At 62.0% G+C, this 107,465-nt stretch carries 72 protein-coding genes and 2 pseudogenes; 44 read left to right on the top strand and 30 right to left on the bottom strand.

The window, feature by feature from the left end; translation table 11 throughout:
* The first annotated feature begins 301 nt into the window (after positions 1-301).
* A complete protein-coding gene (mrdA, locus tag AC1RDQ_RS03710; protein WP_492586384.1) occupies positions 302-2,194 on the top strand; it encodes a penicillin-binding protein 2 in 1,893 nt (630 codons plus the stop codon).
* Between the two features lie 12 nt (positions 2,195-2,206).
* Here mrdA and AC1RDQ_RS03705 read toward each other — a convergent pair whose 3' ends face one another.
* Positions 2,207-3,166: a LysR family transcriptional regulator gene (locus AC1RDQ_RS03705; protein WP_154861517.1), complete on the bottom strand. Its 960-nt coding sequence runs from the start codon at positions 3,164-3,166 to the stop codon at positions 2,207-2,209.
* 155 nt (positions 3,167-3,321) lie between these two features.
* Between AC1RDQ_RS03705 and AC1RDQ_RS03700 the strand changes: the two genes are divergently transcribed.
* The 6 genes from AC1RDQ_RS03700 to AC1RDQ_RS03675 all read left to right on the top strand — a co-directional run bounded on the left by AC1RDQ_RS03700 (position 3,322) and on the right by AC1RDQ_RS03675 (position 8,913).
* Entirely contained in the window at positions 3,322-4,623 is a 1,302-nt protein-coding gene (locus AC1RDQ_RS03700; protein ID WP_057713891.1) for an MFS transporter, read from the top strand.
* Positions 4,620-5,375: a class II aldolase/adducin family protein gene (locus tag AC1RDQ_RS03695; RefSeq protein ID WP_007988289.1), complete on the top strand. Its 756-nt coding sequence runs from the start codon at positions 4,620-4,622 to the stop codon at positions 5,373-5,375. The genes AC1RDQ_RS03700 and AC1RDQ_RS03695 overlap by 4 nt, the downstream gene beginning before the upstream one ends.
* The gene (locus AC1RDQ_RS03690; protein WP_492586382.1) at positions 5,372-6,313 is read left to right on the top strand and encodes a 2-hydroxyacid dehydrogenase; all 942 of its coding nucleotides are present in this window, start codon (positions 5,372-5,374) and stop codon (positions 6,311-6,313) included. The genes AC1RDQ_RS03695 and AC1RDQ_RS03690 overlap by 4 nt, the downstream gene beginning before the upstream one ends.
* A 205-nt stretch (positions 6,314-6,518) precedes the next feature.
* Positions 6,519-7,898 (top strand): MFS transporter, encoded by a 1,380-nt coding sequence (locus AC1RDQ_RS03685; protein WP_057713892.1) that lies wholly within the window; start codon positions 6,519-6,521, stop codon positions 7,896-7,898.
* An 18-nt stretch (positions 7,899-7,916) separates the two neighbouring features.
* Positions 7,917-8,309: a RidA family protein gene (locus AC1RDQ_RS03680; RefSeq protein ID WP_090456976.1), complete on the top strand. Its 393-nt coding sequence runs from the start codon at positions 7,917-7,919 to the stop codon at positions 8,307-8,309.
* The gene (locus tag AC1RDQ_RS03675; protein ID WP_492586380.1) at positions 8,302-8,913 is read left to right on the top strand and encodes an RraA family protein; all 612 of its coding nucleotides are present in this window, start codon (positions 8,302-8,304) and stop codon (positions 8,911-8,913) included. The genes AC1RDQ_RS03680 and AC1RDQ_RS03675 overlap by 8 nt, the downstream gene beginning before the upstream one ends.
* Here the strand turns inward: AC1RDQ_RS03675 and AC1RDQ_RS03670 are convergent.
* The 9 genes from AC1RDQ_RS03670 to AC1RDQ_RS03630 form a co-directional block, all read right to left on the bottom strand.
* Entirely contained in the window at positions 8,910-9,827 is a 918-nt protein-coding gene (locus AC1RDQ_RS03670) for a LysR family transcriptional regulator (RefSeq protein ID WP_046043224.1), read from the bottom strand. The two genes, AC1RDQ_RS03675 and AC1RDQ_RS03670, sit on opposite strands and share 4 nt — an antisense overlap.
* Before the next feature lie 146 nt (positions 9,828-9,973).
* Positions 9,974-11,104 carry a glycosyltransferase family 4 protein gene (locus AC1RDQ_RS03665; RefSeq protein ID WP_492586378.1) on the bottom strand — a complete coding sequence of 377 codons (1,131 nt, stop codon included), beginning with the start codon at positions 11,102-11,104 and terminating at the stop codon, positions 9,974-9,976.
* 1 nt (position 11,105) lies between these two features.
* Positions 11,106-12,236, bottom strand: a complete 1,131-nt coding sequence (locus AC1RDQ_RS03660) for a glycosyltransferase family 4 protein (RefSeq protein WP_489338996.1) — start codon at positions 12,234-12,236, stop codon at positions 11,106-11,108.
* Complete coding sequence (locus tag AC1RDQ_RS03655) at positions 12,220-13,596, bottom strand: glycosyltransferase family 4 protein (protein ID WP_492586376.1); 1,377 nt, start codon at positions 13,594-13,596, stop codon at positions 12,220-12,222. Before AC1RDQ_RS03655 ends, AC1RDQ_RS03660 begins: the two co-directional genes overlap by 17 nt.
* Positions 13,593-14,852 carry an ABC transporter ATP-binding protein gene (locus AC1RDQ_RS03650; protein ID WP_090456967.1) on the bottom strand — a complete coding sequence of 420 codons (1,260 nt, stop codon included), beginning with the start codon at positions 14,850-14,852 and terminating at the stop codon, positions 13,593-13,595. Before AC1RDQ_RS03650 ends, AC1RDQ_RS03655 begins: the two co-directional genes overlap by 4 nt.
* The gene (locus tag AC1RDQ_RS03645; RefSeq protein WP_492586374.1) at positions 14,852-15,649 is read right to left on the bottom strand and encodes an ABC transporter permease; all 798 of its coding nucleotides are present in this window, start codon (positions 15,647-15,649) and stop codon (positions 14,852-14,854) included. The genes AC1RDQ_RS03650 and AC1RDQ_RS03645 overlap by 1 nt, the downstream gene beginning before the upstream one ends.
* Positions 15,650-17,092 (bottom strand): mannose-1-phosphate guanylyltransferase/mannose-6-phosphate isomerase, encoded by a 1,443-nt coding sequence (locus AC1RDQ_RS03640; protein WP_492586372.1) that lies wholly within the window; start codon positions 17,090-17,092, stop codon positions 15,650-15,652.
* A 3-nt stretch (positions 17,093-17,095) separates the two neighbouring features.
* Positions 17,096-18,067 carry a GDP-mannose 4,6-dehydratase gene (gene gmd, locus AC1RDQ_RS03635; protein ID WP_057713902.1) on the bottom strand — a complete coding sequence of 324 codons (972 nt, stop codon included), beginning with the start codon at positions 18,065-18,067 and terminating at the stop codon, positions 17,096-17,098.
* A complete protein-coding gene (locus AC1RDQ_RS03630) occupies positions 18,064-18,978 on the bottom strand; it encodes a GDP-mannose 4,6-dehydratase (protein WP_492586402.1) in 915 nt (304 codons plus the stop codon). Before AC1RDQ_RS03630 ends, gmd begins: the two co-directional genes overlap by 4 nt.
* Before the next feature lie 424 nt (positions 18,979-19,402).
* Between AC1RDQ_RS03630 and AC1RDQ_RS03625 the strand changes: the two genes are divergently transcribed.
* The 5 genes from AC1RDQ_RS03625 to AC1RDQ_RS03605 are packed head-to-tail and all read left to right on the top strand — an operon-like array spanning position 19,403 to position 25,131.
* Complete coding sequence (locus AC1RDQ_RS03625; RefSeq protein WP_492586370.1) at positions 19,403-20,989, top strand: glycosyltransferase; 1,587 nt, start codon at positions 19,403-19,405, stop codon at positions 20,987-20,989.
* The gene (locus AC1RDQ_RS03620) at positions 20,983-22,287 is read left to right on the top strand and encodes a glycosyltransferase (protein WP_492586368.1); all 1,305 of its coding nucleotides are present in this window, start codon (positions 20,983-20,985) and stop codon (positions 22,285-22,287) included. Before AC1RDQ_RS03625 ends, AC1RDQ_RS03620 begins: the two co-directional genes overlap by 7 nt.
* Positions 22,284-23,150, top strand: a complete 867-nt coding sequence (locus AC1RDQ_RS03615; protein ID WP_492586366.1) for a class I SAM-dependent methyltransferase — start codon at positions 22,284-22,286, stop codon at positions 23,148-23,150. Before AC1RDQ_RS03620 ends, AC1RDQ_RS03615 begins: the two co-directional genes overlap by 4 nt.
* On the top strand, positions 23,147-24,304 hold the full coding sequence (locus tag AC1RDQ_RS03610) for an acyltransferase family protein (protein ID WP_492586364.1): 1,158 nt from the start codon (positions 23,147-23,149) through the stop codon (positions 24,302-24,304). Before AC1RDQ_RS03615 ends, AC1RDQ_RS03610 begins: the two co-directional genes overlap by 4 nt.
* A complete protein-coding gene (locus tag AC1RDQ_RS03605; protein ID WP_492586362.1) occupies positions 24,298-25,131 on the top strand; it encodes a class I SAM-dependent methyltransferase in 834 nt (277 codons plus the stop codon). Before AC1RDQ_RS03610 ends, AC1RDQ_RS03605 begins: the two co-directional genes overlap by 7 nt.
* 74 nt (positions 25,132-25,205) lie before the next feature.
* Here the strand turns inward: AC1RDQ_RS03605 and AC1RDQ_RS03600 are convergent, their stop codons facing one another.
* The 5 genes from AC1RDQ_RS03600 to AC1RDQ_RS03580 all read right to left on the bottom strand — a co-directional run bounded on the left by AC1RDQ_RS03600 (position 25,206) and on the right by AC1RDQ_RS03580 (position 30,430).
* Positions 25,206-25,994, bottom strand: coding sequence for an SDR family oxidoreductase (locus tag AC1RDQ_RS03600; protein ID WP_057713909.1), 789 nt, complete (start codon positions 25,992-25,994; stop codon positions 25,206-25,208).
* Between the two features lie 46 nt (positions 25,995-26,040).
* Entirely contained in the window at positions 26,041-27,588 is a 1,548-nt protein-coding gene (locus AC1RDQ_RS03595; RefSeq protein WP_492586360.1) for an amino acid ABC transporter permease/ATP-binding protein, read from the bottom strand.
* Positions 27,589-27,652: 64 nt separating this feature from the next.
* Complete coding sequence (locus tag AC1RDQ_RS03590) at positions 27,653-28,447, bottom strand: ABC transporter substrate-binding protein (protein WP_057713911.1); 795 nt, start codon at positions 28,445-28,447, stop codon at positions 27,653-27,655.
* 46 nt (positions 28,448-28,493) lie between these two features.
* Positions 28,494-29,564, bottom strand: a complete 1,071-nt coding sequence (locus tag AC1RDQ_RS03585) for an isopenicillin N synthase family dioxygenase (protein WP_492586358.1) — start codon at positions 29,562-29,564, stop codon at positions 28,494-28,496.
* A 14-nt stretch (positions 29,565-29,578) separates the two neighbouring features.
* The gene (locus AC1RDQ_RS03580) at positions 29,579-30,430 is read right to left on the bottom strand and encodes a sugar phosphate isomerase/epimerase family protein (RefSeq protein ID WP_154908859.1); all 852 of its coding nucleotides are present in this window, start codon (positions 30,428-30,430) and stop codon (positions 29,579-29,581) included.
* Between the two features lie 561 nt (positions 30,431-30,991).
* Between AC1RDQ_RS03580 and AC1RDQ_RS03575 the strand changes: the two genes are divergently transcribed.
* From AC1RDQ_RS03575 to AC1RDQ_RS03540, 8 genes are all read left to right on the top strand, one after another.
* Positions 30,992-32,302 (top strand): MFS transporter, encoded by a 1,311-nt coding sequence (locus tag AC1RDQ_RS03575; RefSeq protein WP_057713914.1) that lies wholly within the window; start codon positions 30,992-30,994, stop codon positions 32,300-32,302.
* Between the two features lie 25 nt (positions 32,303-32,327).
* Positions 32,328-33,557, top strand: a complete 1,230-nt coding sequence (locus AC1RDQ_RS03570; RefSeq protein ID WP_492586356.1) for a Zn-dependent hydrolase — start codon at positions 32,328-32,330, stop codon at positions 33,555-33,557.
* Positions 33,558-33,708: 151 nt separating this feature from the next.
* A complete protein-coding gene (locus AC1RDQ_RS03565; protein ID WP_492586354.1) occupies positions 33,709-34,734 on the top strand; it encodes a histone deacetylase family protein in 1,026 nt (341 codons plus the stop codon).
* A gap of 221 nt (positions 34,735-34,955) precedes the next feature.
* The gene (locus AC1RDQ_RS03560; RefSeq protein ID WP_492586352.1) at positions 34,956-36,860 is read left to right on the top strand and encodes a sigma-54-dependent Fis family transcriptional regulator; all 1,905 of its coding nucleotides are present in this window, start codon (positions 34,956-34,958) and stop codon (positions 36,858-36,860) included.
* Positions 36,860-38,578 (top strand): ABC transporter ATP-binding protein, encoded by a 1,719-nt coding sequence (locus tag AC1RDQ_RS03555; RefSeq protein WP_492586350.1) that lies wholly within the window; start codon positions 36,860-36,862, stop codon positions 38,576-38,578. Before AC1RDQ_RS03560 ends, AC1RDQ_RS03555 begins: the two co-directional genes overlap by 1 nt.
* Positions 38,568-39,245: a subtilisin-like serine protease QhpE gene (gene qhpE / locus AC1RDQ_RS03550; RefSeq protein ID WP_154861497.1), complete on the top strand. Its 678-nt coding sequence runs from the start codon at positions 38,568-38,570 to the stop codon at positions 39,243-39,245. The genes AC1RDQ_RS03555 and qhpE overlap by 11 nt, the downstream gene beginning before the upstream one ends.
* A complete protein-coding gene (gene qhpG / locus AC1RDQ_RS03545) occupies positions 39,242-40,540 on the top strand; it encodes a flavin-dependent monooxygenase QhpG (protein ID WP_492586348.1) in 1,299 nt (432 codons plus the stop codon). The genes qhpE and qhpG overlap by 4 nt, the downstream gene beginning before the upstream one ends.
* A gap of 94 nt (positions 40,541-40,634) precedes the next feature.
* Positions 40,635-41,633: an acyltransferase family protein gene (locus tag AC1RDQ_RS03540; protein ID WP_090456939.1), complete on the top strand. Its 999-nt coding sequence runs from the start codon at positions 40,635-40,637 to the stop codon at positions 41,631-41,633.
* 102 nt (positions 41,634-41,735) lie between these two features.
* Here AC1RDQ_RS03540 and AC1RDQ_RS03535 read toward each other — a convergent pair whose 3' ends face one another.
* Positions 41,736-43,226 (bottom strand): aldehyde dehydrogenase family protein, encoded by a 1,491-nt coding sequence (locus tag AC1RDQ_RS03535; RefSeq protein ID WP_492586346.1) that lies wholly within the window; start codon positions 43,224-43,226, stop codon positions 41,736-41,738.
* Positions 43,227-43,751: 525 nt separating this feature from the next.
* Between AC1RDQ_RS03535 and peaA the strand changes: the two genes are divergently transcribed.
* The 4 genes from peaA to peaD all read left to right on the top strand — a co-directional run bounded on the left by peaA (position 43,752) and on the right by peaD (position 48,309).
* Positions 43,752-45,332 (top strand): quinohemoprotein amine dehydrogenase subunit alpha, encoded by a 1,581-nt coding sequence (gene peaA, locus AC1RDQ_RS03530; RefSeq protein ID WP_492586344.1) that lies wholly within the window; start codon positions 43,752-43,754, stop codon positions 45,330-45,332.
* 81 nt (positions 45,333-45,413) lie between these two features.
* Positions 45,414-46,844: a quinohemoprotein amine dehydrogenase maturation protein gene (peaB, locus tag AC1RDQ_RS03525; protein WP_349735350.1), complete on the top strand. Its 1,431-nt coding sequence runs from the start codon at positions 45,414-45,416 to the stop codon at positions 46,842-46,844.
* Between the two features lies 1 nt (position 46,845).
* Entirely contained in the window at positions 46,846-47,169 is a 324-nt protein-coding gene (gene qhpC / locus AC1RDQ_RS03520) for a quinohemoprotein amine dehydrogenase subunit gamma (protein WP_008016081.1), read from the top strand.
* A 21-nt stretch (positions 47,170-47,190) separates the two neighbouring features.
* Positions 47,191-48,309 (top strand): quinohemoprotein amine dehydrogenase subunit beta, encoded by a 1,119-nt coding sequence (gene peaD / locus AC1RDQ_RS03515; RefSeq protein ID WP_218498054.1) that lies wholly within the window; start codon positions 47,191-47,193, stop codon positions 48,307-48,309.
* A 282-nt stretch (positions 48,310-48,591) separates the two neighbouring features.
* Here peaD and AC1RDQ_RS03510 read toward each other — a convergent pair whose 3' ends face one another.
* Complete coding sequence (locus AC1RDQ_RS03510; protein WP_492586342.1) at positions 48,592-48,993, bottom strand: lysozyme inhibitor LprI family protein; 402 nt, start codon at positions 48,991-48,993, stop codon at positions 48,592-48,594.
* 62 nt (positions 48,994-49,055) lie between these two features.
* Complete coding sequence (locus tag AC1RDQ_RS03505) at positions 49,056-49,454, bottom strand: GFA family protein (RefSeq protein ID WP_057713926.1); 399 nt, start codon at positions 49,452-49,454, stop codon at positions 49,056-49,058.
* Positions 49,455-49,651: 197 nt separating this feature from the next.
* Between AC1RDQ_RS03505 and AC1RDQ_RS03500 the strand changes: the two genes are divergently transcribed.
* Complete coding sequence (locus AC1RDQ_RS03500) at positions 49,652-50,140, top strand: SRPBCC family protein (RefSeq protein WP_057713927.1); 489 nt, start codon at positions 49,652-49,654, stop codon at positions 50,138-50,140.
* A gap of 285 nt (positions 50,141-50,425) precedes the next feature.
* On the opposite strand, the gene inhA is transcribed toward AC1RDQ_RS03500, so the two are convergent.
* Complete coding sequence (gene inhA, locus AC1RDQ_RS03495; RefSeq protein WP_492586340.1) at positions 50,426-51,112, bottom strand: isonitrile hydratase; 687 nt, start codon at positions 51,110-51,112, stop codon at positions 50,426-50,428.
* 89 nt (positions 51,113-51,201) lie between these two features.
* On the opposite strand from inhA, the gene AC1RDQ_RS03490 reads away from it, so the two are divergent.
* On the top strand, positions 51,202-52,185 hold the full coding sequence (locus tag AC1RDQ_RS03490; protein WP_492586338.1) for a GlxA family transcriptional regulator: 984 nt from the start codon (positions 51,202-51,204) through the stop codon (positions 52,183-52,185).
* Positions 52,186-52,223: 38 nt separating this feature from the next.
* On the opposite strand, the gene AC1RDQ_RS03485 is transcribed toward AC1RDQ_RS03490, so the two are convergent.
* Complete coding sequence (locus AC1RDQ_RS03485; protein WP_057713930.1) at positions 52,224-52,856, bottom strand: BRCT domain-containing protein; 633 nt, start codon at positions 52,854-52,856, stop codon at positions 52,224-52,226.
* Positions 52,857-52,867: 11 nt separating this feature from the next.
* Entirely contained in the window at positions 52,868-53,257 is a 390-nt protein-coding gene (locus tag AC1RDQ_RS03480) for a hypothetical protein (protein WP_349735356.1), read from the bottom strand.
* 250 nt (positions 53,258-53,507) lie between these two features.
* Between AC1RDQ_RS03480 and AC1RDQ_RS03475 the strand changes: the two genes are divergently transcribed.
* From AC1RDQ_RS03475 to AC1RDQ_RS03440, 8 genes and pseudogenes are all read left to right on the top strand, one after another.
* Positions 53,508-54,680, top strand: coding sequence for an MFS transporter (locus AC1RDQ_RS03475; protein WP_492586336.1), 1,173 nt, complete (start codon positions 53,508-53,510; stop codon positions 54,678-54,680).
* 187 nt (positions 54,681-54,867) lie between these two features.
* A complete protein-coding gene (locus AC1RDQ_RS03470; protein ID WP_492586334.1) occupies positions 54,868-55,602 on the top strand; it encodes a thioesterase II family protein in 735 nt (244 codons plus the stop codon).
* 259 nt (positions 55,603-55,861) lie between these two features.
* Positions 55,862-65,098, top strand: coding sequence for an amino acid adenylation domain-containing protein (locus AC1RDQ_RS03465; RefSeq protein WP_492586332.1), 9,237 nt, complete (start codon positions 55,862-55,864; stop codon positions 65,096-65,098).
* A gap of 52 nt (positions 65,099-65,150) precedes the next feature.
* Positions 65,151-66,209, top strand: a complete 1,059-nt coding sequence (locus tag AC1RDQ_RS03460) for a TauD/TfdA family dioxygenase (RefSeq protein WP_492586330.1) — start codon at positions 65,151-65,153, stop codon at positions 66,207-66,209.
* Between the two features lie 11 nt (positions 66,210-66,220).
* Positions 66,221-69,319 carry a non-ribosomal peptide synthetase gene (locus AC1RDQ_RS03455; RefSeq protein ID WP_492586328.1) on the top strand — a complete coding sequence of 1,033 codons (3,099 nt, stop codon included), beginning with the start codon at positions 66,221-66,223 and terminating at the stop codon, positions 69,317-69,319.
* Positions 69,316-76,800 (top strand): annotated as a pseudogene (locus AC1RDQ_RS03450) (amino acid adenylation domain-containing protein); the annotation flags it as partial. The gene AC1RDQ_RS03455 and the pseudogene AC1RDQ_RS03450, both read left to right, overlap by 4 nt.
* Before the next feature lie 135 nt (positions 76,801-76,935).
* Entirely contained in the window at positions 76,936-81,120 is a 4,185-nt protein-coding gene (locus AC1RDQ_RS03445; RefSeq protein ID WP_492586400.1) for an amino acid adenylation domain-containing protein, read from the top strand.
* Between the two features lie 271 nt (positions 81,121-81,391).
* Positions 81,392-82,357, top strand: a complete 966-nt coding sequence (locus tag AC1RDQ_RS03440; protein WP_492586326.1) for an alpha/beta hydrolase — start codon at positions 81,392-81,394, stop codon at positions 82,355-82,357.
* Between the two features lie 147 nt (positions 82,358-82,504).
* On the opposite strand, the gene AC1RDQ_RS03435 is transcribed toward AC1RDQ_RS03440, so the two are convergent.
* Positions 82,505-82,864, bottom strand: a complete 360-nt coding sequence (locus tag AC1RDQ_RS03435) for a DUF6124 family protein (RefSeq protein WP_340316054.1) — start codon at positions 82,862-82,864, stop codon at positions 82,505-82,507.
* 536 nt (positions 82,865-83,400) lie between these two features.
* Here AC1RDQ_RS03435 and relB point away from each other — a divergent pair.
* The 4 genes and pseudogenes from relB to AC1RDQ_RS03415 form a co-directional block, all read left to right on the top strand.
* Positions 83,401-83,589 (top strand): annotated as a pseudogene (relB, locus tag AC1RDQ_RS03430) (type II toxin-antitoxin system RelB family antitoxin); the annotation flags it as partial.
* Positions 83,590-83,644: 55 nt separating this feature from the next.
* Positions 83,645-84,094 carry a hypothetical protein gene (locus AC1RDQ_RS03425; protein ID WP_492586324.1) on the top strand — a complete coding sequence of 150 codons (450 nt, stop codon included), beginning with the start codon at positions 83,645-83,647 and terminating at the stop codon, positions 84,092-84,094.
* Between the two features lie 206 nt (positions 84,095-84,300).
* The gene (locus AC1RDQ_RS03420; protein ID WP_150815298.1) at positions 84,301-84,837 is read left to right on the top strand and encodes a glyoxalase superfamily protein; all 537 of its coding nucleotides are present in this window, start codon (positions 84,301-84,303) and stop codon (positions 84,835-84,837) included.
* 66 nt (positions 84,838-84,903) lie between these two features.
* The gene (locus tag AC1RDQ_RS03415) at positions 84,904-85,416 is read left to right on the top strand and encodes a PaaI family thioesterase (protein ID WP_057713942.1); all 513 of its coding nucleotides are present in this window, start codon (positions 84,904-84,906) and stop codon (positions 85,414-85,416) included.
* 241 nt (positions 85,417-85,657) lie between these two features.
* On the opposite strand, the gene AC1RDQ_RS03410 is transcribed toward AC1RDQ_RS03415, so the two are convergent.
* The 5 genes from AC1RDQ_RS03410 to pvdM form a co-directional block, all read right to left on the bottom strand.
* Positions 85,658-88,075, bottom strand: a complete 2,418-nt coding sequence (locus AC1RDQ_RS03410) for a TonB-dependent siderophore receptor (protein ID WP_492586322.1) — start codon at positions 88,073-88,075, stop codon at positions 85,658-85,660.
* 126 nt (positions 88,076-88,201) lie between these two features.
* Positions 88,202-89,851: a cyclic peptide export ABC transporter gene (locus tag AC1RDQ_RS03405; protein ID WP_090456901.1), complete on the bottom strand. Its 1,650-nt coding sequence runs from the start codon at positions 89,849-89,851 to the stop codon at positions 88,202-88,204.
* Between the two features lie 219 nt (positions 89,852-90,070).
* Positions 90,071-90,958 (bottom strand): dihydropyoverdine dehydrogenase, encoded by an 888-nt coding sequence (gene pvdO, locus AC1RDQ_RS03400; RefSeq protein WP_154908837.1) that lies wholly within the window; start codon positions 90,956-90,958, stop codon positions 90,071-90,073.
* A 29-nt stretch (positions 90,959-90,987) separates the two neighbouring features.
* Positions 90,988-92,268 (bottom strand): pyoverdine-tailoring periplasmic protein PvdN, encoded by a 1,281-nt coding sequence (gene pvdN, locus AC1RDQ_RS03395; protein WP_340316044.1) that lies wholly within the window; start codon positions 92,266-92,268, stop codon positions 90,988-90,990.
* Positions 92,269-92,298: 30 nt separating this feature from the next.
* Entirely contained in the window at positions 92,299-93,648 is a 1,350-nt protein-coding gene (gene pvdM / locus AC1RDQ_RS03390) for a pyoverdine-tailoring dipeptidase-like protein PvdM (protein WP_223503629.1), read from the bottom strand.
* Between the two features lie 252 nt (positions 93,649-93,900).
* On the opposite strand from pvdM, the gene pvdP reads away from it, so the two are divergent.
* Complete coding sequence (pvdP, locus tag AC1RDQ_RS03385; RefSeq protein WP_492586320.1) at positions 93,901-95,520, top strand: pyoverdine maturation tyrosinase PvdP; 1,620 nt, start codon at positions 93,901-93,903, stop codon at positions 95,518-95,520.
* 263 nt (positions 95,521-95,783) lie between these two features.
* Here pvdP and AC1RDQ_RS03380 read toward each other — a convergent pair whose 3' ends face one another.
* Genes AC1RDQ_RS03380 through AC1RDQ_RS03370 form a run of 3 tightly spaced genes read right to left on the bottom strand, consistent with a single transcriptional unit; the run spans position 95,784 to position 100,332 of the window.
* Positions 95,784-97,178: an efflux transporter outer membrane subunit gene (locus tag AC1RDQ_RS03380; RefSeq protein WP_492586318.1), complete on the bottom strand. Its 1,395-nt coding sequence runs from the start codon at positions 97,176-97,178 to the stop codon at positions 95,784-95,786.
* 7 nt (positions 97,179-97,185) lie between these two features.
* Positions 97,186-99,159 carry a MacB family efflux pump subunit gene (locus AC1RDQ_RS03375; protein WP_090456893.1) on the bottom strand — a complete coding sequence of 658 codons (1,974 nt, stop codon included), beginning with the start codon at positions 99,157-99,159 and terminating at the stop codon, positions 97,186-97,188.
* Positions 99,160-100,332, bottom strand: coding sequence for an efflux RND transporter periplasmic adaptor subunit (locus AC1RDQ_RS03370; protein WP_057713951.1), 1,173 nt, complete (start codon positions 100,330-100,332; stop codon positions 99,160-99,162).
* A gap of 406 nt (positions 100,333-100,738) precedes the next feature.
* Here AC1RDQ_RS03370 and AC1RDQ_RS03365 point away from each other — a divergent pair, with 406 nt between their 5' ends.
* The 5 genes from AC1RDQ_RS03365 to AC1RDQ_RS03345 all read left to right on the top strand — a co-directional run bounded on the left by AC1RDQ_RS03365 (position 100,739) and on the right by AC1RDQ_RS03345 (position 107,375).
* A complete protein-coding gene (locus AC1RDQ_RS03365) occupies positions 100,739-101,221 on the top strand; it encodes a sigma-70 family RNA polymerase sigma factor (protein WP_057713952.1) in 483 nt (160 codons plus the stop codon).
* 134 nt (positions 101,222-101,355) lie between these two features.
* Positions 101,356-102,693 carry a lysine N(6)-hydroxylase/L-ornithine N(5)-oxygenase family protein gene (locus tag AC1RDQ_RS03360; protein WP_223503639.1) on the top strand — a complete coding sequence of 446 codons (1,338 nt, stop codon included), beginning with the start codon at positions 101,356-101,358 and terminating at the stop codon, positions 102,691-102,693.
* A 570-nt stretch (positions 102,694-103,263) separates the two neighbouring features.
* Positions 103,264-105,978, top strand: a complete 2,715-nt coding sequence (mgtA, locus tag AC1RDQ_RS03355) for a magnesium-translocating P-type ATPase (RefSeq protein WP_492586316.1) — start codon at positions 103,264-103,266, stop codon at positions 105,976-105,978.
* A 151-nt stretch (positions 105,979-106,129) separates the two neighbouring features.
* The gene (locus tag AC1RDQ_RS03350) at positions 106,130-106,846 is read left to right on the top strand and encodes an MgtC/SapB family protein (RefSeq protein ID WP_057713955.1); all 717 of its coding nucleotides are present in this window, start codon (positions 106,130-106,132) and stop codon (positions 106,844-106,846) included.
* Between the two features lie 127 nt (positions 106,847-106,973).
* Positions 106,974-107,375 (top strand): ANTAR domain-containing protein, encoded by a 402-nt coding sequence (locus AC1RDQ_RS03345; RefSeq protein WP_349735383.1) that lies wholly within the window; start codon positions 106,974-106,976, stop codon positions 107,373-107,375.
* Positions 107,376-107,465 lie beyond the last annotated feature (90 nt).

The following is a 107,465-nucleotide window of genomic DNA, read 5'->3' as shown; positions in this document are numbered from 1 at the left end:
CCATGTGAGAGTAGGTCATCGTCAAGATTAAATTCCGAAACCCCTATCTGCGTATGCAGGTAGGGGTTTTGTTTTTGGCGCCCTTGTAGGCGCGAGCCCGCTCGCGAAAAACCCGCGAGCACCGCGGGGTACCAGATTTCCCGCGTCATCGTTAACGTCCATCGCGAGCTCGCTCCTACAAGGTCATTGTAAAAAAAATCACATAAACCTGACTCCGCGCTTTTGCTAAGGTGCAGCTCATTTTTAATGGACTGAGTTTGCGCCCACGGATCGGCATTCTTTTCAAAGAGTTGCTGTAGAGATGCCCGAACCGATACCCATCAAGGACCACGAGAAAGAGACACGCCTGGTCAATAAAAGGCTGATGGCCTGCGGCTTGTTCGTTGCCGCTGTCACCTGTGCGCTGGTAGTGCGCCTGTATGTCCTGCAGGTAGTCGAGTTCGACTATCACTCGACCATCTCCGAAAACAATCGCGTACATGTCCTGCCAATTACACCGACTCGCGGGTTGATCTACGACCGCAACGGCGTACTCCTCGCGGATAACCGTCCCAGCTACAACCTGACCATCACCCGCGAACGTGCTACCGATGTAAACGAAGAGCTGGACGAGGTAGTCAATCTCCTGCATTTGCCCGCTGAAGACCGCTCGCAGTTCGACAAGGCGATGAAGCAGGCACGTCACCCCTTCGTACCTGTGACGTTGTTCTATGAACTGAGCGAAGAGCAAATTGCCGTACTCGCCGTCAACGAGTTCCGCTTGCCGGGCCTCGATGTTGAGCCGCAGTTCGTTCGGCATTATCCATTGGGCGAGCACTTCGCCCATTCGGTCGGCTACGTCGGACGTATCAACGAGAAAGAGTCAAAGGCTCTGGATACCGTGGAGTATCGAGGCACCCAATCCATCGGCAAGACCGGGATTGAAAAATTCTACGAGAAGCAACTGCACGGCCATGTCGGTTATGAGGAAGTCGAAACCAATGCCCAGGGCCGCGTGCTGCGAGTGCTCAAGCACACTGATCCGGTGCCAGGCGAAAACATTGTCCTGAGCCTCGACGTCAAGCTTCAGGAGGCCGCCGAGCAAGCCTTGGGCGATCGCCGTGGCTCGGTGGTCGCACTGGATCCCTCGACCGGTGAAGTGTTGGCCATGGTCAGCAACCCGAGTTTCGATCCGAATCTGTTCGTCACCGGTATCAGTTCCAAGGAGTACTCCACGCTACGGGACTCCATCGACCGACCGCTGTTCAACCGTGTGCTGCGCGGTCTCTATGCGCCGGGTTCGACCATCAAGCCGGAAATGGCAATCGCCGGCCTCGATGCCGGTGTCGTCACGCCACAGACCCGTGTGTTCGACCCCGGTTATTACCAGCTGCCGGATTTCGATCACAAATACCGCAACTGGAACCACAGCGGCGACGGCTGGGTGGATATGGATGCGGCGATCATGCGTTCCAACGACACCTACTTCTATGACCTGGCACACAAGCTCGGTATCGATCGTCTGCACGACTACATGGCCATGTTCGGACTGGGTGAGAAAGTCTCCCTGGACATGAATGAAGAGTCCCCCGGCCTGATGCCATCCCAGGCCTGGAAACGCGCCACCCGTCGTCAGGCCTGGTTTCCGGGCGAGACGGTGATTCTCGGTATCGGCCAGGGCTACATGCAGGTCACGCCACTGCAGTTGGCCCAGGCGACGGCGCTGATTGCCAACAAAGGCGTGTGGAATCGCCCGCACCTGGCCAAAACCGTGGACGGTGTCGCGCCGGTGGATGAGCATCCGATGCCGAACATTCTGCTCAAGGATCCTCGCGACTGGGAGCAGGTCAACCATGGCATGCAGATGGTGATGCACGATGCCCGCGGGATTGCCCGGGCCGCAGCCGCGGGCGCGCAGTACCGTATCGCCGGCAAGAGTGGTACCGCGCAAGTGGTGGCGATCAGGCAGGGTGAGCGTTACAACCGGGAGAAAACCCGCGAGCGTAACCGCGACAACGCCTTGTTCGTCGGTTTTGCCCCGGCCGAGCACCCGAAAATCGTGATTTCGGTGATGATCGAAAACGGCGAGGCCGGTGGTCGCGTCGCCGGACCGGTCGTGCGGGAGATCATGGACGCCTGGCTACTTGATCAGGACGGGCACCTCAAGCCGCAGTACGCAGCGCCGAGCAAGGCACCGGGCGAACCTCACGTCTGAACCTTCATGGCTTCACAGCACAGGCTCACGGATGCTGAGCATGTGCTGGAAGCTCTCGAGGAACACCGATTCGGCCTGGCTCATCTTCTGTTCGCGATTCCACAACAGCTGGATATCGAAATCCACCACCCCGTCTTCCGGTGGCAAGCGCCAGAGCAGACCTTGCTCGACATCCCGGCGCACCAGATGGGTGGGCAAGGCGCCGATGCCGTAACCCGCGCAGATCAAGCGGTAAATTTCTTCGAAACTGGTGGAGGAGGCGACGATCTTGCCGGTGAAGCCTTGCTGGTCGCGGAACAGCGTGAGGGGTGAAAGATTGCCGCCGAGTTGATCGCTGGTGAAGCTGACGAAGTTTTCCGCCGCCAGTTGTTCCAAGGTCAGATTCTGTTGCCCGAACAACCGGTGACGTTGGCCACAAAAGTAAGCATAGGTCTCGCGAAACAGTACCCGTTGTTCCAGTCGTGGCTGTGGCAAGCGGCACAGGCCAACGCCGACTGTCGCAGTTTTTTGCAGCAGCGAACTGATGATGTTCGAACTGCCCATGACCTCGACTTCCAGCTCGATTTTCGGATGGGTTTCATGGAAATCAGCGAGGAAGTCATCGTAATGCCGAGCCTGCACACCGCTGACGGTGAGGATGCGGATCTTGCCCACCACGTCGTCGTGGCGACTCTCCACTACCGTCCCCAGGCGTGAAATATCTCCGTAGATATCCGCCGCTATGCGCAGGACTTCTTCCCCGGTTTCCGTCAGATCAAAGCGTCGTCCGCTGCGGGCAATCAACACGCATTCCAGTTGTTCTTCCAGTCGTTTCAGCGCCTGGCTGACGGCCGACTGGGTGATGTGCAGTCGCGCGGCGGCGCGGCTCATGCTGCCTTCCTGGCCGATGACCAGATAGGTGCGCAGCAGGTTCCAGTCGAGGCGGTCATTGAGAAAGCGACGCCCGACCCACGGGTTGGAATTGGAAGGCATAAAACCTCATGCAGTAGCAGTGCTAATAGTAAAGATAAGGAATTGAAAATTGACTAATCCTGGCATGGAAGCGATAAAGCCCACAAGCGCCACAGAGCGCAACCGTCATCAGCCTTAACACCTGCCCAAAAACTATAAGTACACAGGGTCCTTGCATGCACACTACTCCCCAACCGCGCCGAGCCGCGGCCGCTGCCTTCATTGGCACGACCATCGAGTTCTACGACTTTTACATCTACGCCACCGCGGCGGCGCTGGTCCTTGGGCAAGTGTTCTTCCCCAGTAGCGACCCGGTCATGAGTACCCTGGCGGCGTTCGGCAGTTTCGCGGTCGGCTTCATTGCCCGTCCCATGGCCGGGATGGTGTTCGGTCATCTGGGCGATCGTCTCGGGCGCAAGAAAATGCTGTTGGTGACCATGGCCTTGATGGGCGTCGCCACGGCGGGTATTGGCCTGTTGCCGAGCTACGCCAGTGCCGGCATCTGGGCACCCATTGGTCTGATCGTGCTGCGTGTCATTCAGGGCATTTCGGTCGGTGGTGAGTGGGGTGGGGCGGTGTTGATGGCGAGCGAACACGCGCCGGCCAAGCGCAAGACGTTCTACGCATCGTTCGCCCAGCTCGGCAGTCCCGCCGGTTTGTTGCTGGCACTGATCGCTTTCCGTCTGGTGACGTCCCTTGAGCCAGAGGATTTCCTCGCCTGGGGTTGGCGCTTGCCGTTCCTCGCCAGCGGCGTGTTGATGATGGTCGGGCTGTTGATCCGTTCCGGCGTTCACGAGTCGCCGGAATTCGCCAAGGCCAAGGACAACAACGAGACCGCCAAATACCCGGTGATGGACGTGATCCGTACCTGCTGGCGGCAGATCCTGTTCGCCGCCGCTGCCGTGACCATCGGCTCGGCCGGGTTCTTCTTCACCAACACCTTCATGATCACTTATGTCACCCAGTATCAGGGCATTGCCCGATCGACGATTCTCGATTGCCTGTTTCTGGTGACCGTCATCCAGTTGCTCTCACAACCGCTCTCGGCGCTGATCGCCGAACGTATCGGCGAAGGTCGTTTTCTCAAATGGGTCGCGTTGCTTTGCATGGTCACGCCATACCCGATGTTCCTGCTGGTAGGCACGCAGAACATTGTGTTCATGACTGCCGGCATTGCCCTGGCGGTGGTGATTCTCTCGGCGCTTTACGCGGTGATCGCCGGCTACATGACCCAGGCCTTCCCGGTGCACCTGCGCTACTCGGGCATTTCCATCGCGTACCAATTGGCTTGCGCCGTGGCCGGCGGCACCACGCCGCTGATCGGCACCCTGCTGGCCAGCAAGTTTTCCGGACAATGGTTGCCGCTGGCGGTGTTCTTCACCTTGCTCTCGGCCCTGTCCCTGATCGGTGTTTGCGGCCTGGCCCGCCTGCGCGCCAACCCGGTCGTCACCCACGCTGCTAAAGAGGTGTATTCGTGAGTAAACCTGCACACATCGACCCGGTTGAATGGCAAGCCCGTTGCGAACTGGCTGCGCTGTATCGACTGGTCGCGCACTTTCGCATGACCGACCTGATCGACACTCATATCACCCTGCGGATTCCGGGGCCTGAGCATCACTTCCTGATCAACCGCTACGGGGTGATCTTCGACCGCATGCGCGCCTCGGACCTGGTGCGCATCGATCAGGAAGGGCGGGTGGTCGACCCGGAGTACGCGGGCCATCGGGTCAACGCTGCCGGCTTCGTGATTCACTCGGCGATCCACATGGCGCGTCCGGACCTGAACTGTGTGATCCATACCCACACGGCGGCCGGCATGGCGGTCGCGGCGCAGAAGCAAGGCCTACTGCCGATCAGTCAGCATGCGCTGAAGTTCTACGGCAAGCTGGCCTATCACACCTATGAGGGCATCGCGCTGTCGCTGGATGAGCGCGAGCGCTTGATTGCCGACCTCGGTCCGCACCGGGCGATGATCCTGCGCAACCACGGTTTACTGGTGGGTGGATCGGGCGTGGCCCAGGCGTTCCAGGAAATCCACTTCCTGGAGCGGGCCTGTCAGGCCCAGGTGCAGGCGCTGGCCGGTGGTTCGGCACTGCATTACCCGTCGCCGGAAGTCTGCGCGCACACCGCCGAGCAGTTCGACCGTGATGAGCAGGACAACATCATCGACCTGGCCTGGGAGGCCGCCCTGACGTTGATCGAATCCCAGCGCGAGTCATATTTGTCATGAACGCCGTCATCAACACTGTGGTTCTGCTGTCCCGCGATACCTTGCTGCTCAAGCAATTGCAGGCGGCGTTTGCCCGCAGTGCGCCGCAGCTCACCGCCGTGCTGGCCGACGATTCCCGGGCCGCCAATGCACAGATGGCGGCGTGCTGGTTTCCCTTGCCGGGCAGTCTCGGCGCATTGCCGAACCTGCAGGTGATTCACTCGGTGGCCGCCGGTATCGATCACCTCGATCACGATCCGTCGTGCCCGGACCTGCCGGTTTGCCGTGTGGTCGACCCGGGCCATCGCCAGGGGATGACCGAGTACGTGCGCTGGGCGGTGATCCACTATCACCGCGGTTTCGATCAGGTGTTGTCGCACCAGCGGGAGCAACGCTGGGAGCGCCCGCTGCAACGGGCGGCGGGGCAGTTCAAGGTCGGTGTGATGGGGCTCGGATCGCTGGGCAGCGCGATTGCTCTGGATCTGGTCGCAGCCGGTTACGACGTGCGCGGCTGGGCGCGGCGCAGCAAGGACTTGCCCGGTGTGCGCACGTTCGCCGGGGGGGATGCGTTGCATCCTTTTCTCGACGGCGTCGAGTTGCTGATCAACCTGTTGCCACTCACCAGCGAAACCCGCGGGATTCTCGGACGAGCCACTTTCGAACAGCTTGCCAGCGGCGCGGCACTGATCAACTGTGGCCGGGGCGGTCATTTGAACATCGACGATCTCGAACAGGCCCTGGCGAGCGGACATTTGCGCGGCGCCTTGCTGGATGTGTTCGAGCAGGAACCGCTGCCGGTCGATCACCGGCTCTGGACAATGCCCGGTGTCACCATCACCCCGCATATGGCTTCGGCGGCGTCCCATGACTGTATTGCCGAGCAAGTGGCAGATAACTTTCGTCGATTGAATGCCGGCGAGCCGTTACTCAACTGTGCCGACCGAGTATTGGGATATTGAACTAACACACCCCCTGTAGGAGCGAGCCCGCTCGCGATGGTCGTTAACGATTTCGCGTGTTTGCCGGTTAAACGCGGTGTTCTTGAGTTCATCGCGAGCAGGCTCGCTCCTACAGGGACCAACTTCCCGTAAGTCATAACAACAACCTTCGCCTCAACCGTTTTACTGCCAGTCAAAACAATTAAATAAATTCCTGGAGACAGTGATGAGCGATCTATCGTCCGCAGAAAAGTCCGGCGCACCACCGGAAGTTGCAATCAGTATGAAAAAAGTCGCGGTGGCCAGTGTGATCGGCACCACCGTTGAGTGGTACGACTTGTTCGTGTTTGCCACGGCTTCAGCGCTGGTGTTCAACAAAGTGTTCTTCCCGGATTTCGTGCCGCTGATCGGAACGCTACTGGCTTTCGGCACCTTCGCTTCGGCGTATCTGGCACGGATTGTCGGCGCGGCGTTGTTCGGGCATTTCGGTGATCGCCTGGGGCGCAAGTCGATGCTGTTGATCTCGCTGCTGACCATGGGCGCGGCCACCTTCGCCATCGGCCTGTTGCCTGACTTTGCAACCATCGGTATCTGGGCGCCGATCCTGTTGTTGCTGCTGCGGGTCGTGCAAGGCCTGGCATTGGGGGGCGAATGGGGCGGGGCGGTGCTGATGGCGGTGGAGCATGCGCCGGCCAACAAGCGTGGCTTGTACGGCTCCTGGGTGCAGATCGGCGTGCCGGCCGGGACCATGATTGCCAACCTGGCATTCCTGTTGATCGCGGCGTGGCTGTCCCCGGAGGATCTGTTGGCATGGGGGTGGCGTATTCCGTTCCTGGCCAGCGTGTTGCTGATCGCCGTCGGTTTGTATATCCGCCTGAACATCTCGGAAACCCCGGCTTTCAACAAGGTCAAGGAAGCCGAAGTGCAAGTGAAAATGCCGTTGGCGGAAGTATTCCGCAAATACTGGAAGCAAGTGCTGCTGGGGGGTATTGCCACCATGTCCACGGGCGCTTCGTTCAACATTATCGTGGCGTTCGGCTTGACCTATGGCACACAGAACCTCGGCTTCAGCCGCAGCGTGATGCTCGGTGTGGTGCTGCTGTCCTGCGCCTGGTGCATTGTCATGTTGCCGGTGTTCGGTGCGCTTTCGGACCGCTTCGGACGCAAACCGATCATTGTCGGCGGCATCATCGCCGAAGCGCTGGTGGCGTTCCCGATGTTCTGGCTGATGGACACCAAGGAGCTGTCGATGGTGGTGTTCGGTTATCTGTTGTTGATGACCGCGTTCGCCGCCAACTACGGGCCGATCGCGACCTTTCTCGCCGAGCTGTTCGGCACCCGGGTGCGTTATTCCGGTTTGTCCATCAGCTACATGTTGTCCGGCCTGCTCGGCAGCGCGGCGACGCCCATCGTCACCACGGCATTGCTGGCCGCGACGGGCAAAGGTTCGTCGGTGGCCTGGTACATGATCGGTGCGGCGTTGATTTCCCTGGTGGCACTGTTGCTGTTGACCGAGACCTTCAAGAAGGACATCAGCGAGATCCCCAGCGTCGTCCCCACAGACGATCCGGCCCCCGGTAAACCCTTCAAATCGGCTACGGCCTGACATCTGGAGTTCTACAACATGCGCAGAATTCAATCGGCCCCGGGCTACATCGGCCCGGTCGGGCCTTACTCCCAGGCCGTGGTCAGCGGCCACCTGGTGTTCACCGCCGGGCAGATTCCGGCCCACGGCAGCCTCGACGAACAGCCTGCTGATTTCCCCGAGCAGGTACGGCAAACCTTGCGCAACCTCGAAGCGATCCTGATCGAGGCGGGCTCCGGTTTCAGCCATGTGATCAAGGTCAATGCCTACCTGACCGACCCCGCGCAACTGGAGCCGTTCAACGCCGTGTACCGCGAGTTCCTCGGCCATGCGCCACCGGCGCGCACCACGGTGTGCGTGGCATTGTGGGGCGTATCGCTGGAGATCGACTGTGTTGCCGAACTGATTGCCGGGGAGCCGCAGCATGGATGAGTCGCAACTGATCGAACAGCTCAAGGCCGTGAGCTTTCCGACCCTCGGGCACTTTCTCGAAGAAGGTTTTGCCGATCCGCAACTGCGGGCCATGGTGCCCAATGTAAAAGTCGTTGGCCGTGCGTTGACCCTGAAACTGGTGGGCGCCGATGCCATTGCCGTCAACCGGGCCCTGGCGCAAATCAGGTCGGGCGACGTGCTGGTGATCGACACCGGTGGCGATCATCGGCATGCGCCGGTCGGTGCGGTGACCAGTTGCGCGGCACGCTTTGCCGGCGCTGTGGGTATTGTGGTGGACGGTGCAGTGACCGATCTGCTGGAGTTGCGTGAAGCCGGGTTGCCGGTGTTCGCCCGAGGCACCAGCCTGTTGACCACCAAGCTGCACGGTCGTGGCGACAGCGCCATCAATCAGCCCATCCACTGCGCCGGCGTGACGGTGCAGCCGGGGGATTGGGTGCTGGCGGACGACAACGGCGTGTTGTTTCTCGACACGGCATCGGCGGTGGCAGTCATCGATCAGGCGCTGGCTTCGGATCGCAGCGAGCCGCGCTTGCTCGAACGCTTGCAGGCCGGTGAACCGGTGACGCAAGTCTTGCGCGTTTAGTCCGTCAGCCGTTGTTGCAGGCTTTCGAGAAAGATCGTCTCGGCACGGCTCATGCGCTGTTCGCGGTTCCACAGCAAATGAATGTCCACATCGGCAATCCCCTCGTGGGGCGGCAGGCGCCAGAGCAATCCGGCGTCGACGTCGGCCGCCACCACGTGTTCGGGCAGACAGCCGATACCGAAGCCGGCGATCACCAGTCGCCGGACTTCTTCCAGGCTCGGTGAGGACGCGACGATGCGACCACTGAAACCCTGCTGATCGCGGAAAATCGTCAGCGGCGAGAGCATGCCGCCGATCTGGTCACTGGTGAAACTGACGAAGTTCTCCCGTTGCAAATCCCCTTCGGCGACGTCCTGCTGGCCGAACATCCCATGGTGCTTGCCGCAGAAAAAAGCATAGCGTTGACGCAGGAACAAGCGCTGCTCCAGGCGTGGCTGCGGGCGCCGATTGAGGCTCAGGCCGAGGGTCGCGGTTTTTTCCTGGAGGGCGCTGACGATGTCGGAACTGCGCATCACGTCGACTTCCAGGTCCACTCGCGGGTATTGACGATGGAAGTCGGCGAGAAAGTCATCAAAGCGCTCGGAGAAGATCCGGCTGATGATCAGCAACCGCACTTTGCCGATCACTTCGTCGGCCGGTTGTTCCAGCACGCTACTGACCTGGGACATTTGCCCGTAGATTTCCCCGGCCAGGGCGAAGATCTGCTCGCCGACTTCAGTCAGGGCAAAACGTGGCCCGCGACGGGCAATCAATTGGCGGCCCAGTTGTTCCTCCAGGCGCTTGAGCGCCTGACTCACTGCCGGTTGCGTCAGGTGCAGGCGGGCGGCAGCGCGGCTGATGCTCTGCTCCTGGCCAATCACCCGAAAGGTGCGCAGCAGGTTCCAATCCAGGCGGTCATTGAGCAGACGTTGCATAGGCGGTCAGCAGAAAGTCGGGGGGGCCAATAGGAAGAGTCGACGGCTTGCACACATCCTGCGCAAGCCATGGAAAATCTACAGTCGCGGGATCGTAACACTGTTAGAGCACAGCAGCAGAGACAACTCGGATCTGCAAAAAAACCTCATGCGTAGGCGAGGGCTTTTTCTTCCAGCAGCTCCTCATACAGCGCGGCCCATTTGCGACCCATTTCGTCCGCGGTAAACAGATTTTGATAACGGGCCTGCGCCTTCTCGCCCATTTGCGCCGCCAGCGCCGGGTTTTCCCAAAGCGTGCGCATCGCCTCGCGAAACGCCGATGGATTGCTCGGTGGCACCACCAGCCCGGTCTCGTTATGGATGTTGATGTAACTGGTGCCAGTGCCAATTTCACTGGAGATCATCGGTTTGCCATACATCGCGCCTTCCAGCAGCGAAATGCCAAAGGCTTCGGAGCGCAGGTGCGACGGGAACACCACCGCATAACTCAACTCGAGCAAGGCGACCTTGTCTTCGTCGCCCAGGAACCCGAGAAAGTGCAGGTTCCGCAGGCCCAGCGCCCTGGCCTGGGCATGCAGCTCCACTTCCAGCGGGCCGGCGCCCACGATCACCACGGGATAGTTCAGCCCCTGCATCGCTTCAAGCAGGATGTGCAGCCCTTTGTAGTAGCGCATCACACCGACGAACAGGAAGAACTTGTCGCCCAGCTTCTGGCGCCAGCGCTCGGTCCGCGCCGCGTCTTGCGTCGGATAACCCGACTTGTCCAGGCCATAGGTGATGACACGGGTCTTATCGTGGTAGTCCTTGAGCACGTCGCTGGTGTGAAAGTAGTTCGGGGACGCCACGGCGATTCGATCCGCGCTGTCCAGGAACCGACGCATCAACGGACGGTACAGTTTGAGCAGATGGCGTTGGCGAATGATGTCGGAGTGGTAACTCACCACGCTGGGCTTTTTGATGTCGCTGACAAAATGCACCAGGTCCATGAAGGGCCAGGGGAAGTGATAGTTGACCACGTCGGCTTCAGCCGCGAGCTCTCGAAACTGCTTGAACACGCTGTAGGAAAAACCGGTGGAGGCGAGTTGAAAATCCATCCTGGCCTGATGCACCTGGTGCTCGCGGATCTGCAACACGCCCGGTGCCGGATTATTGCTCAGGGTCAGCACAGTGCTGTCGACACCATGGCGCGCGCCACTTTCGCTCATCTGGAAAATGACTTGTTCGATGCCACCCATGGAGTCGGGCAAGTAGGTTTTATAAAAGTGCAGAACGCGCATATCAGTTCTCCATTGCCTGGCGGTAGGCGCGGGCGGTCACCGTCGCGCAACGCTCCCAGGAAAAAAGCTTCGCTCGCTGCAAGCCTGCCTCGCGACAGACCTGCCAATGCGCCGGGTCGTCGATCAACCGCAGCAAGGCATCGCGCAAGGAGTCGGGGTCGTGCGCCTCGATGTAGTTGCCGGCATCGCCAGCGACCTCCGGCATCGCCGACTCACCCGTCAGAATCACCGGAGTGCCACTGGCCATGGCTTCCAGCACCGGCAGGCCGAACCCCTCGTACAACGAAGGGAAGACCAGCGCCCGGGCTCCGGCCAGTAGCTGCGCCAGATCGTCGTCCGACAAGTACCCCAGAAGGCACACATGACCTGACGCGAGGGCCGAACGTAATTCGTCGTTGAACTGCTGACGTTGCCAGCCGGCCATGCCGGCGATCAGCAACGGAAAACGCTGGCGCACGGTTTCCGGCAGCCGGGCATGGGCGCGCAGGGCCAGGGTCAGATTCTTGCGTGGCTCCAGGGTACCGACGCAAAGGAAATACTCCCGCGCCTCGACGCCGTGGGCCTTGAGGACCTGATCGATGGCCTCGGGTTCACGGGGGTGGAAGCGCGCGGCCACACCCAGCGGTGCCACCACGAAGCGCTCGGCCGGCAGTGCGAACCAGGCCTGCGCTTGCTCGGCGATGTACTGCGAGTCCGTCAGAATCAGCCGCGCCCGCTGTACGCCGTCGGCCAGTCGTCGCTCGATTTCGCGCAGGCGTGCCGGTGGTTGGGTGTCGGGATAGTGCAGGTGCGTGAGGTCATGCAGTGTGATGATGGTCGGGCCGTTGAACGACAACGGCCACAGGCTTGGCTCGTGATACAGATCGATGGCCTGGGCGGGGCGCTGATCAAAACGCTTCTGCTCCAGCCAGCGCCGCGCCTGATAGGCCCCCGGAATCTGTCGCAGCAACGGCGTCAGACGCGAGTAACCGGGCATCGCCGCCTCAGGCAGAGTCGAACTCCAGCCCCAGCCGTGGAACAACGACAACTCGACGTCCGATTCGCGGGCCAGGGCCGTCGCCAGTTCGGCGACGTACTGACCGATGCCCGTGCGCGGTGCCTGGAGGATGCGGGCGTTAAGGGCAATTCGCATGCTGACTCTCAGGCGCCTTCGTATCGCTGTGCAGATTGCGCTGGATGCGTTCGACCAGTTGCGCACTCGCCTCGCGCCAGCTCAGCCAACGCCAGTTATCCAGGTTGAGGGGCGCGGGAAATGCGCCGCCGCTTTCCATGTCGATGACCAGATCGGCCAGGTTCTGCGGGTCGGAGAGGTCGAAATACGCCATGTACTCGCCACCGATTTCGCGGAACACCGGGATGTCGCTGGCCATGGCCGGCAGGCCTCGCTGCATGGCTTCCACCAGCGGCAAACCGAACCCTTCGACGTAGGACGGGAACACCAGCGATGTCGCGTGGGAATAGGCGTGTTCCAGGCTCTTGTCCGAAAGGTTGTTGAACATGAACAAACGCAGGTTCAATTGCGGATGCTGGCGTATACGCTCGATCAGCGCCTCGCATTTCCAGCCAATCTTGCCGACGATGCATAACCGGGCTTTGGAGCCGGCCGCCCAGGCGCGCTCGAACGCGTCCAGCAGATACGCATGGTTCTTGCGCGGCTCGATGGTGCTGACCATCAGGAACACAGGGTCCGGTGTCTTGAACATCTGCAGCAGCCCCGGGTCGACGGTAGACCGGGCATCGGTCAGGTCGAGTTCGGAACCGAGGTGAAAATAGTCGAACCAGCGTTGCTGAACCTGCGCGGTACCGATCCTGCGGGTCATCTCCTGGCGGACCTGGTCGCGGATGGTGGTCGAGATCGCCACGTAGCCATCGGCGGTGCGGGCGATCCAGTCGAACCATTCGTTGAAGACCTTCACCAATCCTGCGTCGCAAAACTGCGGGTGGGTCAGGGGAATCAGGTCGTAGATCACCGAAACGATGCCGACCCCGTCACGCTTGAGTTGTTCGGCCAGGGGGAAGAAGTTGGCGTGCCAAGACGAGTCCAGCAGCACCAATTGGTCGCCGGCGCGATGCTGCAACGGCACGCAACGCTCGGGAACCTTCTGGCCCTTGAGTGCCCGATCGAGCAGGCGCATCGGCAGGCTCAGGCAGGCGAACGCGGTCAGACGGCAACCGACGTAAAGCACCCGGCGGGCGAACTTCGATTGGCTGAAAGGACGGCGACGTTCCAGCGCGCGGTGGCGCAGCCAGAACTGATTGGCGAACTGTTCGAGCTTCACCCGCAGGCTCACCAGATCCACTTTGACGGTCGGCAAGGGCGCCAGGCTTTTCACCTCGAACAACGCGCCATTGATCATCACCACCGGAACGCATTCGCGCCGGGCGTTCGCGGCCGGCAATTGCTGAATCACATTGCGAACGACCCGCTGGATGCCCGAGTTGGCATCCGGGTGTTCGAAGACGTAGGTACATTCCACCAACAGTCTGGTCATCGTGTTTCCCCAATGGATTCCACCCGATTCTCACTGGAACGGGTCACGCTGGTCTGCGCTTCGAGCCAGGAGCAACCCACGAAGTCTTCCTGGCGATTGTTGATCACGTGGAAGACCAGCCCGTAGTCACGCCATTCGAAATTGCGATCCAGGTGCGAATCCAGCCGCGACAGGCTCAGGGCCACCGAATAATTGCCCTTGCCCAGGCGCATGTCGAAGGCAAAACGGTAGGTGACGCGCTCGCCGGCACTCAGGTCGGTGAGGGCTTTGTCCACCCGGTGGGTATTGATGCCGTACATGGGCTGGCCAAGGCGATCCTTGATCATGAAGCCGAGAATCAGTCGCTCGATGTCCTGGCGCACCTCGACCTGCACTTCCAGGACCATCGCCTGGCCGACTTCAGCCACCTCCACCGAACGCCCCTTGGGGTCAAGCAGGCGGACGCTGAGAATGCCCGCTTCGCCTGTCCCGGAGATGGTTTGCACCTGCCCGTTGGCGAGCATTTCCTGACGCACCGTCTGGCCCTCGCGCTGGGCGAGCATGGCGTTGTAGTAGTCCATCACTTCTTCAGGCTTGCCGCGCATGGCCATGCGTCCGTTCTCCAGGAGGATGGCGGTGTCGCAGATCGACTGGATCGCCGAACGGTCATGGGACACGATCAGCAACGTGGTACCTGCCTTGCGGAAGTTGCGGATGCGATCGAAGCTTTTGTGCTGGAAGTAGGCGTCACCCACGGACAGCGCTTCATCGACGATCAGGATGTCCGGCCGCCGCGCGGTGGCCACGCTGAACGCCAGGCGCATCTGCATGCCGCTGGAATAGGTGCGCACCGGATGGTCGATGGCCTCGCCGATTTCGGCGAAGCTTTCGATCTCTGGCATCAGCGCTTCGATTTCTTCGACCTGCATGCCGAGCAACTGGCCGGCCATGAAGGTGTTCTGCCGACCGGTGAAGTCCGGGTGGAAGCCCATGCCCAGCTCCAGCAGCGCCGCCACACGTCCTTGCAAGTGGATGTCGCCGCAGGTGGGCTGGGTGGTGCCGGTGATCATCTTCAACAGCGTGCTTTTACCCGCACCGTTGACCCCGACGATGCCCACGGCTTCACCCGGCTGAATCTCGAAATCGACCCCTTGCAGGACCCAGTGCAGGTGATGCCGGGTGCGGGAAAACGGCACCAGCCATTCGAACAGCCGGCTCCAGCGATTCGGGTACTGCTTGTAGGCCTTGCCCAGGCCACTGACACGTATATGTCCCATCAGAGCTCGTCCACCATTTCACCGACACGCTGGCGGAACAGCCGCAGCGCCATCCCACAGAACAACAGGCCGATCACCAGCAACGGGACCAGCGAGCTCCAGTCTGGCCATTGGTTGTAGAGAAACAGGTTCTGGTAGCTGTTCATCAGTGCCGTCATCGGGTTCAGCTCGATAAAGCTCTGGATGCCCGGCGGCAGGATCGACAGCGGATAAACGATCGGCGTCAGCCAGAACCAGAATTGCAGGCAGATGCCGAAAAACTGCCCGACGTCGCGAAAGAACACGTTGAGCACGCCCAGAATCATTCCCAGCCCCGCAGCGAAGATCACCTGCAGGACCAGCAACGGCACCAGCGCCAGCAGCGCCATGCCGGGCAGCCGTCCGCTGATCAGCAGGAAGCCGAGGAACAACCCCAGGATGATCGCGAAATTGATCCCGGCATTGAGCAGCACGATGACCGGCAGGCAGATGCGCGGGAAGCTGATTTTCTTCAGCAGGTTGGCGTTTTCCAGGAACATGCTCTGGCTGCGCGTCGTGATCTCGGCGAACAGGCCCCAGGTCAGCAGGCCGGCGCACAGGTAGACGCTGTAGGCCAACCCGTCGTCCACGCCCGGCAAGCGGGCGCGCATGATGGTGGAGAAGATCACCGTGTAGACCAGGATCATCGACAGCGGATTGAGCACGGTCCACAAGGCACCGAACAGCGAGTTGCGATAACGCGCCTGAAACTCCCGTTTGACGCTGCCGAGGATGAAACCCCGGTAACTCCACAGCGATTGGTAAAGATTACGCAGCATTCAAACCGTCCTGCCGTATTGATCTTCGAAGCGGACGATGTCGTCCTCTCCCAGGTATTCGCCGCTTTGCACTTCGATGATCACAAGGTCGATCACGCCGGGATTTTCCAGGCGATGTTTGTGACCGGCGGCAATGAAGGTCGATTCGTTCTTGGCCACCAGGTGCGTGCCGGTGCCATTGTTGGTGACCTTGGCCATGCCTTCGACCACCACCCAGTGTTCATTGCGATGGTGGTGCATCTGCAACGACAACTTGGCGCCGGGCTTGACCACGATGCGCTTGATCTTGAAGCGCGGGCCTTCCTCGAGCACGGTGTAGGTGCCCCATGGCCGGCTGACCGTACGGTGCAAGCGATAGGCTTCGTGCTCTTTATCCTTGAGTTGCCTGGCCACCCGGCGCACATCCTGGGCACGGTCGGCGTGGGCCACCAACACCGCGTCGGCGGTGTCGACGATGATCAGGTTATCCACGCCCACGGTCGCGACCAGGCGGTTTTCGCTCTGGACGAAATTGTTGTGGCTGTCGATGAAAATCGACTCGCCGACGGTGCGGTTGTTCTGTGCATCCGCTGGAACCAGCGCGGCCACCGCCCCCCAGGAGCCGATGTCGCTCCAGTCGAAACGGGCCGGCACCACGACCACTTTGTCGGAGCGTTCCATCAACGCGTAGTCGATGGAAATGTCCATGATTTCGCCAAACAGGGCCGGTGACAGTTCCTGTTGCAGGCTTCCGGCGTTTTCCACCGCGGCGCTGGCGGCCATGCAGGTCTGCGCCTGCTCCAGCAAGGTGGGCGCATGGGTTTGCAGCTCGGCCAGCAGGCTGGCGACCGAGAAGCAGAACATCCCGGAGTTCCACAGGAAGTTGCCGCTTTCCAGGTAATGCGTCGCGGTTTGCAGGTCGGGTTTTTCGACGAAGCGCCGCACACTGGCAGCACCTTTATCGTCCAGTGGCATGCCGGCCTCAATGTAGCCGAAACCGGTTTCCGGGGCGGTCGGCACGACACCGAAGGTCACCAGGTGACCGCGCCTGGCCAATGTCACGGCATGCTCGACCGCGTCCTTCAGTGCGTCGACATTGACGATCAGGTGGTCGGCGGGCATGACCAGCATGATCGCGTCGTCGCCATGCAGGGCCTGGAGGGAGAGGGCGGCGGCGGCAATGGCCGGCGCCGTGTTGCGCCCGGTCGGCTCCAGCAGGAAGTGTCCGCGATGGCGGCCAAGGTGCGCGTCCCGAAAGTGATCCTTGCTCTGGAAGTAGTACTCGCGGTTGGTCACCGTGACGATATCGCCCCAGCCGTCGAGCAGGTCCGCGGCACGCCGATAGGTCTTGCCCAGCAGCGACTGGCCGTCGGGCAATGCCATGAACGGTTTGGGATGGCCTTCACGCGACACCGGCCACAACCTTGTCCCGGCACCGCCGGAGAGAATCACGGGAATCAGCATGGCCTACTCCTTGGCGACGCGTTTCATGTCCGCATCCATCATCATGCGGATCAAGGTATCCAGGTCGGTTTTTGGTTTCCAGCCCAGCACACGCTGGGCCTTGGCCGGGTTGCCGAGCAGCACTTCGACTTCGGCCGGGCGGAAGAACGCCGGGTCGATCTTCACGAAGTCGCGGTAGTTCAGGCCCACGTGATCGAAGGCGATCCGGCACATCTCGCGCACGGTGGTGGTGACGCCGGTGGCCACCACGAAGTCATCGGGCTTGTCCTGTTGCAGCATCAGCCACATGGCTTCGACGTAGTCCCCGGCAAAGCCCCAGTCGCGCTTGGCGTCGATGTTGCCCAGGCACAGTTCCTGCTGCTTGCCCTGCTTGATGCGGGCGGCGGCGTCGGTGACTTTGCGCGTCACGAACTCGATGCCGCGCAACGGTGATTCATGGTTGAACAGAATGCCGCTGCTGGCGTGCAGGTTGAAGCTTTCGCGGTAGTTCACGGTGATCCAGTGGCCGTACAACTTGGCCACGCCATAAGGGCTGCGCGGATAGAAGGGGGTGTTCTCGTCCTGCTGCTCGGCCTGGATCAGGCCGAACATTTCGCTGGTGGACGCCTGGTAGAAACGCGTGTGCGGGCTGAACTGACGGATCGCTTCGAGCAGGTGGGTAACGCCCAGGCCGTCGACGATGCCGGTGGTCACCGGTTGATCCCAGGAAGCCGCGACAAAGCTTTGTGCGGCAAGGTTGTAGATCTCGTCCGGCGCCGATTTGATCACCGCGCGCTGCACTGAACAGGCATCGGCCATGTCGCCGTCCAGGTAGACGATGTCCGCCTCGACCCCCATCTCGCGCAGGCGCCAGCGCGAGTCGCTGCTGCGACGCGCCACCAGGCCGTGGACTTTGTAGCCCTTGTCGAGCAACAGTTTCGCCAGATAAGCGCCATCCTGGCCGGTGATACCTGTGATCAATGCACTTTTAGTCATTCTTGTCGTACTCGCTTCTCCCAGTCGGACAGGATCGCCCGCAGGGATTGTTGTGTTGTGATTTCAGGCTTCCAATCGGTGGTTTGGGTCAGCCTGGCAGGGCTGCCACACACACGTCGCTGATCCGCGCGGCGAAGTCGCGCAGGGTCCTGGACCAATTGCAGGTCGACCTGGGCAAGATCTGCCAGTTGTTCGATCAAACTGCGAATGCTCTGCTCGCGCCCCGAGCAAATGTTGTAGACCTGCCCCGGTGTGCCTTTCTCCAGCAAGGCCAGGTAGGCCGAGACCACGTCCCCGACATCGAGGAAATCGCGCGTGACGTCGATGTCCCCGACCTCCAGTTGTGGCCCTTGCAGGCCTTGTTTGATCCGGCAGATCTGACGGGCGGCGCTGGCGATGACGAAGCTGTCTTTCTGCCCGCTGCCGATGTGGTTGAACGGGCGGGCGACCAGTACGGGCCAGCCTTCGCTCAGGCCCCATTGCAAGCTCAGGAACTCGGCCGACAGTTTGCTCACGGCATAGGGATTGCGCGGGCAGGGTGGTTGCAATTCAGTGATGGGCAGTTGCTCTTCAGCGACCTGGCCATAGACATCGCCGGAGCTGACGTACAGAAACGTGCCGCTGAAGCCGCGCGCCTTGAGGGCCTGCAGCAGGTTCAGGGTGCCCAGCAGATTGATATTCAGGGTACCGGCCGGATCACGAAAAGCCTCCGGGACGAACGTCTGACCGGCCAGGTGGATCACCGCATCGGGCATGACCGGCCACAAGCCTTCGAGGCTGTCCGGCGCGGCAAGATCGTAGCGGCCGGGAACAGGCAGAAGTTCCCATTCCGAGGCGTCAGCCTGCAAACGCGATTGGATGTGTTGTCCTACGAATCCAGTCAGACCCGTGACAAACAGACGTTTTTTCAACAGCGACCCCCCGGTCATACATTTCATCCATTTCCTACTGGCTTAATGGAAGGGTCTCACGAATCAACAGGATCGCTCGTAAGACAGATGAAATGTTTTGTTGTAGTTGTTTGGTAGCCAATCTGTGCCATTTGCTCGGCAATTTCAACAGGTCCAACCGTGACTGGTCAGTTCTCGTCTGCGTAGCCTGATTTATTCTCGTCGGGCGGTTCACGAATCCTCAACGGATGTGGTTAGAATGCCCCTCGTCACGATTACCCGGGGTTCGGCAGCGTCGCTTCGAAACTGCGAGAAACTGACCACTAAAACAAGAACGAAGACGGGCAGGAAGACGATGGACGAGCGCCAGTAAACACGGACTCGAACCGTATCCTCCCCGTCATAGCGTGAGGCTGCCGGGATGGCGGCGTCACCGTGGGATGCCATGAATTTTATTCTTTACTCCGACGTCAACGACAGCTCCATCAGCCGGAGTCTCGGCCGTCCAGAATACAGTTACTACTTCGTGCTCAAGGCGTACCGACCGTTGTTCGAAAGCCTCGGGCCGGTGCATGTGGTGTCATCGGCCGCCGAGGTCGACCCGCTGTATCGGCAGTTGCAGCAGGCCGGTCAGGACTGCCTGTTCATTTCGTTCGCGCCACCGCACAAGACCCCCACCGACTTGCAATGCCCGATGGTGTGCGTGGTTGCCTGGGAGTTCGACACCATTCCCGCCGAGCACTGGGACAACAATCCGCGTCAAGACTGGAGCCAGACACTGGCGCGTCTGGGACGAGTGATCACCTTGTCCACCCACACCGCCGAAGCCATCCGCCGGACCCTGGGCGACGACTTCCCGGTGCTGGTGCTGCCGACGCCTTTGTGGGAACGCTTCGCCGGTATCCGCCAGCAATATCCCGGTACGCCGGTGAACGCGGGTGCCACGTTGCAGATCAAGGGTTGCATCCTGGACAGCCGCTCGATGGGGTTGTCCGCCGATGGTTTGATCGCGCCGATCATCGAGCAACCGCTGCAGGAAATCGCCGAGCCCGAGCCGGAATCCGAACCCGAGCCTGAACCTTCGGTGCCGCCGTTGACCCTGCGTCGACGCCTCTTCATAACCAGACACTACCTACTGTTGTGGTATCGCGAAGCCGTACGCGATCTGGTGCCGGATGCGGTTCGCCCATGGCTGGCCAGGTTTCGCACGCCTCAAGCGTTGCCGGTTGAACACGCAGTCGGCGAGGCGCCCGCACCGGATGAGCCCGCAATCAGCGAACCCCCCGTGCAGGACGAACATCCGCAGGCGGCTTTCCCCGACACCAGTCAAACGGTGGAAATCGAGGTCGATGGCGTCATCTACGTGAGCGTGTTCAACCCCGATGACGGGCGCAAGAACTGGCATCACCTGATCACGGCGTTCTGCTGGGCGCTGCGTGATGTGCAAGACGCCACGCTCGTGTTGAAGATGACCCAGAACGACCTGTCGACCTATTACGTCGAGCTCATGACCTTGCTGTCCCAGCTCTCGCCCTTCGCCTGTCGCGTGGTGGTCATGCACGGTTATCTGCAGGACGAGCAGTTCGCCCGGCTTTATGGCGCGGCGAGTTACTACGTCAACGCTTCACGTTGCGAAGGCTTGTGCCTGCCGCTGATGGAGTTCATGTCCTGCGCCCGGCCTGTCATCGCCCCGAACCACACGGCGATGCGCGATTACATCGACGAGCGTGTGGCTTTCGTCGTCAAGTCCAGCCAGGAGCCTACTATCTGGCCGGAAGACGCGCGCATCCTGTACCGCACATTGCGCCACCGTCCGGACTGGGGGTCGTTGAAAACGGCTTATGAGAACAGCTACGCGATGGCAAAGAATCAGCCGGACGCCTGGCAGGCCATGGCGGACGCGGCCAGCGAACGCATGCGCCAGTACTGCAGCTTCGCGCCGGTGCAGCAGCGGCTGGCGCTGTTCTTCAAACAGGAACCTGCCCGTGACGTCGTGCCGGTGGTTGCCGAAACGGGGGCTGCATCGTGCTGATCATCATTCATTCGGAAACCAACAAGAGCAACATCCAGCAGAATCTTGGGCGGCCCGAGTACAGCTATTACTTCGTCCTCAAGGAATTCCGCCCGGTGCTCGAACGGCTGGGGCAGGTGATCGAGGTCAGCAACCCGGACGATCTGGTCGATCGGCTGTATTTCGATTGCCTGAGCCGGGGCGAAGACTGCGTGTTCCTGTCCTTCTCCCCGCCGCATCGCACGCCAGTCCACTACGCGTGCCCGACGATTCCGGTGTTCGCCTGGGAGTTCAGCACCATTCCCACCGAGAGCTGGCAGGGCGAACCACGGCATGACTGGCGGACGGTGTTGGGCTCCTGCGGGACGGCGATCACCCACTCCAGTTTTACCGTGAATGCCGTACGCGATGTGATGGGCCCCGATTACCCGATCAGTGCTATCGCAGCACCTGTCTGGGACCGTTTTGCCGCCCGTGGCGAGCTTCTGGACAAGCGTCCGGTCGTGGGCCCCACGCGCCTGAACCTGCGCGGGCTATTGATCGACAGTCGTACCACGGACTTGCGCCCCTACGGCCCCGAACGTTTGCGCGAAGGCACGCCGATCGCCTTCGACCAACCGCCGCGCGATTGTGAGCTGGTGCTCGAGGGCGTGGTCTACACCTCAGTATTCAATCCCTACGACGGACGCAAGAACTGGAAGGACATGATCAGTGCATTTTGCACTGCCTTTCGCGACACGCCCGACGCGACCCTGGTGCTCAAGCTCACGCACCATGACATCGCCAACGCTTTGAACGACATGCTGCACCACGTCTACAAGAATCAGTCCTACCAGTGCCGCATCGTGCTGGTCCACGGCTTTCTGTCCGACATCGACTACGAGCGCCTGGTCGAGGCCACCAGTTACGTCGTCAACTGCTCCTACGGCGAAGGGCAATGCCTGCCGTTGATGGAGTTCATGTCCTGCGGCAAGCCGGCCATTGCGCCGCTGAACACCGCCATGGCCGACTACATAGACCGTGACAACGCGTTCATCGTCGAAGGCACCGACGAACTGACCTCCTGGCCCCACGATCCTCGCGCCGCGTATCGTACCCTGCGTTACGTCACGGATTGGGACTCACTGTGTACGGCATTTTCCGCCAGCCATGACGTCGCCAGACAGGACGTCGAGCGCTATCAGCGAATGTCGGCCCATGCCGTGGGCAACCTTCAGGGGTTCTGCAGCCAGGCCGTTGCCGAACAGCGCCTGAAGGCGGTGTTCGAGCAGTTGCTGCAACGGCGTGAAGCAAACTGCGCACAAGCGTCGGGCACATGATTCGGCGCCTGCTTGCGAAGTTGCGGTCCGCACCGGTAGCGGTCGCCCCAGCAGAAATGCGGGTCTCGCCCAGGGACATCGGTTTGTACGATGCCCTGCTCGACGGCTGGTTTCTCGGCGACAGCGGTGAATTGCTCAAGGGGTTTGCCATCACCGCCGACGACACCTTGCTGGATGTTGGCTGCGGTGAAGGCGTGGCGACTTTGTTCGCGGTCCGCCAGGGTGCTTCGGTGATTTTCACCGACAGTGAACACGACAAGGTCCGCGAGCTTGCCCGACAAGTGGCGGCGCAATCAGACAAGCCGAGCCTGGGGCTGGTCAGCAACAGTTTGCCGCTGCCATTGGCCGAGGGCTGCGCCAGCAAAGTCGTGTGCATGGAAGTACTGGAACACATCGATCAGCCAGAACCCTTCATGGCCGAACTGGTGCGCATGGGTCGCCCCGGCGCGCTGTACCTGCTGAGCGTACCGTCCCCGGTGGGCGAACATTTGCAGAAGGGCATCGCTCCGGCCAGCTATTTCCAATCGCCCAATCACGTACAGATTTTCAGCCCCGAGCGATTCGCCGCGCTGGTGGAAGACGCGGGCCTGGTCATCGAGCATCGCCAGGCGTCCGGTTTTTTCTGGGTCATGGGCATGATTTTTTTCTGGGCCAGCGAGCGCGCTGCCGGGCGTGAATTGGGTGGCGCGGTTCGCGACCGGATTCAGGCGCCGTATCCGCCGCTGATGGAGAGCTGGGCGAAAACCTGGCAGGACTTGCTGGCCCAGCCCGACGGGTTGGCAATCAAGCAGATGCTGGATCAGTTCATGCCCAAGAGTCAGGTGATCATTGCTCGCAAACCTCATGTCCAGGAGGGCGCATGAGCAACGAAAAACGGATCATGGACATCGAGTTGTTGCGCGGCATTGCGGTGCTCGGCGTGCTGTTTCATCACCTGCAGGACAGCCTGTTCGCGGCGGCTGTGCCGTTGTTGCAAGTCATCACGCTGTACGGTCAGCCGTGGTGGGGCGTGGATCTGTTTTTCGCGATCTCGGGCTTCGTCATTGCCCGCAGCCTGATCCCGGCCTTGCGCCGTTGCACAACGCGTCAGGAATATTGGCAACAGACGCGTAATTTCTGGTTGAGACGGGCCTTTCGATTGCTCCCTTCAGCCTGGTTATGGCTGGCGCTGATGTTGCTGGCGTGCCTTTTTCTCAACCGCTCCGGCGCGTTCGGCACCCTGCACGCGAACATTCAGGCGACCCTGGCCGGCATCGCCCAATATGCCAATTTCCGCTTTGCCGACAGTTTTTATCACTACGAGTACGGCACCAGTTTCGTGTACTGGAGCCTGTCGCTGGAAGAGCAGTTCTACCTGCTGTTTCCGCTGATGATCGTGCTGTTTCGCAAGCACCTGGTGTGGGCGTTGCTGGCGCTGGTTGCGGTGCAATTGTTCACCTTGCGCACGCCGATCCTGATGGTAGTGCGCACCGATGCGCTGGCCCTTGGCGTGCTGTTGGCGATGTGGAGTACACAACCGTCGTACCTGCGCTGGGAGCCAAAATTCTTGCGTCGTCCATGGGCGGGCGTTGCCGCATTGATCGCGCTGTCGTTGCTGCTCAGCTTCATGGCAACGGATCGTTTCACCTTCACCTCTTACCGGATCGGCGTGATTGCGGTGCTGTGCGCACTGCTGGTCTGGATCGCTTCTTACAACCGCGATTACCTGTTGCCGCGCGGCGTGTTCAAAAACCTGATGACGTGGGTCGGCAGCCGTTCCTACGGGATTTACTTGATCCATATCCCGGCCTACTTGCTGGTTCGTGAATTCATTTTCCGTTTGCAGGCTGCCGGGCTGCCCAGTCCGGCTGGCCATCCGATCTTGATGTTGCTGATGGCTGGCGGCCTGATCGTGCTGCTGAGCGAACTCAACTATCGCGTCATCGAAATGCCCATGCGCAACCGCGGCGCCTCGCTGGTCAAACGCCTGGGCACTTCCCGAACAGCCGTCACATCCTCTGGAGCCACCTCATGCTGAGCCTTTTGAAGAAACTCACGGCGGGCACGCCCGCGCCTGTGCCGCCAGAGACACCGCCCGCAGCGCCAGTGGCGGAGAAAGTCGACCCTTACATGCTCGGCCTGCACGATGCGATGCTCAGCGGCTGGTTCAATCAGCAGACCGGCGAACTATTCACCGGATTCCCGGTGACCCCCGAGGACACGCTGCTGGATGTTGGCTGCGGCGACGGTGGCAACGTGCATTTCTGCGGGATGCGCGGGGCGAAGATCATCATCGCCGATATCGACGCGGCCAAGGTTGAAGCGACCCGCCAGCGCCTGAGCGATACACCGGCCCGCGACGTCGAATGCCATGTCACCGACTGCAACCCGCTGCCGATTGCCGATGCGACCGCCACGCGGGTGGTGTCGACCGAGGTCATCGAGCACGTGGACGATCCGGCTCAGTTCCTCGCTGAACTGGTGCGCGTCGGTAAACCGGGCGCGCTGTACCTGCTGAGCGTCCCGCACCCCAGCTCCGAAGACCTGCAGAAAGATATCGCGGCGGCCGAGTATTTCCAGAAGCCCAACCACATCCGCATCATCAGCGAAGAGCAGTTCAAGGCCATGGTCAGCGATGCCGGCCTGGAAGTGATCAGCCACAGCCAGTACGGATTCTACTGGTCGATGTGGATGCTGTTGTTCTGGGAAGCCAAGGTCGATTTCAGCAACCCGGACCATCCGTTGCTCAACCACTGGGCGGATACCTGGCAGGCGATCCTGGCCTCGCCACGGGGCGCACAGATCAAGCAGGCGCTGGATGCCGTGGTGGCGAAAAGTCAGGTGATCATTGCGCGTAAACCCTGATCAGCAATGCTCGCCCGGGCGAGGCCGCGAACTCAAGCCTGATTGCCCGGGTACACCTGCATAGCCCTTGTCCATTATTGGCTGGAGCGAACGGCCCCTCCATCGATCAACAGGTTCTGCCCGGTCAGGTAGCCCGCATGGTTGCTGCAAACGAAGGCACACAGCGCACCGAACTCTTCGGGTGAGCCGAAGCGTTTGGCAGGAATTTCGCTACGGCATTGGCCAAGGAATTCCTCGCTGTCCTGCCCCGACTCCTGGGCAGCAGCGACCAGGTTGTCACGCAGTCGATCGGTGTCGAATGAGCCTGGTTGCAAGTTGTTGATCGTCACATTGCGACTGGCGATGTTTTCTTGCCGGGCAAGCCCTGCGATAAAACCCGTCAGACCACTGCGCGCGCCGTTGGACAGGCCCAGGCTTTCGATAGGGGACTTCACGGCACTCGATGTGATGTTGATGATTCGACCAAATCCACGTGCCGCCATACCGTCTACCGTGGCCTTGATCAACTCGATAGGCGTCAGCATGTTGGCATCCAGCGCCTTGAGCCAGGCGTCGCGATTCCATTCGCGAAAATCCCCGGGGGGAGGGCCTCCAGCGTTGTTGATCAAGATATCGAAATGCTCATGGGCCATGAGCGCTGCCGCCCGACCCTCGGCCGTCGAAATGTCTCCGGCTACGGCGATGACCGTCACTTCAGGATTTAGCGCTCTGAGCTCACGGGCTGTTTCATTGAGCGTGTGCTCGCCGCGTGCGGTGATCACCACGTTCACGCCTTCATGGACGAGTGCCTGTGCGCAGGCTTTGCCCAGACCTTTGCTGGCGGCGCATACCAGCGCCCAGCGTCCTGCTATTCCCAGATTCATGTGCGTTTTCCTGAAAGAAGAAAGCTCAAAGAAAGTAGTTGCCTATTCATGCATGATCCACCGTTGCAGACCGGCTTGGCGATCGAGCACTGATGCCCATGAAGCGCCGCACTCGTTCTCCTTCGGCATCGCATCGTATGGTTTCAGGTGCGGCATCCAGTTGGATATTACCGTTCTCCATGAATACGACCCGGTCGGATATCGACATGGCAAAGTCCATTTCGTGGGTCACGATCAGCATGGTCATGCCCTCTTTGGCCAGGTCGCGGATCACGTTCAGCACGTCGTTGACCAGTTCCGGGTCGAGGGCCGAGGTGGGCTCGTCGAACAGCATGATCTGCGGTTGCATCGCCAGGGCTCGAGCGATCGCCACACGCTGTTGCTGCCCACCGGAGAGCTGGTGCGGGTACTTGTGGGCATGGGCCAGCAGGCCGACCTTGTCCAGTAGCGCATAGGCACGATGTTCACTCAGCTCACCCGGCTGGCCATGGTAACGGGGCGCCAGGGTGACGTTGTCGAGAATGGTGCGGTGCGGGAACAGGTTGAAGTTCTGGAACACCATGCCGATGTGCCGCACGCCTTTGCGCAGGCGGGTGCTGTTGGGTTTGTCCGACGCTTCGATGAATTTTTCGCCGAACAACAGAATGTCGCCGGTATCGATGGTTTCCAGGCCGTTGACGGTGCGGATCAGCGACGTCTTGCCGGAGCCGGATGGCCCGATGATCGAGACCACCTGGCCGTACTCGACATTCAGGTCGATGCCCATCAGCACCTGGTGGGTGCCATAGCTTTTCTGGATGTTCTTCAGTTGCAGGATGGGCGTCGCATTGTTGCCTGCCGCTTTGCGCGCAGTGTCGGGCAACGCTTCGGCGCTGGCCCTGAAGTTGGCTATGGCGGCCGCGTCGAGTGTGTGAGGCTTGCGGAAGTTCAGGTCCAGGTAGCGCTCCAGGCGCTGCAGGAAAAAACCGAACACGGTGACGATCAACACGTAATAGACGCCTACTGCCGCCAGGGTTTCCATGACCAGAAAGTTGGTGGCATAGAGGCGTTGGCCGACCGTGAGGATTTCGGTCAGGGAGATGACCGAGACCAGCGATGTCAGCTTGACCACCGTGATGTATTCATTGATCAGCGTGGGCAGCGAAATACGGAATGCCTGGGGGATCACGATCAAGCGTTGCATGCCGAACAGGCCGACACCCAGCGCGCGCCCGGCTTCCTTCTGGCCTTTGGCCACGGAGATCAGGCCACCACGATGGATTTCCGCCATGTACGCCGCTTCAGTGACCACCAGGGCCAGCAGGCCCGAGTAGAAGGGGTTGGACAGAATCGGTCCGCTACCGGGAAACAGTTGCGGCAGGTTGTAGACGAAGACCACCAGCACCAGCAACGGAATGCTGCGGAAGAACCAGATGTAGACCGCTGCGGGAATGCGCAGCAAGGGCGTGTGGGACAGCTTGGCCGTGGCCAGGACAAAACCCAGAAGCATGCCGATGAACCAGGCCAGGGCGCTGAGCTGGACCACCGTTACGCAGGCCTTCCAGAAGTCCGGCAGGGAGAACAGGGACAGGAAATATGACCAATCGAATTGCATGGGGCACCTCGATCTGCCGCCCCGGTGCAGGGGAGGCAGATGACCAGACTACAAGGACAGGTTCTTAATTGGCAGTCGGTTCTTCCAAGCCATATTTCTGGAGAATTGCGGCGTATTCACCGCTCTTTTTGCTCTCCTCGAAGGCCTTTTGCACGGCCTGGAAGGTTTCGTCGTTACCTTTTTTGACGAAGATGCCCAGGGTTTGCTGATAAATCGGATGCTCGGTGGTGATCACTACCCGGCCGTTGGTCTTTTCCGCGATCATTTTTGCCGCGCCGGCGATTTCAACCTGGGCCTGAATGTTCCTGGACAACAAGGCCTGGGTCACTTCGGGGGCCGAAGGGTACTCGCTGACGGTGATGGCGCCTTTGTTGTTCGGCACGCAGTAGTCGTCGGAGAGCTTCTTGAATTCCTTGACCCAGGTGGTGCCCTGTTCCAGGCCCAGTTTCAGGCCGCACAGGTCTTCAGGCTTCTTCGCATTGATCTCGCTGCCCTTGGGCACCATGACCGCGGCACCGGTGTTGGCGTAGGCGATGGTCTGGGCCTGAGTCTGGCGCTCTGGCGTGATGTACATGCCGGAAATGACTGCGTCGTACTTGCCGGAGTTCAAACCCAGGATCAGGCTCGGGAACTTGGTGTCGACGAACTCCACCTTGGCGTTCATGTGCTTGGCCAGTGCCGTTGCCAGTTCGGGGTCCGAACCCACCACGTTTTTGTCCTTGTCATAGGACTCAAAGGGAGGGTAGGTGATCTCCATGCCGACCTTGAATGTGTCTGCCGCGGCCATGCTCACCGAGGCACCGAACATACCGGCTGCCAATACAGCCAGGCTCAAAAGGTTTTTCTTATTGTTTTTCATGATGTACTGACTCCGGCGTAGGTAGGGGGTTAGCTGAAAACTTCAATCAGGACGGTTGAGCCTGATTTTTCAAATGTCCGAAACTGGCGGGCTTGCGTGCCTTGCCTGGCAGTTGAACTTCCCCGTTGGCCACCCTCTGGCGCAGATACTGATAGGTCTGCAGCGCCTGGGCATACATGTGTTCGCCGATGGTGATTTCTTCGTAGTCGTTGCCTGCCTGTGCGAACCCGGGCAGCGGTTTGATCTGGGTGTGATAGTCGCAGGCATAAAACAGCGGAAAGGAATAACGTTCCTCCTTCACGCTGCGCACCCGGTGCGCGGTGGCTACGAATGCGCCTGCGGTCATCACCTCCAGCATGTCGCCGATGTTGACCACAAAGGCATCGGCAATCGGTGGTGCATCGATCCATTGGCCAAGGTTGTTCATCACCTCAAGGCCTGGTTTGTCGGCCAAAAGGATGGTGAAACACTCGTAATCAGTATGGGCTCCAAGACCCGGTGCGTCATGGGCGGTACCGTCGAAGGGATAGTGGATAAGGCGCAGCTTGGACGGGGGACGGGTGACCAGGCTGTCGAAATAGTTTTCTTCCAGGCCCAGGGTCAGGGCGAAGCCACCGAACAGGCGCCGGCCCAAGGCGAAGATGGCTTCATAGTAGGCCTGCACCGACGCCTTGAAGCCTTGCAGCTGCGGCCAGTCATTGGGCCCCAGCAATGGCGTGTTGGTCAGCACCAGCGGGTCATCGGCCGGGACTTCGAAGCCGACGTCAAAGGCTTCCTTGTGGTCCGGCTTGCCCTTGGAATAGACCTCTTCGCCTTCGGGTACAAATCCCTTGTGGGTTTGGGAGGTGCCGATGTAGTGCTGCATCTTGGTGTCGAAGGGCTGGTCGAAAAAGTCCTTGGCAGCCTGGCGCAGGTTGGCGATCAGTTGCGGGTCGATACCGTGATGGGTGATGTAGAGGAACCCGACCTCGCTGGCGGCGCGCCCCAATTGTTCGGCCACGGCCAGGCGGTGTTCCAGTTCAACGCTGAACAGACCGGCGATATTGACCACCGGGATGCTGTTGAAGTTGGCTTTGTGTGTGTCAGTGCTGGCGCTGTTGTTTTTATTGTCAGGCATGACGCATCGGCTCCCTAAGGATGGCTTGAGTGGCTGAAACGGTCGAAGTGTTCGCGCTCGGTCTGGCCCATCCACACGTTCAACGACCACAGGTCGGCGACCGGGACATTGGTGAAGGGCAAATGATGCAGGTAGCCGTCGGCGCCGAATTCCGGGGTCAGGGTGCTGACCTGGTAACCGCGGGCTTGCTGCGAGCGCCAGATGCTTTCCCAGTGCTGCTGGTGGAAGGCCAGTTCCCTTGCATATTCGGGGGCCGCCGGGTGCGGAACCTGCGGGCCCTGGTCGTAACCGACCCGGGCCTGGATATGGTGAACCCGCTCGATGAAAGCGCTCAGGTCATCGGCCGGGTCATTCAACAGGCGCTCGCAGGTCACGACCCAGTGGCTGATGTCACTGGTGAACAACAGATCGGGCAATTGCCGGATCAACTCCAGGGTCACCCAGGGGTTGAACAGCGAACGCGAACGGTGGGTTTCGAAACTGCAGACCTGGCCGTGCTTGCGCGCCAGATCCAGCGCCTGGCCGAAAAACTCCACTTGCTGTGGCAAGGACCAGCGGTCATTGCCCGCCAGCACGTTGACGAAGCGTGGGCCGAGTTCAGCGGCCCAGGCGAGTTTCTGGTCGAGGTCATTGAGGTGAATGGCGGGGGACGCCGACTGGTCCGGCAGCACGTCATACGCGGTGAAGACTGTGCTGATATAGCCCAGGCGATTGGCCTGGAGAAAGGCGCCAAACTCGGTCCGTTCACGGGCGTCCAGTGGCAGGCGTGCTTCCATGCCATCAAAGCCCGCTTGCAGCAACTCCTCGAGAGCCTGAGCCTTGCTGGCGGTGTAACCCCACAGCGTGCGAAAAATTTCCAGCTTCATCGGTGATCCTCAAAAATCCCAAGGCCTACTGCAAAAGCACTTCGACGGCGCCAGGCTGCCAAGAGGCTGGTTCGCTGTGGAGTCGATGTTAGGCACAGGCCGCGCACTGAAAGAATCTGAAAGTTCAAATGAATACTTCAGACTTTCATTAACAAATAGCTTGCTACTTATAGCGCTGGCCGGAAGGGGTTTTATGGGCGAGAACCTGTCTACGTTGGCTATTAGCGAGAGATGCCATTGTTGCGGCATCATTTTGAAGAGTCCTAAGCGACCCCGGGCCGATAAGGGTTCGCTTTTGATCGATTGCTGCCTGTCGAGAAGAGCCGCGACCTGTAACTGACATTGCAGACCCCCGTTTACATTCTGCTCAACGCCTGTGCGTTGCACACCGCGTTCGACTGTCGCTCTCAATTATAAGATTAAGTAATACTTCGAATAATAAATAGAAAATTGACTAATCATGGTCCCGGAACGAAAAATCATCCCCAGACCGGCGCCGCCAGAGCGCCGCGGATTTGCCGTTTCTCTCCTGCCAGAAAAATAACCAAAGGAGCCCGACCCATGAAGCCTCAAGCTTCGTCCCAGCCGCGCCGTGCGGCCGCCGCTGCCTTCATTGGCACCATGATCGAGTGGTACGACTTTTACATCTACGCCACCGCCGCCGCGCTGGTGTTCGGTGCGCTGTTCTTCCCCTCGGACGACAAGCTGTTCAGCACCATGGCCGCTTTCGGCACCTTCGCCGTGGGTTTCTTTGCGCGGCCGTTGGGCGGGATTGTCTTCGGTCATATCGGTGACCGCATCGGCCGCAAGAAGTCGCTGATCATCACCTTGTTGATGATGGGCGTGGTCACGGTGTGCATCGGCTTGCTGCCGACTTACGCGCAAATCGGCGCGGCTGCCCCGGTGCTGCTGATTCTGTTGCGCATCGTCCAGGGTATTGCCGTGGGTGGCGAGTGGGGCGGGGCGGTGCTGATGGCCGGCGAGCATGCGCCGAAAGGCCGGCGCAATTTCTTCGCCTCGTTTGCGCAACTGGGCAGCCCGGCGGGTTTGATCCTGTCGCTGCTGGCCTTCAGCGCCGTCACCCGTCTGCCGGAAGAAGACCTGATGAGCTGGGGCTGGCGCCTGCCGTTCCTCGCCAGTTCGCTGTTGCTGCTGGTGGGCCTGGCGATTCGCCTGGGGGTCAATGAGTCGCCGGAGTTTCTTGCCAGTCGTGAATTGGCGAGCAAAAACAAACGCAAGGAGCAGGCGCCGGTCATGGAGGTGCTGCGCACCGCGTGGCGTCCTTTGTTGCTGTGCATCGGCGCCAACACCCTGGGGATCGCCGGGGTGTATTTCACCAACACCTTCATGATCGCCTACACCACTCAGCAACTGGAACTGCCGCGCTCGCTGATCCTTGAGTGTCTGTTTGTCGTCGCGATCATCCAGTTCTGCATTCAACCGCTGGCGGCCTGGGTCGCCGAGAAGATTGGCGCCACCCGCTTCCTGTGCCTGGTGTCGCTGCTGGCGATGGCTTCGCCGTACCCGATGTTCGTGCTGGTCAGTTCGGCCCAGGCGCCGCTGATCATCCTTGGCATTGCGTTGGCGGTGGTGTGCATGGCGTCGTTCTACGCGGTGATCGCCGGCTACGTCAGCGGCATGTTCGAGACCCGTGTGCGCTACACCGCGATCTCTCTGGCGTACCAGATTTGCGGCGCTGTGGCCGGTGGCCTGACGCCACTGATCGGCACGCTGCTGGCACACAGGTTCGTCGGCCAGTGGTGGCCGATGGCGGTGTTCTACAGCCTGATCGCCGCGACTTCGCTGCTGTGTGTGCTGTCCCTTGCCCGTCGACATGCCAGCGCTGAACGCCTGGAACTGGCCAAGGCCTGACCCCTGAATTTTCCTGGAGAAACACATGTTGAAGATCAATGGCGAACGCCTCTGGGCGAGTCTGATGGCGATGGCCGAAATCGGCGCCACCGCCCGTGGCGGCAGCTGCCGCCTGGCCCTGAGCGACGAGGACAAGGCCGGTCGGGAACTCTTTGCCCACTGGTGCCGCGAAGCCGGCATGACCCTGAGCGTGGATGCCATCGGCAACCTGTTTGCCCGCCGCGCCGGCACCGATCCTGATGCCGCGCCGGTGATGATGGGCAGCCACCTCGACACCCAGCCCGAAGGCGGGCGTTTCGACGGCGTGTACGGCGTGCTCGCCGGCCTGGAAGTGGTGCGCTGCCTGAACGATCTGGGCATCCAGACCCGCAAGCCGCTGGAAGTGGCGGTGTGGACCAACGAAGAAGGCGCACGCTTCACCCCGGCCATGTTCGGCTCGGCGGTGTTCACCGGGATCATGGATCTGGACGCTGCGCTGGCGGTGCGCGATATCGATGGGATCAGCGTTGCTGAGGCGCTGCAACGTACCGGTTATGCCGGCGAGCGCCCGTTCGGCGGCGCGGTGGATGCGTACTTTGAAGCCCACATCGAGCAAGGGCCGATCCTCGAAGACAACGCCAAGAGCATCGGCGTCGTCAGTGGCGGCCAGGCGATTCGCTGGCTCGACGTACGGGTCGAAGGCATGGCGGCCCACGCCGGCACCACGCCTATGCCGCTGCGCAAGGACGCCTTGTACGGCGTGGCGCAGATGATCCAGGCCATCGAAGGCCTGGCGGTGGACTTCGCTCCCGAAGGCCTGACCACGGTCGGTGAATTGAGCATCAACAAGTCGTCGCGCAACACCATTCCGGGGCTGGTGAACTTCACCGTCGACCTGCGTCATCACCGTGATGAAACCATCGAGACCATGGAACAACAGGTCCGTGCGCGGCTTCAGGCGATTGCCGACGCTCGCGGTTTGAAACTGGCGATCACCCCGCACTGGATCAGCCCGGCGACGCCGTTCGACGTGGACTGCGTGGCGGCGGTGCAACAGGCCGTGGACGCCCTGGGCTACGCTCAGCAATCGATTGTCAGCGGCGCCGGACATGATGCGATCCACCTGGCGCGGTACTGCCCGACAGCGATGGTGTTCATCCCGTGCGTGGGCGGCCTGAGCCATAACGAAGCGGAAGATGTGCTGCCCGAGGATGTGCGCCAGGGCACCGACGTGTTGCTCAATGCCGTGTTGGCCCGCGCGGTAAAAACTGAATAAACGCAGTCAATGTGGGAGCGAGCTTGCTCGCGATAGCGGTGGATCAGTCGCCATGAATGTTGAATGTGCTGACCTCATCGCGAGCAAGCTCGCTCCCACAGTGGGGCGCGGCTGGGTTCAAGATCCAAGTTAACTGACAGGTATTCACTCCATGCGCAGTTTTTTCCATCCCGAACAATTGCTCCACCATCCACGCAGCTACTATTCCCGTGGCCAGATGCGTACGCCGCAGGAAGTGCCGGAGCGTGCGCAGCGCCTGGTGCAGGCGTCTCACGCTTTGGGTTTTGCCGTTGAGCAACCGGCCGATGCCGGGCTCGATCCGCTGCTGGCGGTGCACGGCGCACCGTACCTGAGGTTTTTGCAGGAAGCCCATCAGCGCTGGAAAGAGATTCCCGAGGATTGGGGCGACGAGGTGATGTCGAACATCTTTGTCCGCGAACCCAATGCCCTGCGCGGAATTCTCGCGCAAGCGGCGCGCTATCTGGCCGATGGCAGTTGCCCGGTGGGCGAGCAGACCTGGCGTTCGGCCTACTGGTCGGCGCAAAGCGCCATCGCCGGTGCCCGGGCTTTGCTCGATGGCGAGCCGGCAGCCTATGCCCTGTGCCGGCCACCGGGTCACCACGCCCGGGCCGAAGCGGCGGGTGGTTTCTGTTATGTGAACAACGCGGCGGTGGCGGCGCAGGTATTGCGCGCCGGTTTTTCGCGGGTAGCGGTGCTGGATACCGACATGCACCATGGTCAGGGTATTCAGGAGATTTTCTACGACCGCGATGACGTGCTCTACGTGTCGGTGCACGGCGATCCGACCAACTTCTATCCGGGGGTCGCAGGTTTTGCCGAAGAGCGTGGTGTCGGTGCAGGCGAGGGTTTCAACCTCAACCTGCCGATGGCCCATGGCGCCAGCGAGGCGGTTTTTCTCGGGCAATTGGAAGTAGCGCTGAAGGCGCTGAAGGACTTCGGCGCCGAGGTGCTGGTGCTGTCCCTGGGCTTCGATATTTTCGAGCTGGACCCGCAGAGCAAAGTGGCGGTGACTCGCGAAGGGTTTGCCGTGCTCGGTGAGCGCATTCGCAGCCTCGGGTTGCCGTGCCTGATTGTGCAGGAGGGCGGGTATCACCTGGAGAGCCTGGAGGATAATGCCCGGGCGTTTTTTGTGAATGCCGAGGTGTGGCAGCTCTGAGTTGTGGCGAGGGGGCTTGCCCCCGTAGGGCTGCGCAGCAGCCCCAAAACTAGCGACCTTGTATTCCTGCAAATACGACGTTCGTCGGTTTACGACTGCTGCGCAGCCGAACGGGGGCAAGCCCCCTCGCCACAGGACTTGCCATAGCCCTGACGTTAACGTAAAGATTGCTCCAGGGCGCCGACGTATGAAGGCGCAGGGTGGATGACCCGGAGCGCTTGATGACGCCAATAAAAACAAACTCCCCCAAACTGCATCGCGAAGCCCGGCTGGCTCGGGAAAAGTTGCACCTGGAAGGCGAAGTGCCGGATGGCGTCCTGCGTGCGGAAATCGATGCCTCGTGGCGACGCAGCCTCAGCCATGGCGTGCATTTCAATGCCAAGCATGAGCTGGCGCTGGAATCGAGTGCCAGCCTCGACGTGTTGCTGTCCAGCAACCGCTTGTTGATCGACGCCGCGCTGCCGGCCATCGATTACCTGGCCGAGCGTCAGGGCAAGGAAGGGCTGATCATCCTCGCCAACTCCGACGCCACCATCCTCGCCGTCGAAGGCCGCGCCGACCGTCTCAAGGGCAGTGGCCTGCAGGACATCACCCTTGGCACCTGCTGGAGCGAAGCGGTTCGCGGCACCAACGCCCTGGGCACGGCACTGGTGGAAGCCCGGCCGACCCTGATCGATTGTGGCGAACATTATCTGGATCGCCTCAGTGATTTTTCCTGCACTTCGGTTCCGATCCATTGCCCCCAGGGCGACATTCTTGGCGTTCTCGACCTGACCCGCGAAGGCCCCCTCGGCCGTGCCCACGACAGCACTGCGCTGCTGGCCATGGCGGTCAGCCAGATCGAAAGCCGGGTGTTCAACGCCAGTTATCCGGACGAAATCGTCCTGGCCTTCCACAGCCGGCGGCAATATCTGGAATCCCCGTGGCAAGGCCTGCTGGCAGTGAGCCTCGGCGGGCAGATCCTGGCGGTCAGCGCCCAGGCCTGCCAGTTGCTCCACGCCGAGCGCTCGGCCCTAGTCGGTCGGCGCTGCGAAGAGTTTCTCGGAGTCGACGGCCTGCAATTGTTGGCGCGTCTGCATCAGGGTGGAGTCGGCAGCCTGCAAACCGCCAAGGGTGAATTCTTCTACAAAACCCTGCGCGCGCCGCAACGCTCGATCAACGTCAGCAGCCCGCCGCGCACAGTCGCGAAACCGCCCAAGGCGCAACCGGACCTGGAAGCGCTCGCCGGCAGCAATACCCGCTACGCCCGTGCCTTGCGCATGGCCCGCCAAGGCCTGGCCAATGAACTGCCGGTCCTGTTACTGGGTGAAACCGGCACCGGTAAAGAGGTGATCGCCCGCGCCCTGCACATGGCCGGAGCGCGCTGCGACAAACCCTTCGTGGCGGTGAACTGCGCGGCCATTCCCGAAGGCCTGATCGAGTCCGAACTGTTCGGCTATCGTGAAGGCGCGTTCACCGGTTCACGCCGGGGCGGCATGGTCGGGCGTTTGCAGCAGGCCCATGGCGGCACCTTGTTCCTCGATGAAATCGGCGATATGCCTTTGGCTTTGCAGGCCCGGTTGTTGCGGGTGCTGCAGGATCGCAAGGTCGCGCCCCTGGGTGCAGGCGAAGAGCAGGACATCGACGTCGCGCTGATCTGCGCCACCCACCGCGACCTCAAGCGTCTGGTGGAAGAAAAACACTTTCGCGAGGACCTGTTCTACCGGGTCAATGGCATCAGCGTGATGCTTCCGGCCCTGCGCGAACGCGAAGATTTCGGCGCGCTCGTCACTCGCATGCTGACGATATTGGGCGCACCCGCCGTGGTCCTGCACGATGATCTCGATCGCTTGCTCAACGGTTATCAGTGGCCGGGCAACATCCGCCAACTGGAGATGGTCCTGCGCACCGCGCTGGCCATGCGCGAACCGGGCGAAACCGTGCTGACCCTCGACCACTTGCCCGACAGCATGCTCGACGAGTTGACCACCAGCGAACGGCCCCAGGCCGGCAGCATCCGGGAAAACGAACTGGATCTGATCCGTCAGTCCCTGGACACGCACCAGGGCAATGTCTCGGCCGCCGCCGACGCTCTGGGCATCAGCCGCGCGACGCTTTATCGCAAGCTCAAACAGTTGCGTTCGTGATGCAGCGCTTGATCGTTCGGCTGATCGACAGCCAGAACCCCGAGGCTCTGCAAGCGGCATTGCGTTGGCTGTACAGCTTCGTGCGACCCCATCGCCTGGCGATTGCCGGGCTGCTGGGTTTGTCGGTCTGCGCCTCGGCGCTGGTGCTGGTGCAGCCGTGGCTGACCAAACTGCTGATCGACGACGGCCTGTTGGCGCGCAATTTCCCGATGCTGGTAATGATCGCCGGGCTGATGATCGTTGCCGGGTTGCTGGGCACGGCGCTTTCGGGCATCAACCGCTACCTGCACACGCGACTGTCCGGGCGCATGCTGTTTGCCCTGCGCGATGACCTGTACCGGCATTTGCAAACCCTGTCGCCGAGCTTTTACGGCCAGCGGCGCATCGGCGACCTGATGTCGCGCCTCGATGGCGATGTCGCGGAAATCCAGCGGTTCGCCGTGGACTCGCTGTTCTCGGCCGTGTCCAGCGTGATCGGCCTGGTGGTCGCGGTAGCGATGCTGCTGACCTTGTCCTGGAAACTGTCGCTGCTGGCGCTGGTGCTGATTCCCCTCGATGTCCTCTGGCTGCGCTGGATGCGGCGCAAGGTGGAGCGTGATGTGCGGCAGTTGCGCGAGCGTTCGGCGGACATGTCGTCGTTCATGGTCGAGACGTTGCCGGTGATGAAGTTCATCCAGTCCGCCGGCCAGCAACAGCGCGAAGCGCGGCGCCTCGAGACGCTGGGGCAGGGCTACATGAGCCAGTTGCTGCGCCTGCAAGTCACCGAGTTTTTCACCCAGGCCGTGCCCGGTACCCTGACTTCGCTGTCCCGGGCCTGCGCATTTCTGATTGGCGGTTACTGGGTGGTGCAGGGCACCTGGCAACTCGGCGCCCTGATTGCCTTTTCCACTTACCTGGGCATGGCCGTGGGGCCGGTGCAAAGCCTGCTCGGGCTCTACGTCGCGATCCAGCGGATGACCGTCAGCCTCGGCCGGGTCATGGAGTTGCGCGGCGAACAACCGACGGTGTTGACGCCTACCACGCCAAGGGCAATGCCCACTGGCGGCGATCTCTGGTTCGACAACGTGCACTTCGCCCATCCCGGCCGCCAATCGACCCTGCGCGGTATCGAGGCGCGGATTCCCTACGGTATGAAAGTGGCCCTCAGCGGCGGCTCGGGCGTGGGCAAGTCCACCCTGATCGACCTGCTGCAACGTCATCACGATCCGCAATCGGGCCGGGTACTGCTGGGCGACGTTGATCTGCGCGAACTGGATCTGTTCCAGTTGCGTCGGCGCATCGCCATCGTCAGCCAGGACATCGTGCTGTTTCGCGGCAGCCTCGCCGACAACCTGGCCTACGCGGCACCGGACGCCAGCCGCGAGGCGATTGCCGACGTGGCGCGACTGGCGCAACTCGACAGCCTGATCGAGTCCTTGCCCGAAGGTCTCGACAGTCCCTTGGGCGAGCGGGGCCAGCAGTTGTCCGGCGGGCAGAAACAACGCATCGCGATTGCCCGGGCACTGTTGCAGGACCCACTGATCCTGGTGCTCGATGAAGCCACGTCCGCAGTGGATGAAGCCACCGAACGCGAAGTCATCGACGCCATCGACCGCCTGTTTGCCGGGCGTACGCGCATCCTGATCAGCCATCGCCCCTCAACCCTGGCCGACGCCGACCTGCGCTTCGAATTGCTCGACGGCGTACTGACCTCGAAAACGGTGCTGCATGAAACCTGAGTTGCGCATTGGTGTGGTGGACAGCGGTCACTCGGCGGCACAACGGGTGCAAGTGATCGCCGGTCGACGCTTTTCATTGCTCGAAGACGGCCTGGCCGAGGGCGACTTGCGCGAAGACCCGCTGGGGCATGGCAGTGCGGTGATCGAGGCCATCGGCCGGCGTGCACCCTCGGCGCTGTTTTGCGTGGCTCAGGTGTTCGACCAGCGGGGTGTCACCAGCGCCTTGCAGATCGCCACGGCGATTGACTGGCTGCTGACGCAGGACGTGCGACTGATCAATTTGAGCCTTGGCCTGCGCCAGGATCGCAGCCTGTTGCGCGCGGCCTGCGCGGCGGCGGTGGCGCAGGGCGTGCTGCTGTGTGCGTCGAGCCCGGCCCAAGGGGAAGGGGTGTTTCCGGCGAACTATCCGCAGGTGTTGCGGGTGACCGGCGATGCGCGGTGCGCCGAGCAGGAATGGTCGTGGCTCAACAGCGCCCAGGCGGATTTCGCCGCGTGTGTGCATGGCACGTACCCGGGGCAATCCGGGGCGAGCCTCGGTTGTGCCGCCTTGAGCGGGCACATTGCCGGGTTCCTCGTCGAACAACCTGGTGCCAGCAATGAGCAAGTCATCGAGTGGTTGCGCGAGCATGCCCGTTACCGTGGTCCTGAACGGCGTTTCGGGCCGTGAACGACATCGTCATTCTGGGCGCCGGCCCGGCGGGGGCCGCGGTCGCGCTGGGTTTGAAGCGGCTGGGCCATGGCGTCACGCTGATCAGCGAATGGCGCCGGTTTGCGGCGCTCGAAGGCGTGTCCGTGCGGGTTCTGGAAGCCTTGCGCAGTGCGGGCCTGCACCAGGCGTTGGCGCAAGCAGCGCTGCCTTCTCAACGCCAGGTGAACTGGAATGGTCAGCAGCATGCGCAGAACATCGAATACTTGCTCGACCGTCCGGTGTTTGACCGAGGCCTGCGTGAGGATTTGCGCCTGGCGGGGGTCGAGTTGATCGAAGGCCGGGTGCTGACGGTTCAGTCATCGGCCAATGGCCACCGAATCGAAATCGACGGCCGCGAACCGCTGCTGGCGCCGTTTCTCGTGGAGGCCCGAGGACGTCAGGCCCCCGCTATCGGCAAAGGCTTGCGTGGGCCCGAGACCGTCAGCTTGCTCAATCGCTGGCAGAGTTCGCCGGGCAGCACCGCCAGCGCCGTGGAAAGCCTTGAGGACGGTTGGGCGTGGATGGCGCGGCGCGCCGACGGCCAGTGTTACTGGCAATGGACGGTGGATGTGGCCAGTGCCGGGTTGCCGGGCAAGGCTATGTTGCTCGATTACTGCCGACAGCGGCGCCAGGGTTCGAAGTTGGCCGCCGCATTTTTTGCGGGCGAAGCGGAATCTGATCTGCAACTGCACGCCCGCAGTAGCACGGCGATTCTGAGCCCGCAGGTGTGTGGCGATAACTGGATTCGGGTCGGCGATGCGGCAATGGCGGTGGACCCATTGTCGGGCAACGGGATCTTTCAGTCCTTGTCTTCGGCGTTGCAGGCGCCTGCGGTGATCAACACGCTGCTGTGCAAACCCGAACGGGCGGCTCTGGCCAAGCGTTTTCACCAGCAGCGGGTGGGGCAGTTGTTTTTGCGGTTTGCGCGGATCGGCCGGGATTTTTATGCCGATGAGCAACGCTGGCCGGACCAGCCGTTCTGGCAGGCACGGCGGAGCTGGCCGGATGCCGAAGTGGCCCATGCCGAGGCGGATTTCAATGCGCTGAGGATTGAACGGGCGCCGGTGTTGCGTGATGGACTGGTCGATGAAGCCGAGGTGGTGATCACGGTGGATCAACCGCTGGGTATCTGGCATGTGCATGGGGTTGAGGTGGCGGCGTTGGTGCAGAGGTTAAAGCAGGGAGAGCCGGCGGATCGGGTATTGGCCGGGCTGACGGTGGAGCAGGGGCGGATGGTTCGCAGCTGGTTGCTGGGCCAGGGTTTCAAACCCTGAATGAAGAACGTCCGGATACGGCGAAAAAGCCTGTTCTCCCAGCGTAAAGCATCGTAATTTACGCGCCATAACGACAAGGAATTTTGGGGTGTAAGTGGGAGCTTATCGTCTGCTATTGGCCGTTCTGGTGGCCGTTTCTCATATGGGCAAGACGTTCATGGGGCTAAACCCCGGCGTGATTGCCGTGATTTCCTTCCTGATCATCAGCGGCTTCGTGATGACCTCGCTGATCGAACGCAATTACAAGGCGCCGGAGAAAGTCGGCCTGTTCTACCTGGACCGCGCCCTGCGGCTCTATCCTCAATTCCTGTTCTACTTCGTGGTTTCCTGTGCGGTGATCTATTTCCTGCTGCCCGGCACGCCTCAAGCCGCCGAGCTGACGCTGCGAAACATCGCCGCAAGCCTGGCTATCGTGCCACTGGGCTTCTACATGTTCGGCGCGGCGGGATCGTGGATCTTGCCGCCGGCCTGGTCTTTGGGGCTTGAGATGTGCTTCTACCTGATGATCCCTTTCCTGATCATCTATAGGGCGCGGGGCGTTGCGTTTGCTCTATCCGTCGTTGTCTTCATGGCCGCGTGCCTGGGTTTCATCAACACCGACCTGTACGGCTACCGTCTATTGCCGGGTGTGCTGTTCATGTTCCTGTGCGGCAGCTACCTGTACAAAGCGCAGCCGAAGGATTTGGCGATCGCTGCCGGCACCGCCGTGGTGGCGGCCCTGATGTTTGCGGCCATCATGGCGGGATGGATAGAGCGCCGGCCGTTCAATGCCGAAGTGACCGCCGGCATAGCGCTGGGCGTGCCCGCCGTGTACCTGCTGACAAAGCTTCGGTTTCACCGGATTGACGAATTCCTCGGCAATATCAGCTACGGCGTGTTCCTGAATCACTATGTGGTGATGTACTTCCTGCACGCTGTCTGGTCGGTTGCCTACGATGGGGCCGTTGTTGCAACAGTGCTGGCCTTGTCGTTGCTGCTCAGCGGCGTTTCGTACTACTGCGTCGAACGGCCGGCCCTGAAGCTTCGTCACGCGCTTCGGGCCGGCGCAAAATATGGGGTGGGTCGCCCACTGGACCGCGAAACAGCGGCGTAGTGGCTGGGGGACGCCTTCGCGGGCAAGCCCGCTCCCACAGGGGAACGCATTCCAATGTGGGAGAGGGCTTGCTCGCGAAGGCGACCTGAAGGACGCTACGAATCACAACTTGATCAGCACCGACTTCAACTCGGTGTAATGCTCGATCGCCGCATACCCCATCTCACGCCCGACCCCGGACATCTTGTAGCCTCCGAACGGCAGCGCCGGGTCCAGGGCGCTGTGGCAGTTGACCCACACCGATCCTGACTTGATGCGCGGAATCATCCGGTGCACCGCCGCCAGGTCATTGGACCAGATGCTCGCGCCCAATCCATACGGACTGTCATTGGCCATGCGCAGGGCATCGGCTTCGTCATCGAACGGGATGGCCACCAGCACCGGGCCGAAGATTTCTTCCTGCACCAGTGAGTGCTTCTGATCGACGTCGACAATTACCGTTGGCTTGACGAAGAACCCAGGCCCGAACTGCTCGCCACCGCAGGCGATGGTCGCGCCGCTTTCCCGGCCCTTTTCGATGTACCCGTAGACGCGTTCCTGCTGGCGCGCCGAGATCAAGGGCCCCATGTCGACGCTCGGGTCCAGGCCATTGCCGAGTTTCATGGCGTTGGCAATGTCGCTGATGTCCGCCACCACATTGTCGAAGTGCTTGCGCTGCACATACAGCCGCGAGCCTGCGCAGCAGACCTGGCCCTGGTTGAAGAAGATCGCACTGGCAGCCCCGGCCGCGGCGGTTTTCAGGTCGGCGTCGGCCATGACGATGGTCGGTGATTTACCGCCTAGCTCCAGGGTGACCCGGGTCATGGAATCCATGGCGATCTTGCCGATCTGCTTGCCGACGGCGGTGGAGCCGGTGAAGGTCAGCTTGTCCACCAGCGGGTTGTGGGTCAAGGCAGAACCTGCGGTGATGCCGGTGCCGGTGACCACGTTGAATACGCCTTCGGGATAACCGGCTTCCAGCACCAGTTCGGCAAGTTTAAGTGCGCTCAGCGGGGTTTCGTCGGCCGGCTTTAGCACCACGGTGCAGCCGGTGGCCAGGGCCGGGCCGAGTTTCCAGCAGGCCAGCAACAGCGGGAAGTTCCAGGCAACGATGGCACCGACCACGCCCACCGCTTCACGGCGGATGAAGCTGTGGAACTGGTCGTTGGGCATCAGCGGTGCCGACACGTCAACCGTAGAACCTTCGATCTTGGTCGCCCAACCGGCCATGTAGCGCAGGAAGTCGATGGCCAGTTGCACGTCCATCACCTGGGCCACCGCCGCGCTTTTACCGTTGTTCAGGCATTCCAGTTGCGCCAGCAGTTCGGCGTCGCGCTGCATCAGGTCGGCGAGTTTCCACAGCAGGTTCTGCCGCTCCCGGGGACGGGTGCGGGTCCAGGCCGAATCGTCGAACGCCTGGCGGGCGGCGAGCACCGCACGGTCGACATCTTCCGGTGTTGCCCGTGGCACCACGCACAGCACCTCACCGGTGGCCGGGTTGTGCAGGGGCATGGTCTGGCCGTCGGCGGCCTCGACCCAGTCACCGCCGATAAGCATGCGCGGGGCGCGCTGGATGAATGCCGAAGTGGCGGGAAGCAGGTTTGGGAGCGACATTGGCGAGGCCTCTTGTTGTTCGTGAGAACCGGGCTTTCGCAATGCCTGTGCCAGTTGTGTTTTTTCGGCCCGAAGGCCCGATCCAGTGGGGTGACAGATATTTCCGGGGTCACCCTGAGATCGATAAACGTCGCAAATTGCGACGATGTGAGACGCCCCGAACACGACACCCTGTAGGAGCGAGCCTGCTCGCGATGGACAAAAGAGCACCACGTTTAGCCTGTAAGCACGCGATATCGTTAACGACCATCGCGAGCAGGCTCGCTCCTACAGAAAACTATGCTTGTCTCAGAGTGAAACAGTTGTCGCGAAATTAAACGTGCAACGCCCATGACGTCTCCCGAAAAAAACCGGTTATTAGTCACAAGTCATTGATTCATTGAGATATTAATAAGCTGGCACGCTCCGTGTATTGCTCATCGCAGACGTTTCTCTTGCCTCCGTCAGCGGATCAACGCCGGCGGCAGAAACCATAAAAACGATAAGCCACAACAATAAGAACGCACCGTGCGAGGTTCGACGTTGATGAAGAGAAAACTCCGATCAGGCATGAGCGCCAGCCTGCTGGCCGTAGCCGCTTTTGTAGCGCTGCATTCGCCTCATAGCCTGGCAGCCCGCGACGCCCAGACCATCCTCAAGGAAACCTGTCAGGGCTGTCACACCCCCGAAGCCGATAACGCCCTCAGCCGCATCAGCCACCAGCGCAAAACGCCGGAAGGCTGGCTGATGAGCATTGCCCGGATGCAGACAATGCACGGTTTGCAGATCAGCGATGACGACCGTCGCACGCTGGTCAAATACCTGGCCGACACCCAGGGCCTGGCGCCGAGCGAAACCGACGGCGTGCGCTATGCACTGGAGCGCCGGCTCAATACCGTCGAGCAGTTCGACGACCAGACCAGCCAGATGTGCGGCCGCTGCCACTCCGGTGCGCGGGTTGCCCTGCAACGGCGTCCGGCCCAGGAGTGGGAACGCCTGGTGAATTTCCACCTCGGTCAGTGGCCGTCCCTGGAGTACCAGGCGCTGTCCCGGGACCGCGACTGGTTCGATATGGCCCGCAAAGAGATGGTGCCGCTGCTGGCCAAGCGTTATCCGCTGGACAACCCGGCCTGGAAAAAATGGCAGAGCGCGGCGCCGAAAGCCGATGCCCTGGTGGGCGACTGGAGCTTCAGCGGCCACTTGCCGGGCAAGGGTGAGCTGGCGGGTGTAATGACCGTGAGTGCCGATGGCAGCGACACCTTCAAGGTCAGCGTCAAAGGCCAGTATGCCGACGGCACGCCGTTCAACGGCGACGGCAGTGCAATCCTCTACACCGGCTACGAATGGCGCGGCAACGTGACCATCGATGGCGTGACCATGCGCCAGGTGTTCGCCGCCCAGGGCAATGCGATGCAGGGCCGGATGTTCGAGGCCGAGCACGACGAGCGTGGCCTGGACTTCGTCGCCGCCAAGCAAGGCTCCAACCGTTTGCTGGCGGTCCAGCCGGGTTATCTGAAGGCCGGCAGCGAAACCGAAGTGACCCTGATCGGCAGCGGCCTGACCGGCAAGCCGGACTTCGGCAAAGGCGTGGAAGTGCTCGAAGTGGTCGAGCAGAGCCCTGAGCGGATCAAGGTCAAGCTCAAGGCCGCCGCCAATGCCCAGCCAGGTTTGCGCGCGGTCAGCGTCGGCACGCTAAAGGGCCCGAGCCTGTCGGTGTACAGCAAGATCGCCTCGGTCAAGGTTGTGCCGGAATTCTCGGTGGCACGGATCGGCGAGGGCGGTGGTTCGACGCCGAAAGTCCAGGGCCGTTTCGACGCGGAAGCCTGGGGTAAGGGCGCTGATGGCAAGCCGTACCGCATCGGTGTGTTCCCGGCACAGTGGAAAGTCGAGGCCTTCGACGACCGCGCCAGGGAAGACGAAGACGTCAAGTTCGCCGGCACCATGCAGGCCGACACCGGCGTGTTCACTCCGGGCGATGCCGGGCCGAACCCGGCACGCAAGATGTCCACCAACAATGCCGGCAACCTCAAGGTGATCGCCGCCGTCGACGACGCAGGGAAATCCCTGACCGGCGAAGGCCACCTGATCGTGACCGTGCAACGCTGGAACAATCCACCCATTCCGTGAGTTGGCTGACGGCACAGGCTTCAGACACTTTTCGGAATGACCGCAAGCCCCGCCAAGCGGGGCCTGCACAGGAGGTTTGCCATGGGCGCTATCTTGAATCTGGTCGAACGCAACCTGCACGAAGTGCAGGTCGATGCCGACCGCATGCTGTTTCACATCCCCAGCAGTTCGCTGTTCGCCAGCGATGAACTGACGGGCACCATCATCGACACCTTGCGCGGGCCAGGTTGTTCCTCGGACGACCTGATCCAGCGCCTGGCCGCGCGTTTCAACGGCGAGGAAATCACCGAGACCCTGCGCGAGCTGATGGCCCTGGAACTGGTCAGCGACGGCTCGCCGCTGACCCCCGACATCGCCACCAAACGGGTCGAGCGCACGGCGATCAATACCGTGGTGCTCAACGTCAACACCGGCTGCAACCTGAGCTGCACGTATTGCTACAAGGAAGACCTCGACAAGCCGTCGGCGGGCAAGAAAATGGACGTCGAAACGGCGATCGCCTCGGTGGAAATGCTGCTGCGCGAATCCCCGGACGAAGAGCGTTTCACCGTGGTGTTCTTCGGCGGCGAACCGCTGAGCAACCGCAAGCTGATCGAGTACATGGTCGACTATTGTGAGAAGCGTTTTCACGAGGCGGGCAAGTTCGTCGAATTCGTCATGACCACCAACGCCACGTTGCTCACCGAAGAAACGGTGGATTACCTCAATGCCCATCGTTTCGGGCTGTCGGTGAGCATCGACGGGCCGAAGACCGTGCACGACCGCAACCGCATCACCGTGGGCGGGCAGGGCACCTATGACGTGGTGCGGCGCAAGGCCGAGATGCTGTTGTCGCGCTACAACAGCCGTCCGGTCGGAGCTCGCGTAACGCTCACCACCGGCGTGACCGACGTCGAAACCATCTGGGATCACCTGTTCAACGAACTGGGTTTTGCCGAAGTCGGCTTTGCCCCGGTGACCTCCGGCGACATCAGCAGCTTCAACCTCACCAGCGATGAACTGGTGCAGGTGTTCGCCAACATGAAGGCGCTGGGTCGTCGATACCTGGAAGCGGCGCTGGAGCACCGCAACATCGGTTTCTCCAACCTGCACCAGCTCATCACCGACATCCACGAAGGCCACAAGAAAGCCCTGCCATGCGGCGCGGGCCTGAAGATGCTGGCGGTGGATCACAAGGGCGAGCTGAACCTGTGCCACCGTTTTACCGGTTCGAGCCTGCCGACCTTCGGCAACGTCCATAGCGGTGTGAAACAGGTGGAGTTGAACGACTTCCTGTCCCAGCGCCTGGACCGTACCAACACCGGCTGCGAAGACTGTCAGATCCGCAACCTGTGTTCCGGCGGCTGCTACCACGAGAGCTACGCCCGCTATGGCGATCCGACCCACCCAACCTATCACTACTGCGAACTGATGCGTGACTGGGTCGACTTCGGCATCGAGGTCTACACCCGGATCATGGCCAATAACCCTGCGTTCATCAGCAGTTACATCACTCCGCGCAAGGCTCACTGATATGAAACATCTCAAGGCAATCAATAACAAAGCGTTGAAGCTGGATCAGGCCGCGGATGAAAACCGCATAGAAGAAGTGGTGGCCATGAGTTCCGTGGCGGGCTGTGCCTCGACCACCGACCCGGGCTGGGAAATCGATGCGTTTGGCGGTGTGTCGTCGCTGTGCCAGCCAATGGAGGCCGACCTCTACGGGTGCTCCGACCCTTGCTGGTGGCCGGCCCAGGTGCCCGACATGATGAGCACCTACCCGGACTGGAACAAGGATGCCCAGGCGTCCAACGACAACTGGCGCAACCTCGGCACTGTCTTCCCCAAAGACAAGTGATCACAGAAGAAGGATTCCAGCATGCGTAACATCAAAGCCTGCGGCCTGGCCGCGTTCGCCGTCCTGAGCAGCTGTTCTGTCAGTGTTCTGGCCGATGAAAATACCGCGCTGCAAGTCGGTCACGAATACATGGTGACCACCAACTACCCGAACAACCTGCACGTGATCGACCTGGCCACCGACACGCTGTTCAAGACCTGCAAGATGCCCGATGCCTTCGGCCCCGGCTCCGTGCAGTTGTCGCCGGACCGCAAGACCGCCTACGTGCTGAACAATCACTATGCGGATGTCTACGGTGTCGAACTGGACAACTGCAAGCAGGTGTTCCACGCCAGCATCACCCAGAAGCCGGGTGAGAAGGCCAGGTCCATGTTCGCCTTCACGGTCAGCCACGACGGCAAGGAGCTGTACACCGTCGCCAACCCGACGCTGATGATGAATGATCGCTACGAAGTGCAGCAGCCACGGCTCGACGTGTATTCGACCGATGCCGGCATGGACGCCAAGCCGCTGCGCAGTTTCCCGGCGCCGCGCCAACTGACCATCATGCAGAGCGGTGACGACGGCACGCTGTACGTGGCGGGGGCGGATGTCTACAAGGTCAACGTGCAGAGCGGCAAGTTCGATGTGCTGATCCCCAGCCGGCACTGGAAGCGCCCGAACTACAGCGCGCCGGACGTGCTCTACGTGTGGAACCAGCAGACCTACCGGCATGACTTCTCGCTGCTGTACACCGCGGCGAAATTCAAGGACAAGAAACAGGACCCGGCCACCGCCGAATACCTGTACGGCCTGTTCAGCGTCGACCTGAAGACCGGCAAGACCGAAACCACCGACTTCGGGCCTCTGACCGAAATCTACTTCAGCGGCATGCGTTCGCCCAAGGACCCGAACCTGATGTTTGGTGTACTCAACCGCCTGGCCAAGTACGACATCAAGCAGAAGAAAATGCTCCAGTCCGCCGCGCTCGATCACTCGTATTACTGCATTTCCTTCAACAAGGACGGCAGCAAGATCTACCTGGCGGGGACGTTCAACGACGTGGCGATCTTTGATGCCGACAGCCTGAAACAGACGGGCAGCATCAAGTTGCCGGGCGGAGACATGGCGATTACCACGGCGCAGATTTTTGTCCGGTAATTGCGGCGCCTGAACTGACGCCTTCGCGGGCAAGCCCGCTCCCACAGTGGATTTTTGGTGTGGTCACTATTGTGTGAACACCACTGAACCCTGTGGGAGCGAGCCTGCTCGCAATAGCGGCATGTCAGGCAACATCAATGTTGAATGTGCCGACCTCATCGCGAGCAAGCTCGCTCCCACAGTTTTTGTGGTGACGCCGGCATTGCGAGTACATCCTAATCCCCTGTGGGAGCGAGCTTGCTCGCGATGGGGCCCTCAAAAACACCGCAAAAACAGCAAAAATCAAACCCCCGGCACCGGGCAACTCATATCCCCCTCCTGGCACTTCAGGTAGTTCTTGAACGTCTGAACCCGTGCCTTGGTCAGTTCCGTGGTGCAGTTGCTGTATATCAGCGGATACACACTCCCGCCTTCCACCCCGGATGCCGAAAATTTGCACTCGGCATCGCGGAACGCAATCCACGCCCGCTGCGCACCCACCAACTGCTTTTTGCTGTCCGGGTTGCTCTTGAGTCGCGAAGTGATCTGCTGGTACAGCGCATTCAATTCCTTGTCGGCGGCCGCGTTCTGCTGCGCCGCGCACTGGTTCATCGTCGCCTGATCGCTGGCGTTGTCGCAGTCCACGGCGAACGCCATGGAGGTGAACAACAGGGGTGTCAGCGCCAAGAGTAAGCGTGGGTTCATGCTGGAGTGCTCGCTGTGACCGAAAGAGAGGTGCAGTGTAGCGCCGAGGGGCATTTGGCTCTCTACGCTTGCCATTGCACGTGCTTTTCCACCGAATCGTATTCAAGCCATGGCACATCGTGAGACGTCCAGATATGCGCTTGGGGCGTCATCCGCGGATCGGTATCCAGCGTCGCCACCCGAACAATCACGTGAGGCTGGGCCGGCCGTTCGGCCATCAGGTGTGAACCGCAGACTGAACAGAAATACCGAAACTTGCCCGGCGACGATTCATGGTGGCTCAGGCGATCCTGGCCTTTGGTCCAGCGAAAATGCTCGCGCATGACTCCGGCGGTCGATGCAAAAGCCGCTGCGTGTGCCTTGCGGCAGGTTTGGCAATGGCAGTGGCTGATGGGCATGTCGAGGCTATCGAGCTCGTATTCGATGGCCTTGCACAGGCAACTGCCGCGCAGATTTTTCATGTCGCTATCCTTTTCCATGCTGTTTCGAGGGCGAACGTTAGCAGTTTCGACCCGCTGACTTTGCGATTGCCCAGAACTTATCCACGCAAATGCAACCGAATATCTCAGGTATGGTTGATTGCTTATCCCGATTGGTACAACTTTAGAGTTGGTCTTGTGGTCTTACTGACCTACTGTTCAAGTACAGGAGGTGACTTATGAACCCAGCATCTGATCGCATCGAAAGGAAAATCCTGCTCAAGGCCAAGCGTTCACAGGTCTGGCGTGTGCTGGCCAATGCCGAAGTGTTCGGACAGTGGTTTGGCGTGGCGCTGGAAGGCAAGCGCTTTGTGGCAGGCGAATGGACCCAGGGGCAGGTTACCTATCCCGGTTATGAACATTTGCGCTGGAATGTACTGGTAGAGCGGGTCGAGCCGGAGCGGCTGCTTTCGTTTCGCTGGCACCCGTATGCCGTGAACCCTGAAGTCGATTACTCCCAGGAACCCACCACCTTGGTGAAATTCGAGCTCGAAGACATGGACAACGGCACGTTGCTCAAGGTCTCCGAGTCCGGTTTCGATCACATTCCCCAGGCTCGTCGCGAAAGGGCTTTCCGCATGGACAGTCGTGGCTGGGAAGAGCAAATGAACAATATCGAGCAGTTTTTGATCGACAATGCCAAAGCCCACGAGCAACAGAGTGGCTGAAGTCGGCTCGAAACCTGAGGCGTCTAAGGGTTTTCGGAGGGTGGTTTATAGCGAATGTCTTACACGCGATGGTAGCGATATCGCCTGTTACAAATTGGATCCGAAGCGTAATCTGGTCTCACCCACTGAAGCACAGGATGTGCTCAGGATCATGGATGATCGACCATATGCAAGGAACGCTACGACAAGGAGTCGTCATGGTCTTGGAAAAACCCGCTTCGGCGGGTTTTTTTTGCGCGCATGAAAAGTCGTGGCGGCAGGAACCGGGTTCCCGCCGCCATTTTTTCACTGTCGATCGAGTTTCGCCGCCGCGCGCTCGGTGATCTGCGCCCGCAGTTTCAACGAGCCGGCAGCCCGCTGGCGAGCCTCTTCCAGCACACTGGCCGGGGCCGTCTCGGGGCTGCCCGCGGTAAACGGCGGGGCCGGGGCGTATTCCAGTTGCAGTTGCACCAACTCGGCGGTGGCCTGGTCGAACAGCTCGGCGGCCAGGGTCAGGGCGAAGTCGATACCGGCGGTGATGCCGCCACCGGTCAACAGATTGCCGTCACGAACCACCCGGTCTTGCACTGCGATTGCGCCCAGCGGCTTGAGTAGTTCGTGATAGGCCCAGTGAGTGGTGGCGCGTTTGCCCTTGAGCAATCCCGCCGCACCCAGCACCAGCGAGCCGGTGCACACCGACGTGATGTACCGCGCGTTGGCGGCCTGGGCCTTGAGAAAGTCCAGAGTCTGGTCATCTTCCATCAAGGGTCCGACACCACTGCCACCGGGCACGCAGATCACGTCCAGTGCCGGGCATTCATCGAAGGTGGTGGTCGGTTTCAACAGCAGGCCGGTGCTGGCGGTGACCGGCATCAGGTCTTTCCAGATCAGATGCACTTTCACATCCGGCAGCGAGGCCAGTACGTCGTAAGGGCCGGTCAGGTCCAGTTGCTGAACCTGTGGAAACAACAGAAAACCGATCTGCAACGTCATGGTGTTTTTTCTCGTGAAGTGGGTGGACGGTTTGACTCTAGGCTCGTAGGCTTTGGCGTATACGCCAATATCCCCACGAATTACGCCAAATGTCGAAAACCATCCATGTACTCGCTTTCGCCAACGTGCAATTGCTCGACGTCACCGGGCCGTTGCAGGTTTTCGCTTCGGCCAACGACATAGCCCGCCAGCAAGGCCTGCCGCCACCCTACGCACCAACGGTGATTACCAGTGGCGGCGGGGCGGTGATGTCGTCGGCGGGGTTGGCGCTGTTGGCCGAACCGTTGCCGGATGAGGGCACTGATACCCTGATCATCGCCGGTGGCTGGGGTGTTTACGCAGCGGCGCAAGATGCGCCGTTGGTCGCCTGGGTGCGCGAACATGCTCGTGGCTGCCGGCGGGTTTCCTCGGTATGCACCGGTGCGTTCCTGCTGGCGGCCAGCGGCTGGCTCGACGGCCGGCGCGTGGTCACCCACTGGACCCGTTGCGAGCAACTGGCGCAGCAGCATCCGCAACTGCACGTCGAGCCCAACCCGATCTTCATCAACGACGGCCCGGTCTGGACCTCGGCCGGGGTGACCGCCGGCATCGACCTGGCGTTGGCCATGGTCGAAGAAGACCTGGGACGCACCATGGCCCTAGAAGTCGCGAGGCAACTGGTGGTGTTTCTCAAACGTCCGGGTGGCCAGTCGCAATTCAGCGTGACCCTGTCACTGCAACAGGAAGGCAACCGTTTCGATGAACTTCACGCCTGGATCAGCGAAAATCTGGCCCACGACCTTGGCATTCCGACCTTGGCCTTGCAGGCCGGCATGAGCGAACGCAGCTTCGTGCGCCACTACCGCGCCGACACCGGCCAGACCCCGGCCCGGGCCATCGAACTGATCCGCGTCGAAACCGCGCGACGTTTGCTCAGCGATACCGGCGTGCCGATCAAACGAGTAGCGGTGCAATGCGGCTTCGGCAGCGAAGAAACCCTGCGCCGCAGTTTCCTGCGGGCCATGGGCGTGACGCCGCAGGCATATCGGGAGCGGTTTTCGGTCAGTGTTGGTGCAGATTCAATGGTGCCTTGAGCATCTTTTAGCCTGAGCCTGATGCAGTTACCCCACGGTCACCCGAACAGCACCCTTTGCCAGTGTTCTTCACTGATGATCGCGATAGGAACACCGCTCTCTCTTAGCTCGACCGCTTTTTTGATCTTGGTTCCATAAGTGCTATGAAGCCACTGATCGTTTCCGATGCTGCCCACCACGAGATAGTTGATTTTTCTGCTGACCGAACCACCGATCTGACCGCCGCGTTCGACAATCAGCGATTCACATTCTTTGCGCGGACCGTAAGCCATGACTCCGGTGAACAGGAAAATCCGATCAACCAAGTTCAGTGTGGGGGCAGGGTTGTCGAGTGGAAGACTGCAAGGCGTTGTGAAGATCTGGTCAGAGCCAACCGGCAGACCTGCAAACTGGTGCAGCATATCCAGTAGCTCAGCCGATTCTTCGGAGTCCAGCACACCATCACTCAGCATGTCGGAGAGGCGTTTGTAGAGGATGTTCACGACCGGATCACCCAGATGACACAAATGAACTTCGATCCAGCTCTTGAGAAACTCGGCTTCCTGCTGGTTGATCTGGCCATCGGCAGCGAGTCCAGCCGTAATGCCTACCAGTGCGTCGGCTGAACGTCTATCAATGCGTGCTTCGTGGAAAAATCCACTGTTTTGAAATTCCTGATGCAAATCGACCATCGTCCCTGCTCCTAGGATTCAACTTCCGCTATTTGATTGAAATACTTCGCCCGGTCCGGGGTAAACGTCACCACCATCCCGGTTCGCGAGCAAGTCAGCGCCCGCTCCTGGTTCAAATCAACATCCAGATCTTCCCCACGCAGCCCCTGCCACTGCGCGAGGTATTTGAGGGAGCCGTACTTTTCGAGTTTCTTCAGGCTGCGGCTGACGCCACCTTTCCAGCCCAGTACCGGCAACTCGCCGGCGAGGCACTGTCGGGCGAGGTCGGGGAAGCGGGCGGCGCGCTGGCGGCCGACTTCCCAGCATTTGATCAGGCCCTTGTCGTCGGCCTCCCAGAGTTCTTCGCGGTTCAAACCGTTTCGGAGCGGGGAGGCGATGCTGCGATGGATGCGTTGGGTCATTCTGGTTCCTTGAATTCGGGTGGTTCTGCACAGCTCCGCTGTACCCGTTCATCAAGGATGTTAGGTGGGGATGTCATGGCTGGCAACAAGGTATTTCCGTTCGGCTCGCTTCCACAAAGAACTGCCTGCACCAATCAATTGTGGGAGCGAGCTTGCTCGCGATGGGGCCTTCACATTCAACCAACAATTCCACGCTTCCCCCGCAATCAGCCGTTGTGGCAACGTGCAGTCCCCTGATGAGACCCGTCCCATGGCAAACCCCTATCGCGAGTTGTTCAAAGCCCCCGGCAGCCGCGCATTCGTGCTGGCCGGAATGATCGCGCGCATGCCGATTTCCATGACCGGCATCGGCCTGATCACCATGCTCTCGCAGTTGCAGGGTGGCTACGCAATGGCCGGCGCGGTGGCGGCGACGTTCGCTCTGGCCACGGCGTTTTGTGCGCCTCAGGTGTCGCGGCTGGTGGATCGATTTGGCCAGGGGCGGATTCTACCGGTATCGGCATTGCTGGGCGGTGGGGCACTGTTGCTGTTGTTGCTGTGCACGCGGTTGCAGGCGCCGCACTGGACGCTGTTTTTCTTCGCCGCGCTGGCCGGTTGCATGCCGAGCATGTCGGCGATGGTGCGGGCACGCTGGACTGAGGTGTATCGCGGCCGCCCCGAGTTGCAAACCGCCTACGCCCTGGAGTCGGTGCTGGACGAAGTCTGCTTCATTGTCGGGCCGCCACTGTCGGTGGGGTTGTGCGTGGTGGCATTCCCCGAGGCCGGGCCGCTGGCGGCCTTGCTGGCGCTGGCCATCGGCGTCACCGCATTCGTCCTGCAGCGCAGCACGGAGCCGCCGGTGCATCCCCATGAAGAGCATCACCAGGGCTCGATCATCCGTTCCCGCGACATTCAGTTGCTGATGCTGTTGATGGTCGCCATGGGCACCATTGTTGGCGTGGTGGACGTGGTCAGCGTCGCCTTCGCCCAGCATCAGGGCCAACCGGCGGCGGCGAGCATCGTGCTGTCGGTGTACGCCATCGGCTCGTGCCTGGCCGGGTTGGCGTTCGGCGCACTGCGCTCTAAAGTGCCGCTGGCGCGCCTGTTCCTGTACGGCGGGGTGGCGACGGCGGTGACCACCTTGCCGTTGCTGCTGGCGACGAACATTTTCGGTTTGTCATTGGCGGTGTTTGTCGCCGGCCTGTTTTTCGCGCCGACGCTGATTGTCGCCATGGCCCTGGTGGAGCAGATCGTACCGCCGGCCAAACTCACCGAAGGCCTGACCTGGCTGGTCACCGGCCTGAGCATCGGCGTGGCGATCGGCGCCGCCGGCTCCGGCTGGCTGGTGGACGTCTTCGGCGCGCGCAGCGGGTTCTGGCTGGCGATTGCGGCGGGGGCAGTGGTGCTCGGTTCGGCAATCCCGAGCTATCGCCATCTGAAATAGAGATTCAATGCTGGAAACAGCCTCCTGTGGGAGCGAGCTTGCTCGCGATGACGGTGTGTCAGGCACTTATGATGTCGACTGACACTCCGCTATCGCGAGCAAGCTCGCTCCCACAGGGTTACTCACATGGCTAATTCTTTGGGCACCTCATCCGTTCTCTTTACAGATAACTTTCGAGGAAAGCCCGGTGACCCCGCTGACATTGCTGTGCCTGCCCTATTCGGGCGCGAGTGCCATGGTCTATAGCCGTTGGCGGCGAAAACTGCCGGAGTGGCTCAAGCTGCAACCGGTGGAGCTTCCGGGGCGGGGCGCGCGCTACGGTGAGCCCTTGCACACCGACATGCGCCGCCTGGCGCTGCAATTGGCCCAGGAACAAAAAGCCACGCTCAAGGCGCCGTACGCGTTGTTCGGCCACAGCATGGGGGCGCTGCTGGCCTGCGAGATGGCCCATGCGTTTCGCTCGCTGGGTTGCCCGGAACCGGTGGCGCTGTTCGCCTCGGGCACCGCCGCACCGCCGCTGCGCGCCGATTACGACCGTCAGTATGCCGAGCCGAAAACCGACGCCGAACTGATCGAGCAATTGCGCACCCTCAACGGCACCAGCGAAGAGATCCTGGCCAATGAAGAGTTGATGAGCCTGACCCTGCCGGTGTTGCGCGCGGACTTCCTGCTGTGCGGGCGTTTCGAGCCGGTGCAGCGCCCGTTGCTCAGGTGCCCGGTGCACGTGCTCGGCGGCAAGGCCGACCGCGCCACCACCGAACAGTTGATCGGCTGGAGCCAGGAAACCCGTGGCAGTTTTTCGGTGGACATGCTGGCTGGCGGGCACTTCTTCATCCATGAGCAGGAAGCGAAGGTGCTGCGGGTGATCAAGGATCAGCTTGAGGTGCATCATCGGCGGCTTTCCATGGCTGCCGTGGGTTAACACCACTCCAAAATTCTACCCGATCCCTGTGGGAGCGAGCTTGCTCGCGATGGCGTCGTGTCAGCCGGCAATAATGGTGCCTGACACGCAGCTATCGCGAGTAAGCTCGCTCCCACATTTTTGATTTTCAGTAGCCCCGAATTTCGCGTTTCACTCCCTCCTGATACTTGTTCCCATCCGCTAATTTTTCCCGCCTGCATTCGTTTTATAGGGACGACGCGCCCTTGCGCCTGCTGCCTACTGATGCGGATGCCGATAGATGAATGCTGAAGACTCCTTGAAACTCGCTCGCCGGTTTATCGGGTTGCCCCTGGAAAAGCGTCAAATGTTCCTTGCGGCCTTGCACAAGGAGGGCGTGGATTTCGCCCGTTTTCCGATTCCGGCCAGCATCGAGGCTGAGGATCGCCAGGCGCTGTCGTACGCCCAGCAACGCATGTGGTTCCTCTGGCAACTGGATCCCCACAGCGGTGCCTACAACCTGCCGGGCGCGGTGCGGTTGACCGGGTGCCTGAACCTGTCGGCGCTGGAACAGGCGTTCGCCAGCCTGGTGGCGCGGCATGAAACCCTGCGCACGGTGTTCGCTCGTCAGGCCGATGACAGCCTGTTGCAAGTCCTGGCCACCGCGCCGCTGGTCATCGAGCAGGTGGATTTCAGCGCACTGCCCGCCGAGGAGCGCGAACGTGCCGTGGCTGAAACCGCCGAACAGCAATCGGTACTGCCGTTCGATCTGTCGACCGGTCCGCTGCTGCGGGTCACCTTGCTCAAGCTCGCAGGGCTTGAGCACGTGCTGTTACTGACCCTGCACCACATCGTCTCCGACGGCTGGTCGATGAACGTGCTGATCGACGAATTCATCCGCTGCTACGACGCCTTCGATGCCGGCACGCAACCGCAGCTGACGCCGCTGCCTATCCAGTACAGCGACTACGCCCTGTGGCAGCGCCGCTGGCTGGAGGCGGGCGAGCAGGCGCGGCAACTGGCGTACTGGCAGGCGCAATTGGGCGATGAACATCCTGTGCTGGAACTGCCGCTGGATCATTCGCGCCCGGCGATGCCGAGCTATCGCGGTACCCGCTACGAATTCGCGGTCCAGGCGCAACTGGCCGAGCAACTGCGCAGCACCGCGCAGAAGCACAACATCACCCTGTTCATGCTGTTGCTCGGCGCTTTCAACACTTTACTGCATCGCTACACCGGGCAAACCGACATCCGCGTCGGCGTGCCCATCGCCAACCGCAACCGCGCGGAAATCGAAGGCCTGATCGGCTTCTTCGTCAACACCCAGGTACTGCGTACCCAACTGGACGGCCAGACCCGGGTCGACGACCTGCTGCGCGCCATCAAGGAAACCGCCCTTGGCGCCCAGGCCCATCAGGACCTGCCGTTCGAGCGCCTGGTCGAAGCGCTGAAACTGGAGCGCAGCCTCAGCCACACGCCGCTGTTCCAGGTGATGTACAACCACCAGCCGCATGTGGCCGACATGGCCTCGGTCAGCACCGCGTCCGGCCTGGAGCTGGGCAGCATCGACTGGCAAAGCCGCACCACCCAGTTCGACCTGACCCTCGACACCTGGGAGAAGGGCGGCAAGCTGCACGCCGCGCTGACCTACGCCAGCGACCTGTTCGAGGCCGATACCATCGCGCGCATGGCCCGGCACTGGACGAGCCTGTTGCAGGCGATAGTCGACGACTCGACGCAAAAAATCGGCGAGTTGCCGATGCTGACGGCGGATGAGCAGCAAGTGTTGGTACGGGACTGGAACCGCACCGCCGAGATCTATCCGGTCGAGCAGTGCATGCACCAGTTGATCCAGGCCCAGGCCCGACGCACCCCCGGCGCGCCGGCACTGGTGTTTGGCGATCGTCAGCTCAGCTACGCGCAACTCGACGCCCGCAGCAATCAACTGGCGCACTGCTTGCGCGAGCAGGGTGTCGGCCCGGATGTGCTGGTGGGGATCTGTGTCGAGCGTTCACTGGAAATGGTCATCGGCCTGCTGGCGATTCACAAGGCCGGTGGTGCCTACGTACCGCTGGACCCGGAATACCCGGCTGAGCGCCTGGCCTACATGATCGAAGACAGTGCGATTGGCCTGCTGCTCACCCAAAGCACTTTACTCGGCGCACTGCCCACCGAGGGCGTCAAGGTCATCGCCCTGGATCAGGAGCAAGACTGGCTCGACGGCTACAGCGAGTCCTGCCCGCCAGTTGAAGTGCATCCACTGAACCTGGCCTATGTGATCTACACCTCCGGCTCCACCGGCAAGCCCAAAGGCGCCGGCAACAGTCACGCGGCGCTGGTCAACCGCTTGTGCTGGATGCAGCAGGCTTACGGGCTGGATGGCGGCGACTCGGTGTTGCAGAAGACCCCGTTCAGTTTCGACGTATCGGTGTGGGAATTCTTCTGGCCGCTGATGACCGGCGCGCGCCTGGTGGTGGCGCCGCCGGGTGCGCATCGTGAACCGGCGCGGTTGATCCGCCTGATCGGTGAGTACGGCATCAGTACGCTGCACTTTGTGCCGTCGATGCTCCAGGCGTTCATCCACGAACCGGGTGTCGAGGCGTGCGCCGGCCTCAAGCGCATCGTCTGCAGCGGCGAAGCCTTGCCGCTGGATGCCCAATTGCAGGTGTTCAAAAAGCTGCCGGGCGCCGGGTTGTACAACCTTTACGGCCCGACCGAGGCGGCCATCGACGTCACCCACTGGACCTGCATCGACGAAGGCGCCGACAGCGTGCCCATCGGCCGGCCCATCGCCAACCTGCGCACCCATGTGCTGGATGCACAATTACTGCCGGTTCCGGCCGGCGTGGCGGGGGAGTTGTACCTCGGTGGCGCCGGGCTGGCGCGCAGTTATCACCGCCGTCCGGCGCTCAGCGCCGAGCGTTTTGTGCCGTGCCCCTTCCATGACGGTGCGCGTTTGTACCGCACCGGCGACCGCGTGCGGCAGCGCGCCGATGGGGTGATCGAGTACCTCGGGCGCCTCGACCATCAAGTCAAATTGCGCGGTCTGCGCATCGAACTGGGGGAAATCGAAACCCGGCTGATGCAGCATGCGTTGGTGCGTGAGGCCGTGGTGCTGGTGCAGGGCGGCAAGCATCTGGTGGCGTATCTGGTGCTGGAAAACGCCGACACCGATGCGCAGTGGCCGCAAACCCTCAAGGCCTGGCTGCTCGACAGCCTGCCGGAATTCATGGTGCCCACCTACCTGATGCCGCTGGACGCCTTGCCGGTGACCGCCAACGGCAAGCTCGACCGCAGGGCTTTGCCGCCGCCCGATGCCACGCCGCAACAGGCATTCGTTGCGCCACAAGATGCGATGCAGATCGCGCTGGCGCAGATCTGGCAGGACGTATTGGGCGCGGAACCTGTGGGCCTCGAAGACAATTTCTTCGAGCTCGGCGGCGACTCGATCATTTCCATCCAGGTGGTCAGCCGTGCCCGCCAGGCGGGCATTCGCCTCAGCCCGCGGGATCTGTTCCAGTACCAGACCGTGCGTAGCCTGGCGCTGGTCGCGGCGTTCGACAGCCGCAGCACTGTCGATCAAGGCCCGGTCAGTGGCGAGGTGATCCTGACCCCGGCACAGCATTACTTCTTCGAACAGGCCATCGCCCAGCGTCAGCACTGGAATCAGTCGCTGCTGCTGACGCCCCGGGACGCGTTGAATCCTGAGGTGTTGGAGCCGGCCTTGGTTACCGTCATCAACCACCACGACGCCTTGCGCCTGCGCTTCATCGACGGTGCCGAAGGCTGGCAGCAGCGCCACGCAGCGCCAGTCGAATCAGCTGGATTGTGGCAACGTCGGGCGTCTTCGACCGAAGCCTTGACCGCCCTGTGCGATGAAGCGCAACGCAGCCTCGATCTGGCAAGCGGGCCGCTGCTGCGTGCCTTGCTGATCAGCCTCGACGATGGCAGTCAGCGCCTGTTGCTGGTGGTTCATCATTTGGCCGTGGACGGGGTGTCATGGCGGGTGTTGCTCGAAGACTTGCAACAGGCTTACCGGCAAGTGGCGCTGCCCGAGAAGACCAGCGCCTATCAAGCCTGGGCGGCGCACCTGCAACAGCATGCAGGTAGCTTGCTGGAGCAAATGCCGTACTGGCAGGCGCAACTGACGGATGCCCGGGACCTGCCGTGCGACAACCCCCAGGGCAGCTTGCAGCAGCGCCACGGGCACAAGATCGAATCGAAACTGGATGAGGAACTGACCCGCCAGTTGCTGCAACAGGCCCCGGCGGCCTATCGCACCCAAGTCAATGATCTGTTGCTCACGGCGTTGGCGCGGGTCATCTGCCGCTGGAGCGGGCAGGGCTCGACGCTGATCCAGCTGGAAGGCCACGGCCGCGAAGACCTGTCCGACGACCTCGACCTGAGCCGCACCGTCGGCTGGTTCACCAGCCTGTTTCCGGTCCGCCTGCAACCCGAGGCCGGGGTGGCAAATTCGATCAAGTCGATCAAGGAGCAACTGCGCGCCATTCCCGGCAAAGGCCAGGGCTATGGACTGCTACGCTACCTGGGCGAACCGGCGCAGCGCCAGGCCCTGCAAGACTTGCCGGCGCCACGGATCACCTTCAACTACCTGGGGCAGTTCGACCGTCAGTTCGACGACGCCGCACTGTTCGTCCCGGCCCCGGAAAGCGGCGGCCAGGCTCAGGGCGACGATGCACCGCTGGCCAACTGGCTGACCGTGGAGGGCCAGGTCTATGGCGGGCAGCTCTCGCTGCAATGGGGCTTCAGTCGTGACATGTTTGCCGAGTCCACGGTGCAACCACTGGCCGATGCCTATACCGAAGAACTCAAGACACTGATCGAACATTGCTGCGCGACAGCGCCAGGCCAGGTTACGCCGTCGGACTTCCCACTGGCGCGCATCACCCAGGCACAACTCGATGTCTTGCCTGTTGCGGCGCCGGCCATCGAGGACGTTTACCCGCTGACGCCGATGCAACAGGGCATGCTGTTCCACACCCTGTACGAACCCCAGGCCGAGGCCTACATCAATCAATTGCGCCTGGACATCCAGGGCCTGGAACTGGCCGCGTTCGGCCGAGCCTGGCAGGCGGCGATCAACCGACACGACATCCTGCGCAGCAGCTTCCACTGGCTGGGGCTTGAGTGCGCGCATCAGGTGATTCATCGCCAGATCGACCTGCAACTGCAAGTGATCGAAGCAGCCGACATCGATCTCGATGCACTGGCCGCCGAGGAGCGCAGCCGTGGCTTCGAACTCAGCGCCGCGCCATTGTTCCGCCTGCTGCTGGTGCGCCGGGGCAGTGAAGGCTGGCACCTGATCCATACCAGCCATCACATCCTCATGGACGGCTGGAGCAACGCCCAGTTGCTCGGCGAAGTGATCCAGCACTATGCCGGCCAGACGTTGGCCAGGCCGTTGGGGCAATACCGCGACTATCTGGGCTGGATTCAACAGCAGCCGCTGCTGGCCGCCGAACAGTTCTGGAGACAGGCGCTGGCGCCGCTGGAAACGCCGACGCTGCTGGCGCAAGCCTTGCCGACGCCTGCCCATGGGTACGGCATGGGTGAACATCAATTGACCCTTGAAAGCGCCGCGCTACAGCGCCTGAGCGATTTTGCCCGCCAGCAGAAAATCACCCTCAACACCTTGCTGCAAGGCGCTTGGGGCCTGCTGTTGCAACGCTACACGGGCCAGTCCTGTGTGGCGTTTGGCGCAACGATTGCCGGGCGCTCCGCGCCGCTGCCGGGCATAGAGCAGCAGTTGGGGCTGTTCATCAACACCTTGCCGATCATCGCCGCGCCGCAAGCGGGGCAGTCGGTGGCCCAGTGGCTCAACGACCTGCAAGCCCTGAACCTGAGCCTGCGCGAGTTCGAACACGTGCCGCTGTACGACATTCAGGGCTGGGCCGGGCAACAGGGGGCGCTGTTCGACAGCCTGCTGGTGTTCGAGAACTTCCCGGTGGCCGAAGCCCTCAAGCAAGGGGCGCCGGCGGGCCTGACCTTCGGTGCGCTGCACAATCACGAAATCACCAGTTACCCGCTGACCCTGGGCATCGAAGTCGGCGCCAGCCTGCGCCTGGATTTCAGTTTCGACCGAACCCGGTTCAGTGCCGCGCAGATCAGCCAGTTGGGTGCCAGCCTGTTGCAGGTGCTGGAGCAGTTCGTCGCACAGCCACAACAGGCATTGGGCGCGGTCAGCTTGCTGGATGCACAGGCGCAAGCAATGGTGCTGGCGTGTTCCCGTCCGCCGGCGCCGCCAATCGATAGCCCGTTGTTGGCTCATCAGCGGTTTGAGCAACAAGCGGCACGCACCCCCGATGCGCTGGCGGTGATGGTCGGTGACGAGTGCCTGACCTACGCCCAGCTCAATGCGCAAGCCAACCAGCTCGCCCATCGCCTGCGTGCCCAGGGCGTGGCGCCGGGGCAGCGGGTGGGCCTGTCGGTGCGGCGCAATGGGCAGATGATCGTCAGCCTGATGGCGATCCTCAAGTCCGGCGCCGGTTATGTGCCGCTGGACCCGGATTACCCGGCCGAGCGCCTGGCCTACATGATCGAAGACAGCGGCATGGACCTGCTGCTGGCGCAACCGGGCCTGCTGGCCGATGTAGCGCTGCCGCAAGGTTTGCCGCGCCTGGCGCTTGAGCCGGGCGCAGACACCGGGTATTCCACCGACAACCTGATCAACCTCGCCAGCGCCGAAGACCTGGCCTATCTGATCTACACCTCCGGCTCCACCGGACGCCCGAAAGGCGTGTGCCTGGCCCATGCCGCACTGCGCGAGTTTTGCGTGATCGCGGCGCACTATTCACAACTCACCCCGCAAGACCGCGTGCTGCAATTCGCAACGTTCAGCTTCGACGGCTTTGTCGAGCAGTGCTACCCGCCATTGTGCGTGGGCGCGGCGCTGGTGATGCGCGGCGATGAACTGTGGGACACCGACACCCTCTATCGCCAGATCATCGAGCATGGCGTGACCCTGGCGGATTTGCCGGCGGCCTACTGGTTCCTGCTGTCTCAGGAGTGGGCCGCGCACCCGCAGCGGGACAAGGGGCGTTTGCGTCAGGTCCACGTCGGCGGCGAAGCCATGTCGCTGGAAGGTTTGAAGCTGTGGCACGCCGCCGGTCTGGGCGATGTGCGCCTGCTCAACACCTACGGGCCAACCGAAGCCACGGTGGTGTCCAGTACCCACGAATGCACACTGACCGATACCCGCAATCACATTGGCGTGCCCATCGGCAAAGCCCTGCCGGGGCGTGCGCTGTATGTGCTGGACAGCGAAGGCCACCTGCTGCCGACCGGTTGCGTCGGCGAATTGTGCATCGGCGGCGACGTAGGCCTTGCCCAGCGCTATCACCAGCGACCGGGCTTGAGCGCCGAACGCTTCATCGCCGATCCGTTTTCCAGCACGCAGGGCGCGCGGCTTTACCGCAGCGGTGACCTGGCTCGCTATCGCGAGGACGGTGCGCTGGAGTACCTGGGACGCATCGATCATCAAGTGAAAATCCGTGGTTTCCGTGTTGAGTTGGGTGAGCTGGAAGCGCATCTGCAAGGCTTGCCGATGATCAGCGAAGCCGCGGTGCTGGTGCACGAAGGCGTTGGCGGCAAGCAATTGATCGGCTATGTGGTGCCGGCTTCAGATGAACTGCTGGACGCTGATGCGCGTCAACTCACCGACACCGTACGCCGCGCCCTGGGCGAGCGCCTGCCGGAGTACATGCTGCCGGCGCAACTGGTGTTGCTGGCCGCGTTGCCGCTCAACCGCAACGGCAAACTCGACCGTGCCGCGTTGCCGGCCCCTCAGGTCTGGGAGGCCGACGTCGGCAGCGCCCCGCAAGGCGCACTGGAAATCGAACTGGCGCAGATTTGGCGGCAGGTGTTGCAGGTCAGTCGCGTCGATCGGGAAAACAGCTTCTTCGAACTGGGCGGACACTCGTTGCTGGCGACACAAATCGTCTCGCAGATCCGCCAGCGCCTGGGCCTGTCGGTGAGTTTGCGCAGCCTGTTCGAACACCCGCGCCTTGAAGATTTCGCCGCTCAGGTGCAGACGCTGCAACACAGCTGTGAGCGCCCGACGATGGTGGCGGATACCTCCGGCGAACGCCAGCCGTTGTCCTTTGCCCAGCAGCGCTTGTGGTTCCTGTGGAACCTCGAACCGGACAGTTCGATGTACAACATGCCGGGTGCCTTGCGCCTGCGCGGCGAACTGAACCTCGACGCCCTGCGCCGAACCTTCGAAACCCTGGTGCAACGTCATGCCGTGTTGCGCACCACCTTTTACGAAGAAGACGGCCACACCTGGCAGCGGGTGCACGGACAATTGCCGTTGAGCTTCGAGGCCAGCGACCTGCGGCATCGACCGGCGCCGGACGTCGAAGCGCAGAAACTGGCCCGCGAGGAGGTCGCCCGGCCATTCGACCTGCGCCATGGTCCGTTGCTGCGGGTGCGGGTGCTGCGGGTCGCGGATGACGAACATGTGCTGTTGCTGACGGTGCACCACATCGTCGCTGATGACTGGTCGTTCCGCGTCCTGATCAATGAATTCGTCACGCTCTATCCAACCCTCAACCGTGGCCAGACCCCGCAACTGCCGGCGCACAGTGTGCAGTACGCCGACTTCGCCAAATGGCAGCGCCAGTGGCTGGAGCAGGGCGGCGAGTTGCAGCGCCAACTCGACTACTGGCAGCAGCGCCTTGCCGAGCCACAAGCGGTGCTCGAGTTGCCCGCCGATGGCGACCGGCGCACGGCGCAAGAAGGCGCCAGTGCTCATTTCACCTTCAGCGCCGAACTCAGCCAGCAGGTGCGCGACTTTGCCCAACAGCGCGATCTGTCGCTGTTCATGCTGCTGCTGGCCGGTTTCACCCTCGTCCTGCGCCAGCGTACCGAGGTCAGTCGGGTGCGTATCGGCACCGATATCGCCAACCGAAATCAAGCCGAGCTTGAAGAAATGGTCGGCTTCTTCGTTAACCAATTAGTACTGCAAGTGGAGGTCGATGCCGAGCAGTCGGCGGCGCAGTTGCTGGAGGCCTGTCGCCGGGCGGTGCTGGAGGCTTCGGATCATCAAGACCTGCCGTTCGAGCGACTGGTGGAAGCCTTGCGCTTGCCGCGCCGGGCCGGCCGTTCGCCGCTGTTCGACATCAAGCTGATCTACCAGGAAGGCGTTGGTCGCTTGTCGTCGATGGAGGGCCTGGAGGTCGAGGACTTCCCGTCCGGGCGCCAGGCCGCCGAGATCGGCATGGTCGCCGCGTTCTACAACGATGCCGAGCACATTCACCTGAGTTTCGAAACGCCGGTGGGCCAGTACCTGCCGAGCACGCTGGAGTGTTTGTTCGAACAGATCCGGGCGGTACTCCAGGCGCTGATACGCGCTGACGGAGTGCAGGTCGGTGAGTTGCTGGACCTGGCCGCCGATGTGCAACGCCGTGCCGATGCGCGCTTGAGCGAGCAACGCAAGGCGTTGCTCGGCGGCGCCATGGCGATCAAGCGCCGCTCGGCGAACCGTGGCGCACCGGCGACGCAATCCGCGGCGGACTGATTCAGTCGGCGGCGCCTTTGAGCGCCGCCGTCAACATTTTCTGGAGGGGTTTATGACCGTTTCAACGACCAAGTCCATTCCCAAGATGGGTCGTGGTGCCCGCAAGAGCCTGTCCACCGATCCGACGCGGCTGGTGAGTTTTGCGCCGATGTTCGAAGGCCTCAGCATGCCGCTGGTGTGCCGTCCGGCCGTGTCCGGCGTGAGCCTGGTGGAATGGGCGACCCAGAATCGCGCGCTGATCGAAAGCAAGCTGCTGGAACACGCGGTGATCCTGTTCCGTGGCTTCCAGGTGGCTGATATCGGCGAGTTCAACCGCTGCGTCGACGGGATTTCCGGCGGTGCCCTGGAGTACCTGTTCCGCGCCTCGCCACGGACCCAGATCAGCGGCCAGTTCAAGATCTACAGCTCCACCGACTACCCGGCGCCGGAGAAAATCTTCCCGCACAACGAACACTCGTATTCACCGGTGTTCCCGCGTCACCTGTATTTCTACTGCGACACGCCGTCGACCACCGGTGGTGAAACACCCTTTGGCGATACCCGCCGGATCCTCGCGCGGATCGACCCGGCGGTGCGCGAAGAGTTTGCCCGTAAACGCATCATGTACGTGCGCAACTACGGCGACGGCATGGGCCTGCCATGGCAGACCGTGTTCCAGAGCGAGGATCGCGCCGAGGTTGAAGCCTACTGCGCCAAAATCGGCATCCAGGCCGAATGGAAGCCGGGCAACCGCCTGCGCACCCGGCAGAACGGCCCGGCCATCGTGCGCCATCCACTGACCGGCGAGCGCATCTGGTTCAACCACGGCACCTTCTTCAACGCACTGACCCTGCCGGACAGCATCCGCGACAACCTGCTGCGTGAGTTCGGCCCGCAAGATTTGCCGCAAAACACCTTCTTCGGCGATGGCTCGCCGATTCCCGAGGACGTGATTCGTCACCTGCAAGGCATCTACCGCGAGGTGATGGTCGAGTTCGCCTGGGAGAAGGGCGACGTGGTCCTGCTCGACAACATCCTCAGCGTGCATGCGCGCAACGAATTCACCGGCTACAGAAAAATCCTCACGGCCATGGCCATCGCGCAGAAAAGCGCCGACCTGGATCAGGAATAAGGACACCCGACATGAACACCACCGCCCTCGAACCTTCGGTAGACGTATTCCAGACTTCGGCCCAGCAGGCCTTTTATTTACGGGTCCAGGAGCTGGGCGCACGACCGCTGTTCGCCGCGCTGACGTTGCCGGTCGCCCGGCCAGTGGACGCCCAGGCATTGCGCAGGGCACTGGAAACACTCAGTCAGCGCCATGAAATCCTACGCACGCTGTACCGTCGTCTGCCGGGCATGAAGTGGCCGGTGCAGAGCCTGTGCGATGGGTTGCCGCTCACCCTGCTGGGTAACCAGCCTTCAGTGGCCGAGGCCTTGAGCCGCAGCCGTGAAGTCATGGTTGAAGATTCGAATCAGGCGCTGGTGGTGGCGCAGGTTGAAGACGAGGCAGGGCAGCCTTTCATCACCCTGCTGGCCCCGGCATGCAGCATCGACGAGGCATCGCTGCGGGTGCTGGCGAGTGAACTTGGCAGCCTGTTGCGCGGTGAAACCCTGGCCGACGACGAGGACGAGCTGCAATACCTGGACTACAGCGCATGGCAGGAAGAACTGCGCGAAGAGGACATCGGCCACCAGGGCGCGGCGTTCTGGCGCAACCTGCAATCGCAGTTCGTCGTGGCTCATCGCGTGCCGTTCGAAAAAGCCGTCGAAGTCACTCTGGTTCGTCGTCAGGCAACGCTGATTGACGCCCCATGGCTTGCTGGCGTGCAACGGGCCGCTGCTGGAGCAGGCGTTGAGGCAGAGCAATTGGCGCTTTTGCTGTGGACTGCATTCGTTGCACGCATCGGCCACCAGGAAAAGCTGCTGATGGGCTGGCAGGTGGAGGGGCGCAACGAGCAAACCATCGCCACCCTCGGACGTTTCGCCCGGCGTTTGCCGGTGGCCTTCGATCACCGCAGCCAGCAGACACTGGCACAAGCGCTGGTGGCGTTTGCCGCCAGCGTCGAACAGTCGCTGTCGTGGCTCGATTGCCTCAATGAATTCGAACTGAGCGCCGAAGGTACCGCGCCGCTGCGTTACGGCTTCGTCTATCAGGCCGCCATTGAAAGCGCTATCGAGGTGGACGACGGCAACCCCGAAGTCCTTCGCCTGCGAGTGCAGGGCGATCAGTTGCAGTTGTCGTGTCTTGACGGTGCGCTGCCCGAATCGATGCTGGTTGAATGGCTGGAGCAGTTTGTCGAGTTCAGTCACCAATTGCTGGGTTCGCCCGAAATGACCCTGGCTCAGGCGAATCTGGTCAATGACGCACAACTGACCCGATTGGTCGAAGGCTTCAACCCGAATGCCACCGAGCAGGCATTGCCGTTCCGCTTCCTGCAAGAACTGTTCAGCGAACAGGCGCACCTGCATCCGCAACGCATCGCCCTGAGCGTCAACGGTCAGCGCCTGAGCTATGCCGAACTGGATGCGCGCTCCAATCAGGTGGCCAATGCCTTGCGCGGCCAAGGCGTGACACCGGATGAAATTGTTGCGGTCTACGGCCAGCGCTCCCTGGAAATGGTCATCGCCCTGTTGGGCACGCTCAAGGCTGGCGCTGCGTACTTGCCGCTGGACCCGAACTACCCGATCGAGCGTCTGGCGTTCATGCTCGCCGATACCGGCGCGCGCCATGTGCTGGCCTGCCAAACGCTGCCGGATGCATTGCCTGGTGAGCGGACAATTTCCCTGATGCCGGGGGCCGAAGTCTGGTCCGCCGCGCAAACCCGGCCTGAGCCACAAGGCGACAGCGCCAACCTGGCTTACGTCATCTACACCTCCGGTTCCACCGGAAAACCCAAGGGCGTGATGATCAGCCATGCCAACGCCGTGGCCTCGACCCTGGCGCGCAATGCCTTTTATCGCCAGCCGCTGCGCGGGTTCCTGATGCTCTCGTCGTTCTCCTTCGACAGCTCGGTGGCCGGGGTTTTCTGGGCGTTGGGGCAGGGCGCGACCCTGTGCCTGCCGGACGAAGACAGCTACAAGGATCCGGCGCAACTGGCGGCGCTGATCCAGCGCGAAGAGATTTCCCACTACCTGACCTTGCCGTCGTACCACGCACAGATTCTCGAACACCTCGACCGCCAGGCGCTGGCCTGTGTGATCGTCGCCGGCGAAGCCTGCAGCAACGCACTGGTACAGCGACATCGCGAGGCATTGCCGGGAGTGGCTCTGGTCAACGAATACGGCCCGACCGAGGGCACCGTGTGGTGTTCGGCCTGGGAGTTGCCCCTCAGCGACGATGACGACAGCATTCCCATCGGCCAACCGATTGCCGGCATGCGCATCCATGTGCTCGGTCCGGACCTGCAACCGGTGGCCGTGGGCGTCGAAGGCGAGTTGTATGTCGGCGGGGCCGGCATTGCCCGAGGTTATCTGCAACGGGCACCGCTGACGGCCGAGCGTTTTGTCCCCGACCTGTTCGCGAAGGCGGCGGGCCAGCGCCTGTACCGCACCGGCGACCTGGCGCGCTATCGCGCCGATGGCGTGCTGGAGTATCTGGGCCGGGTTGATCATCAGGTGAAAATCCGTGGCTTCCGCATTGAGCTGGGCGAAATCGAGTCGGCCATGCGCAACGCGCCGGGCATCGAGGACGCCGCCGTGATTGCCCGGGAAACCCCGACCGGCCCGCAACTGCTGGGCTTCGTGGTGTCCCCGGCCGACACCGCCGACATCCGCCTCAACGAATTGCGCAGCCACTTGGCCGAGGCACTGCCCGAGCACATGCAACCGGCGCGCTTGCAGGTGCTGGAGCGCTTCCCGTTGATGCCCAACGGCAAACTCAATCGCCAGGCCTTGCTCGATCTCGATGTGCGCCGCAGCGTCTTCGTCGCGCCACGCAACGACCTGGAAAAAACCCTGGCGGCGATCTGGGCCGAAGCGCTGCACGTCGAACGCGTCGGCGTGCACGACAACTTTTTCGAACTCGGCGGGCACTCGCTGCTGGCCACGCGCATTCGTGCGCGGATTCAGGAAGAACTGAACCTGGCGATCCCGCTCAAGCTGTTTTTCGACGGTGACACCCTGGAACGCCTGGCGGCGCAGATCGAGCAGTTCCGTCAGCACAGTGAACATAAAGAAAACGATGTAGACGCCCTTGAAGCGTTGTTCGATGAAGTGGATGAGGAACACGCGCGATGAGTGCTGCACCGGACAGAATGATGACCCTGGCCCAGCGTTTCTGCGGCTTGAGCGCGGACGCCCGGCGCGCGTTGCAACAGAAGATGCATGCCCAGGGGCTGACCCTGGAACTGCTGCCGATCCCGCCACGGGACCGCGCCGTCGACACGTTGCCGGCGTCCTACGCGCAGCAGCGCTTGTGGTTCCTCTGGCAGATGCAGCCCCAGGCCACTGCCTACAACCTGACCGGTGCCTTCCGCCTGAGCGGCGAGCTCAACCCTGAGGCGCTGGCGCAAACCCTGAGCGCGCTGGTGCAGCGTCACGAAGTGCTGCGCACCACCTTCGTTTTCGACGACCGGCAAGTGCTGCAAAAGATTCACCCACGGATGGATGCGCCGCTGCTCGAAGTCAGCGCTGGCGACGAGGCCGAACTGCAGCGGCAGATCGCCCTGAACGCCGAGCAGCCGTTCGACCTGCACAACGGTCCGTTGATGCGCTGCCGCTTGATCCGCCTCGATGCGCAGCAACATGTGCTGGTGCTGACCTTCCACCACATTGTCACCGACGGCGGCTCCTTGCCGATCCTGTTGCAGGAGTTCACCCGGCTCTATGCACAACTGAGCGCCGGGCAGGCCGCGCAACTACCGGAGCCGGGCATTCAGTACGCCGACTTCGCCCGCTGGCAGCGGCTGTGGCTGGAGGCCGGCGAGGCCGATCGCCAGCTCGATTACTGGCGCGTGCAGTTGGGCCGCGAACACCCGCCACTGAACCTGCCGACCGACCGTCGTCGCCCGGCGATCCCGAGCCAACAGGGGGCCAGCGTCGAGCTGGAAATCCCCACGGCGTTGACTGCTCAACTGCGTGATCTTGCCCGCCGCGAAGGCTGCACCCTGTTCATGGTGCTGATGGCAGCGTTGCAGACACTGTTGCATCGCTACAGCGGCGAGCAGGACATTCGTGTCGGCGTGCCGATTGCCAACCGCACCCGCCAGGACGTGGAAAACCTGCTGGGCTTTTTCGTCAACACCCAAGTGTTGCGCAGCCAGCCCCGGGCCGACCGGCCATTTGTGCAGTTGCTGGCCGAGATCAAGGCCGCGGCACTCGGCGCACAGGCCCATCAGGATTTGCCCTTCGAGCAACTGGTCGATGGCCTGGGCGTGGAGCGCAGCCTGAGCCACACGCCGCTGTTCCAGGTGATGTTCAACCACCAGCGCGACAGTGGCGGCCCGCAACGTTGGGACCTGCCGGGGCTGAGCGTCGAACCGCTGATCTGGGATGAGAAAACCACCAAGTTCGATCTGATGCTCGACACCGTCGAGGGCGACGAGGGCATCCACGCGTCGTTCGTCTACGCCACTGAATTGTTCAACGCCTCGACCATCGAGCGTCTTGGCCGGCACTGGCTGAATCTGTTGCAGGCGATTTGCACTGACAGCACGGTTGCCTTGGCGGACCTGTCCATGCTCGACGCCTCCGAGCAGCAGGCCACATTGCTCGACTGGAATCGCACTGCCGGGTTGAACAGCGATCAGGCGAACCTGTTGTGCGCCCATCAACTGATTGAAGCCCAGGCCGCCGCGCACCCGAACAACATCGCCGTGACCTGCGACGGCGTCACCCTCACTTACGCCGAACTGAACCGACGCGCCAACCGCATCGCCCATCGCCTGCGCGAGCGCGGCGTCGGCCCTGATGTGTTGGTGGGCATTGCCCTGGAGCGTTCGCTGGAGATGGTCGTCAGCCTGTTGGCGATCCTCAAGGCCGGTGGCGCCTACGTGCCGCTGGACCCGCAATACCCGCAGGACCGCCTGGCCTACATGCTCGCCGACAGCGGCACGCGCCTGTTGCTGACCGATTCCGCGCTGTTGCTACAGCTGCCGTTGAACGAAGGCATTGAAGTGATCTGCCTCGATCACGCCAGCGACTGGCTGCTTGAGGCCTGTGCCGACAACCTGCCGAACCTGACCGCTCCAGCGAACCTGGCCTACGTCATCTACACCTCCGGTTCCACCGGCAAACCCAAAGGCACGCTGCTGCCCCACAGCAACCTGACGCGGCTGTTCAGCGCCACCGAGCACTGGTTCGGTTTCAATGCGCAGGATGTGTGGAGCCTGTTCCACTCCTATGCCTTCGACTTTTCCGTGTGGGAAATATTTGGCGCGTTGTTCTACGGCGGCAAGCTGGTGGTGGTGCCCCACGCGGTCAGCCGCTCCCCGGAAGACTTCGCCCGCTTGCTCAGTGATGAGGGAGTCACGGTACTCAACCAGACCCCTTCGGCCTTTCGCCAGTTGATGCCGTTCGCCTGCGCCAATGCGCCAGACATGGCCCTGCGGTATGTGGTGTTCGGTGGCGAGGCGCTGGACGTGGCCAGCCTGCGTCCGTGGTATGACGCCTTCGACGACCGGCAGCCGTTGCTGATCAATATGTACGGCATCACCGAAACCACCGTGCATGTGACCTACCGGCCGCTGTCCCGCGCCGACCTCGATGGCGCCAATAGCTCGCCGCTGGGGGAGCCGATCGGCGATCTGCGTTGGTACGTGCTCGACCCGCGCCTGAACCCGGTGGCCAAGGGCTGCGTCGGTGAGCTGTATGTCGGCGGTGCCGGCCTTGCCCGCGGCTATCACCAACGTGCAGACCTGACCGCCACACGGTTTGTGCCGGACCTGTTCGCCGCCGACTCGGGCGCGCGCCTGTATCGCACTGGCGATCTGGCGCGTTATTGCGCCGATGGCAGCATCGAGTACGCCGGGCGTATCGACCATCAGGTGAAGATCCGTGGTTTCCGCATCGAACTGGGGGAAATCCAGGATCGTCTGCAAAGCCATCCGGCCATCGAGCAGGCGCTGGTTCTGGCACCGCAGGTCAATGGCAGCCCGCAATTGGTCGCGTGGTTCACCGCGAGCGGCGGCGACAGCGATTTGCGCAACTCCCTGCGTGAACATTTGCAGGCCGGTTTGCCGGACTACATGGTGCCGGCGCATCTGATCAAACTCGACCAATGGCCGCTGACCGGCAACGGCAAACTCGATCGCGCTGCATTGCCCAAGCCCGACGCAACGCTGGCGCAGCAGGTCTACACCGCGCCGATGGACGCTATGCAAACCGAGTTGGCGGCGATCTGGCAAGACGTGCTCAAGCTCGAGCGCGTGGGCATCGACGACAACTTCTTCGAACTGGGCGGCGACTCGATCATCTCGATCCAGGTGGTCAGCCGCGCGCGTCAGGCCGGGATTCGCATCACCCCGCGGGACCTGTTCCAGCACCAGACCGTGCAGAGCCTGGCGAAGGTCGCGGTACGCAGCGCCGGGTTGGTCATCGACCAGGGGCCGGTGCGTGGCGAGGTGCTGCTGACGCCGATCCAGCACTGGTTCTTCGAGCAGGACATCGAGGCCCGTCACCACTGGAACCAGTCGCTGCTGCTGGAACTGCGCGAGCCGCTGGACAGTGCCAGCCTGCAACAGGCCTTGGCCGCGCTGGTAGAACATCACGACGGGTTGCGCCTGCGGTTGCGTCAGGTCGACGGCGTCTGGCAACAGGCCCAGGCCGAGCAGTGGAACAGTGCCGAGGTGCTGTGGCAGCGCCAGGCCGCCAATGCCGATGAACTGCTGGAACTGTGCAACGCCGCGCAGGCCAGCCTGAATCTGCAGGACGGCCCGCTGTTGCGTGCCTTGCTGGTGGACATGGGCGCGGCGGGCCAGCGCCTGCTGCTGGTGGTGCATCATCTGGCGGTGGACGGCGTGTCCTGGCGATTGCTGCTGGAAGATTTGCAAACCGCGTATCAACAAGCGCAGCAAGCTCAACCCCTGCGTCTGCCAGCGAAAACCAGCGCCTATCAGGCCTGGGCCGCTCGCCTGCAAACTCATGCGCAAAGTGCTGCATTGGCCAGCCAAGCCAGTTACTGGCAAGACCAGTACCGCGACGTACAGGTGCAACTGCCCGCCGACAACCCCCAAGGCAGCCTGGCCAGCCAGCATGCCGTGAGCGTGGAAACGTTGCTCGACAGCACATTGACCCGCCAACTGCTGCAGGACGCCCCGGCGGCTTACCGCACTCAGGTCAACGACCTGTTGCTGACGGCACTGACGCGGGTGTTGGGCAACTGGACCGGTCAAACTTCGACGCTGGTGAAACTGGAAGGCCATGGCCGCGAAGACCTGTTCGACGACATCGACCTGACCCGTACCCTGGGCTGGTTCACCTCGATTTTCCCGGTGAAACTCACCCCGGCGGGCGATCTGGCTGCAAGCATCAAAGCGGTCAAGGAACAGCTGCGCGCCGTGCCCGACAAAGGTATCGGCTTCGGCATCCTGCGTTATCTGGCGGACGCCGGCCTTGAGGATCTGCCGTCACCGCACGTCACCTTCAACTACATGGGCCAGTTCGATGCCAGCTTCGACGAGCAGGCGCCGTGGCGTCCGGCCCGGGAAAGCGGTGGCGCCGAGCAGGGCGCATCGGTCGAACTGGACCGGGGCCTGAGCATCAACGGTCAGGTGTATGCCGGGCAACTGCGCCTGAGCTGGACTTTCAGCGGTGACGTGTTCAACCCGCAGACCGTGCAACGTCTGGCCGATGCCTACGCCCTGGAGCTGCAACGGCTGATCGAACATTGCCTGAGCGGTGCCGGCGGGTTGACCCCGAGCGACGTGCCACTGGTGCGTGTCGATCAGGCGCAGCTGGATGCCTTGCCGCTGGCGGCCAGCCAGATCGAAGACATCCTGCCGCTGTCGCCGATGCAGCAAGGCATGCTGTTTCACAGCCTGTTCGCCCCGGATGCCGGGGCCTACGTCCCGCAGATGCGCGTGGATGTGCAGGGGCTCGACGTCGAGGCGTTCCGCGCTGCCTGGCAGCAGACGCTGCAGCGCCATGAAGTGCTGCGCGCGGCGTTCTTCAGCGAAAGCAACGGCTCGCGGCCGCTGCAAGTGATCCTGGCCGACGCCACGCTGCCGCTGACCGTGCTCGACTGGCGCGATCAATCCAAGGTTACCGGAGCGCTGGATCGCCTGGCCGAGGACGACCGTCTGCGCGGTTTCGACCTGACATTGGCGCCGTTGCTGCGCCTGACCCTGGTGCAGACCGCCGATGACCGCCATCACCTGATCTTCACCAATCACCACATCCTGCTCGACGGCTGGAGCACTTCGCAGTTGTTCGGCGAAGTGCTGCAGCGGTATTGCGGAATCATGCCGGCGCCGAGTGTTGGCGGTTATCGCGATTACATGACTTGGTTGGGCACCCGCGATCGCGCCGCGTGCGAAGCGTTCTGGCTGGAGCAATTGCAGTCGTTCACCGAACCAACCCGACTGGCCGGCGCCTTGCCGGGGCCGGTTGCCGGGCAGGGCGATGCTCATCGCACCCTGCACCTGAGCCTGGATCGCGCGGCCACCGAGCGCCTGAGCGGGTTCGCCCGTCAGGCCCGCGTCACGCCCAACACGGTGCTGCAAGCGGCGTGGCTGTTGCTGTTGCAGCGCTACACCGGGCAGCAAACAGTGGCGTTCGGCGCCACGGTGTCGGGGCGTCCGAGTGAGTTGCAAGGCATCGAGCAGCAGATCGGTCTGTTCATCAACACCTTGCCGGTGATCGCCACACCGCACCCCGAGCGCACAGTCAGCCAATGGATCGATGATGTACAGGCGCTCAACCTCAAGTTGCGCGAAGTCGAATACACACCGCTGGCGGATGTGCAGCGTTGGGCCGGTCACTCTGGCGAGGCGCTGTTCGACACGCTGCTGGTGTTCGAAAACTATCCGGTGGCCCAGGCGCTGGAGGAGGGCAATGCCAGCGCGCTGAAGTTCTCCGGCATCAGCAACCACGACCAGACCAGCTTCCCCTTGGCCATTGCCGCCGAGCTGGGTGAATGCCTGGATTTGCGTTTCAACTACGACACGGCGCTGTTCAGCGCAGAAGCCATTGAAGGCTTGAGCACACGTCTGCTGGCATTGCTCGATGCCATGGTCAGTGCGCCGCAGCAGCCATTGGGGCGCTTGAACCTGCTCGATGCCGCACAAACGGCGCAGCAGATCGAGGGTTTCAACCGCACCGCGCAGGCCTGGCCGGATGTGCGTCCGGTTTACCAGTGCTTCGAAGCCCAGGTGCTGCAAACCCCGGAGGCCCCGGCCCTGGTGTTTGCCGGCCAGACCCTCAGCTATCGCGAACTCAACCAACAGGCCAACCGGCTGGCGCACCACCTGCGCAGCCAGGGCGTCGGCGCCGAAGTGCTGGTGGGCATTGCCGCCGAGCGTTCGCTGGAACTGGTGATCGGCCTGCTGGCGATCATGAAGGCCGGTGGCGCCTACGTGCCGCTGGACCCGGACTACCCGCGCGAACGCCTGGAGCACATGTTCGACGACAGCGGCGTACACCTGCTGCTGACCCAGCGTCATTTGCTTGAGCAGTTGCCGATTCCGCCCGCCGCCACGGCGATTTGTCTCGATGACATGGCCGGTTTGCTGGACGGCCTGAGCAACGAAAACCTGCCCTGTGTGGTCGAGCTGCAATCGCTGGCCTACATGATCTACACCTCCGGTTCCACCGGCAAACCCAAGGGCGCGGCCAACCACCATGAGGCCTTGTACAACCGCTTGGCGTGGATGCAGGGCGCCTATCCGCTGGACGGGCGCGACACCGTCTTGCAGAAAACCCCGTTCAGTTTCGACGTGTCGGTCTGGGAGTTTTTCTGGCCATTGATGACCGGTGCACGCCTGGCCGTGGCCGAGCCGGGTGCCCATCGCGATCCGGCGCAACTGGTCAGCCTGATCGAGCAGTACCGGGTCAGCACCCTGCATTTCGTGCCGTCGATGCTGCAGGCGTTCGTTCAGGGCGAAGGCTTCGAGCGTTGCGCCAGCCTGCGACAGGTCATGTGCAGCGGCGAAGCCCTGTCGGCGGACTTGCAGCACAGCCTGTTCCGCGTGCTGCCCAACGTTGGCCTGTACAACCTGTACGGCCCGACCGAAGCGGCCATCGACGTGACCCACTGGACTTGTGTCGACGACGGCGGCTTCAGCGTGCCGATCGGTCTGCCGATTGCCAACCTGGTGACCTACATCCTCGACGACAGACTGCAACCGCAAGTGCAAGGTTGTGTGGGTGAGCTGTATCTGGGTGGCATCGGCCTGGCCCGTGGTTATCACAACCGTCCGGAGCTGACTGCCGAACGCTTCGTCGCCAGCCCGTTCGGTGAGCAGGGTGAGCGCCTGTACCGCACCGGCGACCTGGCGCGTTACCGCGAGGACGGCGTGATCGAATACGTCGGGCGCATCGACCATCAAGTGAAGATCCGCGGCTTGCGCATCGAGCTGGGGGAAATCGAAGCCTGCCTGCTGGAGCATTCATCGGTGCGCGAGGCCGTGGTGATCGCCCTCGACGTTGGCAAGTCCAAGCAATTGGTGGCTTACGTCGTAGGTCCTGCTGCCGTTGATCCACTCAAACAACACCTGCGCAACGCACTGCCCGAGCACATGCAGCCGAGCCACGTGCTGTTGCTCGATCAGTTTCCGGTAACGCCCAACGGCAAGCTCGACCGCCGCGCATTGCCGCAACCGGACCTGCAAGTGCGCGAATACGTTGCGCCGCGCAGTGCCGTGGAAGCGACGCTGCAAGCCGTGTGGCAGGCGTTGTTCGAAGTGCCGCAGATTGGCATGCACGACAACTTCTTCGAACTGGGCGGCGATTCAATCGTCTCGATCCAGGCTGTCAGTCGCGCACGCAAGGCCGGGTTGAGCATTTCGCCCAAAGATGTGTTCAGCCATCCGACCATCGCCGAACTGGCCGCGGTCGCTCAACCGCTCACGGCAGATCAAGCCGTACAGACGGTGTTTGCACCGACCGCGAACATCGAACTGAGTGACGCGCAGTATCAGGCGCTGGAACTGACAGCGGACGAAGTCGAGGATGTTTATCCGCTGTCGCCGATGCAGCAGGGCATGCTGTTCCACTCGGTGCAGGACGGCGACTCGGGGCTGTACGTCAATCAGATCGAAGTGGGTGTGCGCGGCGTCGACGGTGCGCGTTTCCGTGCAGCCTGGGCGGATGCTGCCCAACGTCACGGGATTCTGCGCACCGCATTCCTCTGGGAAGGCGACAAGGAACCGCTGCAAGTGGTGCTGCGTGACGCGCCGTCACTGCTCACTGAATTGGACTGGCGCGGGCTCGATGATCAGCCTGAGCGCGTCCGCCAACTGGCCCTCGAGGAGCGCGAACGCGGCTTCTCGTTGAACCGCGCGCCGCTGTTGCGCCTATTGCTGGTGCGCCTGGAAGACGACCGCTATCGCCTGATCTGGACCTACCACCACATCCTCATGGATGGCTGGAGCGTGTCGCGCCTGATCGGTGAAGTGCTGCGCCATTACAGCGGCGAGGAGCACGAGCCGGTGGCCGCCTATCGCGACTACATCGACTGGCTCGGCCAGCAAGTCGCCGAGGCCAGCGAGGCGTTCTGGAAAGACAAACTCAGTAACCTCGAAGGCGCCACGCACCTGGCCCGCGCACTGCCGGTCAAGGCGCCGCAAACCGGTTATCACGCGATCTATACGCACCTGAGCGCCGGGCAGACCGCGGGTTTTCAGGCCTTTGCCCAGCAACAGCAAGTGACCCTCAACACCCTGGTGCAAGCCGCGTGGCTGTTGCTGTTACAGCGCTACACCGGCCAGCGCACGGTGACGTTCGGCGCCACGGTGTCCGGGCGCCCGGAAACACTCAACGGCTCGGAGAACATGCTCGGGCTGTTCATCAACACCTTGCCGGTGGTCAACACGGTGCCGACCGAAGCCAGCGTCGGCGACTGGCTGCGGGAGATCCAGGCCTTCAACCTCGACATCCGCGACTTCCAGCAAACCCCGCTCAGTGATATTCAGCGCTGGGCCGGGCAGGGCGGGCAGTCGTTGTTCGACAGCATCATCGTGTTCGAAAACCAGCCGGTGGACCGTACCCTTCGCGAGTGGAACGGCGATTCCCTGCGCTTCGAGGACGTCTCCGATTTCGGCCTGACCAGCTTCGCCATGGACCTGATGGTCAGCCTCGACGAGGGGCTGCGCATCGAGTACATGCACCAGCGCGATCAGTTCGATCTGGCCACCGTGGAAATCCTGCGCAGCCACATGGAAAGCCTGATGCAGCGCTTGTGCGACGACGCCGGGCGCGCCGTCGGTGAGCTGGGTCTGCTGACCCAGGACGAAGGCCGGGCGCTGGACGGCGAACCACCGGTGGTGCCTGAGGGTGACGAGACGCCAGTGCACGAACTGATCCGTCAGCGTGCGCGACTGCAACCGGATCACACGGCGCTGGTGCTCAGTTATGCCGATCGCGACGCCGAGCAGTTGAGTTATGCCGAGCTGGACCGTCGCTCCGATGCCCTGGCAGTGCATCTGCTGGAGCAAGGCGTGCAGACCGAAGACGTGATCGGCGTGTTCATGGAGCGATCGCTGGAGTTGGTGGTGTCGCTGCTGGCGGTGATGAAGTGCGGTGCGGCCTACGTGCCGCTGGACCCGCAATACCCGCAGGAACGCCTGCGCTACATGATGGCCGACAGCGACATGCGCTTGCTGCTGACCCAGGAGCGTCTGTGCGATAGCGCGCAACTCAATCCGGGCACGGCGATGGTCGCAGTGGATCGCTTGAACCTCAACGTCGATGTGGCGGTGCCATCGAGTTCCGTGCACGCCGAGCAACTGGCCTACCTGATCTACACCTCGGGCTCCACCGGCAAGCCGAAAAGCGTCGCCGTCGCCCACGGGCCTTTGAGCATGCACGTGCAAGCCATCGCCGAACTGTACGAGATGGACCCGGACAATCGCGAGCTGCATTTCATGTCGTTCGCCTTCGACGGCGCCCATGAACGCTGGATCACTGCGCTGACCAGCGGCTCGACCCTGGTGATCCGCGACAACAATCTGTGGACCGCCGAGCAGACCCTGGCGGTGCTGCACCGCCAGCGCATCAGCGTCGCCTGCTTCCCGCCGGCCTATCTGCTGCAACTGGCCGAACACGCCGAATTGCAGGGCGGCGACCCGCCGCCGGTGCGCATCTATTGCTTCGGTGGCGACGCGGTGCCGGACGCCACGTTCGAGCGGGTCAAGCACACACTCAAGCCGCAGTTCCTGGTCAACGGCTATGGGCCGACGGAAACCGTGGTCACACCGCTGCTGTGGAAAATCGCCGCCGACGGCCACTGCCAGGCGATGTATGCGCCGATTGGTCAACGCGTCGGCAGCCGCAGCCTGCATGTACTGGACATGGACCTCAACCCGCTGCCGGTGGGCGTGGTCGGTGAGTTGTACATCGGCGGACGGGGTGTCGCGCGTGGCTACCATCGTCACCCGTGGCAGAGCGCCGAGCGCTTCGTCGCCGATCCTTTCAGCACTGAAGGCGGGCGCCTGTACCGCACCGGCGACCTGGTGCGCCGTCGCGAGGATGGCGTGTTCGATTACGTCGGGCGTATCGACCACCAGGTCAAGGTGCGCGGCTTCCGCATCGAGCTGGGCGAAATCGAAGCCCGCTTGCGCGAGCAGGCCGGGGTCAACGATGCGCTGGTGGTGGTGCGTGACAACGGGCAGGGGCCGCAACTGGTGGGCTATGTGGTAGCGGCGCAAGACGATGGCCTCGGCCCGCGTTGCCAGGCGGCATTGCGCGAGAGCCTGCCTGACTACATGGTGCCGACCCAGGTCGTGGTGCTGCCGCGCTTCCCGTTGACCCCCAACGGCAAGCTCGATCGCAAGGCCTTGCCGGACCCGGCCTTCACCGGCCGTGACTACGTGGCGCCGCGCACGCCGCTGGAATGGGCGCTGGCGGATATCTGGCAACAGGTGCTGGGCATCGAGAAGGTTGGCATTACCGACAACTTCTTCGAGTTGGGCGGCGATTCGCTGCGCACCCTCAAGGTGATCTCGAAAGTCCGTGCCCTGAACGAGCCGGGCTTCCAGCTCAAGCTGCGGGACATGATGGCCAAGCCGACGATTGCCGGGTTGTCCGGTGTCGATGAACAGCCGCTGCGACAGAGTCCGCAACCGCTGTTGCTGCTAAACCAGGTGGTGAATGATCAGCCGCCGCTGTTCTGCCTGCACGCCGGTTTCGGCACGGTGTTCGACTACGAGCCGTTGGCCCGGCGCCTGGATGGCGAGCGCACGGTGTACGGCGTGCAATGCCGGATGCTGCTCGACCGGCAGTGGCACGACAGCTCGCTTTCGCAGATGGCCCAAGATTACGTCGAGGCGATCCGCGCCCGGCAATCCCAGGGGCCGTACCACGTGCTGGGTTGGTCGCTGGGCGGGGCGTTGGCGTTGATGGTGAGTGACTTGTTCGAACAGCAGGGCCAGCGAGTGGCGTTTGTCGGCCTGGTGGACAGCTTTGTGCCGACCCAGGTCAATGCCGTCGCCAGCCCGGATGAGTGGCGCACGGATCTGGCCGAGTTCCTCGGTGCAACCTTGGGCATGGATGGCGAGGTGATTGCCCGGGTGTTGAGTACCGAGTCGACGGGGGACCACGAGGCAGTGGCGCGGATCATTCGTGCGGTGATCGACAGCGAAAGCGATCAGGCCAGCGGCTACGCGCTGCTCGGTGCCGATGAGTTGGCCCAGACGTTCATGGTCAGCACGCGGTTGAAGACGCTGTCGCGGCAGGTCGAGACCTTGCCGATTCCGCAGGCCGAGCTGCATTGCTGGTGGGCCGATGGCAACCCGACGACCGAACGCGCGACCCTGGAGCGTCAGCGACCACGGCTGCGCAAGGTGCAAACGGTAACGGCCGGCCACTTCGATATCCTGCAGCAGGAGGAGTGCCTGGACGCCGTGGTGGCTGCGCTTGGCCGGGAGGTGGTGCCGCAGTCTTAAGCCGTTTACTTGTGATGAGGGGAAAACCTGTGGCGAGGGGGCTTGCCCCCGTTCGGCTGCGAAGCAGTCGCAAACCCGAACAACGCGGTATGTCTGACTAATCTCAAACGCTGGTTCTGGGGCCGCTTCGCGACCCAACGGGGGCAAGCCCCCTCGCCACAGGTTTCTTGTTCGGCCTGGGAGATTCTTCATTGAACAGGATGACGCCCTAATGAACGGTCCTCACGGTTCGTTTATTGGGCGAGCTTTTTATTTTTGGAGACTACCGCCCATGGCACTGCACCCGGACATCGAAGGGTTTCTAGAGCTGGCCGAGTTCGGCCGCCTCAGCGGCAAAAGCCAACCCATGCATGAGCTGAACCCGAGCGAAGCGCGGCAGCAGTTCGAACAGACTTCGCAGTTGCTCGATGCGGCCCCGACGGGGGCGTTGACGGTGACGGAGGTCAGCATTGCTGCACGGGATGGGCATGTGCTCAATGCGCGGCTGTACGCCAAACCACAACCGGACAACGAGCCGCGCCCGGTGTTGCTGTACTTCCATGGCGGCGGCTACGTGGTGGGCAGCCTCGATTCCCACGACACCCTGTGCCGGCGCCTGGCGCTGGCGGGGGAGTTTGCCGTGTTGTCGGCGGACTATCGCCTGGCGCCGGAACACCGTTTCCCCACCGCTTACAACGATGCCGAAGACATCACGCGTTGGCTGGCCATCACCGGAGCCAAGGCGCTGGGGCTGGACGCCAGGCGCATTGCGCTGGCGGGGGACAGCGTCGGCGGCAGCCTGGTGGCCTCGCTGTGCATCGCCATCGCCCAGGACCCGTTGGGATGGCCGCTTGTGCCTCGTCTGCAAGTGCTGCTGTACCCGGTGATCGACGCGGTAAAAAAACGCCCGTCCCTCGAGCGATTCGCCGAAGGCTATCTGCTGGAAGCCACCACGTTGGAATGGTTCTATCAACAATATCAACGCGGCGAAGCCGACCGCAGCGACTGGCGTTTTTCACCGCTGTACGTCGAGCGTTTGCAAAGTCTGACACCCACCGTCCTGTGGCTGGCCGAATACGACCCGTTGCTCGATGAAGGCCTGGCCTGGGCCGAGAAACTGCATACTGCGGGGCAACCCCTGGTGTTGGAGGTCAAGGCCGGCATGACCCACGACTTTGCGCGCATGGGCGAGATGGTCCAGGAGGTGCCGGGGATGCTGGGGCAACTGGCGGCGCAGATCAGCGAGAGTCTGGCCTGACGTATGGTGTAGTGATCAGCGACGCCGTCCCCCTGTGGGAGCGAGCTTGCTCGCGATAGCGGCAGCACATTCAACATTGATGTGTCTGACACACCGCCATCGCGAGCAAGCTCGCTCCCACAGTTTGTTTTGCGCTGACTCGGATGACTAAGGCGGATCAAGCCGATCCAGCGCCCGATTGACCGCCAGTTCCCCCAGCATGATCACCTGCGCAATCCCCAACAGCGCATTGCGGCTTGTCCCTTCCAGATGATCCACCAGATCGTTGGCCATGACATTGGCCGACGCCAGCGACTCGCTGGCATGCACCAGAAGGGTTTCGGTACTGAGTTCGGGATTGACGATGAACATCGTGCTGGGTGTGCGCGGGGTGGCCATGATGTTGGTGCCGGGGTTGAGGTGGTGATCGAGCGCGCGCTCGGCGGCTTGGTGGAATTGCTTTGAATCGGGGCTTTCGTACGGGGAGGCCGGATCGGATTCCGGCGGATTTGGCGTTACCTTGAACATAGATACTTACCTTTAAGTAGGGCAGCACCAGTTCGCTACTAAACGAAAGGGTGGCAGCTGTGCGCAAGTTAGTAGACCGGCAAGGTGAGGAACCGGCGCGCCCGGGGGCGCCATGCGCACAGCCACCATCAAACACAGGCGGATGCCTGACTGATGATACTCATGCGACCGTTCTAACCTTGGCCGGGCTACTAAACCCGATCACCGACAATCAGTGACCCGAATCAAGTTACCGACGACCCCCAAGGCGCACAAGCCGGCGGATTCTGGCGTACCTGTAGGCAACGACGCAAGGCGTTGTGGCTTTCACGAAGTAACCTGTAGGCCGATTAAACAAACACTGTCGAGTGGCATTTAACCCGCTGTTTTGCCTTGTCAGAGAGCGTTGAAAACCTCGGAATCGGCCGGAAGAATCCTACGAAAGTTTGCGGTTGGCCGTCGGAAGTCTGGTGTTTACGATCTATCGCGCAATGAACAGCTGGACCGGCAAATGACAGACCACCTTGCCAGCGACGACAGCGATCCCGGAGGTCAATGTGAGCACCGAGCTTTCCACCACCACCCCAAAGTTCGAAACTGACGAACATGCCGCCAGCTATGACTGCTGGTTCCGCTCCAAGGTGCAGGCTTCGCTTAAAAGCCCGTACCCGAACGTCCCGCATGATCAGGTAATGGTTGATATGCGAGCTCTTCTCGAATCAAAGTCTAATGGACGCGGTAGCGGACCACGCAGAATCAAGCCCATCGGCCTTCTGAAAAAAAACCAAGGACGACTCATTGATGGAACTTAAAAAAAACCTCATCAGTTGCCTGATATTCCCTATCGCCCCTGTGGCCGTCATTTTTCTGACCTCCGCCCTGTGCAGGGAAATCTGGACAGAAAACTTCTACACACCCGGTGAGGACGGTGGAGAAGTCGAGCCCACGCTGGCGCTCTTTATCATTCCACTCCTGCTGGTGATTGCCGCGCCGTTGCTGGCTGTGCTGACAGCGTTGACTCGATGGGTGGCGCGGCGTTTTGAACCCGGGGCCTGGTGGCGGTGGTTGATGGCGATTCCGCGCGTCGTCCTGGCAGCCATTGCGTTGTTTCTGTTTCTGCTTTCGACCGGTTTCCTGATGGGAGATGTGCTCGGTCCCTTCAGATATTGGCAGGTGGCTTGCGCATGGGCAGCCAGCGCGGTGACCGTCGGGGCATTTGTGGTTCAGCAACTTTCACGTCTAAAGGAGTAGTCCTCAGGCCCCGGACAGGGTTCTGCCGAGCCATCTTCCGCATTCCGTATCGGCTATGTATTATCGACTTCGGCCCGATGCTGCCCGCCGCTCGCTCCCGTTGGGAAAGGTGAAAGCGTCTCCTCCTTCTACAAACCCTGTCGCCTCTCTTGACGGTCGAGGTTTGGCAACGCGAGCACCAAAGCATCTCGGCTACAGGAGCAGTCATGTTTTCAATCGAGCAAGCCAAGCAAATGGCCAGACAGTTGCGCGCCTCGCTGGAGGAACGCAATCAAGTGGTGACCCATTCCACTGCGCTGGAACTGGTCGCCCAGCAACTGGGCTACAAGGACTGGAACACCGCGTCAGCGATGCTTGCGCAGACAAACACCCCGTCCACGCCTGCTGCAACGTTCGACAAACCCATTCCAATCTTGCGGATGTTCGACGAAGCCAAGGCGCGTGAGTTCTATCTGGATTTCCTTGGCTTTAGCGTCGAGTTCGAGCATCGTTTCGAGGCGGATTTGCCGTTGTACCTGGGCATCAGTCGCGACGGGCTGCAACTGCATCTTTCCGAGCACCACGGCGATGCCAGCCCGGGCTCGACGGTGTTCGTGCCCATGCACAACATCGAACTGCTCAGGGACGAATTGCAGGGCAAGCGCTACGGATACGGACGCCCGGATATTGTTCAGCAGGGCTGGGGCAAGGAGCTGCAAGTCTACGACCCGTTCGGCAACCGGATTCGCTTCTGCCAGTATTGATCAGACGGTGCGGACCAGGGCGACCCGGTCCGTTTTGAACCACCCGGTATTAAGGATGGACACGGTATGACCACGCAGGACATTTCGCTTCAAGACATCGCCGCGCCTGAAGGCGTTTGTTATGGCTGCGGCAGCCAAAACCCGCATGGGCTGCACATCAAGAGCTTCTGGCATGAAGACGGCGTGCATGTCATGGCGCAGCACATGCCGGATGACAAGTATTGCGGCTGGCCGGGTCTGGTTTACGGCGGTTTGATTGCGATGCTGGTCGATTGCCACTCCAACTGGGCAGCGATGGCATATCACTACCGGGCAGAACAGCGCGAGGTGGGCAGCTTGCCCCACATCACCTGCGTCACCGGTAACCTGGGCATCAAGTACATCAAGCCCACCCCGATGGGGGTCCCCCTGACACTGCGTGCAAAAGTCGAGGGCGAGGTCGGGCGTAAAAGTCGGGTTATTTGCGAGGTCTTCGCCGGGGATGTCCTGACCGCTGTCGGGGACTCCACGTTTGTCCGTGTCGATACCGAGCAACTCAGGGCCGCTGCGCAAGCAGAAAACGGAACCGTGCCACTGTAGGAGCGAGCTCGCTCGCGATGGACTCACAGGCGCCGCGTTCAACCAGTAAACACGCGTAATCGTTAACGACCATCGCGAGCAAGCTCGCTCCTACAAGTGGTCGCAGTCAGCCATCAGGGCCGCTGTAGGAGCGAGCTTGCTCGCGATGGACTCATAGGCGCAGCGTTTAGCCAGTGAACACGCGTTATCGTTAACGACCATCGCGAGCGAGCTCGCTCCTACAGGTGGAGGCAGTCGGCCATCAGTACTGCGCGCGCAGGCTCAGGGTCAGGGTGCGCGGGTCGCCGTAGAAGTTGGTGCCCCAGGAGGCATCGACGCGGTCGTAGTACTTGCGGTCGAACAGGTTGTTGGCGGTCAGTGTCGACGACAGGTGTTCGTTGAACTTGTAGCCGACTTGCGCCGAGGTAACGGCATAGCCGCCTTGATGGAACTTCACGTCACGCTGGTAGTAGGTGTCGCTGACCACACGCACGCCACCGGCGACGCTGAAGTCCTTGAGCGGGCCGTCGGTGAACTCGTACTTGGTCCACAGGTTGAAGTTGTGCTTGGGCGTGATGGTGCTGAAGGTCTTGCCTTTGTTGGCCTGGTCGCCGTCCAGGAACTTGGTGGAGGTGTAGGCGTAACCGGTGACGATGCTCCAGTTGTCGGTCAGGTTGCCGCTCAACTCGGTTTCCCAACCCTGGCTGCGTGCCTTGCCTTCGGTCATGTAGGCACCGGAGGTGTTGTCGTATTCGGCGCGGTTTTCATCGTAGATGCGAAAGGCGGCGATGCTGGCGTTCAGGCGACCGTCGTAGAATTCGCGCTTGAGGCCGATTTCGTATTGCTTGCCTTCGCGCGGGCCGACGGGCTCGCCGTTTGTGCCGATTTCGCTTTGCGGTTTGAACACGCCGGTGTAGCTGAAGTAGGTCGACAGTTCTGGGGTGATCTTGCCGATGATGGCGCCGTACGGCACGACCTTGCGGTTGATGCTGGTGTGGGCTTCGCCGAAGTTGTTGAAGAAGGCGTTGGCGTTCTTCGCATCGCTTTCGTACCAGGTCACGCGGCTGCCGCCGATGACATCGAGCCAGTCGGTGACGTTGAACTTGGCGCGGGTGTAGACGCCGTACTGATCGGACTTGGACCAGTTGCCGTTGACGTGCGCATAGTCGTTGCGGGGAATGTCGATGCTGCCCGGATTCCACACGTTGATCGGGAAGTACTCGCCGCCGCCGTAGGTGAAATCCTTGTCCAGGTGCTGGTACTCGGCACCCACGGTGAACTCGTGTCGGCGATCGGCGAACTCGAACGGCGTGGTGACAAAGCTGTCGACGCCGACGGTCTTGATGTGGGTGTAGTAGTCGTAGGCCACGGCCCAGCTGTCACCGGTGGCCGGGTCGACCGCGCCGTCGGCCCAGGTGAAGTTACGCTCCGGGGTTTCGGCATCGCGGTAGGTCAGGGTGGTCTTGAACTGACCGCCGTTGTCCAGTTCGTGGTCGAGTTCGGCGAAGGATTCCCAGACTTTTTCGTTGAGGGTGTTCCACTTGGCATCGACGAAGGTCGAGCGCGGCACGTCGAGCAATGAGCCGTCGGCGTAGGCCGGCAGGCCGAAGGCCGGGGTGGAGTTGTTCTTCTGGTAAGCGCCGCCGACCGACAGGGTGGTGGCCGGGTCGAGGTCGAATTCCAGGCGACTGTAGACCATCGGGCGTTCGTTCTGCGCGTAGTCGACGAAAGACTGGTTGTTCTCGTAGGCGGTGATGAAACGACCGCGCACGGTGCCCTGTTCGTTCAACGGGCCGGTGACATCCACCGAAGAACGGTAGCGATCGTAAGAGCCGGCGGCCAGTTCGCCACCGAGGGCGAACTTGCTCAGGGCGCGCTTGCGCACCACGTTGATCGTACCGCCGGGTTCGCCCGCGCCCTGGTACAGGCCCGACGGGCCGCGCAGCACTTCGATGCGGTCGTACATCGCCAGGTCGAAACTGGTGGCCATGTCGCCCTGGCCGGTGGGCTGCGAGACGCCGTCGACCTGCACCTGGTCGACGAGGAAGCCACGCATGTAGACGTCATTGAGGCTGGAGCCGGAGTTGTAGGTCTTGATGGTCACGCCGGTGACCTGACGCATGGCGTCCTGCAGGCTGTTCAGGTTCTGGTCGTCCATGCGCTGGCGCGTGACGACGGACACCGACTGCGGGATGTCCTTGAGCTTGATGTTGCCTTTGCCGATGGTGACTTCATTGGTGGTGTAGGAGTGCGAGCCTTCGGTGGTTGGCCCCAGCGCCACGCCGGTGATGGACGTCGCACCCAGTTGCAATGCACTGGAGTCACCGGCCGATGGCACCAGCGACACGGTGTTGCCATTCAACTGAAAATTGATGCCGCTCCCCAGCAGCAAGGTTTTCAGTGCCTGTTCCGGTTCCATGTTGCCGGACACCGCCGTGGACTTGATGCCGTTGACCATGTCCTGGCTGTAGAGAATCTGCAGGTTGGTCTGCTGGCCCAGTTGGCGCAATGCACTGGCCAGCGACTGAGCCGGAACATTGACGTTCACCGGGGCTGCCTCGACCTGGGACGTACCCAGCAGCAACAGGGTCAGCAGCGCGCCCGGCACGACCGTTCGGAATTTCTTTTGCCGTTCGATGGCTAACGCCAAGGGTGCGCGGGACAGAGTAAGGCTTTGCATTGCTCGAATCGCTCCAGAATGGTGTGTGCAGTTTTTTAGTTAATGATAATTATTATTAGACGGACCACTTTGGCTAAACCGGAAAACAAACTTCAAAAAACAAGGATTTGCGTGCGGCCACGGCGCTCAGGCGGTTGCGCGCTCGGTGACGACCCGGCCCGATTCCATGCGCACCAGTTGATCGGCCATATCGAAATAACGGTCGTCGTGGGAGATGACGATGATGGTTTTGCCCAGGCGTTTGAGGTCCGGCAGCAGCTCGGTGTAGAAGATGCGGCGGAAGGTCGGGTCCTGGTCGGCGGCCCATTCGTCGAACACCAGCACCGGGCGTTCTTCCAGCCAGGCATTGACCAGCGCCAGGCGCTTGCGCTGGCCGGTGGACAGGTCGGTGGTGGTGAAGCTGCCGTCCCTGACGCTGACCTTGTGCGCGATCTCCAGCCGTTGCAGGTAGGCGTTGGCATCTTCGGGGATGTGCTGGTCGCCCTGGACCACGTCATCGAACAGGTAGTAATCGGCAAAAATCGTGGTGAACAATTGGCGATAGTCGTCGCGATTGTGCGCATCGATGCCCTGGCCGTTGAGCAGGATCGAACCCTGTTGCGGCGCGTAGAGGCCCAGCAGCAACTTGATCAGGGTGGTCTTGCCGCAGCCGTTTTCGCCGACGATGAAAATGATGTCGCCTTGCTCGATGGTCAGGTTCACCGGGCCCAGGCGAAACGCGTCACTGCCCGGTGCGGCGGGGAAGGCGTAGCTGACATTGTTCAGTTGCAGGCGGTCGACCACGGTTGGCCGGATGCCGTTGTCGTTGAGCAACAGGTGCGGCTCGGGCGAGGAAAACTGGCTCGACAGCTCGGCGATGCGGCGGAAGGCAATCCGCGCCCGGCTCACGATCGGCAAGGTGCTGACCAGATGCTCGATCGGGCCTTTCATGTACAGCAGCACCAGCACGAAACCGCTCATCACCGCTTGGTCGGCGCTCGGCCAGAACGATTGCAGGGCCAGGGCCAGGCCGATGACCACGAAGAACAGCATCGAGCCCAGCGTCTTGGCGATCACGAAGGTGTTGATCGAACGCACCTGGGTGTTACAGATGAAATCGGCGGTGCCCTGGATGCCCTTGACGAACATGCGCTGGCGGCGCGGGCGGTGGATGCGCAATTCCTTGGCACCGCCGGCAATGGCGTTGTAGTGCTTTTGCAAATCGTCTTCGGCATCGCGGGCGGCCATGAAACCCTGGATGCCCTTGCCCTGCGCATAGAACTGGATGCCGGTGCCGATGGCAATTGCCAGCACCATCATCAGGAACATCGGCCACGACAACATCGCCAGGTAACCCATGCAGCCAAGGGTTACGGTCAGGGAAATCGCCAGCGGCGCGAAGGCGAAGGCGAAGTCGCTGATGGTGTCGACGTCGTGGGTCAGCACTGGGATCAGCCGGTGGCTGCGGTAGCGCTCGATCTGCTCGATGGGCGCCGAAAGGACTTTCTCCCCCAGCGTTTTGCGCAGCCTGGCAATGATGTGCTGGCCAACATAGTTGGTGCCGATGTCGGAGCAGATCGAACTGCCCAGAGCCAGCAGGCACAGGCCGCCGAACAGCGCGACCACGCCTTGGGTCAGGCCGTGCGGCGAATGCAGCGCGTTGTTGATGGTGGCCAGCAACACCGTCACGCTCAGGCCACCCACCATGCCCAGGAAAATGGACGCGGCGACGATCAGTCGAAACGGTTTCAACAGGGCCAGTAATTCGCCGATGGCGCCTCGGGTAGGCTGGGTCATGGCAGACAGTTCCTTGGGTCGTAAGGCAGATACCCAGTAGAACGTCTGGTGAAGGGCTTAATTTAAACGGTGGGAGACAGGTGGCGGGGCTCGGTTCGCTGACAGGGCACAAAGCAGTGTGGGAGCGAGCCTGCTCGCGAAGGCGGACTATCAGTCAGCTTCTATTTTGGCAGGCAGACCGCTTTCGCGAGCAGGCTCGCTCCCACAAGGGCAAGGGGGTCAGAGAGTGCGTACTACACGGAAACCGATCCAGTCGCCACGGGTTTGCGGGTCGATGTCATTGCGGTTGCCCGAGCGGGAAAACACCGGTGCTTCGCCCCAGTCGTTGCCACGGATGCGCAAGGTATCGCAGTTCGGTTCGGTCCAGGCGCTGCCATCGGTGGGAGCGCCGACGTAGTCCGGGTGGTAGCAGTCGGCGATCCACTCGTAGACGTTACCGTGCATGTCGTACATGCCGAAGGCGTTGGGCGGGTAGCTGCCGACCGGCGAACTGTAGCTGTAGCCATCGGTGGGGCCGTAGGTGTTGGCGTGGGTGGCGATGCTGTACTCGGTGCCGGGGTCGAACGGGAAGGGGAAGGGCCCCGTTGACCCTGCGCGGGCGGCGTATTCGCGCTGGGCCTCGCTGACGATGTGGTAGTGCTGACCGGTCTTCATCGACAGCCAGGCGACGTAGGCACTGACCTCGGCGAAGTTCATGCACACTGCCGGCTGGCGCGGGCTCTGTGGATAACGCGGCTTGCTGTTGATGCACTCGCGGCCGGGGCGGGTGTCGCCATCGGGCAGGGTGATTCCGGTTTCCTTGAGGTACTGGTCCCATTCGCCAGCGGTGATCTGGTAGCGGCTCATGGCGAACGGCTTGTCGAACGTCACCTCATGCATCGGGCCTTCATCAGGCTCACGGCCGACTTCGTCTTCCGGGGTGCCCATGGTGAAGGTGCCGGCGGGCAGCACCACCATTTCCGGGCAGTTACGGCAATCCTTGAAGACCTTGCCCGGCAGCGGCGCCGTATACGCCTGGGCGAGGCCGGGCATGGCACTGCCGAGCAATGCCAGCAGCATCAGGGCGCCCAGGCTTTTGGAACGCCCCCTGTTCAGGATGTTTTTCATAAGGGTTCTCGCTAAAGGGAATCGGCGGTTCAGAGCTTGCTGGCCATCAGTTCCATCAACTTGTCGATGTGCGCTTGGGTATTGAGCAGCCCCGGCGACACACGAATGATCGGCCCGACATCACGGTCCACGGCGTCACACACCACGCGCTGATCCATCAGGAAGTTGGCGACTTCGTCGCAGTCCTGGTTCTTGATGCGGAAGAAGGTGAAACCGGCGGAATACTCCGGCGACAACGGCGTGACCAGCTCCACCGACGGGTGTGCCTGCAAACGTTTCTTCAGGTAGCTGTTGATGTCGTGAATGCGCGTCGCGACCTCGGCCTTGCCCAGCTCCAGATGCAATTTGAAAGCTTCGGTCAGTGCCCAGCGGTGTTCGAACGAGTGGTAGCCGCCGTAGGTCATCACGGTGGAAAACTGGGTGGCTTCAGAGAAGGTCGGGATGGTCGGGGTCACGTCCTTGAGCTCGTCGGAGCGGGCGCAGATGATCCCCGTGCCCCGTGGGCCGAACATCCATTTGTGGGTGCCGGCAATGAAGAAATCGCAGTGCATGTCCGGGAAGTCGACGTTCTCCACGCCGAAGCCGTGTACGCCATCGATCACGTAGAGGATGCGGTCCTTGTCGGCGCGGCCACGGTTTTTCTCCTCCACCAGTTTGCCGATCTCGCCGATGGGCAGCTTCACGCCGCTGCCGGAATGCACCCAGGTCATGCCCAGTACACGGGTTTCGGGGCGAATGTTGCGTTCAATCGCGGCCAGCACTTCGGCGGTCGAGACCTTGTACGGGTCTTCGAACAATTTGATCTTGCGAACCTGGGTGCCGTCCTTTTGGGTGCGGTATTCGAACACGCTGTTGGCGGCGTAGTGCTCGTGTTCGCTGGTGAGGATCTCCTGGTCCGGGCGCACGTGGATACCGGCGTAGATCATCGCCAGGCCTTCGGTGGTGCTGCCGGTCAGGGCGATCTGCGACGGCTTGGCCTTCAAGTAGCGACCGGCCCACACGCGCACCTCTTCTTCGCGGCGTTCGGTTTCGCCGCGATGCCAGTCCATGGCCAGGCCCGGGTTGCGATCGAGATTGGCGCGATGCATCTCGATGGCTTCACGCACAGGCAGCGGGTGCGAGGTCACCAGGAAGTTGGCGAAGTGCAGGTAGTTCGGGTCCTGGGTGAACAGTTGGCGCAACTGGTCCCATTTGTCCTTGGGCAACGGCGCGGGGCTGGCGGCGTGTGCTGGCAGGCTCACGGCGGAGGCCAGGGGAATGCCGGCCGCCAGGATGCCGGCCTGCTTGAGGAATGAACGACGGTTGGTCATGGATTTGGTTCGCTTTGGCAAAAGGAAAAATCAGTTTTTTACGACAGGCCGGGAAGACTTCTGCACCTGGTCCCAGACCCGCAGGAAGTTGCCGCCCCAGAGCTTGGCGATGTCGGCGTCGCTGTAGCCGCGGCTGATCAGTTCGGCAGTCACGTTGCGGGCCTCGCTGACGTCTTTCCAACCGTCCAGGCCGCCGCCGTCGTTGAAGTCGGAACTGATGCCGACGTGGTCGATGCCGATTTTTTTCACTGTGTAGTCGATTGCATCGCCGTAATCCTTGAGGGTGGCCTTGGGTTCTTCGTCGAGGATCGAATAGAGCTGACTGGCGTACTCGCCGAAACGCTGCTCGGGCCAGACGGTGATCACCGGGTCGCCGGGCATCAATGCCATCTCCAGGCCTTGCAGCGGTTGCAGGTCGAAACGGGCGCGCAGGGCGTTGAGTTTGTCCTGGGTGGCCTGGCTCAGCGGGCGGATATAGGTGGGGAAGCCGACGATCTGCACCACGCCGCCGCTGTGCTTGATCAATTGCATTTCCGTGTCGCTGAGGTTGCGCGGGATGTCCACCAGGGCGCGTGGTGCCGAGTGGGAGGCGACCATCGGCGTGCGGCTCAGTTGCGCCACTTGCTCCAGGGCCTTGGTCGACATCTGCGACACATCGATGATCACGCCCAGGTCGTTGAGGCGATGCACCGCTTGCTTGCCGATGTCCGACAGCCCGCCCAAGGCATCCCGGGAGTCGTTGAAGAACGGCAGCGGCCGCGACGAGTCGGCCCAGGCGTTGTTGCCCACGTAGCTGAAGCCGAACATACGCATACCGCGCGCAGCCCACTTGTCCAGGGCATTGAGGTCATTGCCCAGCGGGTAGGCGTTGAGCATGCTGATGAACACCGCGAACTTGCCTTCGCCGTGCAGGCGGCGCAAGTCGTCGGGGGTGTAGGCGATGGCCACTTGATTGGGGAAGTCACGCACCATCGCGCTGATGATCTTGTAGCGGGTTTCCTGCTCAAAGCGGGCTTCGTCGACGAAGCCGGCGGTAGGGCGATGGGGCGCGTTGGGACCGTTCCAGATTTCCGGCCAGCCGAAAATCGTCAGCGCCGCCCCGGACAGACGCCCGCGACCAGTCTTGACCAGGTCGAACTGGCCTTCACCGTCCTTGTCGACTTCGTTGCCGGCGGTGCCGAAATCCATGGGCACCGTGATGTGGCTGTCGAACGAGAGGATGCGTTCCTGCAGTTGCTCGGCCTGTTTCATCACCTTGACCGGGTAGCCGGGGTTGTCCCTGAACCAGTGATCCCAGACCGCGAAGCCTGCACCCGCGTTGATCGCCAGGGCCAGCGGCAGGCCGATGAAAAGAGCCTTTTTCGAACGTGGTTTTGTCATTGCCGTCTCAGTCAGGTTCGCCGCCCCGGATCAGGCGCAGGGGCCTTTGCTATCTGGGGGGAACGAGTGGCTGACCGGAAAATTTAGCGCGGCTGATGGCCTCATCGCGAGCAAGCTCGCTCCCACAGGGATCTTCAGTGCGACATAGATCCAATGTGGGAGCGAGCTTGCTCGCGATGCTTTTAAATTTATGTGGGCAACAAACGTTCTAGCTTGGATAAAGCCTGCTCCATGGCTGACACAGGTAGGGCAATGACGATTTCTCGACGATGGTTCCTCGCGGGTCTGGCGCTGACCGGTGCCGCCGTGCCGGCGGTGTATTACGGGCATCGCGAACTGACCAGGCCGGATCCGACGATCACCCCTGGCGAAGCTTCGTTCGAGGTGGCGGATGTTGCCGGCCAACGCTTGGCGGATACCTTGCGCGGGGTCTGGCAGATTCGTTTCGAAGGTCGTGACGCCGGTATCGAAGGCTTGCCCCTCGAAGGCCTGGAAGTATTCCTCGACATCGGCCACAAGGGGCGCGGTGTCAGTGGTTATCTCGACACCGCCGAGCGTTTGCGCTCTACCGAAGCGCCCCGTTACCGAGTGCTCGGCGATCTGTCCGGGGCCAACCCGAAGCAGCTGGCCTGGCGACTGCTGGGCGCCAGCGGCTGTTGCGAATACGAATTCGAGATGACTCTGGACGAGGTCTGGGCCGGTTTCGGTAATGCTGGCAGCGGCAGTCTCAGTGGACGTGTGCTGGACCTGAATCGGCCACTGATGCTGACCGCCCAGGACAATCGCTTCATCGCCGTCAAACGGGTATTCCCTGAAGCTCGCGAGCGCGCCGGCCTCAATCCGACCCTGCTCGCCTGGCTGGTATCGCCGGAGCACCGGTTGTTCCACCAGCTCTGGCATGCCTCCCGGGACAAGTGGCACAAGCTGTCCGAAGACCAGCGCGGCGCCTTGCGCGGGCTCGGCTGGCAACCCGGACCGCGGGACCAGGAGCGCGATGCCCGTGGCGATCGCAAGGATCGCAACGGTTCTGGCGTGGACTTTTTCTTCATGCACCGGCACATGCTCGGCACCGCGCGTTCGATGCAGGACCTGCCGTCCTGGACGCACTTCCCGTTGCCGCAACCGGAGCTGGCGCGGGACCGGCTCGGCTTTGCGCGTTACTTCGACAATCACGACGGCACCGCGCTACCGCCGACCTGGCTGGCCGAGGACGATGACGAGTACACGCAATGGGTCAGCGACATCAAGACCGGCGAGACGTATCACAGCAATTTCCAGGTCTGGGAATCCCGCTACCGCGATCCGCGCTACCTGTCGACGCGGACCCTCGGCCAGTTCGGCTCGGAGGTCGAACTGGGCCTGCACGACTGGCTGCACATGCGCTGGGCTTCGGTGCCGCGTGATCCGTCCAACGGTCAGCCAGTGCCGTTCGCTCGGGATCCGGCGGACTTTTCCGCACGCTGGTTTGCACCGGAAAACGATTTTCTCGGCGACCCGTTTTCTTCCCATGTCAGCCCGGTGTTCTGGCATTTCCACGGCTGGATCGACGATCGCCTGGAAGACTGGTTCCGCGCCCACGAGCGTTTTCATCCGGGGCAGGTCAGTCGGCTGCAGGTCAACGGCGTGCAATGGTTCGCGCCGGGACGCTGGGTCGAGATCGACGACCCGTGGCTCGGCCCGAGCACCCACGGTTGCAGCACCACACCGGGGTTGCAGGTCGGCAAGTCAGTGGAAATGGACCCGGAAACCATGAAGCTGGCGTTGCGCATTACCTTTGGCGAGGACGAGACGAAACTGAAGGATTTGTTCCGCAAAGTGCCGCAGCGGCCGTGGTATGCGCGCAATCTGAAGGCTAAGCAAAGCCAGGCTTGATACCGCGTTATCGTTCAATCGCGAGCAAGCTCGCTCCCACATTTGAACCTGGTCGTACACAGACTTTGTGTTCACTGACGATCCACTGTGGGAGCGAGCTTGCTCGCGAAGGCGTCCTGTCAGGCAATGTTGATGTTGGATGTGCCGGCCCCTTCGCGGGCGAACCCGCTCCCACAGGGTTTTGTGTTTGCCGCATGATCCGGGCACGACGCACGACCTGTGGGAGCGAGCTTGCTCGCGATGGCGTCCTACAGGCGCCACAACTAAAGAACCTGCCACCCCCCACCCAAAGCCTTGTACAACGCAATACTCGCCTGCATCCGCGACAACCGCAGCTGCACGTTCAAATCCTGCGCCGCGTACAGGGTGCGCTGGGTCTCCAGCACCGTCAGCAAATCCTCGGCCCCGGCCTGATAACGGCTTTGCGCGATATTGAAGGCGGTCTGCGCCTGGCTCAGTTCTTCACTCTGCCACCCGCGCTGCTCATCCAGTCCGCGAATGCTGTTGAGGGCTTTTTCGACGTCGGCGAAGCCGTTGATGATCGCGCCGCGGTAGGTTTCCAGCAGTTCTTGCTGACGCGCCGTGGCCTTGTCGCGCTGGGCGCCGAGGCGGCCGTTGTTGAACACCGGCGCAAGCAGCCCGGCGGTGAGGTTGTAGAAGGGGCTGCGCAGGATGTCGTCGGCCCGGTCGGCACCAGAGCCGATTTCGGCGGTGAGGGTCACGGTCGGCAGCATCGCGGCCCGGGCGACGGTGACGTCGGCCTGGGCCGCGGCCAGTTGCGCCTCGGCCCGGGCAATGTCCGGACGACGGCTGAGCAACTGGCTGGGTATCCCGGCGTCAATCGCAGGCCAGGTCAGTTGATCGAAGCGTTCCTGACCCAGCGACAGCGCCTGAACCGGGCGGCCGAGCAGGGCGGCGAGGCTGATCCGTGCATCCTCGGCCTGTTGCTGCACCAGCGGCAGCTGGCGTTGCTGCGCCGCCACCAGGCTTTTTTGCTGTGCCAGTTCCAGGGCTGTGGCCGAACCCGAATCGAAACGGGTCTGCACCAGTTTCAACACGCTTTGGGCATTGGCCAGATTCAACTCGGCGATGCGGCTCTGCTCCTGCAACGACAAGGCTTGCGCGTAACCGTTGGCCACACCGCTGAGCAACGTCAGTTCCACGGTGGCCTGATCGAACTCGCTGGCTTTGAGACTGAATTGCGCGCTGTCGCGGCTGGCCCGCTGGCCACCCCAGAAATCGATTTCGTAGCTGGCAACCAGGTTCGCCGTGAAGTAGTCGACGGCGTCGTTATCGCTGTCGGCATCGAGCTGACTGTAGCCGTTGCCGCGCAGCAATTTCTGGCGGTTGGCGTTGACCCCTGCCTTGACTTCGGGCAGTTGCGAGCCGCCGGCAATCACCGTGTCGGCCTGGGCCTGGCGCACTCTGGCGATGGCTGCGGCCAGGTCGTAACTGCCGAGCCGCGCCTGTTCGATCAGGCGACCCAGTTGCGGGCTGCCGAAGCGGTTCCACCATTGCTGGTTGTCATGGACAGCGCCTGCGGTGTGCCGGGATTGCCAGGTAGCCGGCGGCTGGACGCCGCTGTCGGGGCGCTGTGGCGGGGTGCCGCAGGCGCCGAGCAACAGGCACAGGGTTAACACACTGAGTGGCGGCTTCATCAATCGATCATTCACTGGTAAGGGCCGTGACCGGGTCGAGTCGGGCAGCCTTGCGGGCCGGCATGTAGCCGAAAACGACACCGGTGACCAGGGCGCAGCCGAAGGCACCCAGCACCGCTATCAGGGAGAACGCGACAGCGACTTCGCTGAAAATCAGCACGCCACCGACGATCAGCGCCAGGGCAATCCCGGTGAGGCCGCCCACCACCGAGAGCATCACCGCTTCGGTGAGGAACTGGCGCAGGATGTCGCGCTGGCGGGCACCGGTGGCCATGCGGATACCGATCTCGCGAGTCCGCTCGCGCACAGTCATGAGCATGATGTTCATCACGCCGATCCCACCCACCAGCAGCGAAATGGCCGCAATCGAGCCGAGCATCAGCGACAGGGTGTTTTGCGTGCGCGCCTCGGCCTGGATCATCGCCGCGTTGTTGGTCAGTTCGAAGTCGCGCTTGCCGTCGTGCAGACGCAGCATCAGTTGCTCGATGGCTTTTTCGGTTTCCTTGACCTTGCGCGCGTCGGCGGCGGCGATGGCGATGTACTCGGGATTGTGGGTGCCGAACAGGCGCACGCTCGCGGCGGAGTAGGGGATGGCGATACGGTCGTCGCTGTCGGAGTCGCCGGAGCTGGCGCCTTTTTCCGCGAGCACGCCGACCACCTGGAAGGGTACGTTTTCGATCAGGATGTACTGGCCGATCGGGTTGGCCACGTCCTTGAGCAGTTTGGTCCGCACCTTGTGCCCGATCACCGCGACCGCCGCTGCGTTCTGTTCATCGGCGTGGGTGAAGTAGCTGCCTTCGACCACCGGCCAGTTGAAAATCGCCGGGAAGTTGGTGTCGTTGCCGCCGACGTAGCTCATGTGATCAAGGTTGCCAAAGCGCACCCCGGCCTCCTGGCCGTTGACCGGCATGATCCGCATCACCTGGGGCAAGCTGGCAATCGCGGCGACCTCATCGAGGGTGACGATGCCCATGGGCGTGCGCGGGTTGGGCGCCGAGCCGCTGAGGTAAATGATGTTGGAGCCGAACGCGCCCATCTGCGCCATCACCTGGCGCTTGCTGCCTTCGCCCACGGCCAGCATCACCACCACCGAGGCGACGCCTATGATGATGCCGAGCAAGGTCAGCGCGGTGCGGAACTTGTTGATCCACATCACTCGCCACGCCGCATGCACGGCATCGACCAATTCGCCTTTCCAGGCGCCGGTGGCTTCGGCGCCTTCGCTCAGGCGCTTGCGCAAATCGACGGCTTGCAGGGCGCCGGGGTTGGCAGAGTTTTGCGCGGTGGGATTGTCCCGGGCGCTGTCGCTGATGATCTCGCCGTCGCGAATTTCAATGATGCGTTTGGCCCGGGCCGCCACTTCGCGGTCGTGGGTGATGAGGATCACCACGTGGCCCTGGCTGGCCAGTTCGTCGAGCAGGGCCATGACCTCGGCGCCGCTGTGGCTGTCGAGGGCACCGGTGGGTTCGTCAGCCAGGATGATGTGGCCGCCATTCATCAATGCGCGGGCAATCGACACCCGTTGCTGCTGCCCGCCGGAGAGTTGATGGGGGCGGTTGCCGGTGCGCGAAGCCAGGCCGAGACGGTCGAGCAGGGCGGCGGCGCGGGCGTGGCGTTCAGCGGCTGGGGTGCCTGCGTAGATGGCCGGCATCTCGACGTTTTCCTGGGCCGAACCGGAGGGAATCAGGTGGTAGCCCTGGAACACAAAACCGAAGGCTTCACGACGCAGCCAGGCCAGTTCGTCACTGTCCAGCGCCGCGACGTTTTCCCCGGCGAAGCGGTATTCGCCCGAGGTCGGGCGGTCGAGGCAGCCGAGGATGTTCATCAGCGTCGATTTGCCGGAGCCGGAAGCGCCGACGATTGCCACGAACTCCCCGGCATGGATCGACAGGTCGATGCCGCGCAGCACATGGACTTCAGGCGCGTCGCCACCGCCGTAGGCTTTGCGGATGTCCGAAAGGTCGATCAGGGGCGTGTGCATTCAACCGCCACTCCCGTCGATTGGGCCGATCAACAGGTGATCGCCCTCCTGCAGGCCATCGAGGATCTGCACCCGCAGGCGGTCGCTGATGCCGGTGCGCACGTTGCGCTGCTCGATGCTGCCGTTGCTGGCGACCACTTGCGCGGTCTGCTGGTCTGTCTGCGGGCCTGCCTGCAGGGCGGCGATGGGCGCGGTGAGAACGTTCTGCGCCTGATTGGCGACGAAAAATACCTGGGTGGTCATTTCCGCCATCAAGGCGTTGTCGGCGTTGTCGACGTCCAATAATACGGTGTACAGCACCACGCGGGCACTCCCGCTTTTGCTGGTGCTGGCGGGGCTGCCGCCGCCCTGGCTGGTCTGGTCCAGCGGCTTGGGCGGAACGGGGAGGATTTGCCGCACGGTGCTGGTCCAGCGCCGGGTGCCGCCGCTCAGGGTGGTGAACCAGGCGTGCATGCCGGGTTTGACGTGGCCGATGTCGGCCTCCGAGACCTCGGCCCACACGGTCATCGGCGACAGCTTGGCGATTCGCAGGATCAGCGGCGTTTGCTGCTGGGCGTTGAGGGTCTGGCCGACCCGGGCATCCAGCGCCACCACGGTGCCGGCCATCGGCGCATAAATCCGCGTGTAGCCGAGCTCCGCCTGATCGCTGCGCAGGCTGGCTTCGGCCTGGCGGATCTGCGCCTGGAACATGTCGACCCGTGCCTGGGTGGCGCGCAGTTCGGCCTGGGCGGTCTGCACGTCTTCTTCTCGGGTGGCGCCGCCGGCGGCGAGGTTCTGTTGACGTTGGTGTTTCTGCCGGGCCAGGTCGTGCTGCGCTCGCTGCTCCTGCAGCTGCGCCTTGAGGTTTTCGATGGAGAAGCGCCCGGCATCGAGTTTGGCCTGTTGCGTGGACGGGTCGATTTCCACCAGCAACTGGCCTTCCTTGACCACGTCGCCGACTTCCACGTGAATCTTGTGGATCTGCCCGGAGGCCTGGGCGCCGACGTCGACATAGCGCCGCGGTTGCAGGGTGCCCAACGCCGTGACGCTGCTTTCAATGTCGGTGCGGCTGACCTGAACGGTGACGAGCCCGTCGCGGCCCGGCGGGATGAACTGCCAGGCGGCGACGGCTACCACTGGGATCAGACAAAATGCTGCAAGCAGGGCGCGTCGGGTCTGTCGGGGACGTTTCATGCAGGGTTCCGGCCTAGGGAAATCGGCCCGTCGTTCAGCAGCGGGTCGATGGCTGAACGCTGCCGGCGGGGCCGGACAGGGACGGGGAGCTGTCCTGTAAACGTAGAAAGCGCCGGGGAATTTAGGTGCTGACACAAACTAATGTAGGAGCGAGCTTGCTCGCGATGCACGTCAACGATAGCGCGTGCTGTCTGGGTCAACACGTTGTCCTTGATGCCTTCGCAAGCAAGCTCGCTCCTACAGGGTTTGTGACTAAATACCAGGCAAGTTGAAGCAGTACTTTAAATCTATATGAGAATTACTATAAATTACGCGACTCGAACTGCCATTATCGTGCCACTGCTTATTTCAACGGTCACGCAAAGGGCTCAAGGACAGAAACCGCACCCCCGTGCGGACGGGAGTCATGTTGGAAAACTACTATCGCGAACTGGTGTGTTTCCTGAACGCCAGGCTGGGCAACCGTCAGGTGGCCGAAGATGTGGTGCATGACGCTTATCTGCGGGTCCTGGAGCGTTCCAGTGATACGCCGATCGAGCAGCCCCGGGCGTTCCTTTATCGCACCGCCCTCAACCTGGTTATCGACGACCATCGGCGCAACACTCTGCGTCAGGCCGAACCTCTTGAGGTGCTCGACAATGAAGAGCGCTATTTCACCCCTTCGCCGCATAACGTGCTCGATCATGGCCAGCGTCTGGAAATGCTCCAGTGTGCCCTGGCGGAGTTGCCGAGGTTGTGCCGCGAGAGTTTCCTGCTGCGCAAGATCGAAGGCCTGTCCCATCCGCAAATTGCCGAGCAACTGGGCATTTCCCGGGCAATGGTCGAGAAGCACATCGTCAATGCCATGAAGCATTGCCGTATACGGATGCGACAGTGGGACACCCAGTGAGCCTGCGCGGTTAAATTTTTTTTCACGGTCCTCGTTCCTACTCAACAGACGACCTGTTGTGCGGCCCTTGGTGGGTCAGGTCACTTAGGTTCAATGCCCCCGCCTTTGAGGGGAACATCCAGAGGACACTGGAAATGACACAGGCAATTGCATCGCCCCTCGTTCACGACCTGATCGGCGTCGGTTTCGGCCCCTCGAACCTGGCACTGGCCATCGCGCTGCAAGAGCGCGGGGCGAGCCAGGGCAACCTGGATGTGCTGTTTCTCGACAAGCAGGCCGACTACCGCTGGCACGGCAACACCCTGGTGACCCAGAGCGAGTTGCAGATTTCCTTCCTCAAGGACCTGGTGACCCTGCGCAATCCGACCAGCCCTTACTCGTTCGTCAATTACCTCAAGGCCCACGGGCGCCTGGTGGACTTCATCAACCTGGGCACCTTCTATCCGTGCCGCATGGAGTACAACGACTATCTGCGTTGGGTCGCCGGGCAGTTCACCGCGCAAAGCCGCTACGGCGAAGAAGTGCTGACCATCGAGCCGGTGCTGCACAACCATCAGGTCGAGGCGTTGCGGGTGATTTCCCGCGATGCGACCGGGCATCAGCAGGTGCGCACCACCCGGTCGGTGGTGGTCAGCGCCGGTGGCACGCCACGTATTCCCGAGGTATTCAAGGCACTCAGGGATGACGGCCGGGTGTTCCATCACTCCCAGTACCTGGCGCAGATGGCCAAGCAGCCGTGCGTGGACAACCGGCCGATGAGCATCGCGATCATCGGAGGCGGGCAGAGCGCGGCAGAGGCCTTCATCGATTTGAACGACAGCTTCCCGTCGGTGCAGGTGGACATGATCCTGCGCGGCTCGGCACTCAAGCCGGCCGACGACAGCCCCTTCGTCAACGAAGTTTTTTCCCCGGAGTTCACCGACCTGGTGTTCCAGCAGCCAGGCAGCGAGCGCGAGCGCCTGGTGAACGAGTACCACAACACCAACTACTCGGTGGTGGACATCGATCTGATCGAGCGAATCTACGGCATCTTCTATCGGCAGAAGGTCTCGGGCATCGCCCGTCATGCGTTCCACACCCTGACCACCATCGAAAAGGCCACCGCCAACGAACGGGGCATCGAACTGGTGTTGCGCAACAACGCCACCGGCGAAGTCTCGATGCGTCACTACGACGCTGTGGTGCTGGCCACCGGTTACGAGCGGCAGATGCACCGCAAGCTGCTGGCACCGCTCGAAGAGTACCTGGGTGATTTCGAGGTCGATCGCAACTACAAACTGATCACCGATGAACGCTGCAAGGCCGGCCTCTACATGCAGGGCTTTTGCCAGGCCAGCCATGGGCTGAGCGACACCTTGCTGTCGATCCTGCCGATTCGCGCCGATGAAATTGCCGGCTCGCTGTATGAACACGGCAAGCATCGCGGGCATGGCCGGTCGGTGGTGGATTTGTTGTTGGCCACGGCCAGTTGAGTCCTGCGGCGACTAAAAGGCCGCCATCGCGAGCAAGCTCGCTCCCACAGTGGACCGGTGTCCACAGGACCAATGTGGGAGCGAGCTTGCTCGCAATGGGGCCACTGAAGTCACCCAAAACACTCAATCCTGAACCCTTCCTGAAGAACCCCGCGATTCCCCCCGGCAAGCTTTTATAGCGGGTTTACTCTCCAAACTTCGGGGCGTAAGCTTCGCGCGTTTTCATCCATTACGGAGACCCACAGTGGGTACTTGTTCGAGTGACAGTTGTCGGCCGGTCTCGGTAACCGGCATTTTCTCGGCAAGATAACGCGCAGTCTCCTGTGCCGTTGTCTCGCCGACAAGCGAGCAGCGGCATCCCGATCATGGCCCGTCCTGGCCGTGTCCCGACGTCCCTCTCATCGACGCTGAACAGTGCGTGGTTTCGACTTGTTGTCGTGGCCGCCGCTCTATCGACACGCCTGTCATTCGTGACCGGCGTGCCAGGCCTTGCTTTGCCGGTTGTTCCGGCGCAAGAGGCGTGGACTCGCCTGCTCGACGGTTTCCCGGCTGACCAAAGGGGCACCAGCCATGAAACTTAACCTCAAGGAATTCTTCGCAGGCTTCCTGCGTAACCGTCACATCGCCCGGCACTTCCGTAGCCTGGCGTTGCTGGAAACCTTCACCGACACCACGGTCAGCCGTGAAGTCCCGCCCAGCCTGGCGCAAACCCTGGTGGCCGCTGCCGGCAGCGACACGGGTCAATTGCTCAACACCCTGGGCAGTCACACCGATGGCTTGAGCGAGCTTAAAGCCGATGCCTTGCGCGAGCAGTTCGGCCTCAATGAAGTCGAGCACGAACAACCACTGCCTTGGTGGACGCACCTGTGGCACTGCTACAAGAATCCGTTCAACCTGCTGCTGACGTTGCTGGCGGTCATCTCCTGGCTGACCGAAGACATGAAAGCCGCCGTCGTGATTTTCTCCATGGTGGTGCTCTCGACCTTCCTGCGTTTCTGGCAGGAAACCAAATCCAACCAGGCCGCCGATGCTCTCAAGGCGATGGTCAGCAACACCGCCACGGTGATGCGCCGGGACCTTGAGGACCGCGGCGCGCAGCGTATCGAATTGCCGATCAGGCACCTGGTGCCGGGCGATCTGATCGTGTTGTCTGCCGGCGACATGATTCCCGCCGATTGCCGGGTGCTCAGCGCCAAGGACCTGTTCGTCAGCCAGGCTGCCATGACCGGCGAATCGATGCCGGTGGAAAAGTTTCCCCGCCAGCAGGACCGTGACACGCTCAATCCCCTGGACCTGGACAACATCCTGTTCATGGGTACCAACGTGGTGTCCGGCACGGCCATGGCGGTGATTCTCACCACCGGCAACAGCACCTATTTCGGTGCCCTGGCCCAGCGGGTCGGCGCCACCGACCGGGCACCGACTTCGTTCCAGACCGGGGTCAACAAAGTCAGCTGGCTGCTGATCCGCTTCATGTTCGTGATGGCGCCGCTGGTGTTGTTCATCAACGGTTTCACCAAGGGCGACTGGACCGAAGCGCTGCTGTTCGCGCTGTCGATCGCCGTGGGCCTGACCCCGGAAATGCTGCCGATGATCGTCACCTCGACCCTGGCCAAGGGCGCGGTGTTCCTGTCGCGCAAGAAAGTCATCGTCAAACGCCTCGACGCTATCCAGAACTTCGGCGCCATGGACGTGCTGTGCACCGACAAGACCGGCACCCTGACCCAGGACAAGATCTTCCTGGCGCGTAACGTCGATGTCTGGGGCCATGACTCCGATGACGTGCTGGAAATGGCCTACCTCAACAGCTACTACCAGACCGGCCTGAAAAACCTGCTGGATGTGGCGGTGCTCGAACACGTCGAGATCCACCGTGAACTGAAGGTCGGCACGGCGTTTCGCAAGGTCGACGAGATCCCGTTCGACTTCACCCGCCGGCGCATGTCGGTGGTGGTCGCCGAGCGCGATCAACCGCACTTGCTGATCTGCAAGGGCGCGGTGGAAGAGGTGCTGGCGGTGTGCTCGCGGGTGCGTCATGGCGAAGTCGATGAAGCCTTGACCGAAGAACTGCTGGCGCGCATCCGTCAGGTCACGGCCACGTTCAACGCCGAGGGCCTGCGGGTGGTTGCGGTAGCGGCACGGCCAATGGTCGAAGGCCGCGATACCTACAGCCTGGCCGACGAACAGGCACTGACGCTGATCGGTTACGTGGCATTTCTCGATCCGCCGAAAGAAAGCACCGCACCGGCCATCAAGGCCCTGGCCGCCCATGGCGTGGCGGTGAAAGTGCTGACCGGCGATAACGAACTGGTGACGGCGAAAATCTGCCGCGAAGTCGGCCTGGAGCAGCAGGGCCTGCTGATGGGCAATGACATCGAACGCATGAGCGACGCCGAACTGGCGAAAGCCGTGGAGACCACCAACGTCTTCGCCAAACTGACGCCCTCGCACAAGGAGCGCATTGTCCGTCTGCTCAAGGGCAACGGCCATGTGGTCGGTTTCATGGGCGACGGCATCAATGACGCCCCGGCCCTGCGTACCGCCGACATCGGTATTTCGGTGGACAGCGCCGTGGACATCGCCAAAGAAGCGGCCGATATCATCCTGCTGGAAAAGAGCCTGATGGTGCTGGAGGAGGGTGTGCTGGAAGGGCGCCGGACCTTCGCCAACATGCTCAAGTACATCAAGATGACCGCCAGTTCGAACTTCGGCAACGTGTTCTCGGTGCTGGTGGCCAGTGCGTTCATCCCGTTCCTGCCGATGCTGCCGATGCACCTGCTGGTGCAGAACCTGCTCTATGACATTTCGCAGATCGCCATTCCGTTCGATAACGTCGATGACGAAATGCTCAAGCAACCGCAGCGCTGGCAGCCGGCGGATGTCGGGCGCTTCATGCTGTTTTTCGGGCCGATCAGTTCGATCTTCGACATCACCACGTTCGCCTTGATGTGGTACGTGTTCGATGCCAACACCCCGGATCACCAGACCCTGTTCCAGTCCGGCTGGTTCGTGGTCGGGCTGCTGACCCAGACGCTGATCGTGCACATGATCCGCACGCCGAAAATCCCGTTCCTGCAAAGCCGCGCGGCCATGCCCTTGCTGGTGATGACCGGGCTGATCATGGCCGTGGGGATTTTCCTGCCGATGGGACCGTTGGCCCATTACTTCAAATTGCAGGCGTTGCCTTCGCTGTATTTCGTGTTCCTGCCGGTGATCCTGCTGGCGTACATGGCGCTGACCCAGGCGGTGAAGGGGTTCTACATTCGCCGGTTTGGCTGGCAATAAAGCCGCGAGGCTGGCCAATCGACGCAACCCCTGTGGGAGCGAGCTTGCTCGCGATGACTGAGTGTCAGTCGATATCCATGTCAACTGATACACCGCCATCGCGAGCAAGCTCGCTCCCACAGGGGATCGTGTGTTTTTCAAAGGATTCATCATGCAAGCACTGAACAACCTCAACCTGACCTCCCTGCTCGACACCCTGGTCAGCCTCAGCGCGGCCTTCATCCTCGGTGGCCTGATCGGTTTCGAGCGCCAGTACCGGCAGCGCACCGCCGGCCTGCGCACCAACGTGCTGGTGGCGGTGGGCGCGGCGATTTTCGTCGACATGGCCAACCGTCTCGCCGGTGCCGAAGGTGCCGTGCGGGTCGTAGCTTACGTAGTTTCCGGCATCGGCTTCCTCGGTGCCGGGGTGATCATGCGCGAAGAGGGCAACGTGCGCGGTCTCAACACGGCCGCCACGCTCTGGACCTCGGCGGCAGTCGGTGCCTGCGCCGGTGCCGACCTGCTGGCCGAGGCGTTGCTTGGCACCTTGTTTGTGCTCGCGGCCAACACCTTGCTGCGGCCGATCGTCAACAACATCAACCGTCAGCCGCTGGATGTGATTTCGGCGGAGGTCACCAACATCGTCTATGTCATTGCCCGACGCACGCAGCAGAAAGCCGTGCTGGCCTTGCTTGAAGCCGAGCTGGAACGCAGCAACTACCCGGCCAGCGATGTCGATGTGCACGCCTTCGGCACGGATGAAATTGAAATCGAAGCCACCCTGGCCACCACTTCGGTCGATGGTGATGAGCTGGATGCGCTGGTGGCACGGATTTCGACCTCGACCCTGGTGGTGCAGGCGTTCTGGAGTCCGAGTACCACGGAGTAAGGGCCAAGGTTTCCCTGGCAAGCGTCAGACTAACCGGCATTTATTTAGGAAAATTCCTACATAAACCCAGGAAGGTCTTCCGTAGGCTTTGCGACCTCTTGAAATCGACATCCTTTTGGAGGTCACCATGCCGAACAAATCCTTGCGCATCCTGATCGCCGATGCGCAGCACTTCAACCGCCTGCGGATCGAGCGACTGTTCAATCAGCTCGGCTACTTTCGCGTAGCACCGGTGCAGAGCCTCGACGAGCTCCTGCCACTGGTGGAGTACGGTTGCGAGCCTTTGGACCTGGTGCTTATCAACGGGGCGATGGCCAGCGAAGGGCTGGACCTGTTGAGTTTTTTTGCCGACAACCCGCAGGTTCATCACGCGTTTATCTTCAATGAACAGCAGACGCCGTTGCCGCCCGTCGCGGGCAACGTCCAGGTCAGCCGGACTGCCCTGCCTGACCTGGTGTGCATTACGCAGCTGATGAGCGCTGTCGATCGTCGACTACCGTTTGTCGGAACTGTCATTTCTGTCAGGTAGTTCTTTGCAGCCTTCCATGCAAAAGTCTATGCGCAGCGTTGTGTCCAACCGCTGCGGTGCCTGGAGGGCATTTTTTGCCCGATCGTGTTG

It is taken from the genome of Pseudomonas sp. GW823-FHT02E01 (genome assembly GCF_058797535.1).
This window is presented reverse-complemented; position numbering and strand designations above follow the sequence as displayed.

Bases quoted from the DNA above. Each gene is read 5' to 3' on its own strand.
- mrdA (WP_492586384.1), top strand. From the start codon at position 302: ATGCCCGAACCGATACCCATCAAGGACCACGAGAAAGAGACACGCCTG.
- AC1RDQ_RS03705 (WP_154861517.1), bottom strand. From the start codon at position 3,166: ATGCCTTCCAATTCCAACCCGTGGGTCGGGCGTCGCTTTCTCAATGAC.
- AC1RDQ_RS03700 (WP_057713891.1), top strand. From the start codon at position 3,322: ATGCACACTACTCCCCAACCGCGCCGAGCCGCGGCCGCTGCCTTCATT.
- AC1RDQ_RS03690 (WP_492586382.1), top strand. From the start codon at position 5,372: ATGAACGCCGTCATCAACACTGTGGTTCTGCTGTCCCGCGATACCTTG.
- AC1RDQ_RS03685 (WP_057713892.1), top strand. From the start codon at position 6,519: ATGAGCGATCTATCGTCCGCAGAAAAGTCCGGCGCACCACCGGAAGTT.
- AC1RDQ_RS03680 (WP_090456976.1), top strand. From the start codon at position 7,917: ATGCGCAGAATTCAATCGGCCCCGGGCTACATCGGCCCGGTCGGGCCT.
- AC1RDQ_RS03675 (WP_492586380.1), top strand. From the start codon at position 8,302: ATGGATGAGTCGCAACTGATCGAACAGCTCAAGGCCGTGAGCTTTCCG.
- AC1RDQ_RS03670 (WP_046043224.1), bottom strand. From the start codon at position 9,827: ATGCAACGTCTGCTCAATGACCGCCTGGATTGGAACCTGCTGCGCACC.
- AC1RDQ_RS03665 (WP_492586378.1), bottom strand. From the start codon at position 11,104: ATGCGCGTTCTGCACTTTTATAAAACCTACTTGCCCGACTCCATGGGT.
- AC1RDQ_RS03660 (WP_489338996.1), bottom strand. From the start codon at position 12,236: ATGCGAATTGCCCTTAACGCCCGCATCCTCCAGGCACCGCGCACGGGC.
- AC1RDQ_RS03655 (WP_492586376.1), bottom strand. From the start codon at position 13,596: ATGACCAGACTGTTGGTGGAATGTACCTACGTCTTCGAACACCCGGAT.
- AC1RDQ_RS03650 (WP_090456967.1), bottom strand. From the start codon at position 14,852: ATGGGACATATACGTGTCAGTGGCCTGGGCAAGGCCTACAAGCAGTAC.
- AC1RDQ_RS03645 (WP_492586374.1), bottom strand. From the start codon at position 15,649: ATGCTGCGTAATCTTTACCAATCGCTGTGGAGTTACCGGGGTTTCATC.
- AC1RDQ_RS03640 (WP_492586372.1), bottom strand. From the start codon at position 17,092: ATGCTGATTCCCGTGATTCTCTCCGGCGGTGCCGGGACAAGGTTGTGG.
- gmd (WP_057713902.1), bottom strand. From the start codon at position 18,067: ATGACTAAAAGTGCATTGATCACAGGTATCACCGGCCAGGATGGCGCT.
- AC1RDQ_RS03625 (WP_492586370.1), top strand. From the start codon at position 19,403: ATGAATTTTATTCTTTACTCCGACGTCAACGACAGCTCCATCAGCCGG.
- AC1RDQ_RS03615 (WP_492586366.1), top strand. From the start codon at position 22,284: ATGATTCGGCGCCTGCTTGCGAAGTTGCGGTCCGCACCGGTAGCGGTC.
- AC1RDQ_RS03610 (WP_492586364.1), top strand. From the start codon at position 23,147: ATGAGCAACGAAAAACGGATCATGGACATCGAGTTGTTGCGCGGCATT.
- AC1RDQ_RS03605 (WP_492586362.1), top strand. From the start codon at position 24,298: ATGCTGAGCCTTTTGAAGAAACTCACGGCGGGCACGCCCGCGCCTGTG.
- AC1RDQ_RS03600 (WP_057713909.1), bottom strand. From the start codon at position 25,994: ATGAATCTGGGAATAGCAGGACGCTGGGCGCTGGTATGCGCCGCCAGC.
- AC1RDQ_RS03595 (WP_492586360.1), bottom strand. From the start codon at position 27,588: ATGCAATTCGATTGGTCATATTTCCTGTCCCTGTTCTCCCTGCCGGAC.
- AC1RDQ_RS03590 (WP_057713911.1), bottom strand. From the start codon at position 28,447: ATGAAAAACAATAAGAAAAACCTTTTGAGCCTGGCTGTATTGGCAGCC.
- AC1RDQ_RS03585 (WP_492586358.1), bottom strand. From the start codon at position 29,564: ATGCCTGACAATAAAAACAACAGCGCCAGCACTGACACACACAAAGCC.
- AC1RDQ_RS03580 (WP_154908859.1), bottom strand. From the start codon at position 30,430: ATGAAGCTGGAAATTTTTCGCACGCTGTGGGGTTACACCGCCAGCAAG.
- AC1RDQ_RS03575 (WP_057713914.1), top strand. From the start codon at position 30,992: ATGAAGCCTCAAGCTTCGTCCCAGCCGCGCCGTGCGGCCGCCGCTGCC.
- AC1RDQ_RS03570 (WP_492586356.1), top strand. From the start codon at position 32,328: ATGTTGAAGATCAATGGCGAACGCCTCTGGGCGAGTCTGATGGCGATG.
- AC1RDQ_RS03565 (WP_492586354.1), top strand. From the start codon at position 33,709: ATGCGCAGTTTTTTCCATCCCGAACAATTGCTCCACCATCCACGCAGC.
- AC1RDQ_RS03560 (WP_492586352.1), top strand. From the start codon at position 34,956: ATGACGCCAATAAAAACAAACTCCCCCAAACTGCATCGCGAAGCCCGG.
- AC1RDQ_RS03555 (WP_492586350.1), top strand. From the start codon at position 36,860: ATGCAGCGCTTGATCGTTCGGCTGATCGACAGCCAGAACCCCGAGGCT.
- qhpE (WP_154861497.1), top strand. From the start codon at position 38,568: ATGAAACCTGAGTTGCGCATTGGTGTGGTGGACAGCGGTCACTCGGCG.
- AC1RDQ_RS03535 (WP_492586346.1), bottom strand. From the start codon at position 43,226: ATGTCGCTCCCAAACCTGCTTCCCGCCACTTCGGCATTCATCCAGCGC.
- peaA (WP_492586344.1), top strand. From the start codon at position 43,752: ATGAAGAGAAAACTCCGATCAGGCATGAGCGCCAGCCTGCTGGCCGTA.
- peaB (WP_349735350.1), top strand. From the start codon at position 45,414: ATGGGCGCTATCTTGAATCTGGTCGAACGCAACCTGCACGAAGTGCAG.
- qhpC (WP_008016081.1), top strand. From the start codon at position 46,846: ATGAAACATCTCAAGGCAATCAATAACAAAGCGTTGAAGCTGGATCAG.
- peaD (WP_218498054.1), top strand. From the start codon at position 47,191: ATGCGTAACATCAAAGCCTGCGGCCTGGCCGCGTTCGCCGTCCTGAGC.
- AC1RDQ_RS03510 (WP_492586342.1), bottom strand. From the start codon at position 48,993: ATGAACCCACGCTTACTCTTGGCGCTGACACCCCTGTTGTTCACCTCC.
- AC1RDQ_RS03505 (WP_057713926.1), bottom strand. From the start codon at position 49,454: ATGAAAAATCTGCGCGGCAGTTGCCTGTGCAAGGCCATCGAATACGAG.
- AC1RDQ_RS03500 (WP_057713927.1), top strand. From the start codon at position 49,652: ATGAACCCAGCATCTGATCGCATCGAAAGGAAAATCCTGCTCAAGGCC.
- inhA (WP_492586340.1), bottom strand. From the start codon at position 51,112: ATGACGTTGCAGATCGGTTTTCTGTTGTTTCCACAGGTTCAGCAACTG.
- AC1RDQ_RS03490 (WP_492586338.1), top strand. From the start codon at position 51,202: ATGTCGAAAACCATCCATGTACTCGCTTTCGCCAACGTGCAATTGCTC.
- AC1RDQ_RS03485 (WP_057713930.1), bottom strand. From the start codon at position 52,856: ATGGTCGATTTGCATCAGGAATTTCAAAACAGTGGATTTTTCCACGAA.
- AC1RDQ_RS03480 (WP_349735356.1), bottom strand. From the start codon at position 53,257: ATGACCCAACGCATCCATCGCAGCATCGCCTCCCCGCTCCGAAACGGT.
- AC1RDQ_RS03475 (WP_492586336.1), top strand. From the start codon at position 53,508: ATGGCAAACCCCTATCGCGAGTTGTTCAAAGCCCCCGGCAGCCGCGCA.
- AC1RDQ_RS03465 (WP_492586332.1), top strand. From the start codon at position 55,862: ATGAATGCTGAAGACTCCTTGAAACTCGCTCGCCGGTTTATCGGGTTG.
- AC1RDQ_RS03460 (WP_492586330.1), top strand. From the start codon at position 65,151: ATGACCGTTTCAACGACCAAGTCCATTCCCAAGATGGGTCGTGGTGCC.
- AC1RDQ_RS03455 (WP_492586328.1), top strand. From the start codon at position 66,221: ATGAACACCACCGCCCTCGAACCTTCGGTAGACGTATTCCAGACTTCG.
- AC1RDQ_RS03445 (WP_492586400.1), top strand. From the start codon at position 76,936: ATGCACGACAACTTCTTCGAACTGGGCGGCGATTCAATCGTCTCGATC.
- AC1RDQ_RS03440 (WP_492586326.1), top strand. From the start codon at position 81,392: ATGGCACTGCACCCGGACATCGAAGGGTTTCTAGAGCTGGCCGAGTTC.
- AC1RDQ_RS03435 (WP_340316054.1), bottom strand. From the start codon at position 82,864: ATGTTCAAGGTAACGCCAAATCCGCCGGAATCCGATCCGGCCTCCCCG.
- AC1RDQ_RS03425 (WP_492586324.1), top strand. From the start codon at position 83,645: ATGGAACTTAAAAAAAACCTCATCAGTTGCCTGATATTCCCTATCGCC.
- AC1RDQ_RS03420 (WP_150815298.1), top strand. From the start codon at position 84,301: ATGTTTTCAATCGAGCAAGCCAAGCAAATGGCCAGACAGTTGCGCGCC.
- AC1RDQ_RS03415 (WP_057713942.1), top strand. From the start codon at position 84,904: ATGACCACGCAGGACATTTCGCTTCAAGACATCGCCGCGCCTGAAGGC.
- AC1RDQ_RS03410 (WP_492586322.1), bottom strand. From the start codon at position 88,075: ATGCAAAGCCTTACTCTGTCCCGCGCACCCTTGGCGTTAGCCATCGAA.
- AC1RDQ_RS03405 (WP_090456901.1), bottom strand. From the start codon at position 89,851: ATGACCCAGCCTACCCGAGGCGCCATCGGCGAATTACTGGCCCTGTTG.
- pvdO (WP_154908837.1), bottom strand. From the start codon at position 90,958: ATGAAAAACATCCTGAACAGGGGGCGTTCCAAAAGCCTGGGCGCCCTG.
- pvdN (WP_340316044.1), bottom strand. From the start codon at position 92,268: ATGACCAACCGTCGTTCATTCCTCAAGCAGGCCGGCATCCTGGCGGCC.
- pvdM (WP_223503629.1), bottom strand. From the start codon at position 93,648: ATGACAAAACCACGTTCGAAAAAGGCTCTTTTCATCGGCCTGCCGCTG.
- pvdP (WP_492586320.1), top strand. From the start codon at position 93,901: ATGACGATTTCTCGACGATGGTTCCTCGCGGGTCTGGCGCTGACCGGT.
- AC1RDQ_RS03380 (WP_492586318.1), bottom strand. From the start codon at position 97,178: ATGAAGCCGCCACTCAGTGTGTTAACCCTGTGCCTGTTGCTCGGCGCC.
- AC1RDQ_RS03375 (WP_090456893.1), bottom strand. From the start codon at position 99,159: ATGCACACGCCCCTGATCGACCTTTCGGACATCCGCAAAGCCTACGGC.
- AC1RDQ_RS03370 (WP_057713951.1), bottom strand. From the start codon at position 100,332: ATGAAACGTCCCCGACAGACCCGACGCGCCCTGCTTGCAGCATTTTGT.
- AC1RDQ_RS03365 (WP_057713952.1), top strand. From the start codon at position 100,739: ATGTTGGAAAACTACTATCGCGAACTGGTGTGTTTCCTGAACGCCAGG.
- AC1RDQ_RS03360 (WP_223503639.1), top strand. From the start codon at position 101,356: ATGACACAGGCAATTGCATCGCCCCTCGTTCACGACCTGATCGGCGTC.
- mgtA (WP_492586316.1), top strand. From the start codon at position 103,264: ATGAAACTTAACCTCAAGGAATTCTTCGCAGGCTTCCTGCGTAACCGT.
- AC1RDQ_RS03350 (WP_057713955.1), top strand. From the start codon at position 106,130: ATGCAAGCACTGAACAACCTCAACCTGACCTCCCTGCTCGACACCCTG.
- AC1RDQ_RS03345 (WP_349735383.1), top strand. From the start codon at position 106,974: ATGCCGAACAAATCCTTGCGCATCCTGATCGCCGATGCGCAGCACTTC.